Origin of the sequence: Enterococcus sp. AZ091, assembly GCF_051714805.1 — a bacterium.
Lineage (GTDB): Bacteria > Bacillota > Bacilli > Lactobacillales > Enterococcaceae > Enterococcus_D > Enterococcus_D gallinarum.
On record NZ_JBIOSO010000001.1, the window covers coordinates 979,174 to 1,094,516 of the forward strand.

At 41.2% G+C, this 115,343-nt stretch carries 102 protein-coding genes, 2 pseudogenes, 1 riboswitch and 1 other annotated feature (1 of these 106 running past the window's edge); of the genes and pseudogenes, 91 read left to right on the top strand and 13 right to left on the bottom strand.

What is annotated here, in order from left to right; translation table 11 throughout:
* The 13 genes from IGJ28_RS05115 to ftsY form a co-directional block, all read left to right on the top strand.
* A protein-coding gene (locus IGJ28_RS05115; RefSeq protein ID WP_252712248.1) for a DAK2 domain-containing protein crosses the window boundary here: on the top strand, window positions 1-215 show its 3' end. 1,459 nt of this gene lie to the left of the window's left edge; the window shows 215 of its 1,674 coding nt (coding positions 1,460-1,674); its start codon lies beyond the left edge, outside the window; it ends in the stop codon at window positions 213-215.
* A 147-nt stretch (window positions 216-362) separates the two neighbouring features.
* Entirely contained in the window at window positions 363-2,426 is a 2,064-nt protein-coding gene (gene recG / locus IGJ28_RS05120) for an ATP-dependent DNA helicase RecG (protein ID WP_367178291.1), read from the top strand.
* Between the two features lie 47 nt (window positions 2,427-2,473).
* Window positions 2,474-3,490, top strand: a complete 1,017-nt coding sequence (gene plsX, locus IGJ28_RS05125) for a phosphate acyltransferase PlsX (protein ID WP_003128049.1) — start codon at window positions 2,474-2,476, stop codon at window positions 3,488-3,490.
* A 114-nt stretch (window positions 3,491-3,604) separates the two neighbouring features.
* Complete coding sequence (gene acpP, locus IGJ28_RS05130; RefSeq protein ID WP_003128051.1) at window positions 3,605-3,847, top strand: acyl carrier protein; 243 nt, start codon at window positions 3,605-3,607, stop codon at window positions 3,845-3,847.
* A 307-nt stretch (window positions 3,848-4,154) separates the two neighbouring features.
* On the top strand, window positions 4,155-5,162 hold the full coding sequence (locus tag IGJ28_RS05135; protein WP_003128052.1) for an ABC transporter ATP-binding protein: 1,008 nt from the start codon (window positions 4,155-4,157) through the stop codon (window positions 5,160-5,162).
* Window positions 5,163-6,107, top strand: a complete 945-nt coding sequence (locus IGJ28_RS05140; protein ID WP_021150619.1) for an ABC transporter ATP-binding protein — start codon at window positions 5,163-5,165, stop codon at window positions 6,105-6,107.
* Window positions 6,107-7,063, top strand: a complete 957-nt coding sequence (opp4B, locus tag IGJ28_RS05145; protein ID WP_005470040.1) for an oligopeptide ABC transporter permease — start codon at window positions 6,107-6,109, stop codon at window positions 7,061-7,063. The genes IGJ28_RS05140 and opp4B overlap by 1 nt, the downstream gene beginning before the upstream one ends.
* 60 nt (window positions 7,064-7,123) lie before the next feature.
* Window positions 7,124-7,993 (top strand): ABC transporter permease, encoded by an 870-nt coding sequence (locus IGJ28_RS05150; protein ID WP_156233827.1) that lies wholly within the window; start codon window positions 7,124-7,126, stop codon window positions 7,991-7,993.
* A gap of 17 nt (window positions 7,994-8,010) precedes the next feature.
* The gene (locus tag IGJ28_RS05155; protein ID WP_147735703.1) at window positions 8,011-9,795 is read left to right on the top strand and encodes an oligopeptide ABC transporter substrate-binding protein; all 1,785 of its coding nucleotides are present in this window, start codon (window positions 8,011-8,013) and stop codon (window positions 9,793-9,795) included.
* Between the two features lie 216 nt (window positions 9,796-10,011).
* Window positions 10,012-10,704 (top strand): ribonuclease III, encoded by a 693-nt coding sequence (gene rnc / locus IGJ28_RS05160; RefSeq protein ID WP_003128057.1) that lies wholly within the window; start codon window positions 10,012-10,014, stop codon window positions 10,702-10,704.
* Between the two features lie 15 nt (window positions 10,705-10,719).
* The gene (smc, locus tag IGJ28_RS05165) at window positions 10,720-14,310 is read left to right on the top strand and encodes a chromosome segregation protein SMC (RefSeq protein ID WP_252712246.1); all 3,591 of its coding nucleotides are present in this window, start codon (window positions 10,720-10,722) and stop codon (window positions 14,308-14,310) included.
* Window positions 14,307-15,125, top strand: a complete 819-nt coding sequence (locus IGJ28_RS05170) for a Cof-type HAD-IIB family hydrolase (protein ID WP_147735707.1) — start codon at window positions 14,307-14,309, stop codon at window positions 15,123-15,125. The genes smc and IGJ28_RS05170 overlap by 4 nt, the downstream gene beginning before the upstream one ends.
* 1 nt (window position 15,126) lies before the next feature.
* The gene (ftsY, locus tag IGJ28_RS05175) at window positions 15,127-16,428 is read left to right on the top strand and encodes a signal recognition particle-docking protein FtsY (protein WP_252712245.1); all 1,302 of its coding nucleotides are present in this window, start codon (window positions 15,127-15,129) and stop codon (window positions 16,426-16,428) included.
* Window positions 16,429-16,809: 381 nt separating this feature from the next.
* Here the strand turns inward: ftsY and IGJ28_RS05180 are convergent, their stop codons facing one another.
* On the bottom strand, window positions 16,810-17,178 hold the full coding sequence (locus IGJ28_RS05180) for a BlaI/MecI/CopY family transcriptional regulator (RefSeq protein ID WP_003128064.1): 369 nt from the start codon (window positions 17,176-17,178) through the stop codon (window positions 16,810-16,812).
* A 221-nt stretch (window positions 17,179-17,399) separates the two neighbouring features.
* Here IGJ28_RS05180 and gshAB point away from each other — a divergent pair, with 221 nt between their 5' ends.
* On the top strand, window positions 17,400-19,655 hold the full coding sequence (gene gshAB / locus IGJ28_RS05185; RefSeq protein ID WP_156247564.1) for a bifunctional glutamate--cysteine ligase GshA/glutathione synthetase GshB: 2,256 nt from the start codon (window positions 17,400-17,402) through the stop codon (window positions 19,653-19,655).
* 195 nt (window positions 19,656-19,850) lie between these two features.
* Here the strand turns inward: gshAB and IGJ28_RS05190 are convergent, their stop codons facing one another.
* Window positions 19,851-20,303: a YueI family protein gene (locus tag IGJ28_RS05190; protein WP_003128066.1), complete on the bottom strand. Its 453-nt coding sequence runs from the start codon at window positions 20,301-20,303 to the stop codon at window positions 19,851-19,853.
* Between the two features lie 135 nt (window positions 20,304-20,438).
* On the opposite strand from IGJ28_RS05190, the gene IGJ28_RS05195 reads away from it, so the two are divergent.
* From IGJ28_RS05195 to IGJ28_RS05205, 3 genes are read left to right on the top strand one after another with little or no spacing between them, the layout of a single operon-like run.
* Entirely contained in the window at window positions 20,439-21,008 is a 570-nt protein-coding gene (locus tag IGJ28_RS05195; protein ID WP_060813266.1) for a GNAT family N-acetyltransferase, read from the top strand.
* A gap of 12 nt (window positions 21,009-21,020) precedes the next feature.
* Window positions 21,021-21,404, top strand: coding sequence for an iron-sulfur cluster biosynthesis family protein (locus tag IGJ28_RS05200; protein ID WP_003128068.1), 384 nt, complete (start codon window positions 21,021-21,023; stop codon window positions 21,402-21,404).
* A 1-nt stretch (window position 21,405) separates the two neighbouring features.
* Window positions 21,406-22,296, top strand: a complete 891-nt coding sequence (locus tag IGJ28_RS05205) for a metallophosphoesterase (RefSeq protein ID WP_003128069.1) — start codon at window positions 21,406-21,408, stop codon at window positions 22,294-22,296.
* Window positions 22,297-22,613: 317 nt separating this feature from the next.
* Here the strand turns inward: IGJ28_RS05205 and IGJ28_RS05210 are convergent, their stop codons facing one another.
* From IGJ28_RS05210 to acnA, 4 genes are all read right to left on the bottom strand, one after another.
* On the bottom strand, window positions 22,614-23,138 hold the full coding sequence (locus IGJ28_RS05210) for a biotin transporter BioY (RefSeq protein ID WP_003128071.1): 525 nt from the start codon (window positions 23,136-23,138) through the stop codon (window positions 22,614-22,616).
* Between the two features lie 82 nt (window positions 23,139-23,220).
* On the bottom strand, window positions 23,221-24,048 hold the full coding sequence (locus tag IGJ28_RS05215) for a helix-turn-helix domain-containing protein (RefSeq protein WP_103300746.1): 828 nt from the start codon (window positions 24,046-24,048) through the stop codon (window positions 23,221-23,223).
* Window positions 24,049-24,186: 138 nt separating this feature from the next.
* A complete protein-coding gene (icd, locus tag IGJ28_RS05220; protein WP_060813263.1) occupies window positions 24,187-25,437 on the bottom strand; it encodes an NADP-dependent isocitrate dehydrogenase in 1,251 nt (416 codons plus the stop codon).
* On the bottom strand, window positions 25,427-28,126 hold the full coding sequence (acnA, locus tag IGJ28_RS05225; RefSeq protein WP_252712244.1) for an aconitate hydratase AcnA: 2,700 nt from the start codon (window positions 28,124-28,126) through the stop codon (window positions 25,427-25,429). Before acnA ends, icd begins: the two co-directional genes overlap by 11 nt.
* A 186-nt stretch (window positions 28,127-28,312) precedes the next feature.
* Here acnA and IGJ28_RS05230 point away from each other — a divergent pair, with 186 nt between their 5' ends.
* The 3 genes from IGJ28_RS05230 (at window position 28,313) to spx (ending at window position 30,844) form a co-directional block, all read left to right on the top strand.
* The gene (locus tag IGJ28_RS05230; protein WP_113850270.1) at window positions 28,313-29,674 is read left to right on the top strand and encodes a citrate/2-methylcitrate synthase; all 1,362 of its coding nucleotides are present in this window, start codon (window positions 28,313-28,315) and stop codon (window positions 29,672-29,674) included.
* Window positions 29,675-29,969: 295 nt separating this feature from the next.
* Window positions 29,970-30,359 carry an Asp23/Gls24 family envelope stress response protein gene (locus tag IGJ28_RS05235; RefSeq protein WP_252712243.1) on the top strand — a complete coding sequence of 130 codons (390 nt, stop codon included), beginning with the start codon at window positions 29,970-29,972 and terminating at the stop codon, window positions 30,357-30,359.
* Window positions 30,360-30,394: 35 nt separating this feature from the next.
* Window positions 30,395-30,844 (top strand): transcriptional regulator Spx, encoded by a 450-nt coding sequence (gene spx, locus IGJ28_RS05240; RefSeq protein WP_060813259.1) that lies wholly within the window; start codon window positions 30,395-30,397, stop codon window positions 30,842-30,844.
* A 247-nt stretch (window positions 30,845-31,091) separates the two neighbouring features.
* Here the strand turns inward: spx and rpsD are convergent, their stop codons facing one another.
* On the bottom strand, window positions 31,092-31,703 hold the full coding sequence (gene rpsD / locus IGJ28_RS05245) for a 30S ribosomal protein S4 (protein ID WP_003128081.1): 612 nt from the start codon (window positions 31,701-31,703) through the stop codon (window positions 31,092-31,094).
* A 372-nt stretch (window positions 31,704-32,075) separates the two neighbouring features.
* Here rpsD and IGJ28_RS05250 point away from each other — a divergent pair, with 372 nt between their 5' ends.
* The 33 genes and pseudogenes from IGJ28_RS05250 to IGJ28_RS05410 all read left to right on the top strand — a co-directional run bounded on the left by IGJ28_RS05250 (window position 32,076) and on the right by IGJ28_RS05410 (window position 71,800).
* Window positions 32,076-32,873 carry a formate/nitrite transporter family protein gene (locus IGJ28_RS05250; protein WP_103300750.1) on the top strand — a complete coding sequence of 266 codons (798 nt, stop codon included), beginning with the start codon at window positions 32,076-32,078 and terminating at the stop codon, window positions 32,871-32,873.
* Between the two features lie 88 nt (window positions 32,874-32,961).
* Window positions 32,962-33,219, top strand: a binding site (T-box leader).
* Between the two features lie 47 nt (window positions 33,220-33,266).
* Window positions 33,267-34,397, top strand: coding sequence for a 5-methyltetrahydropteroyltriglutamate--homocysteine S-methyltransferase (locus IGJ28_RS05255; RefSeq protein WP_003128083.1), 1,131 nt, complete (start codon window positions 33,267-33,269; stop codon window positions 34,395-34,397).
* Between the two features lie 228 nt (window positions 34,398-34,625).
* Window positions 34,626-35,402, top strand: coding sequence for a Cof-type HAD-IIB family hydrolase (locus tag IGJ28_RS05260; RefSeq protein WP_003128084.1), 777 nt, complete (start codon window positions 34,626-34,628; stop codon window positions 35,400-35,402).
* Window positions 35,403-35,658: 256 nt separating this feature from the next.
* A complete protein-coding gene (gene mgsA, locus IGJ28_RS05265) occupies window positions 35,659-36,081 on the top strand; it encodes a methylglyoxal synthase (protein WP_003128085.1) in 423 nt (140 codons plus the stop codon).
* Window positions 36,082-36,110: 29 nt separating this feature from the next.
* Window positions 36,111-37,316 carry a peptidase T gene (pepT, locus tag IGJ28_RS05270; RefSeq protein WP_005470063.1) on the top strand — a complete coding sequence of 402 codons (1,206 nt, stop codon included), beginning with the start codon at window positions 36,111-36,113 and terminating at the stop codon, window positions 37,314-37,316.
* A 194-nt stretch (window positions 37,317-37,510) separates the two neighbouring features.
* Window positions 37,511-38,308, top strand: coding sequence for a TIGR00282 family metallophosphoesterase (locus IGJ28_RS05275; protein ID WP_003128088.1), 798 nt, complete (start codon window positions 37,511-37,513; stop codon window positions 38,306-38,308).
* A 7-nt stretch (window positions 38,309-38,315) separates the two neighbouring features.
* Window positions 38,316-38,702 (top strand): YlbF family regulator, encoded by a 387-nt coding sequence (locus IGJ28_RS05280; RefSeq protein WP_005470065.1) that lies wholly within the window; start codon window positions 38,316-38,318, stop codon window positions 38,700-38,702.
* Window positions 38,686-41,232: a DNA mismatch repair protein MutS gene (gene mutS, locus IGJ28_RS05285; RefSeq protein WP_252712242.1), complete on the top strand. Its 2,547-nt coding sequence runs from the start codon at window positions 38,686-38,688 to the stop codon at window positions 41,230-41,232. The genes IGJ28_RS05280 and mutS overlap by 17 nt, the downstream gene beginning before the upstream one ends.
* 15 nt (window positions 41,233-41,247) lie before the next feature.
* A complete protein-coding gene (mutL, locus tag IGJ28_RS05290) occupies window positions 41,248-43,380 on the top strand; it encodes a DNA mismatch repair endonuclease MutL (RefSeq protein WP_138371296.1) in 2,133 nt (710 codons plus the stop codon).
* The gene (locus tag IGJ28_RS05295; RefSeq protein ID WP_252712241.1) at window positions 43,377-43,943 is read left to right on the top strand and encodes a Maf family protein; all 567 of its coding nucleotides are present in this window, start codon (window positions 43,377-43,379) and stop codon (window positions 43,941-43,943) included. The genes mutL and IGJ28_RS05295 overlap by 4 nt, the downstream gene beginning before the upstream one ends.
* Window positions 43,940-44,338, top strand: coding sequence for a GFA family protein (locus tag IGJ28_RS05300; protein ID WP_156247561.1), 399 nt, complete (start codon window positions 43,940-43,942; stop codon window positions 44,336-44,338). Before IGJ28_RS05295 ends, IGJ28_RS05300 begins: the two co-directional genes overlap by 4 nt.
* 70 nt (window positions 44,339-44,408) lie before the next feature.
* The gene (gene msrB, locus IGJ28_RS05305; RefSeq protein WP_060813252.1) at window positions 44,409-44,843 is read left to right on the top strand and encodes a peptide-methionine (R)-S-oxide reductase MsrB; all 435 of its coding nucleotides are present in this window, start codon (window positions 44,409-44,411) and stop codon (window positions 44,841-44,843) included.
* Between the two features lie 94 nt (window positions 44,844-44,937).
* Entirely contained in the window at window positions 44,938-45,528 is a 591-nt protein-coding gene (ruvA, locus tag IGJ28_RS05310; RefSeq protein ID WP_252712240.1) for a Holliday junction branch migration protein RuvA, read from the top strand.
* Between the two features lie 12 nt (window positions 45,529-45,540).
* Window positions 45,541-46,551, top strand: coding sequence for a Holliday junction branch migration DNA helicase RuvB (ruvB, locus tag IGJ28_RS05315; RefSeq protein WP_438845231.1), 1,011 nt, complete (start codon window positions 45,541-45,543; stop codon window positions 46,549-46,551).
* A gap of 350 nt (window positions 46,552-46,901) precedes the next feature.
* The gene (locus tag IGJ28_RS05320; RefSeq protein ID WP_005470074.1) at window positions 46,902-47,813 is read left to right on the top strand and encodes an ABC transporter permease; all 912 of its coding nucleotides are present in this window, start codon (window positions 46,902-46,904) and stop codon (window positions 47,811-47,813) included.
* Window positions 47,814-47,826: 13 nt separating this feature from the next.
* A complete protein-coding gene (locus IGJ28_RS05325) occupies window positions 47,827-48,708 on the top strand; it encodes a carbohydrate ABC transporter permease (RefSeq protein WP_021150594.1) in 882 nt (293 codons plus the stop codon).
* A 14-nt stretch (window positions 48,709-48,722) separates the two neighbouring features.
* Window positions 48,723-50,324 (top strand): annotated as a pseudogene (locus tag IGJ28_RS05330) (sugar ABC transporter substrate-binding protein).
* Window positions 50,325-50,384: 60 nt separating this feature from the next.
* A complete protein-coding gene (locus IGJ28_RS05335; RefSeq protein WP_438845232.1) occupies window positions 50,385-50,636 on the top strand; it encodes a hypothetical protein in 252 nt (83 codons plus the stop codon).
* Between the two features lie 106 nt (window positions 50,637-50,742).
* The gene (locus IGJ28_RS05340) at window positions 50,743-51,351 is read left to right on the top strand and encodes a DUF624 domain-containing protein (RefSeq protein ID WP_003128102.1); all 609 of its coding nucleotides are present in this window, start codon (window positions 50,743-50,745) and stop codon (window positions 51,349-51,351) included.
* Window positions 51,338-52,261 (top strand): acetylxylan esterase, encoded by a 924-nt coding sequence (locus IGJ28_RS05345; RefSeq protein ID WP_005470078.1) that lies wholly within the window; start codon window positions 51,338-51,340, stop codon window positions 52,259-52,261. The genes IGJ28_RS05340 and IGJ28_RS05345 overlap by 14 nt, the downstream gene beginning before the upstream one ends.
* A 4-nt stretch (window positions 52,262-52,265) precedes the next feature.
* Window positions 52,266-53,033 carry an endonuclease/exonuclease/phosphatase family protein gene (locus IGJ28_RS05350; protein ID WP_003128105.1) on the top strand — a complete coding sequence of 256 codons (768 nt, stop codon included), beginning with the start codon at window positions 52,266-52,268 and terminating at the stop codon, window positions 53,031-53,033.
* Between the two features lie 13 nt (window positions 53,034-53,046).
* Entirely contained in the window at window positions 53,047-55,197 is a 2,151-nt protein-coding gene (locus IGJ28_RS05355) for a glycoside hydrolase family 3 N-terminal domain-containing protein (protein ID WP_252712238.1), read from the top strand.
* A 16-nt stretch (window positions 55,198-55,213) separates the two neighbouring features.
* Window positions 55,214-58,495, top strand: coding sequence for a GH36-type glycosyl hydrolase domain-containing protein (locus IGJ28_RS05360; protein ID WP_252712237.1), 3,282 nt, complete (start codon window positions 55,214-55,216; stop codon window positions 58,493-58,495).
* 12 nt (window positions 58,496-58,507) lie between these two features.
* Entirely contained in the window at window positions 58,508-59,473 is a 966-nt protein-coding gene (locus IGJ28_RS05365) for a LacI family DNA-binding transcriptional regulator (RefSeq protein ID WP_003128108.1), read from the top strand.
* Window positions 59,474-60,097: 624 nt separating this feature from the next.
* Window positions 60,098-65,026, top strand: a complete 4,929-nt coding sequence (locus IGJ28_RS05370; RefSeq protein ID WP_438845233.1) for a hypothetical protein — start codon at window positions 60,098-60,100, stop codon at window positions 65,024-65,026.
* 309 nt (window positions 65,027-65,335) lie between these two features.
* A pseudogene (locus IGJ28_RS05375) lies at window positions 65,336-66,049 on the top strand (WxL domain-containing protein).
* A 56-nt stretch (window positions 66,050-66,105) separates the two neighbouring features.
* A complete protein-coding gene (locus tag IGJ28_RS05380; RefSeq protein ID WP_123867078.1) occupies window positions 66,106-66,807 on the top strand; it encodes a WxL domain-containing protein in 702 nt (233 codons plus the stop codon).
* 70 nt (window positions 66,808-66,877) lie between these two features.
* Complete coding sequence (locus IGJ28_RS05385) at window positions 66,878-67,939, top strand: DUF916 and DUF3324 domain-containing protein (protein WP_252712234.1); 1,062 nt, start codon at window positions 66,878-66,880, stop codon at window positions 67,937-67,939.
* Between the two features lie 254 nt (window positions 67,940-68,193).
* Window positions 68,194-68,685 (top strand): hypothetical protein, encoded by a 492-nt coding sequence (locus IGJ28_RS05390; RefSeq protein ID WP_438845234.1) that lies wholly within the window; start codon window positions 68,194-68,196, stop codon window positions 68,683-68,685.
* Window positions 68,663-70,120: a helix-turn-helix domain-containing protein gene (locus tag IGJ28_RS05395; protein WP_252712233.1), complete on the top strand. Its 1,458-nt coding sequence runs from the start codon at window positions 68,663-68,665 to the stop codon at window positions 70,118-70,120. Before IGJ28_RS05390 ends, IGJ28_RS05395 begins: the two co-directional genes overlap by 23 nt.
* A gap of 175 nt (window positions 70,121-70,295) precedes the next feature.
* Entirely contained in the window at window positions 70,296-70,865 is a 570-nt protein-coding gene (locus tag IGJ28_RS05400; RefSeq protein WP_252712232.1) for a TetR/AcrR family transcriptional regulator, read from the top strand.
* A 2-nt stretch (window positions 70,866-70,867) separates the two neighbouring features.
* Window positions 70,868-71,326: a low molecular weight protein-tyrosine-phosphatase gene (locus IGJ28_RS05405; protein WP_060813234.1), complete on the top strand. Its 459-nt coding sequence runs from the start codon at window positions 70,868-70,870 to the stop codon at window positions 71,324-71,326.
* A gap of 111 nt (window positions 71,327-71,437) precedes the next feature.
* Window positions 71,438-71,800: a hypothetical protein gene (locus tag IGJ28_RS05410; protein WP_005470095.1), complete on the top strand. Its 363-nt coding sequence runs from the start codon at window positions 71,438-71,440 to the stop codon at window positions 71,798-71,800.
* Between the two features lie 133 nt (window positions 71,801-71,933).
* Here IGJ28_RS05410 and IGJ28_RS05415 read toward each other — a convergent pair whose 3' ends face one another.
* From IGJ28_RS05415 to IGJ28_RS05440, 6 genes are all read right to left on the bottom strand, one after another.
* Window positions 71,934-72,296: an iron chaperone gene (locus IGJ28_RS05415; RefSeq protein ID WP_252712231.1), complete on the bottom strand. Its 363-nt coding sequence runs from the start codon at window positions 72,294-72,296 to the stop codon at window positions 71,934-71,936.
* Window positions 72,297-72,502: 206 nt separating this feature from the next.
* A complete protein-coding gene (locus IGJ28_RS05420; protein WP_252712230.1) occupies window positions 72,503-74,008 on the bottom strand; it encodes a helix-turn-helix domain-containing protein in 1,506 nt (501 codons plus the stop codon).
* 108 nt (window positions 74,009-74,116) lie between these two features.
* Complete coding sequence (gene brnQ / locus IGJ28_RS05425) at window positions 74,117-75,478, bottom strand: branched-chain amino acid transport system II carrier protein (RefSeq protein WP_003128124.1); 1,362 nt, start codon at window positions 75,476-75,478, stop codon at window positions 74,117-74,119.
* Between the two features lie 218 nt (window positions 75,479-75,696).
* Window positions 75,697-76,431, bottom strand: coding sequence for an amino acid ABC transporter ATP-binding protein (locus tag IGJ28_RS05430; protein ID WP_003128125.1), 735 nt, complete (start codon window positions 76,429-76,431; stop codon window positions 75,697-75,699).
* Window positions 76,432-76,443: 12 nt separating this feature from the next.
* The gene (locus tag IGJ28_RS05435) at window positions 76,444-78,030 is read right to left on the bottom strand and encodes an ABC transporter permease subunit (protein ID WP_003128126.1); all 1,587 of its coding nucleotides are present in this window, start codon (window positions 78,028-78,030) and stop codon (window positions 76,444-76,446) included.
* Between the two features lie 109 nt (window positions 78,031-78,139).
* A riboswitch (Lysine riboswitch) is annotated at window positions 78,140-78,312 on the bottom strand.
* Window positions 78,313-78,448: 136 nt separating this feature from the next.
* On the bottom strand, window positions 78,449-78,751 hold the full coding sequence (locus tag IGJ28_RS05440) for a hypothetical protein (RefSeq protein WP_003128127.1): 303 nt from the start codon (window positions 78,749-78,751) through the stop codon (window positions 78,449-78,451).
* Between the two features lie 221 nt (window positions 78,752-78,972).
* On the opposite strand from IGJ28_RS05440, the gene IGJ28_RS05445 reads away from it, so the two are divergent.
* The 38 genes from IGJ28_RS05445 (at window position 78,973) to IGJ28_RS05630 (ending at window position 114,793) form a co-directional block, all read left to right on the top strand.
* Complete coding sequence (locus IGJ28_RS05445; protein ID WP_003128130.1) at window positions 78,973-79,671, top strand: NAD-dependent protein deacylase; 699 nt, start codon at window positions 78,973-78,975, stop codon at window positions 79,669-79,671.
* A 27-nt stretch (window positions 79,672-79,698) separates the two neighbouring features.
* Entirely contained in the window at window positions 79,699-80,592 is an 894-nt protein-coding gene (locus tag IGJ28_RS05450) for a chorismate mutase (RefSeq protein WP_208774328.1), read from the top strand.
* On the top strand, window positions 80,592-81,110 hold the full coding sequence (locus tag IGJ28_RS05455; protein WP_060813229.1) for a transcription repressor NadR: 519 nt from the start codon (window positions 80,592-80,594) through the stop codon (window positions 81,108-81,110). The genes IGJ28_RS05450 and IGJ28_RS05455 overlap by 1 nt, the downstream gene beginning before the upstream one ends.
* Before the next feature lie 11 nt (window positions 81,111-81,121).
* A complete protein-coding gene (locus IGJ28_RS05460; protein WP_003128133.1) occupies window positions 81,122-81,643 on the top strand; it encodes an isochorismatase family protein in 522 nt (173 codons plus the stop codon).
* A 164-nt stretch (window positions 81,644-81,807) separates the two neighbouring features.
* A complete protein-coding gene (locus IGJ28_RS05465) occupies window positions 81,808-83,280 on the top strand; it encodes a primase C-terminal domain-containing protein (RefSeq protein WP_438845235.1) in 1,473 nt (490 codons plus the stop codon).
* A gap of 57 nt (window positions 83,281-83,337) precedes the next feature.
* On the top strand, window positions 83,338-83,628 hold the full coding sequence (locus tag IGJ28_RS05470) for a type III secretion system protein PrgR (protein WP_438845236.1): 291 nt from the start codon (window positions 83,338-83,340) through the stop codon (window positions 83,626-83,628).
* Window positions 83,629-84,169: 541 nt separating this feature from the next.
* Window positions 84,170-84,466 carry a hypothetical protein gene (locus IGJ28_RS05475; RefSeq protein ID WP_438845237.1) on the top strand — a complete coding sequence of 99 codons (297 nt, stop codon included), beginning with the start codon at window positions 84,170-84,172 and terminating at the stop codon, window positions 84,464-84,466.
* 39 nt (window positions 84,467-84,505) lie between these two features.
* Window positions 84,506-85,069, top strand: coding sequence for a hypothetical protein (locus tag IGJ28_RS05480; protein WP_438845238.1), 564 nt, complete (start codon window positions 84,506-84,508; stop codon window positions 85,067-85,069).
* Window positions 85,070-85,329: 260 nt separating this feature from the next.
* Window positions 85,330-85,617 carry a hypothetical protein gene (locus tag IGJ28_RS05485; RefSeq protein WP_438845239.1) on the top strand — a complete coding sequence of 96 codons (288 nt, stop codon included), beginning with the start codon at window positions 85,330-85,332 and terminating at the stop codon, window positions 85,615-85,617.
* 37 nt (window positions 85,618-85,654) lie between these two features.
* Window positions 85,655-86,038 (top strand): hypothetical protein, encoded by a 384-nt coding sequence (locus IGJ28_RS05490; RefSeq protein WP_438845240.1) that lies wholly within the window; start codon window positions 85,655-85,657, stop codon window positions 86,036-86,038.
* Between the two features lie 11 nt (window positions 86,039-86,049).
* A complete protein-coding gene (locus IGJ28_RS05495; protein ID WP_438845241.1) occupies window positions 86,050-86,193 on the top strand; it encodes a hypothetical protein in 144 nt (47 codons plus the stop codon).
* Between the two features lie 79 nt (window positions 86,194-86,272).
* A complete protein-coding gene (locus tag IGJ28_RS05500) occupies window positions 86,273-86,695 on the top strand; it encodes a hypothetical protein (RefSeq protein ID WP_438845242.1) in 423 nt (140 codons plus the stop codon).
* On the top strand, window positions 86,688-86,897 hold the full coding sequence (locus IGJ28_RS05505; RefSeq protein WP_438845243.1) for a hypothetical protein: 210 nt from the start codon (window positions 86,688-86,690) through the stop codon (window positions 86,895-86,897). Before IGJ28_RS05500 ends, IGJ28_RS05505 begins: the two co-directional genes overlap by 8 nt.
* Before the next feature lie 164 nt (window positions 86,898-87,061).
* Window positions 87,062-87,634 carry a hypothetical protein gene (locus tag IGJ28_RS05510; RefSeq protein WP_438845244.1) on the top strand — a complete coding sequence of 191 codons (573 nt, stop codon included), beginning with the start codon at window positions 87,062-87,064 and terminating at the stop codon, window positions 87,632-87,634.
* Between the two features lie 196 nt (window positions 87,635-87,830).
* Window positions 87,831-88,019, top strand: coding sequence for a hypothetical protein (locus IGJ28_RS05515; protein ID WP_438845245.1), 189 nt, complete (start codon window positions 87,831-87,833; stop codon window positions 88,017-88,019).
* Between the two features lie 89 nt (window positions 88,020-88,108).
* Window positions 88,109-89,056, top strand: coding sequence for a LysM peptidoglycan-binding domain-containing protein (locus IGJ28_RS05520; RefSeq protein ID WP_438845246.1), 948 nt, complete (start codon window positions 88,109-88,111; stop codon window positions 89,054-89,056).
* 193 nt (window positions 89,057-89,249) lie between these two features.
* Window positions 89,250-94,127 (top strand): VaFE repeat-containing surface-anchored protein, encoded by a 4,878-nt coding sequence (locus tag IGJ28_RS05525; RefSeq protein WP_438845247.1) that lies wholly within the window; start codon window positions 89,250-89,252, stop codon window positions 94,125-94,127.
* Between the two features lie 208 nt (window positions 94,128-94,335).
* On the top strand, window positions 94,336-94,707 hold the full coding sequence (locus IGJ28_RS05530; RefSeq protein ID WP_438845248.1) for a hypothetical protein: 372 nt from the start codon (window positions 94,336-94,338) through the stop codon (window positions 94,705-94,707).
* A 160-nt stretch (window positions 94,708-94,867) separates the two neighbouring features.
* Window positions 94,868-95,473: a hypothetical protein gene (locus IGJ28_RS05535; protein ID WP_438845249.1), complete on the top strand. Its 606-nt coding sequence runs from the start codon at window positions 94,868-94,870 to the stop codon at window positions 95,471-95,473.
* A 15-nt stretch (window positions 95,474-95,488) separates the two neighbouring features.
* Window positions 95,489-96,397 (top strand): LPXTG cell wall anchor domain-containing protein, encoded by a 909-nt coding sequence (locus IGJ28_RS05540; protein ID WP_438845250.1) that lies wholly within the window; start codon window positions 95,489-95,491, stop codon window positions 96,395-96,397.
* Between the two features lie 635 nt (window positions 96,398-97,032).
* Window positions 97,033-97,929 (top strand): PcfJ domain-containing protein, encoded by an 897-nt coding sequence (locus IGJ28_RS05545; RefSeq protein ID WP_438845251.1) that lies wholly within the window; start codon window positions 97,033-97,035, stop codon window positions 97,927-97,929.
* Window positions 97,930-98,022: 93 nt separating this feature from the next.
* Window positions 98,023-100,218 carry a DNA topoisomerase 3 gene (locus IGJ28_RS05550; RefSeq protein WP_438845252.1) on the top strand — a complete coding sequence of 732 codons (2,196 nt, stop codon included), beginning with the start codon at window positions 98,023-98,025 and terminating at the stop codon, window positions 100,216-100,218.
* Window positions 100,219-100,221: 3 nt separating this feature from the next.
* Window positions 100,222-100,563: a hypothetical protein gene (locus tag IGJ28_RS05555; protein ID WP_438845253.1), complete on the top strand. Its 342-nt coding sequence runs from the start codon at window positions 100,222-100,224 to the stop codon at window positions 100,561-100,563.
* A complete protein-coding gene (locus IGJ28_RS05560; RefSeq protein ID WP_438845254.1) occupies window positions 100,564-100,854 on the top strand; it encodes a hypothetical protein in 291 nt (96 codons plus the stop codon).
* A 280-nt stretch (window positions 100,855-101,134) separates the two neighbouring features.
* Entirely contained in the window at window positions 101,135-101,266 is a 132-nt protein-coding gene (locus IGJ28_RS05565) for a hypothetical protein (RefSeq protein ID WP_438845255.1), read from the top strand.
* The gene (mobQ, locus tag IGJ28_RS05570; protein WP_438845256.1) at window positions 101,229-103,253 is read left to right on the top strand and encodes a MobQ family relaxase; all 2,025 of its coding nucleotides are present in this window, start codon (window positions 101,229-101,231) and stop codon (window positions 103,251-103,253) included. The genes IGJ28_RS05565 and mobQ overlap by 38 nt, the downstream gene beginning before the upstream one ends.
* Window positions 103,254-103,278: 25 nt before the next feature.
* Window positions 103,279-103,629 (top strand): CagC family type IV secretion system protein, encoded by a 351-nt coding sequence (locus IGJ28_RS05575; protein ID WP_438845257.1) that lies wholly within the window; start codon window positions 103,279-103,281, stop codon window positions 103,627-103,629.
* A gap of 37 nt (window positions 103,630-103,666) precedes the next feature.
* Entirely contained in the window at window positions 103,667-104,062 is a 396-nt protein-coding gene (locus IGJ28_RS05580) for a glycosyltransferase (protein WP_438845258.1), read from the top strand.
* Between the two features lie 4 nt (window positions 104,063-104,066).
* A complete protein-coding gene (locus IGJ28_RS05585; protein WP_438845259.1) occupies window positions 104,067-104,699 on the top strand; it encodes a hypothetical protein in 633 nt (210 codons plus the stop codon).
* Window positions 104,700-104,722: 23 nt separating this feature from the next.
* The gene (locus tag IGJ28_RS05590; RefSeq protein WP_438845260.1) at window positions 104,723-106,690 is read left to right on the top strand and encodes a VirB4 family type IV secretion system protein; all 1,968 of its coding nucleotides are present in this window, start codon (window positions 104,723-104,725) and stop codon (window positions 106,688-106,690) included.
* A gap of 12 nt (window positions 106,691-106,702) precedes the next feature.
* Complete coding sequence (locus tag IGJ28_RS05595; RefSeq protein ID WP_438845261.1) at window positions 106,703-108,031, top strand: conjugal transfer protein TraF; 1,329 nt, start codon at window positions 106,703-106,705, stop codon at window positions 108,029-108,031.
* A 238-nt stretch (window positions 108,032-108,269) separates the two neighbouring features.
* The gene (locus tag IGJ28_RS05600; RefSeq protein WP_438845262.1) at window positions 108,270-109,379 is read left to right on the top strand and encodes a lysozyme family protein; all 1,110 of its coding nucleotides are present in this window, start codon (window positions 108,270-108,272) and stop codon (window positions 109,377-109,379) included.
* Between the two features lie 5 nt (window positions 109,380-109,384).
* Window positions 109,385-109,933: a hypothetical protein gene (locus tag IGJ28_RS05605; RefSeq protein ID WP_438845263.1), complete on the top strand. Its 549-nt coding sequence runs from the start codon at window positions 109,385-109,387 to the stop codon at window positions 109,931-109,933.
* Window positions 109,926-110,348, top strand: a complete 423-nt coding sequence (locus IGJ28_RS05610) for a hypothetical protein (RefSeq protein ID WP_438845264.1) — start codon at window positions 109,926-109,928, stop codon at window positions 110,346-110,348. Before IGJ28_RS05605 ends, IGJ28_RS05610 begins: the two co-directional genes overlap by 8 nt.
* 124 nt (window positions 110,349-110,472) lie before the next feature.
* The gene (locus IGJ28_RS05615; protein WP_438845431.1) at window positions 110,473-112,005 is read left to right on the top strand and encodes a VirD4-like conjugal transfer protein, CD1115 family; all 1,533 of its coding nucleotides are present in this window, start codon (window positions 110,473-110,475) and stop codon (window positions 112,003-112,005) included.
* A gap of 3 nt (window positions 112,006-112,008) precedes the next feature.
* Window positions 112,009-112,872: a hypothetical protein gene (locus IGJ28_RS05620; protein WP_438845265.1), complete on the top strand. Its 864-nt coding sequence runs from the start codon at window positions 112,009-112,011 to the stop codon at window positions 112,870-112,872.
* Complete coding sequence (locus IGJ28_RS05625; protein ID WP_438845266.1) at window positions 112,872-113,786, top strand: conjugal transfer protein TrbL family protein; 915 nt, start codon at window positions 112,872-112,874, stop codon at window positions 113,784-113,786. The genes IGJ28_RS05620 and IGJ28_RS05625 overlap by 1 nt, the downstream gene beginning before the upstream one ends.
* Before the next feature lie 14 nt (window positions 113,787-113,800).
* Window positions 113,801-114,793 carry a hypothetical protein gene (locus IGJ28_RS05630; RefSeq protein WP_438845267.1) on the top strand — a complete coding sequence of 331 codons (993 nt, stop codon included), beginning with the start codon at window positions 113,801-113,803 and terminating at the stop codon, window positions 114,791-114,793.
* The last annotated feature ends 550 nt before the right edge of the window (window positions 114,794-115,343 follow it).

Consider the following 115,343-nt stretch of genomic DNA (forward strand, 5'->3'; position numbering starts at 1 on the left):
TTTCTGTACCCGATCGTTTCTCTGCTTCCATGGATACATTGCAGAAGATGATTTCAGATGAAACAGAAATCGTTACGATTATTATCGGCGAAGAAGGAAAAGCCAAAGAAGCAGCAAAAATCGAAGCAGCATTGACAGAAATCTATCCGGAGATCGAAGTGGAGATCCATCAAGGAGATCAACCTGTTTATCCGTATCTTTTCTCGGCTGAATAAAACTTGAAAGCAGACGGGGCAAAAGTCGCAGGGCGATTTTTGTTTCCGTCTCTTTTTTGATTGATAGAGAAACAGCCTGTTTTTGCTCATCTTTTTTCATTCAAATTCTTCGTAATTTAAACAGAGAAGAGTAAAATAAAGAAAGCAATCTGCAAACAACTAGTTTTGAGGAGGGAAGAAATGCTTGATCAGCCAATCACTGTTTTGTCTGGTGTCGGAGAAAAGCGAGCAAAAGATCTCGCAGCGCTTGGAATCCAGACAATCGAAGATTTATTGCGATATTACCCCTTTCGCTACGAAGATATTCAAGAGCGTCAATTGAACGAGATACAAGATCAAGAAAAAGTCACGATCAAAGGAATCGTTGTTTCCCCGGCTGTTGTAAATCGTTTTGGTTACAAAAAGAGTCGGCTGCAGTTTCGAATGATGCAAGATCATGATGTATTCAATGTTTCCTTTTTTAATCAGCCCTATTTAAAAGATAAAGTTGTTTTGTCTGAAGAAATCGCGGTTTACGGGAAATGGGATGCGAAACGGAAATCACTAGCTGGGATGAAGATTCTTGGCAGTAAGAAGCCAGGTGATTTCGCTCCTATCTATCATGTAAACAAATCGGTACGGCAAAGTGTGCTGGTTGACTTGATCAGGCAGGCATTTGAATCATACGGAGACCAGATCGAGGAAATCTTACCTCTAACTTTAACGGAGAAATATCGGTTATTGGATCGCCAGACTGCTATGCGAGCTATGCACTTTCCAAAAGATCCGCAAGAAAGTCATCAAGCAAAGCGGCGAATCATCTTTGAAGAGTTCTTCCTATTTCAAATGCAGATCCAAGGATTGAAAATTTCCGAAAAGGCTGAAAAGAACGGCTTAGCCATTGACTATGATGTTCAGCGGTTAAAAGCTTTCACCCAGACACTGCCTTTCGAATTGACAGCTGCTCAAAAGCGAGTCACCAACGAGATCTGTCATGACCTCAAAAGTCCGCAACATATGCAGCGACTGCTGCAAGGAGATGTCGGTAGCGGCAAAACAGTTGTGGCTGCTATCGCACTGTACGCCACTATGACAGCTGGCTTTCAAGGGGCGTTAATGGTACCAACTGAGATTCTGGCACAACAACATTTGGAAAGCCTTAACCAGTTATTTGATCCGTTAGAAGTGACAACGGCACTGCTGACAGGGTCCACCAAGACAAAGGAACGGCGAGTGATCTTGGAGCAATTGGCTGCAGGTGAGATCGATATTGTCGTAGGGACGCATGCGTTGATCCAAGAAGGGGTCAATTTTGCCCGTCTAGGTTTAGTCATCACAGATGAGCAGCATCGCTTTGGTGTCAATCAGCGAAAAATATTGCGAGAAAAAGGATATTTGCCGGATGTTTTGTTCATGACGGCGACGCCGATACCACGAACCTTGGCCATCACGGCCTATGGTGAGATGGATGTTTCCATCATCGATGAGATGCCAGCTGGCCGGATTCCGGTCGAAACGCGTTGGGTACGACCACCTCAATTGGAATCTGTGCTGGACTGGGCTCGTCAGGAATTAGCGAAAGGACATCAAATGTATGTGATCTGTCCGCTGATTGAAGAATCAGAAATGTTAGATGTCAAGAATGCTACGGAGATTTACGAGCAGCTGCAGGCTTATTTTGCCCCTAACTACCAAGTGGACATTCTCCACGGCAAAATGAAAAATATAGAAAAAGACGCGATCATGGAAGAGTTCAAGGACAACCAGTTACAGATCTTGGTATCAACGACAGTTATTGAAGTAGGGGTAAATGTGCCCAATGCGACAGTCATGTTGATTATTGATGCAGATCGTTTTGGGCTAGCTCAGTTGCACCAGTTGCGGGGGCGTGTCGGCCGTGGTGCAGATGCTTCTTACTGTATTTTGGTGGCAAATCCCAAAAATGAAACTGGGGTAGAGCGGATGAAAATCATGACTGAAACCACCAATGGCTTTGTTGTCAGTGAAAAAGATCTGCAATTGCGAGGTCCCGGGGAAGTCTTTGGTAATCGTCAATCAGGTTTACCTGAATTCGCCGCAGCCGATTTAGTAGCCGATGCCCATATTCTTGAAGTTGCACAAGTAGAAGCAACTCAAATCTGGCAGAAGCACCAATGGCAGATTTTACCGGAGTATCAAGCGCTAGCCGATTATTTAGCAGCAGAAAAACGAGACAATCAATTTTTTGATTAAAGAATATGGTATACTAACTTGGAAAAATGAAGGGAGTGGCGTATGTCATGAAAATTGCCGTAGATGCCATGGGTGGCGATAACGCACCAAAAGCGATCGTTGAAGGCGTCATGTTAGCAAAAAAAGAATATCCAGAAATCGAATTTCTATTATACGGAAAAGAAGATGAAATCAGAAAATATGTGACAGACGAAAGTCAGCTTACAATCATTCATACCGATGAAAAAATCAACAGTGATGATGAACCTGTTAAAGCGATCCGCCGCAAAAAGAACGCATCGATGGTCTTAGCAGCCCAAGCGGTCAAAGAAGGTCAAGCGGATGCCATTTTCTCTGCTGGAAATACCGGGGCTTTGTTAGCTGCAGGTTTGTTTATCGTAGGTCGTATCAAAGGAATCGAACGTCCTGGCTTAATGTCGACGATGCCTGTACTTGGGAAAGAAACTGGCTTTGATATGCTGGATCTAGGAGCGAATGCTGACAATAAAGCAGAACATCTCGTTCAATATGCTGTGTTAGGTTCTTTTTACGCTCAAAAAGTCCGAGGCATTCAACAACCGCGAGTAGGGTTGCTAAACAATGGGACGGAAGAGACCAAAGGCAGCGAGTTAACCAAAAAAGCGTTTGAATTGTTGACCAAAGAATCATCGATTCACTTTATCGGAAATGTTGAAGCTAGGGAACTTTTGAACGGTGCAGCGGATGTTGTGGTCACAGATGGATTCACTGGGAACGCCGTCTTGAAATCCATTGAAGGAACCGCATTGAATATGATGTCGTTATTGAAACAATCCATCATGAATTCCGGAACCAAAGGGAAATTAGGGGCTTTATTATTGAAAGATGCCTTGCGCAATTTAAAAAATGAGATGGATTATGCCAAACACGGAGGGGCTGTCTTGTTTGGTCTGAAAGCACCAGTGATCAAAACACATGGAGCGACTGGACCAGATGCCGTGGCAGCAACCATCAAACAAATCTATACCATGTTGCAGGCAGATGTGGTTCCTCAATTGGTGGCTCATTTTGAAGAAACACCTAAGCATGAAGAGCCAACGCAATGAGACTGCAATCATTGTAATGAAAATGCAAAAAAGGACTAGACAAATTTGCATGTAAGCAGTACAATGTTTGTTAGCCATTCTATGTTTTGTGCGAACGCGTGGAGGTGAAGGCAATTGACGCGAGAAGAAGTATTCAAGAAAGTTGCAGTAGTGATCGCAAACCATTTTGAGATCGATGCAGATAAAGTAACGGATACAATGAGTATTAAAGACGACTTAAATGCTGATTCAATCAGTGTGATGGAATTCGTCTTAGAATTAGAAGATGAATTTGGTACGGAGATTTCTGATGAAGATGCCGAACAGATTGAAACAGTCGGCGGAGCAGTTGATTATATTTCAAGCCATCTTGCTTAAGACAGATACAGGAGCTGAGTCATAGATGACCCAGCTCTTTCTTTATCAGAATTTGTTTAATAACCATTCGTTTCTCGAAAAAAAGGGCCTTTTCTTTGCACCATCCTGAAAAAATGTAAATGCAATGTAAGTATTCTGAAAATTCAGTATCTTAAAAATTTATAGACTTGCAATCTAGTGAGTGATTCTATATAATTATTAAGAAAATATTACACGATGTTAAGAAAGCATTTGGAATTTGACTTATAATTCCTACTTTTTTACATTAGAGGGCACTTCATCTTATAAAAAAGAGAGGGGTATTCGATTGTCAACTGATAATCAATTACTAGATGTTCAAAACCTACATACAGGTTTTCGTATTAAAGATGATTACTATGACGCTGTAGACGGTGTTTCTTTTACGTTGGAACGCAATGAGATTTTAGCGATCGTAGGCGAATCCGGATGTGGAAAAAGTACCTTAGCTACAACGATTATGGGATTGCATGATCCAAACAATACCAAAATCACCGGTGAAATCTTATACAAAGACTTGAATTTGTCAAACTTAAATGAAACGCTTTACAACAAAATTCGCGGGAACGACATTGGGATGATTTTCCAAGATCCATTGTCCGCTTTGAACCCACTCATGCGTATTGAAGACCAAATCAAAGAAGGTTTATCTTATCATACAAATATGAATGCGGAACAGAGACAAGCCCGGGCCCTTGAATTACTAGATCAAGTAGGGATTCCAAATCCAGCACGGGTGGGTCGCCAGTATCCCCACGAATTATCCGGTGGGATGCGGCAACGGGTAATCATTGCCATTGCCATCGCATGCAAACCGCCAATTGTTATTGCTGATGAGCCAACCACTGCATTGGATGTAACCATCCAAGCACAGATCCTAGATTTATTGAAAGATTTGCAGGCTGAAACACAAACGGGAATCATTTTGATCACCCATGACTTAGGTGTAGTGGCAGAAATGGCTGATCGTGTAGCCGTTATGTATGGCGGTCAGTTTGTTGAAGTTGCCACAGCGGAAGAGTTGTTTGCCAATCCAAAACACCCTTATACACGCTCTTTGCTGAACTCAATTCCACAAGAAGATTCTCAAGACAGTGAACTGCACGTGATTGAAGGCGTCGTTCCTTCATTGAAAAACATGCCAAGAACTGGTTGCCGTTTTGCTGCTCGTATCCCTTGGATCCCAGCTAGTGACCACGAAGAAAATCCTGTCCTGCATGAAGTTGCACCAGATCATTTAGTTCGCTGTACTTGCTATAAACATTTTCATTTTAGAGACGAAGAAGGAGAAGTGTAGATGTCAGAATTAATCACAATCAAAGATCTGAAAGTCCACTATCCGATTCGCAGCGGTTTTTTCAACCGCGTAACGGACTATGTCTATGCTGTTGACGGTGTGGATTTCATCATCGAAAAGGGAAAAACTTACGGTCTGGTAGGAGAATCAGGCTCTGGAAAATCAACAACAGGGAAAGCAATCGTTGGCTTGGAAAAGATTACCAGCGGTGAAGTCATTTACGAAGGACAAGATGTCACAAAGCGCTCTGTCCGCAAAAAAATGAATTACAACAAGGATGTTCAAATGATTTTTCAAGATTCTATGTCAAGTCTGAATCCTAAAAAGCGGGTAGTGGATATTATTGCTGAACCGCTACGGAATTTTGAACGTTTGAGTGACCAAGAAGAAAAACAACGGGTGAAACGGCTTCTGGATATCGTTGGGATGCCAGAAGATGCTTTATACAAATACCCTCATGAATTCTCTGGTGGACAGAGACAACGTTTGGGGGTTGCCCGCGCAGTGGCATCGAACCCTAAATTGATCGTTGCTGATGAACCTGTTTCTGCATTGGACCTGTCTGTACAGGCACAGGTGCTCAACTTTATGAAACGAATCCAACAAGAGTTTGGCTTAAGTTTCTTATTCATCTCTCATGACTTGGGTGTTGTGAAACACATGTGCGACAATATCGCCATCATGTATAAAGGTCGTTTTGTTGAAATCGGTACACGCCAAGATATTTATCAAGATCCGCGTCATATTTATACGAAGCGGTTATTGTCAGCTATTCCTCAAATTGATGTGAAAAATCGTGAGGCGCATAAAGAAAACCGCCGTCGGGTAGAGTTGGAATATGTCACTCACCAAAAAGATTACTATGATGAAACAGGTCGTGTTTATGACCTTAGAACCATCACAGGAACACATCAAGTCGCTTTGAAAAATGGGGGTGCTGAATAATGTGGAAAACAATTCTACGTCGTTTGATATTAATGATCCCGCAAGTCATTATTTTGAGTGTCTTAATTTTCTTGATTGCACAAGCAATGCCCGGGGATCCATTTACAGGATTGATTAATCCGAACCAAGATCCAGCAGTTATTGAACGGATGCGGGAAGCAGCCGGATTGAATGATCCTTGGTATACACAATATTTCCGTTGGATCGGAAATGCACTTAAAGGAGATTTTGGTCAAAGTTTTATCTATAAACTACCAGTAGCAACATTACTTTCAGGACGGATCAGCAACACATTGTGGCTATCTTTGTTAACAGTTATCTTAACGTATGTGATCGCGATTCCTTTAGGAATGTTGGCTGGACGTTACCAAAATTCGATTTTAGATAAAGTCGTTGTCGTGTATAACTTCTTTAGTTTTGCGGTACCATTGTTTATCTTTGCATTGATTGCACTGTTTATCTTTGGTTATCGTTTAGGTTGGTTCCCAACTGGGGGGTCTGTAGCACCAGGCGTAACGGGAATGGCTGAGTTTTGGAGCCGTCTGTATCATCTGATCTTACCGGCTATCACTTCTGCGCTATTAGGTACCGCTGTGACGATCCAGTATCTGCGGAGTGAAGTGATTGATTCCAAATCATTGGATTTCGTGCGAACTGCTCGTTCGAAAGGGGTGCCAACTAGTAAAGTCTTCTCACGTCACGTGTTCCGAAATGCATCCTTGCCGATCGCATCTCAAATGGGGTATGAGATCACTTCATTGATCGCTGGTTCAGTGGTCATTGAAAAAATCTTTGCTTACCCAGGTGTCGGAAAATTATTTATCGATAGTATTGTACAGCGGGATTATGCCGTGATCACTTCGTTGACTTTGATATTAGGTCTGGCGACATTGATCGGTACGTTGCTATCAGACATCATTATGAGTATTGTCGATCCAAGAATCAGAATCCAGTAGGAGGGGATAAACGTGTCTGAAAAGAAAGAAAAAGTGTTAAAACAAGAAAGTATCCCACCTATGGGATTACAAATGATTTTTCGTGAATTTTTAAAAGACAAGATCGCTATTTTTTCATTGGTCTTGTTGGTAGCAGTACTGCTTTTCGTATTCATCGGCTCGGCAGTCATTGATCAAAGCCAAGTCATGCATGTAAGTATTCTAGATAAATATGCTGCACCAGGAGCAGTCTCACCAAATGGCGGCACCTACCTATTAGGGGCGGATGAAGGTGGCCGTGATGTTTGGGGACAATTGATCATTGGAGCGCGTAATTCGATTTTGATTGGGTTTTCCATCACGATCATTACATCGATCGTCGGAGTTGGCTTGGGGATCATTTCAGGTTACTATGGCGGGTTGATTGATAATATCTTGATGCGTATCGTCGATTTTGTCATGATCTTACCGATCATGTTGATCATTATCGTTATTGTTTCGATCGTACCTCGCTACAATGTTTGGACGTTTATCTGGGTCATGAGTGCCTTTTATTGGGTCGGAAAAGCGAGACTCTTCCGCAGTAAGACCCTTTCTGAAGGGCGCCGAGATTATGTGAGTGCGTCAAAAACATTAGGGACCAATGATTTTGTGATCATGTTTCGCGAAATCATGCCGAACTTAAGCTCATTGATCATCACCAACTTGACGATGAACTTTGCAGCAAATATCGGTATCGAAACAACTCTAACGTTCTTGGGCTTTGGTCTGCCAACGAATGTTCCAAGTTTGGGAACATTGATTGGGTACGCCAGCAGCGGTGATGTGCTGGTCAACAGACAATGGATATGGTTACCCGCGTCAATATTGATTTTAGTATTGATGTTGAGTATAAACTACGTTGGTCAGGCATTTAAGCGTTCAGCCGATGCACGTCAACGACTAGGTTAAAACAAGGAGGATACAGGATGAAGAAAAATATTTTTGGTATGGTCACACTTTTGTCAGTCTTAGCATTGGCAGCTTGTGGCGGCAATAGTGGCGGAACAGATTCATCAGGCGGCAGCAACTCAGCAACTGAAACAGAAGATATTAGCTCTATGCCGGTTGAAGTCAAAAATGACGCAGAAGCAATCAAAGGCGGTACATTGGACGTCGCAGTAGTTATGGATACACAATTCCAAGGTTTGTTCCAAACTGAATTTTATCAAGACAATTATGATTATCAGTTCATGCAACCAAGTAATGAAAGTTTATTCTTAACAGATGCTGATTTTCGAATTGTTGATGGTGGGGCTGCAAATCTTAAATTAGATGAAGACAATAACACAGCAACGATTACATTACGCGACAATTTGAAATGGTCAGATGGCGAAGATGTAACAGCAGATGACGTGATTTTCTCCTATGAAGTGATCGGTAACAAAGATTACACAGGAATCCGTTATGACAACAACTTTACAAATATTGTTGGGATGGAAGATTACCACGATGGCAAATCTGACACAATCTCAGGAATCACAAAAGAAAGCGACAAAGTCGTTAAAATTCAATACAAAGAAGTTCACCCTGGTATGATGCAAGCAGGCGGCGGTATCTGGTCTTCTGCTTTACCAAAACATGCGTTTGAAGGTATTGCAGTCAAAGATATGGAATCAAGTGATCCTGTTCGTAAAACACCAATCGTTTTCGGACCTTACGTAATGTCAAACATCGTAGCCGGTGAATCTGTAGAATACGTACCAAATGAGTATTACTACGGTGGCAAACCTAAAATGGATAAATTGTCATTTAAAGCAGTTCCAGCAGCTTCAATCGTAGAAGGTTTAAAAGCGAAGCAATATGATTTAGCATTGTCAATGCCAACAGATACTTACCCAACTTACAAAGATGCAGATGGCTACCAAATCTTGGGCCGTCCTGAGCAAGCTTATACGTATATTGGATTTAAGTTAGGTACTTGGGATGATAAAGAAGGAAAAGTTAACTACAATCCTGAATCAAAAATGGCGGACAAATCATTGCGTCAAGCAATGGGTTACGCACTAGATAATGATGCTGTCGGTAGCCGTTTCTATAATGGCCTACGTTCAAATGCGACAACATTGATCCCACCGGTATTTGGAACATTGCACGATACAGAAGTTAAAGGTTACACACAAGATATCGACAAAGCAAACAAATTGTTAGACGATGCTGGTTACAAAGATGTTGACGGCGACGGCATGCGTGAAGACAAAAACGGTGAAAAATTAACCATCAATTTTGCTTCAATGTCAGGTGGCGAAACAGCTCAACCATTGGCTGATTACTACATCCAACAATGGAATGAAATCGGCTTAGATGTGAAATACACAACTGGTCGTTTGATTGATTTCCAAGCATTCTATGATAAATTGAAAAATGATGATCCTGAAATCGATGTGTATCAAGGTGCATGGGGAACAGGTTCAGATCCTTCACCAACCGGACTTTATGGACCAAACTCAGCATTTAACTACACTCGTTTTGAATCTGATGAAAATACGAAGCTATTAGAAGCAATCGACTCTAAAGATTCATTTGATGAAGCAAAACGTAAAGAAGCATTTGATGCATGGCAAGAATACGCTGCGGATGAAGCATTTGTTATTCCTTCGCTTTACCGTAACGAAGTATTACCAGTATCTAATCGCGTCAAAGATTTCACATGGGCATATGATGCAGATCACAATCCATGGGCAACAGTTTCTGTAACAGCAGAATCTCGCTAATTTAGGAAAAGACGTTCTTTCGGGAACGTCTTTTTTTATTTTGTTCGCGGCAAAATCAATAAAAAACAATGAATCAGTCATGGAAACAAAGAGCAGGAGAATAAACGGTTAAAATTTTTTTATGGAGGCTTCAAGTTTTTGGACGAAACATTTCATAATTAGCCAAAAACCAGTATAATAGGGAAGTGTCGATAAACTAATGAAGGAATGTGGCAAATGAATACACAGCTAATGAACGAATTAAAAGAGGATTACGGCATTGTCTTCCATGATGTAGATTTACTCGAACAAGCGTTTACGCATTCATCTTATGTGAATGAGCATCGCAATTTGCACCTATCCGATAATGAGCGCCTAGAATTTCTAGGAGATGCTGTTTTAGAATTGATCGTCTCACGGTATTTGTACCGTGAACTGCCGGACCTTCCTGAAGGGAAGTTGACAAAGCTGCGGGCAGCAATCGTTCGCGAAGATAGCTTATCAATGTTTGCCAAAGATTGCCGTTTTGATCAATATATTCGGTTAGGCAAAGGAGAGGAAAACTCTGGCGGACGTAAGCGTCCCTCATTGTTATGCGATCTTTTTGAAGCTTTTTTAGGTGCGTTGTACTTGGATCAAGGTTTGGAGAGCGTCGACGGTTTCTTGACGGCTGTCGTTTTTCCAAAAGTAAAAGCAGGTGCTTTTTCCCATGAGATGGATCACAAGACCCGATTGCAGGAAGTCTTGCAGCGATCTGGCGATGTGTCCATCAACTATCGTTTAACGAAAGAAGAAGGTCCTGCCCACGAACGAATCTTTTGGACAGAAGTCTATTGTGACGATGTGCTGATTGGCGAGGGGCAAGGAAAATCAAAGAAATTATCAGAGCAAGCAGCGGCAGAAAATGCCTTAGCAAGTCTTGATCAATAAGAAAGGAATGGCGGAGTGTATTTAAAACGAATAGAGATTGCCGGTTTCAAATCCTTTGCAGACCGCACGATCATTGATTTTGAAAATAGTGTGACTGCGGTCGTAGGACCAAATGGCAGCGGCAAGAGCAATATTACTGAAGCGATTCGTTGGGTTTTAGGAGAACAGTCTGCCAAAAGCCTGCGTGGTGGCAAGATGCCTGATATCATTTTTGCAGGATCTGACACTCGCAAGCCATTAAATGTAGCGGAAGTAACGATTATTTTAGATAATACCGATCACTATTTACCAATGGATTACAGTGAGATCAGTGTGACTCGCCGGTTAAGGAGAACCGGTGAAAGCGACTTTTATTTGAACAAACAAAGTTGCCGCCTGCGAGATGTCCAGGAACTCTTTATGGATTCCGGGCTAGGAAAAGAATCATTTTCGATTATTTCTCAAGGGAAAGTCGAAGCGATTTTCAGCAGCAAACCAGAAGATCGTCGCGGTATTTTTGAAGAAGCTGCCGGTGTTTTGAAATACAAACAGCGTAAGAAAAAAGCAGAACAGAAATTGTTTGAAACAGAAGACAACCTTAACCGTCTACAAGATATTATTTATGAGTTAGAGGATCAATTGATTCCGTTAGCTGCTCAAAGTGAAGCGGCCAAACAATTTTTGTCATTGAAGGAAAAATTAACGGAAGTAGACGTGGCTTTTTCTGTCATGGAGATCCAGACAGCCAAACGGGCGTGGGAAACAGCTACAGAACAGCTGGAACTATTAAATCATCAGTTGGCTGAAATCACGCAGCAAATCAATACCGATGAACGCAGTGTGCAGCAATTGCGGCAGCGTCGAGCAGCCTTCGATGAATCATTGGAGCAGCTCAATCAGCAGCTGTTGCAAGTAACGGAAGGGCTGAAGCAAGCCGAAGGCCAAAAAGAAGTACTGTTGGAGCGCTCCAAGCATACGCAAAAAAGCACAGCAGAATATCAAGAGACCTTGGATGCCGTCAGTGAACGCCTCCAACAGTTGAATGACGAAAAAGCTGAATTGATTCATGAACTGTCGCAAAAGAATCGCAGTGTCCAAGAGGCAGAAGTAGCGATTGCTGATTGTCGAGCGGAACAAGAAAAGTATCTGAAATCGGCCAAAGAGATTATCGAAGAACTACGCAGTCAATATGTTGAAGCAATGCAGGAGCAAGCAACGGTCGGCAATGAGCTCAAATATCTTGAGCGCCAATACCAGCAAGAATCGGCAAAAAATCAGACAGCCGTTACGAAGCAGACAGAACTGTCGACAGCGATCAAAGAAAAAGCGACAGCCGCAGAAATCGTTAATGAACGCTTGCAAGCCGTGCAGCAACAGTTGGACGAACAGCGGAAGCAATATATCCATTTACAAGAGAAAGCCAAAGATAACAAAGAAAAATTTGATGATGCACAGAAAAAGATGTATCAGTTAATGAACCAAGTCCAACAAGTGCGGGCAAAACAACGGAGTTTACAGGATATCCAAGAAAACTATGCTGGCTTTTATCAAGGCGTCAGACTAGTTCTAAAAAATAAGCAGCAGCTAACCGGTGTCGTGGGTGCTGTTGCAGAATTGATCGAAGTGCCAGAAGAATATACAGTTGCTATCGAAACAGCATTGGGCGCTTCTGCCCAGCACGTAGTAGTAGAAACCGAACGTGATGCCAGAGCAGCGATTACCTATTTGAAACAAAATCGTGGTGGTCGGGCCACATTCTTGCCATTGACGACGATCAAGTCTCGCCAATTGCCTAGTTATGCTGTTTCTCAAGCACAACAAGTACCAGGATTTATCGGCGTTGCTAGTGAGCTGGTGCGTTTCAATGAAGATGTAAAAAACATTGCCGAAAATCTGTTGGGAAGTATCGTCATCGCAGAAGATCTAACAAGTGCTAATGCATTAGCTAAAGCGCTGAACTATAGCTATCGTGTCGTTTCACTGGAAGGCGACGTGATGAATGCCGGGGGTTCGATGACCGGTGGTGCGACGAAGAAAAATGCCGGCAGCCTATTTAGTCAAAGCAATGAGTTGCAGCTATTAACGGCTCAAGCCGCTCAATTGGATGAACGCCTGCAAAAAACAGAGAAACAAGTGCAGCACTTCGAAAAGGTGACAAAAGATGCTCAAGCAGCCTTGGAAGAGCTGCGAACCACCGGTGAAACGGCTCGAATGACGGAACACGAACTAAAAAATCAACTGCAAAACCTCACCAACGAGTTGGAACGGTTGAGAAAAGAGCAGCAAGTCTTTGACTTTGAAAATCGCGAGATTCAGGCCTTTTTTGAAGAGTATAACGAGAAGAAGACTCGGTTGGAATCGGAACAGCAAACCATTGCGCAGCAGCTGAAAAAAATCGATCACGACATTCAAAGCATGAATGAAGAAGAAGATTTGATCGAAGCAAAAAGAAGCCAGTTAGCAGCGACAGCCGCCCAATTACAAGCTGATTTTGCTGTTCAAAAAGAACAAGTGGAACATTTAAGACAAAAAATTGCTGCGAATGCGGAAGCGTTAGCGGAGAATGAAGCACGCCAACAGTCGCTAGAACGGCAGTTAGCAGCAATCAATTCGAATGTGAGTGACCATGAAGTTTCGGAAGAAAGCCTGGATCAGCAAATCAGTGATTTTACTCAACGAAAAATAACACTGACACAAGAATTGGCGGACATTCGGCAACAAAGACAAATCGTCCAACAGGAAATTGGACAGTTGGATGAAGCTCTCAGTTTGGCAAACTTGCAACAAAAAGAAAAACTATCCGAAAAGACCAATGTAGAAATTGAGAAAAACCGCGCGGATTTGGTGATGGATAATCGGTTGGCTTACTTGCAGGAAGAATATGCATTGAGCTTTGAAAAAGCGGCCAATGACTATCCAGCGATCGATGACCCGGAAGCTGCAAAACGAGAAATCCAAGATCTAAAAGGAAAAATCGATGCGATTGGACCAGTCAATTTGAATGCTATCGAGCAATATGATCAAGTGGAACAGCGTCACAGCTTCTTGACCAGTCAAAGAGATGATCTGCTTTCTGCAAAAGCACAATTATTCGATACAATGTCCGAGATGGATGAAGAAGTCAAAACACGTTTCGGTGAGATTTTTGATGCGATTCGTCTGCAGTTCAAGCAAGTTTTCCCAAATATGTTCGGCGGGGGACATGCGGAATTGATTTTGACAGATCCAAAGGACTTACTAAATACTGGTATTGAGATCGAAGCCCAACCACCAGGTAAAAAGCTGCAAAACTTGAGTCTACTTTCTGGAGGCGAACGAGCGCTGACAGCCATCGCACTGCTGTTTTCGATCATCCAAGTCCGTCCCGTCCCGTTTTGTGTGCTGGATGAAGTTGAAGCTGCTTTAGACGAAGCCAATGTATCACGCTTTGGCCATTATTTAAGCGACTTCCAAAATGATACACAGTTCATCGTTGTCACACATCGCAAAGGGACCATGGAAGCGGCAGATGTGTTGTATGGCGTGACGATGCAGGAATCCGGTGTATCTAAGACCGTTTCTGTGCGTTTGGAAGATGTCAAAGAAGGCGGAAATTTTGTCGCAGATCAAGAAGGAGTAGCAAAATGATCAAATTAGTCGCAATTGATTTAGACGGTACCTTGCTGGATGGAAAGAAACAAGTATCGCAAAAAAATAAAGAAGTTCTTGCCCAAGCAAAAGCACAAGGAGTAAAAATCGTCCTTTGCACAGGTCGTCCTTTACGGGCAATTCGTCCTTATTTAGAAGAGTTGTCATTGAATGAATCGGGGGACTATAGCATTACTTTTAATGGTGGTCTGGTGCAAAAAAACGATACGGGAGAAATCATGGAAAAAGCCGCTTTGCAATTGGCTGATATTCATGAATTGGTTGCTGTCGCAGCAGAACTGGATTTGCCGCTGGATGTCGTATCCGAAGAAATCGTTTTGTGCTTGCCGACTTCAGCAACGAATCAGTCGATCTATGGTTCGCTGAATCCATTGCTGGATTGCCGCCCGTATGCGATAGAAGCTCTGGATGAGTCGAAACTCTATAATAAAGCTGTGATTGCTTATCATCAAGAAGTACTGGATCCGAAGATTTTGGCGATTCCTTCAGCAATCAGAGAGAAATATGAAGTAATCAAAACTCGGAACAATTTGCTGGAATTTATGCCTAAAGGAATTACGAAAGCCTATGGGATTGAATTGCTGGCTCGGGATTTAAGTATCACTATCGATGAAGTCATGGCGATCGGAGATGAAGAAAATGATCTGCCGATGATTCGCTATGCAGGACTCGGTGTAGCGATGGCTAATGCCGTGCCTTTAATCAAGGAAGCCGCAGATGTGGTAACAGATTCGAATGAAGCAGACGGTGTAGCAACTGTCATCGAAAAATATGTTTTGAAAGGAGGCGTTTGAAATGGGATTTTTTGACAAAATTAAAAAAGCTTTGATTGGTGAATCAAAAGAGCAAGACAAAGTGCAAGGCGAAGTAGAGGAACCAGTTGAATCTCCAGAGTCATCTGTCGATGAGTCATCCGTCGCAGATGACCATTCCGCACAAGAACAAACAGTAGAATCGACGGAACCAACACTGGATTCTCGTCCAGAAACTACTACCGATTCCGCGTTGCAGCCAACAGAAACAAAGGAGTCCGCGGCTGATACTTCATCATCAGAAGGAGCACAAGATCTGAAATCAGCTGAACCATTCGACGTCGTGACACCTAGTGAAACGGTAAAAAGACCTGAAGTACAACCTCAGCCAACAGCGGTTCACAAAGAGGATGTACAAGATAAGTACACGAAGGGACTATCGAAATCTCGCAAAACTTTCGGGCAACGACTCAATGAGCTGTTCGCGAATTTTCGCTCTGTAGACGAAGATTTTTTTGAAGAAGTCGAAGAGACATTGATTGGAGCCGATGTAGGCTTTGATGCAGCGATCAAGATCACGGATGCACTGCGTCAAGAGGTCAAGTTGCGAAATGTCAAGAAGCCGGCAGAGGTTCAAAATGTTATTATTGAAAAACTAGTCGATCTTTATGGTGAAGCGGGTGTCGACGAAGTCAACGAACTAAATATGCAACCTGGATTGACCGTCATTTTATTTGTCGGTGTGAATGGCGTCGGTAAAACCACCAGCATTGGAAAACTGGCGTATCAATTCAAATCAGAAGGCAAGAAAGTGTTGTTGGCAGCTGCGGATACCTTTCGAGCTGGAGCAATCGATCAGCTCGTCGTTTGGGGGGATCGAGCAGGTGTGGAAGTCGTTCGGGGGAAAGCTGGTGGTGATCCGGCAGCCGTCGTATTTGATGCGATGGAACGAGCGAAAGCAGAGCAAGCAGATGTTCTATTAGTTGATACAGCTGGTCGTTTGCAAAATAAAGTCAATTTGATGAATGAGTTAGAGAAAATCAAACGGATCATTCAACGAGTAGAGCCGAATGCGCCTCATGAAGTGTTGCTCGTGTTAGATGCGACGACTGGTCAGAATGCGATGAACCAAGCCAAACAATTCAAAGAAACCACGGATGTTACAGGATTGGTCTTGACGAAATTAGATGGAACTGCCAAAGGTGGGATCGTTTTAGCGATTCGCAATGAATTGCGTTTACCGGTTAAATTGGTCGGATTAGGGGAAGGAATCAACGACCTTGAGCCGTTTGATCCAAATGAGTTTGTTGTTGGGCTATTTAAAGGTCTCATCAACGAAGGTTGATGCTGTTCATCGCTTGAAATAAGACAAAAATATCCGAACTATGTTTGATTATTCCTCTTCATCATCTCGCGATGGCGTTAACGGTTGGAGTAATCAGTAGTAGTTCGGATATTTTTTGTTAAGGAACTTGCATAAAGCTCCTCGGTTATGGAAATAAACTTTATAGGCATACGTTTGACAGCTGCGATGTACATGAAGTACCACAGCAGAATACGTAACAGATGACGTGTGACTTCTGGTTCACAAAACCTCCCCATCAGCAGCTAAAAGGATGTAGCTGCTGTTCCTGAAATTGAAATCATTCCAAGAAAGATTCCTTGTCGTGTCAGAAATGTTCAGCGTGGACATTTCTCTGTGAACAAGAACAACTTGTTTCAGAAATCAGTTTTTTAGCTGTGCTTGCCGCTCTTTGATGATTTTTTCCAAATCATTCAATGTCTCGGCATCCTCACTGTTTTCAATGAAATTCGAGACTAGATTCAGTAACGATTGTTCAGAGAGTTCGGCAGCTAGAAAATCTTCTTGAGAAACATTTGGAGAATACAAGCGGGTCAAGACAGTACCGCTGTAGCCGATGTCAGCTACTTTCAATAAATCATGGTTCTTTAATTTTCTGACAACGGCTTGGATCGTGTTTTTACTTAAGTCCTGTTGTTGAACCGCAATGTCATTTGCAGACAAAGGTTTTTCAGCATTCCAGAAGATATTCATGATCTGACGTTCGCGTTTGGTAAGATTGAGTGGTTTCATTCACTATTCTTCCTTTCAAAAAAGTTGTAATATTGACATAATAATTTACTATTATATAGTAAGTATACTTTATTTAGAGGTCAAATATCAAATTTATTCAAGTAATTTGTAAAAACTTGGTAATTTTTAAAAAACTAGCAAAGAGAATCGCACAATTTCATTTTTTTCTGCTGGATTATTGACTATAATAAGGAAGAATCTAAGACAAAGAGGGCAATGATATGACACTAAAATCACTTTTTATACAAGAAGAACTGCGTCCCTACTTATTTGATGGGCGTTATGGGATCGAACGTGAGGCGCAGCGTGCACGTTTAGACGGAAGTTTTGCTGGGACAGATCATCCTGAAGCATTAGGCAATCGTAGTTTTCATCCGTACATACAAACCGATTTTGCTGAAAATCAGTTGGAATTGATCACGCCAGTCGCGGAAAGCTCAGAGGAACTATTTCGTTATCTGGCTGCGATCCATGATGTTGCTTATCGTTCGATGGCACCTGAGGAGATGCTTTGGCCATTAAGTATGCCGCCTGCGTTGCCGGAAAAAGAAGAGGATATCGTGATCGCAAAGCTGGATCGTTTTGAAGATGTTCTTTATCGTCGGTTTTTGGCAAGGACGTATGGGCGTCGTAAGCAAATGGTCAGCGGCATCCACTTCAATTTTGAATTTGGGGATGATTTTTTAAGAAAGTTATTTACCAAGTCGTCAGAAACAGATTATCGTAGGTTTAAAACAGAACTTTACTTGAAAGTTACCCGAAATTACTTGCATTACCGCTGGTTTTTGACTTATTTCTTTGGAGCAACGCCGCAAACGGAAGCCAATTATTTTATGGCGGGTTCTGGACCGCAAGAACCTGTCCGCAGCATTCGTAACAGCCGCTATGGCTACACGAATCATACCGATGTCAACGTGTCTTATGCCTCTCTTGAGACCTATCTGGCGGATATCGCTGAGCTGGTAGAAACTGGCAAACTATCTGAGGAAAAAGAGTTTTATGCACCAGTTCGCCTGCGAGGGGGGCAAAAGGTTGCCGACTTAGCAACAGCGGGAATTCGTTACATTGAATTACGCAATATTGATATCAATCCCTTTGAAATGTATGGTATTTCGCAAGATCAAGTGAAATTTCTGCACCTTTTCTTGTTATACTTAGCAACGAAAGAGGAGGGCGCTGATGCCGATGCTTGGGTCGAAGAAGGAAATCGCAAAAACAATCAAGTGGCATTGGAACACCCATTGAATCAAACGATCTATCTTGAAGAAGCTAAAGCAGTTGCGGAAGAATTGATCGCTTTTGCAAAGGAAATCAGTCTGCCGACAATGCCTTTACTGGATCAACTGCTGCCAATGTTGGAAGATCCCGGCAAAACTTTTGCCGGTCGTTTATATCAAGCCAGCCAAAGGTCAAGTCAGGCTCAAGTGGCAACTGAACTAGGAGTATCCTATCATCAAGTTGCCTGGGAAAAACCTTATCAGTTAGCAGGCTTCACCAACATGGAACTGTCAACACAAATTTTGATGTTCGATGCGATTCAAAAGGGAATCAAGGTGGAAGTGTTGGATGAATCTGATCAGTTCTTGAAATTATCGATCGATGAACATGTTGAATATGTCAAAAACGCTAATATGACAAGTAAGGATCGTTATATCGTTCCTTTGATCATGGCCAATAAAACGGTCACAAAAAAGATTTTAGCTGAGAATGGTTTTCGGGTTCCTGCAGGAGCAGAATTCGCCACTGTAGAAAAGGCGCTTGCTGCTTACCCGCAATTTGCTGACAGAGGTTTTGTCGTCAAACCCAAAACAACCAACTATGGCGTGGGAATATCGATCTTTAAGGATGGCGCTTCGTTGGAGGACTATCAAGCTGCTGTCCGTTTAGCTTTTGCTGAAGACCAGTCGATTTTAGTTGAAGCATTCCTTGCTGGAACAGAGTATCGTTTCTTTGTGATCGATGGTCAAGTTGAAGCAATTTTGCTACGAATACCGGCAAATGTAATAGGAGATGGTCGGCGCACGATCAAGGAATTAGTTGCAGAGAAAAATACCGATCCATTACGGGGGACCCACCATCGGACACCGTTGGAGAAGATCCAATTAGGTGAATTGGAACAATTGATGTTGAAAGAGCAAGGCTATCACATAGATTCTGTCCCAGAAAAAGGACAAATCGTTTACTTGCGGGAAAATTCCAATATCAGCACGGGCGGCGATTCGATCGATGTCACCGATCAATTTAATGATGACTACAAAAAAATCGCTGCAGATGCCGTGACCGCATTACAGGCACGAATCAGTGGGATTGATTTGATTATTCCTGACAAGGAAAAGCCCGCGGAGGATCCGGGAGCATACGGCATTATTGAAGCGAACTTCAATCCCGCTATGCATATGCATATTTACCCGTACCAAGGACAAAGCCGCCGCTTAACCATGTCTGTCCTCAAGCTGCTTTTTCCGGAACGATTTTAACAGCCGCTTAACAGTCAGAAGTTGAAAAAGGAACAGTGACAAGGCTTTTGTCACTGTTCCTTTTTTTAGAATAAATGGTTAGAAGTAGCTTCTTCGGAAATAAGCCGAAATATCTTAAAGCTGACCATTTCTAATACAACTTCTTTTGCTGTTCGTACTAGTGAAGGATCACTAGTAATTGATCCGTTGGTTTGTTTAGCGGAAGAATCGTTCCCAGAATGTTTTTTTTTCTTTGATGGGATCTTCTTCGGAAGATGATTTTGTCTTTTGAGGATACTTTTCTTCGATATCGATTACCTCTTCATTCACTGCCTCATTGGCAACGATCAGTAAACCGATACTGTCAGGATCAGCAGTCTGGGCGTCAGTCACCACTCGAAAATCGAGCTGTTGTTTCGTAATCAATGAAATAAAGGTCGTCTGAAGCGTTTCGGGCAATTTTCCGTTGATCAAGATCAGTGCCCCTTGATAGTTAGGGAGAACCGACTGTAACGTTTCTTGGTTGTCCTTTTTCTTCATTTCTGCTACCGTCATACTTAGATAACAACGTTCACGAAACGTTCCCAAGTATTTTCTTTGTTCATCTGGATTAACACGAGGTGTCCCGTACATTCCTGTATCTAGGCGTTTCTCCAATTCATCGGACATTGAAAATCCTCCTAAGCGTTTTCTTGCTTTATATTATAGCACAAAAAAGGGAGCGTCGATTATTAGAAACATTTAGCTATTTCAGTGAGGCCATAAGAAAGACTAAAAAAGATCAGAAAGAAAGCTGGTGAAAACATGGAAATCCAAAAGAACCACTTATTGATTTTAGCAGAAAATCAACGAATCGAGACACCACGATTATGGTTGCGTCCTGTGACGATGGCAGATGCCAATGATTTATTCGAATACGCAAGTGATGAAGAAACGACGGAGTTTGTTTTTCCGAGGCATCAATCACTTGTGGATACAAAAATCGCCATTGCAACGTATTTTTTAGCGGCGCCATTAGGTAAATTTGCTATTGAAGAGAAAATGAGTGGCAAAATGATCGGAACGATCGACTTGCGGGTGGACCCGCTAAAGGAAGTGGCAGAACTAGGCTATACCTTGAATAAAGCTTTTTGGGGGCAAGGGATCGTACCGGAAGCTGCTCGGATGCTTTTGTCTTTGGGTTTTGAAAAATTAGCGCTTGTTCGTATTTATGCACTGCACGATCAGCGAAATCATCGATCTGGTCGCGTGATGGAAAAAATTGGCATGAAAGTGGAAGCACAGATTCCGGCTGCGCGAAGATTTCGTGGGCAAGTAGTGGACGAAGTGATGCGGGGAATTACCCGAGACGAGTGGCAAAAACGAATCATGTAAAGGAGAATCGATATGGAAATAACGATTGATATGGATGCAGCAGCAGTAGCAAAAATCTCAGAAGTCAAACAGGAGGGAGATCGAATTTATCTAGATTTTGAAGATGGTGTGGGACCTTTTCCGGCTACGGCGATCTCTTGCCGGTTAGATATTAGTTTTCGCTTGATCCTCGTACCAGCAGATTATCCAGAAGAAGGATTGTCTATCTATGATACGAAGCTGGATACAGCAATTGGAACAGTTTGGTTAAAACAAGGCGCAGCAATGTATTTAGAAGAGCGGACACGCTTGGTGGTCGATCCTGACTATCAGCGCTTGCAGTTGACTAGTGACAGCGGTCTGCTGGCATCTAACGTTCAACTGTTGCGCATGGACAAAAAGGTGGCAGGAAACTGATATGGGGAAATTAGCCGTTATCAGCGATTTGCATGTCGATATCAATCATTTCAGTGCAACAGACTTGCAGCTGATAGCCGAATTGCTAGACGCCAATCAAGCGACGCACTTGCATCTAGCTGGAGATATTGCAAACAAAGAGACAGCAGCGATGACCGTCATTGATTTCTTTCAAAGACAGCTGCCTACTACCTTTCATTGGGGCAATCATGAAATGGCTGATTTATCAGAATCATTGATCGAAACCTATCCTGATCCAGCTTTCTTGAACTTTCAAACAGTCGCTTTATCGGAAAAAACACTCTTGTTAGGTGTCAATGGCTGGTATGACTACGGCTATTCTGACTTGCAAAGCACAGAAGAGATCCTTCGTCTCAAGCACCTCTTTTGGTATGATCGTATGATTCAGCGGACAGGAACCGATCCGGAAATCAGTCATCAGATCAATGAAAGACTGCGTCAAACATTGCGAGGGCTCCCTCAAGATAAAGAAGTTATCGTAACGACTCATTTTGTTCCGAAAGCAACCTTTATCGTCAAACAAACGGGGAAGTATGTTCGTTGGAATCATTTGAACGCGTTTCTAGGTTCACCAGAATTTGGGGCAGTTATTGATGAGGCGGACAATGTGCGTCAAGTAGTTTTTGGCCATACCCATCGTCGGTTTGAAGATCAAGTGATTGGACAGACGATTTATAGCTGTCGTCCTTTGGGCTATTACTATGAATGGCAATTGACCCGACGATTTGTTCTGGAAAATCAGTTGACAGAAAATTTTCAGCCAACAAAGCTACGGGGACTTTTGCGAACTAATCAAGCAGCGTTCAATCAATACAAAGCAGCCCATTTAAGAGCAGAGCTCCAGCAAGCAATCACATGGATCAACTATTGATTCGCTACGAGATAAAAGCGTGAGGGACTGTGTCATAAGTCTCCTACAAGTAACACTATCCGAACATTAATGATTATTGCTCCTGCGGTGCAGGGACTCCTCGTCGCAAAAGTCAGAGGAATCTATCCTAGCAACAGACTATTATTCGGTTTAACTTGTTGGATGATGACTTATGGCACAGTCCCTCTTTTTTTCGAATAAACGACTAACAGTAGCTTCTTCGGAAATAAGCAGAAATTTCAAAAAAATAAAGCAGCGATTTTCGGAAATTCCTTTTTATTGCTTGAAGCAGCCCACGTTTGCTACTTTCTCTTTTTTTACCGCTGCAATCTTTTCCGCAAGAAAATCCCTAAATAAGCCGCAGCAATGGCTTTGATCACACCGGGCAGAAGGAAGAGAACAAAACCGCCATTGATGGCAGCAGTCCAAGACATAGCGGTGCTCCATTTTAACCATAAGGTACCAAAAAACAATGTTGCTAATGCACCAGCGATATTCGCTAACATCCCTCTCACATATCCGGCGCGACCTGTTTCCAAAAGTTTCCCCGTCAAGAGTCCATTAAAGATAAAACCAATCAGATAGCCGCCTGTAGGTCCGAATAAGACGCCGATGCCACTTGCTCCGCCGGCAAAAACCGGTAATCCGATCAACCCCAGCAATAAGTAAATAAGGATCGACATGGTTCCTGTGCGCATTCCTAGAAAGGTTACCGCCAAGCCGACAGCAAAGGTTTGGCCTGTCAGAGGAATCAATCCTAATGGGATGGTTAGTTGAGACAGCCCAGCAATAATGATGGCAAAAAAAGCAGCATAGATTTGTTCTCGCAATGGTAGTTTCATAGTATCCTTCTTTCGTTAACACATAATCCAATAGTTGGTTAACGAAATTATAAATCTTGGTTAACGAAAAGTAAAGAGTAAATCAACGTTTTTTTCGCAACGCTTGCAACAAAGTTTCTGTAGCCAAAAAAGGGGTAAACAGTTCAAAAACCTCAGAGGATACAGGAAAGTATCCGACAAGCGTTACTAACGTAGATTCATCGAGAAAAGGTAGCAGGTCTTCAAGCTCTGACAACCGTTGCTCCGGATTCTCTGACGCTGCCAGGATCTTTTGAAGAATGCGTCCTAGATCTTGCTTTTCGAGAAAAGGGGCAATATCTTCCAACTCGTATAAAGACAGCGAGTTTGAGACAGCCTGCTCAACTTTTTGGGCTAAGAAAGTGGCAGATAAGTAGGGTGCTGCTTCTTCCAGAAAAGCGAAAGTATAGTCCTCTTTCATCAATTGTTCCAAATGATCTGTCTCTAAAAAAGGTAAAAATTCTTCTAGTGCTTCTTCGGTCAGCGGTTCTGTTATAGGTTTCAATAAAGCAAATAATTCTTCACTGCTCAAAAAAGGTGCCAATTGCTCCACTAACTCAATTTCAAAAGGCTGGGCTTGAGTCGCAGCTGCCAATTCTTTAGGTTTAATGATCGGCGCCAACGTGGTGATTTCCTGAGAATCGGCCACTCCCTCGTGGTAATGCATTACTGCAACTCCGCTATTTCCTAATAGTTCGTCAATGGATAACTGCAAAATTGTTGCTAGCTGGGGCAATTTTTCGATGTCAGGCAATGTATTGCCTCGCTCCCAATTGCTGATAGCTTGATAACTGACCAATAATTGATCTGCTAAGTTGCTTTGAGTCATATTTAGTTCTCGACGTTTGCTGGCAATCCGTTGGCCGATTTGCCGTATGTTGAATTCATTCATGTGAATTCCTCCTTTCGTGTCTCCAGTATAGGGGAACTAGCAACTGAAATACAATCAAGCCTTCGTTGAGTTGTCTCAAAAAAATTCAAGCCCTCGTTGAGTTGTTTAAAATGGCAAGTCAACGAGGGCGGTGAATGATTATGGAGTGATCAATGTGACCAGATAGTCACCGAACGCTTTGGTAGACAAACAATGCGCGTCAGTCATAGCTGCCGCAAAGTCAGCTGTGACTTTCTTTTCCTTGATTGCTGTCTCGATGGCTGTGGTAATAAGAACTGCTGCTTCATCCCACTGGATATATTCCAAGAGCATACAAGCAGAGAGCAACAACGAGCAGGGATTGGCTTTTCCTGTGTCAACGATATCGGGGGCAGTACCGTGGGTTGCTTCAAAGATTGCGGCACCACTTACATAATTGATATTTGCACCTGGAGCGATCCCAATTCCGCCGACTTGAGCGGCTAATGCGTCGGAAAGATAGTCGCCATTGAGGTTGCAAGTTGCGATCACTGAAAATTTTTCTGGGTACAAAAGAATCTGTTGCAGGAAATTATCTGCGATCACATCATTGATAATGACTTTTCCGGCTTGTTGTGCAGCAGCAAGTGCTGCTTGAGCCGCTTCAATATTCTGCTCAGATTTAATTGTTGCCCATTGGTTCATCGTGAAGCACTGATCGGCATAATTCGTTTCCGCTAATTGATAGCCCCAATTTTTGAAGCCGCCTTCGGTGAATTTCATGATGTTCCCTTTATGAACAAGGGTGACAGACGGCAAGTGGTGTGCGATAGCATACTCGATCGCTCCGCTGATCAACCGCTGACTGCCCTCTTTTGAGATCGGTTTGATCCCGATGGCGCTGCTTTCTGGAAAGCGAATGTTTTTGACACTGAACTGTGTTTGCAGCACCTCAATTAATTGTTTCGTGAGGGGATCATTTTTTGCAAATTCGATTCCTGCGTAAACATCTTCTGTATTTTCACGGAAAATCACCATATTCGTCTTTTCCGGATGCTTCAAAGGAGAAGGTACCCCGGCAAAGTATCGAACGGGCCGAACACAAGCATAGAGGTCTAATGTTTGGCGCAATGTGACATTGAGGGATCGGAATCCTTTGCCAACTGGTGTGGTCAATGGTCCCTTCAATGCGATTTTAGCCTCTTGGATAGTGGTAAGAGTCGACTGCGGCAACCATTCGCCGGTTTGTCTAAATGCTTTTTCACCAGCTAAAACTTCTTGCCAGTGGATCCTTCTTTTGGGACCATACGCTTGTTTTACGGCCGCATCAATCACAGGTTGCGCTGCTTGCCAAATTTCTGGACCAATGCCGTCACCACTGATATAAGGAATTGTGAGAACGGTGTTAGATAAGGGCGCTTCAGAATGCATTGCTAGTTCCTCCTGCTTCTATTTTTTTGCGAATGACCATTGGTAAGATTCCTTGATGTTTCCAGTAACGGATATCTGCTGGTGCATCGAAACGCAGCCGAGTCGGAAAGGTGATCATTGTTTCATCTGTACGTTTGGCTGTCACATCAATCTGCTGATTGACCTGCGGTTCTTCGGGCAGTTGGATAAAGAAGGATTCAGAGCCATCCAATCCCAAGGAAGCGGCAGTTTGCCCAGCAAGATATTCTAGAGGAATCACACCCATCATGACCAAATTGCTGCGATGAATCCGTTCGAAACTTTCTGCCAAGACTACTTTGACGCCTAAAAGTTGGGTCCCTTTAGCTGCCCAATCTCGGGAAGAACCCATCCCATAATCTTTACCAGCTAAAATAATGCAAGACTGTTCGTTTTTCTGATAATTCATGGCAGCGTCATAGATTGACATCGTTTCCCCTGTAGGAAAATAATGGGTGATCCCGCCAGTACTTCCAGGAACCAGCTGATTCTGTAAACGAATGTTGCCGAAAGTTCCCCGCATCATGATGTGATGATTGCCTCGCCGTGAACCAAAAGAGTTGAACTCACGGTAAGGAACAGCTTTGGTTTGCAAAAACCTGCCGGCGGGAGAATCTAATCCAATGCTACCAGCGGGAGAAATATGGTCTGTCGTAACAGAATCCCCCAATTTGGCTAACACTTTCAAATCAGACAAACTTGTTTGGATAGGTAATTCTTTGGTCAAGGAATCAAAATAGGGTGGGTGGGCAATATATGTTGACGTGTCCTCCCAAGCATAACAATCACTGGCAGTTGTATCGATACGGTTCCAACGCTCATTGGCGTCGAATAGATGCGCATAAGCTGCACGAAACGCTTCTGGTCCAACAAAAGCTTGAATATATTCATTGACTTCTTCGTTACTTGGCCAGATATCCGCCAGATAAATTTCTTGTCCTGCTACGACGCCTAGAGGCTCCTTCGTCAAATCTTTCCGGATGGTTCCAGCAATGGCATAGGCGACGACTAACGGAGGAGAAGCTAAATAATTGGCTTTGATCTGTGGATGGATCCGACCTTCAAAGTTGCGGTTTCCAGATAAAACAGAAGCGACCAGTAAATTTTCGTTTTCGATTGCTTCTGCTACGGGTGCTTCTAATGGGCCGGAGTTGCCGATACAAGTCGTACAGCCGTATCCAACTAAATAAAAGCCTAATTGTTCAAGATAAGGCAATAATCCACTGGCAGTCAAATAGGTGGTTACGATCTGGGAACCAGGGGCCAAGGAAGTCTTGACCGATTTTGGCACGGTCAATCCTTTTTCTACCGCCTTTTTTGCTAACAATCCCGCAGAGAGCATGACGAAGGGATTGCTCGTATTCGTACAGCTAGTGATAGCTGCAAGTACGATATCTCCTGTCTGCAATGTTTCGGAAGGATCGTTTGGCCAGTTAACTTGGCTGCTTTTTTGCCATTCCTTCTCCGAAAGACCGAAGCCTTTTGGTCCGATGTCAGCCGTGAGGGAACGATCGAAATCAGTGCCAACTTCCGGTAATAAGATACGGTCCTGTGGTCGTTTTGGTCCTGCCAATGCGGGCTGGATCTTGGCTAGATCGATGGTGAACGTTTTGGTGTAGTCTGGTATCTCCGTCGCATCATAAAAGAGATGATTGGCTTTTGTGTAGGCAGCAACCTTATGGATCAATTCGGGTGTTCGTCCCGTAGTAGCTAAATAGTTGAGGGTCTCTTCATCAATTGGACAAAAACCGCAAGTGGCGCCATATTCTGGTGCCATATTGGCAAGGGTCGCACGGTCAGCTAAACTTAACCGTTGGTAACCGGTTCCGAAATATTCAACAAATTTTCCTACCACTTGCTCCTTTCGCAAGACTTCAGTAACAGTCAACGCCAAATCAGTTGCGGTCGTACCGACAGGCATTTCGTTCACAAAACAGACACCGATAACTTCTGGAGTCGGGAAAAATGACGGCTCGCCCAAAATCGCTGCTTCTGCCTCGATACCGCCAACGCCCCAGCCCAATACACCGAGACCATTGATCATCGTTGTATGGGAATCTGTTCCTTGCAATGTATCCGGAAAAAGAAACGGCTCGCCAGCGATTTTTTTTTCCAAAATCACATCAGAAAGTGATTCAATATTTACTTGATGGATGATACCGGTCTCTGGAGGGACGACTTCAAAATTGTCAAATGAACCCTGAGCCCACTTCAAGAATTGGTAGCGCTCTTGGTTTCGTTCAAATTCACGCGCCGTATTGAAAGCCACTGCTTCCGGAGTCCCTGCACAATCGACTTGGACGGAATGATCGACAACCAAAGTCACGGGGATCTCAGGATTGATCGTATCTGCATTCCCGCCTAAGGCAACGATGGCGTCTCGCATCGCAGCAAGGTCTACGACCGCTGGAACACCAGTGAAGTCTTGCAAAACGACACGTTCGGGTTTGAAAGGTACGACGCCTGTGGGCTGTTCAGCGTTCCAATTGACCAAATAATCCAAGTAAACAGCAGTGATCTCTTCATCTTGGTGACGGGCGACACTTTCTAGTAACACGCGAATCGAGTAAGGCAATCTTTTTAATTCAGCGTTAAAGTCAGCCGCGACCTTTGCTAAATCAATAAACGTATAGCGCTGATCATTCACGATCAGGTTTGTGTGCCAATTCATAAGCATCCTCCTTAAATATCAATCTATTAGGAATAATTATACGTTTATAAAAAGAAAAATCAATTAAAATTATGAAAAATATTTCATTTTATAAACATCGTGCTATAATGTTTAAAAGTTTTTATTTTTTGAATCAAATGAAGTTAGTAGCATGGTTACGTAAGGATGTTAGGAGGTAACATGGCTGTGGAAAAATTAGAAAAAGAAAAGAATATCGCATATCTTTCATCATTGTGTCAGAAACACAATCAAATCGATATGAATCTTTATTCAGAGTATGACGTAAAACGTGGACTGAGAGATTTAGATGGAAAAGGCGTCTTAGCCGGCTTAACAACCATTTCTACCATTTATCCAGAAAAAATCGTGGCGGGGAAGCCCCTCGAGGCTTGTGGGGAATTACGTTATCGCGGAATCGATATCAATGAACTGGTTGCAGGATTCGTTGAAGAAAATCGGTTTGGTTTTGAAGAGATTGCATATTTATTACTTTTTGGCGAGCTGCCAAAGTTATCTGAATTGCAGGGATTTCGTCAGTTATTGGCGGATAAACGTACGCTTCCAACCAATTTTGTTCGTGACGTGATCATGAAAGCACCTTCTGCGGATATCATGAATAGTTTATCTCGCAGTATTTTGACATTAGCCAGTTATGATCCGCAAGCCGATGATGTCAGTATTGAGAATGTATTAGAGCAAAGTTTGATGCTGATCAGTGTCTTTCCACTGCTGGCGATCTACGCTTACCACGCCTATAATCACTACAATCAAGAGGGAAGTATGTATATTCATCGCCCTTCGGAGGAATTAAGCACGGCAGAAACGATTTTGACCATGCTGCGTCCTAATAAAGCCTATAGTTTTCAAGAAGCTCAAACCTTGGATATGGCGCTGGTGCTTCATATGGAACATGGGGGCGGAAACAACTCGACCTTTACTACTCGGGTAGTTACTTCTAGCGGTACCGATACTTATTCAACGATCGCAGCCGCATTAGGTTCGCTAAAAGGGCCTAAACACGGTGGAGCCAATATCAAAGTGACGGAGATGATGAGTGATCTGAAACGCCAGATTGCTGATACAACAGATGAAGCTGCAGTTCGTCGTTATTTAGAAGCGGTTTTGGATAAAGAAGCTTTTGATCGCAAGGGCTTGATCTATGGTATGGGACATGCTGTTTACAGTGACAATGATCCTCGAGCGGCAATTTTTAAAAATTATGTAGCCAAACTCGCACAAGAGAAAGGCATCGGCGCTTGGCAAGAATATCAACTTTACACAACTGTTGAACGAATCGCTCCGGAAGTGATTGCTCAAAAACGAAAAATGTATAAAGGCGTCAGTGCGAACATTGATTTTTTCAGCGGCTTTGTTTATAAAATGTTAGACTTGCCAGAAGAACTTTACACACCGATGTTTGCGATTGCGCGAATCGTCGGCTGGTCTGCTCATCGAATCGAAGAATTAGTCAATGCCCAAAAAATCATGCGACCAGCTTATAAGGAAGTGTCTTCTGACCGGAGCTATACAAGATTGAATGAGCGGTAGGATTGAGGAAGAATCTTTTTAGATAAATCAGATAAAATATAAGAAGCGATCGAGGAAAATATTTTCTGGAATCGCTTTTTTATATTAAAAAAACGTACCTTATTTCGGTAATTTGCAAAAAAAGTATCCGGTAACAAGTGTTTTTCTTTGTAAAAAAAACAAAAAACTTCTATGCTAATAGAGGAGGGTATTTTTACCCATGGTGGCAGATAACCGCAAAAGGTTGTTGGTTTTGGTGGATCTGTTACTAAAAAAAACGTTCTTTTTTCAGAAATGCAAACAAGGAGTGTGAAAAATGGAAAATGAACAAGCGGCAAGTGTAGAGACTGCTTCGCTTACCTTTGAGGAGAAAGTCTTGCAGACGATCGTAGGTGTAGCCTTGGCGTCAATTGATGGCTTAATCAGTGCAGATGGAAAATTTTTTTCAAGTATGACGGAAGATTTGGCCGACCAGAGCAATGTGACATCGGGGATCGAAGTGGAAGTTGGCAAAGAACAAGTAGCAATTGATTTGGAAGTTATTGTTGCCTACGGGAAGGATATTCCCCGGTTGTTTGCTCAGATCCAAGAAATTGTTTTGCAAGAAGTTAGTCGGTTGACTGCTTTAGAAGTCAGAGAAATCAACATTCGCATCGTGGATGTCGTCAAACAAGAAACGATCGAAAAAATCACAGATAATCAATAAGAATCCGCAGAAAAATCAGAAAGGAAGAATGATCAATGATTTCACTATACACAACGCCTAGCTGTACATCATGTCGCAAAGCTCGGGCTTGGTTGACCGAAAATGAACTACCCTTCAAAGAAAGAAACATTTTTAGCGATCCATTAAATAGTGATGAACTACTGGAAATTCTTTCTTTGACAAAAAACGGGACAGAAGATATTATCTCAACACGTTCAAAAGTGTATCAAAAATTAGCCATTGATTTGGATGACTTGAAATTAGAAGAATTATTAGCGTTGATTGAGCAATACCCGAATTTATTGAAACGTCCCATCATTGTTGATGGCGACAAACTGCAAGTAGGATATAATGAAGATGATATCCGCAAATTTGTGCCACGCAATATTCGGAAAGTAATCTTTAAAAAGCGTCAGAAAGATTTGCTGTTGTTCAACTATCATCAAAAAAAATCATCCGGAGAGTCCGTCGTCAATATTATTTGAAGTCGACCTGCCGATTAATCGCGAACTGTGTGGTATTTCCTTCGGGAAACCAGCACAGTTTTTTTGATTTCTCAAAAAAGAGGTCATGTCAGAAGTAGTCTGCTTCAAGAGAGATGAAAAGGAGAGTTCGAAAATTGCTTGTCGGATTTCTGTGAAATTTTGACTTCTTTCCGAAGAAGTTATTTCTAACAATTTATAAAAAAAGAAGCTGTGACAAGATTTCTGTCGCAGCTTCTGGTGAAAATTCTTATAGTTTTTGGTTGTAGAATTCAACGACTAGTGCTTCGTCAACTTCTGCAGTCAATTCATCGCGTTCTGGTAAACGAGTCAATGAACCTTCTAATTTTTCATCATCAAAGCTTACAAATGCTGTACGACCAGTAGTTGCTTCGATTGCTTCTTTGATTGTTGAGATGTTTTGTGATTTTTCACGAACGCTGATCACTTGACCAACTTCAACATGGTAAGAAGGGATATCTACACGTTTGCCATCTACTAAAATGTGGCCATGGTTTACTAATTGACGTGCTTGACGACGAGTAGTTGCAAGACCTAAACGGTAAACGACGTTATCCAAACGTTGTTCTAACAAGATCATGAAGTTAACACCGTGTTTACCTTCTTTGATTTTGCTTGCTTTGATAAACAATGTACGGAATTGACGTTCGTTCATGCCATACATATGACGAAGTTTTTGTTTTTCAGTCAATTGCATACCGTATTCTGATTTTTTGCCACGGCTGTTTGGTCCGTGTTGTCCTGGAGCGTAAGGGCGACGTGCCAATTCTTTACCAGTTTCTGAAAGAGAAATTCCTAAACGACGAGAAATTTTCCATGATGGTCCTGTATAACGAGACATAATTTAGTTCCTCCAATAAATATAGTTTGGAGTAAAATAATCCGTTGAAAAATTCACATCCGTGCAGTTCGTTCTTCAATCTTCACCTTTGCAGCCGCGGTTACGCAATTGAACCTTTTAGGCAACGAACTGGTGACGAGCTGTTATTTCCCTGCTGCATTATTTTACACAAGGAACAGTATACGATAAAATAAGAGGAAAAGTCAAGGTATGATTGAATTCAATTGCAATGAAAATGTGATGAAAATTTCATATAAAAAGTAACGTTTTTCAGAAAATACTTTACAAATAGGCGTTTGGTTATTAAAATGTGAAGGTATTGTGTACTTTATAACGAACTCAATTATCATACCCATAAAAAGGAGCAGAAAAATGAATCCAGTATCCCCATTATTTGAAAAAATTGATTCTTCCATTGAAAAGAAGGTCGATTTGATCAAAAGCAGTTATTTACGCTATGCTGTACGGGCCATGATGGCATGTCTTTTCTTGACGCTAGGAACAGCGATTGCCTTTGCGATTGCTATGAAAGGTGAGGACATTGCACATGGACTAGGAAAAATGTTGTATGCATTTATGTTTAGTTGGTCCCTTGTCATGATCTTATATATGAACGCAGAATTAGGCACATCAAATATGTTGTATATGACCGTCGGTGTTTATCGCAAACGATTGAGTGTTCCTTTGGCATTGAAGATTTTGTTCACTTGTGTGTTCTTCAATTTAGTCGGTGGTTTGATTTTTGGATCAATTATTTCTTTGACTGGACCTTTTCAAGGGTTGCCTGCGGATAATTTCTTATTGACTTCCATTACCGCAAAACTTGATAAACCGACACTCCAAATCGTCGTCGAAGCAATGTTCGCAAACATTGTCGTTAATACAGCTGTTTTAGTAAGTATGCGGATGAAAGATGATGCAGGGAAAGTAGCTGCGATTATTTTCATTATCTTTATCTTTGCCTTCTTAGGCTATGAACACGTCATCGCTAACTTCCCAGCGTTTACGTTAGCTTTCTGGGCATCTGGCGGCCACTTAGCTGGTATGACTGTCGGCAGCGTGATTCACAATCTTGTCTTTGCCTTTATCGGGAACTATATCGGTGGCGGCTTGATCATGGGTCTGGGCTATGCATGGCTCAATCAATCAAAATCAACTTATGTGGATTAAACGAAGAAAGAAGCAGCAATGCTTCTTTTTTTTAAAATCAATATTGACACACTAAAATCATTCTGCTATCCTTGTTAAAAATCAATAAGTAAACACGTAGAAAAAGAAAGTAAGATTCTGTGGAATTTCTAACAGAGAGCCCCGACAGCTGAAAAAGGGTGAAAGAAAACGAATCTGAAAATGGCTTTTGAGTGGGTGTTTCGAGAACGCAAGTTTTAGAAGCGCACGGATGTCCCCGTTACTGAGACCCCAATATCACGCAACAGCGTCGCATTGGAGTAGAGGCATTCTTCGTAAGTCGGATGCAAACTAAGGTGGTACCATGTAAATTTATTACATCCTTAAGAGATAACTCTTAAGGATTTTTTTTTACCCAAAAAAGGAGGAGAAACTATGTGCCAAGTGATCAATCATTATGAAATTGTAGGAAGTTTTTTGCGTCCGGAGAAGTTGAAGCAAGCAAGGGAAGCGTTCGCTGAAGGAAAAATCACTCGATCCGAGTTAAAAGAAGTTGAGGATCAGGCGATCAGTGAGTTAGTCGCAAAACAAAAAGAAGTTGGCTTGAAATATGTCAGCGATGGCGAATTTCGCCGTAGTTATTGGCACTTGGATTTTTTCTGGGGATTTCAAGGAATAGAGCATATTTTAATGGATCAAGGCTACTTGTTCCATGGGGAAGAAACCCGTGCTGATTCTGCACGATTAGCTGGGAAAGTCGCATTCAATCCAGAACATCCCGTGTTTGAGGAATATCGCTTTGTCGCGGCTCAGGCAGATGGGGTGCCTGTTCGCCAGAGTATCCCAGCGCCTGCTCAATTGTTTGTCGAACTTGTTCGAGGCAGCAACGAAGAAAAAGTGAACGCTATCTATCCGGATCGGGAAGTATTGCTTGCTGATATTGCGCAAGCCTATCGTGAAACCATTTTAGCCTTGTATGATCTTGGCTGTCGTCATCTAAAATTGGATGACTGTACGTGGGGGATGCTGGTGGACAAAAATTACTGGCAGTCAAGGACCAATGATGAGTATGATACACAAAAATTACAAGAATTGTATCTGCGGTTGAATAACAGTGCATTGGTGGATCTGCCTAACGACCTGCACGTGACTACCCATGTTTGCCGTGGCAATTACCATTCGACATGGGCGGCATCGGGAGGCTATGAGCCAGTTGCGGATTCGCTGTTGGGACATGAAGCGGTCGAAGCCTTTTTCTTGGAGTTTGATGATGATCGCTCTGGGGACTTCCAGCCATTGCGGTTTGTCCCGGAAACAAAGAAAGTCGTTCTCGGTCTAGTCACAAGTAAAAATGGGGCTCTGGAAGAGAAAGAAAGCTTGATTGCCCGGATCAAAGAAGCCAGCCAATACGTGCCCTTAGAGCGTTTGAGCTTGAGTCCGCAGTGTGGCTTTGCTTCAACAGAGGAGGGCAACATTCTGTCAGAAGAAGATCAATGGAAGAAATTGCAGCTGATCATTGAAGTGGCAGATGAAGTCTGGGGCACTCAACCAGTCACTGCCAAATAGACAAAGACGATTGAGGCAAACACTTCATGTGGTTGAAAATATTTCAGTTTCCCAAAAAAATGAGCCCACCTTCATTGGTGAGCAAGAGTCATTCACCAAGATCCGCCACTTATTGAAATAGACAGCTTTTTATGTTAAGAATAGGGTATGCTTTTTGGAGAGAACATGATCCAAAAGTAAAAATTCTTGTTATTTCTTACAGAAAGAGAGTCTTAGTTTTTTATGGATATGAATCGGAAATTCTTTGCTTTTGATATTGATGGCACGTTACTGGATTCGAACAAGCAACCGTTGGAAAGTACGATTGAAGCATTGGAGTTGCTGCGAAATGCAGGACATTTCGTGACAGTTGCTACAGGCCGCAGTCGTTTCCATGCGAAAGACATCATCCGCTCCCTTGCTTTTGATAATTATATTTTATGCAATGGCGCTGCTGCATTTTTGGCACACCAACAAGTGTACAAAAATTTATTAGATGAAGAACAGCTAAAAGCATTTGTTGCTGAAGCAAACGAGTTAGGGATCGATACCGCATTTGTGGGAATGGATACGGCTAAACGAGCTTCTTCTTTAAATATTGGCATCATGGATGAAGCAATGCGCTCTTTTGGCGCACAATTGCCTGAATTAGACATGCACTTTCCGGAAGAAAAAGAAGTCTATCAAGCGTTGGCTTTTTATGGGAAAGAGTATGAAGACTATTTTGACGATCGCTACAGTAAATTACGTTTTGTTCGCTGGCATGAAAACAGTGTCGATGTCGTGCCAAAAGATGGTTCAAAAGCAGCCACGATTCTTTCGGTGGCACACCAACTAGGAATCTCACAAAAAGATGTGATTTGTTTTGGCGATGGCCAAAATGATCGCGAAATGCTGCAAGCTGCCGGCGTCGGTGTGGCCATGGGTAACGCGGCTCCCGAGATTCAAGCGATTGCTGATAAAGTCACCGCCAGCAATGATGAGGATGGCATCTGGCAAGCATTGAAAGAACTAGATTTGATTTAAACAAACTGTGTCCTAAGAAACAGACAAACCTGAAATTTTTTGCAACAGCCAAATCAGAGAAATCAGCCCCGCAAATTGCCAGAAGGATTTCCTTCGGTGCCCCTTCTTAAGGTGGCAGCCTACCTATTTTACTAAGGGATCTGGTTGATTCTATGATGGAAGCTCTGTGTAAGATTAGGCAATGTCTGATTCTTGGGAGCACAGTTTCTTTTTTTCAGCAAGTATTGGTACAATGGAAAAAAGAGGAGGAGTGAAGATGAAAATAGCATTGATAGCCCATGACCGCAAAAAAGAATTGATGGTGAAGATGGTCACCGCTTATCGCGAAATCTTGGCACAGCATCAATTATATGCCACAGGAACAACAGGGAAACGAATCCAAGAAGCTACGGGACTATCCGTTCATCGCTATAAGTCTGGTCCTTTAGGAGGCGATCAACAAATTGGGGCGATGATTTCGGAGGATGCGTTGGATATGGTGATTTTTTTGCGCGATCCTTTGGCAGCGCAACCACATGAGCCGGATGTGACCGCATTGATCCGTCTGTCAGATGTTTATGAAATCCCGTTGGCTACGAATATCGGTACAGCAGAAATGCTGCTCCGAGGATTAGATGCAGGATTTGCAGATTTCCGACAGATCATCCATGAAACGGACCATCGACCATTATCTTTTTGAAGGAAGTGACGAAAGTGAAGGACAAACCAATGATCGCCGATTTTTTGCGTTATGCCAAAATCAATACCCGTTCCGATGCAAGCAGCCAAACAATTCCTACTACCCCTGGACAAGTTGAGCTGGCGCTTTTATTACGGGATCAATTGCAGTCTATGGGGCTTAACGATGTGTTGTACCATGAAAAGAATAGCTTTGTGATCGGACGTCTTGCAGGAAATCCGGACAAAACGGCTGTCGGATTTATCGCACATGTAGACACCGCTGATTTTGCAGCCGAAAACATCCAACCCCAGATCCATGAAAATTATGATGGCAAAGACGTTTGCCTCAATGAGCCGTTGGGGATCATGATGACAGTCGCTGAGTTTCCTAACCTCAAAGACTACATAGGTGAGACGTTGATCACTACAGATGGAACGACGCTCCTAGGTGCAGACGATAAAGCCGGGATTGCTGAGATCATCGATGCATTGCGGATTTTACAAACGATTGATCCACAAGAACGGGGAGATGTCTGGATCGCTTTTGGTCCGGATGAAGAAATTGGGAAAGGGGCGGATCTATTTGACCCAGCCGATTTCCCAGTGGCTTTTGCTTATACAATGGACAGTGGTCGTGTGGGACATATGGAGTATGAAACCTTTAATGCTGCGCGGATCGATATCCAAATCAACGGAACAAGCGTCCATCCTGGGACGGCTTATGGTCGTCTCGTCAATGCATTAAAGATCGCCAACCAGATCGATGCAGCACTGCCGCAAGCAGAAGTCCCGGAAAAAACAAAAGACTATCAAGGCTTTTACTTGCTTCACAATCTTTCTGGACATATCGGGCAAGCAGAACTCTCCTACATCATTCGTGATCACGATCAAACGCTTTTCCAAAAGCGCAAGGAGAAGATGGTGCAGATCATTGAAAAGTTGAATGAGTACTATGGTGAGCGGATCACCTATCAGCTGTATGATCAATACTACAATATGGGCGACCGAATCAAAGAAAATCCTCAAAGTGTTATCATCGCTCGTCAAGCAATGAAAGACTTAGGGATCACACCGATCGAAGCCCCTTTTCGCGGCGGCACAGATGGGTCCAAAATCACTTACAAAGGGATCCCAACCCCTAATCTATTTACCGGCGGCGAGAATTTCCACGGTCAATATGAATTTATCACTGTTGAAGCGATGGCAAAGGCGCGGGACTTAATCGTTGCGATCGTGAAACGTGTTGCTGAATAATGATGACTCTCCAAACGACCAACGTTGTTTGGAGAGTGTTTTATTTTCTAAAGGGTCCTAGAAGAGTAACAAGAGCAGTCGGTAGGAAGGAATTCCTGTAGTTTAAGGTTGTTTGCTGTTATGGAATAGCTCTTTTTTTTCTCAAGGAAAACACTTATAATAAAGAAAGATGTTAAAAGAGAAGAGGAAAAAGTGTGCGGGTATTATTTATTGGAGATGTGGTTGGATCGTTAGGGAGAAATACCTTGACAGAGTATTTACCAAAATTGAAGAAAGCCTATCGGCCGCAAGTGACGATCGCAAATGGCGAGAATGCAGCTGCGGGTCGGGGGATCACGGGGAAAATTTATAAGAAATTTCTTCAAGATGGCGTCGATGTGATCACACTAGGAAATCATACATGGGATAATCGAGATATTTTTGAATTTATTGGTGATGCAAAAAAAATGATTCGTCCGGCAAATTTTCCAGAAGGGACTCCTGGTACAGGAATGGTCTTTGTGAAAGTCAATGCGATCGAATTAGCAGTCATCAATATGCAAGCACGCTCTTTCATGGTCGACATTGATGACCCTTTTCGTAAAATGGATGAGTTGGTGACTATCGCCCGCAAGCGTACACCATTTATCTTTGTTGATTTTCACGGTGAGACAACGAGTGAGAAACAAGCCATGGGCTGGTATCTAGACGGACGAGTTTCTGCAGTCGTCGGCACACACACCCACGTACAAACCAATGATGCCCGAATTTTGCCACAAGGAACGGCTTATTTGTCAGATGTAGGAATGACTGGTCCTTATGATGGGATTTTAGGGATGAAACGAGAACCTATCATCGAAAAATTCTTGACGGCATTGCCGCAACGCTTTGAAGTGATCGAGAACGGACGCAGTATTTTGTCCGCTTGTCTGATCGAGATCGATGAACAAACTGGAAAAGCCAAATCGATTCGTCCAATCCAAATCAGCGAAGATCGGCCTTTTACAGAATAGGAGAATCATGGACCCACTAGAAAAAGAAACAGCAGTAGCACAAGAATTGGCTGCATTGCGGCAATTATTGGCACAACACCCGGTAGTACAAGAGTTTCAAAGGATTCAACAACGGGCGCAAAAGAATCAAAAGCTGCTGGAGTTAGAAGAAGCAATCAAGCAAACCCAAAAAGAAATCGTTCAGTATGAACATTATGATAAACCGGAAGCAAAAAAGGATGCTTTGCGACGAGTGGCTGAGTTGACCCAACAATATGATCAGCATCCACTCGTGATCGCCTATCGTGCGGCACTTCAGGAAGCAGATGAATTGCTGCACTACGTCACAACAGAAATCCAAAAGCAAGTGAATAAAGCCATCGAGGAGGAAGATGCTCATGCCTCAAAAAACTAAAAACACTCCTATGATGGAACAATATTTAAGCATCAAGGCACAATACCAAGATGCTTTTTTGTTCTATCGTCTGGGAGATTTCTATGAATTGTTCAATGAAGATGCGATCAAAGCTGCACAAATCTTGGAGCTGACATTGACAAGCCGCAACAAAAATGCGGAAGAACCGATCCCAATGTGCGGAGTCCCTTATCATGCCGCCAGTAATTACATTGATACGTTGATCGAACAAGGCTATAAAGTCGCCATCTGTGAACAAGTCGAAGATCCTAAAACCACCAAAGGAATGGTCAAACGGGAAGTCGTTCAATTGATCACTCCGGGGACAGTGATGGATAGCAAAGGGCTGTCCGCCAAAGATAATAACTTCTTGACGGCTGTGATGAAAACGACGCAAGGTTACAGTTTTGCTTATGCAGACTTGAGTACCGGTGAGTTAAAGACCGCGCTTTTAGAAGACGAGGACGCGGTATTGAATGAGGCCGCTGCCTTACAAACCAAGGAAGTCGTTTTGTGCAGCGAAGTTCCTGACTCCCTTAAAGAACTGTTGACCACTCGCTTGAGTGTTGTTTTTTCAAAACAAGAGACATATGAAGAAAACGCTGAATTCCGTTTTTTGACTAGCGGATTGCCTGAAGATGAAAAGACGGTCACTGGCAAATTATTGGGTTATCTCGCAATCACCCAAAAACGCAGCTTGGCTCATATCCAGCAAGCAGTAGAATATCAACCAGATCATTCTTTGAAAATGGACTATTACTCAAAGTTCAATCTCGAATTGAGTCGATCCATTCGAACTGGCAAAAAGCATGGAACACTCTTATGGTTATTAGATGAAACCAAAACAGCAATGGGTGCCCGTTTATTGAAGCAGTGGTTGGATCGTCCTTTGATCCAACCAAAGAAGATCTTTGCACGTCAAGAAATGGTTCAATCATTGTTGGACAGCTTTTTTGAACGAGCAGACTTACAAGACGCACTGACAAAAGTATATGACATGGAGCGCTTAGTTGGGCGAGTTGCCTTTGGCAATGTCAATGGACGGGATCTTCTGCAGCTGAAATCTTCTTTGCAGCAAGTTCCTCTGATCGCCCAGTTGATCAAAGGCATCAATCGTGGAGAGTGGAATGACCTGTTGATCGAATTGGAGCCACTGGATGAGTTAGTGGCATTGATCGATAGCGCCATCGATGAAGACGCACCGCTGCAGATCACTGAAGGAAATGTTATCAAAGATGGCTTTCACGAACAACTAGACAAGTATCGGGAAGCGATGCGCAACGGCAAGCAGTGGCTAGCTGAGTTAGAAGCCAAAGAACGCCAAGAAACAGGTATCAAGAATTTAAAAGTGGGTTTCAACCGTGTTTTTGGTTATTACATCGAAATCACCAAAGCCAATCTGGCTGGTCTCGAAGAAGGCCGTTATGAACGAAAACAGACCCTTGCTAATGCGGAGCGTTTTATTTCACCTGAATTAAAGAAGCTGGAAACAGTGATTTTAGAAGCGGAAGAAAAATCGGTGGATCTGGAATACCAATTGTTCTTGGAAGTACGAGAAGAAGTGAAAAAAAGTATCCTTCGCTTGCAGAAATTAGCCAAAGCCATTAGTGCAGTCGATGTGTTACAAAGTTTTGCGACAATTGCTGAACGCTATCAATATGTACGGCCAGTTTTGAAAAAAGAGCGCTCCTTGAATATCATCGATGGGCGTCATCCCGTTGTGGAAAAAGTGCTGGGGCACCAAGAATATATTCCTAATAGCATCGTGATGCATGAAGACACCGATATTTTACTGATCACCGGACCGAATATGTCTGGTAAGAGTACGTATATGCGGCAATTGGCACTGTTAGTGATTATGGCTCAAATCGGTTGTTTTGTTCCTGCGCAATCAGCAGAAATGCCGATTTTTGACCGCATCTTTACCCGAATCGGTGCCAGCGATGACTTGATTGCTGGACAAAGTACATTCATGGTCGAGATGATGGAAGCCAATCAGGCGTTGCGTCATGCCACACCAAACAGTTTGATCCTATTCGATGAATTAGGGCGTGGAACAGCCACCTATGATGGGATGGCACTTGCTCAAGCCATCATTGAATATATCCATAAAGAAGTCAAAGCGAAGACCCTTTTTTCGACCCATTATCACGAACTGACCATATTGGACGAAGAATTACTGCGTCTGCGGAACATTCATGTAGGAGCGGTAGAAAAAGACGGTGAAGTTGTCTTCCTGCATAAAATGATGGAAGGTCCGGCAGACAAGAGCTACGGAATCCATGTGGCGAAAATTGCAGGACTGCCTAGCGGATTACTACAACGGGCGGCAACGATCTTGAAAGCTCTGGAAGAACATGAACCAACGATCGAAAAGCCTGTGATAGAAGAAACACAACAGCTTTCATTGTTTAGCGAGGTGTCCACAGAAGAAGTTGGCGTCATCGATCAGTTGAAAAAACTGAATCTCTTAGAAATGACCCCAATGGATGCGTTAAATAAGCTTTATGAATTGCAAAAACGAATCTAGAAAGAAGGAAAACAGATGGGCAAGATCCAAGAATTATCTGAACGTCTAGCGAATCAAATCGCTGCCGGTGAAGTCGTGGAACGGCCAGCCTCTGTTGTCAAAGAACTTGTGGAAAATGCAGTGGATGCCGGCAGCACACAGATCGATATCTTCATTGAAGAAGCCGGTCTACGCAAAATCCAGGTGATCGATAATGGCGAGGGGATTGCCGAAGAAGATGTCGTTACGGCCTTCAAGCGCCATGCCACCAGTAAGATCCATAACCGCGATGACTTGTTTCGGATACGGACACTTGGCTTTCGCGGTGAGGCATTGCCAAGTATTGCCTCAGTCTCGATTTTAACAATCGAAACAGCTGTCAAAGATGCTTCCCAAGGCTCATTCCTTCGGTTGAAGGGAGGCACCGTGGAAGAACATATACCAGCGAACTTGCGGCAAGGAACGAAGATCACTGTAGAAAACCTTTTTTATAATACGCCAGCGCGCTTGAAATATGTCAAAACATTGCAGACAGAATTGGCCAATATCGGCGATATCGTGAACCGTATTGCATTGAGTCACCCGGAAGTTGCTTTTCGCTTGGTCCATGAAGGCAATAAAATGCTGACTACTACTGGTAGCGGGGATTTGAAACAAACCATCGCCGGGATCTATGGTGTTGAGACTGCTAAAAAAATGTTAGCTATCAACAGTGAAGATCTTGATTTTAAGCTGACTGGTTATGTCTCGTTGCCTGAAGTGACCCGGGCTAGCCGTAATTATCTATCCACGATCATCAATGGACGATACATTCGGAATTTTGCCTTGAATAAAGCAATCGTTGCTGGATATGGCTCAAAATTGATGGTGGGACGATTCCCGATTGCGGTCCTGGAGATCACGATGGATCCATTATTAGTCGATGTCAATGTTCACCCCACCAAACAAGAAGTACGTTTATCAAAAGAAGAAGAACTGACCAAATTGATCAGTAAATCGATCAATGACAGTTTGCGAGAAGAGAATTTGATTCCGAATGCCGCCGATAATCTTCGTTTTAAGAAAAAAGTGACCACTGAACCTGTGGAACAAACGAAACTGGATCTGGGAACGAGTCCTACGACTTCTTCGGGATTAACTTTCAACCGCGAGACAGGAAAGTTTCAAGTGGCGTCATCAGGTTATCAACAGACTGTGGATAACTTTGTGGAAAACCCTGTGGAGGAAGGTGGAAAACTTCCAGAAAGCGCGGAGCAAAGGGAAAAGGCTCCGGAGTCTTCTGCATATTCTGTGGAAAATCAAGCAGTTTTCGATAGTCTGGAAGAAACACTGCCCAATAAAACGTTGCGAGATCCCTTTGCTGCGACAGTACCTGTGACAGAGATTGTCCAAGAAGTTGATCAACCAGCAGCGTCTGTTCTCGAGGATGCTAGTCAGCAGGACTTGTCGTTAATCGAAGAGCAGGCGCAAGAACGGCTGCATCCTGAACTGCATGCCGGACAGAAAAACTATACGAAATATGTGGATCGTTTGTTAGAAGAAACGCCTGCCAAGCAACGTTTCCCTCATTTAGAATATTTCGGACAGATGCATGGGACGTACCTGTTTGCTCAAAGCGACGAAGGACTTTATATCGTGGACCAGCATGCGGCCCAAGAACGGATCAAATATGAATATTTTCGGGAAAAAATCGGAGAAGTGAGCGACGATTTGCAAGAATTATTGGTACCGATCGTCTTAGATTATCCCAATAATGATGCGATCAAGTTGAAGGAACAAACTGAAAAATTACAAGAAGTTGGGATCCATTTGGAGGAGTTTGGGGCGAACAGCTTTATTGTAAGGGCGCATCCCACTTGGTACCCAGCAGGAGAAGAAGAAAGCATCATTCGAGAAATGATCGACATGCTTTTAGAGACAGGTTCAGTCAGCGTCAAGAAATTCAGGGAAGCAACAGCGATCATGATGAGCTGCAAACGTTCGATCAAAGCCAATCATTATCTAAATGAGGCGCAAGCACGAATCCTGTTGGCGGATCTTGCAAAGTGTGAGAATCCCTTCAATTGTCCTCATGGACGTCCGGTATTGATTCATTTTACCAATAGTGATATGGAGCGAATGTTTAAACGGATCCAAGATCCGCATCGTGCAAGGAGTGGGATGGAATGATTGTCTTAGCTTCTCAATCGCCACGGCGAAAAGAATTATTAGCGGAATTGGTTCCATCTTTTCAGATACAGCCGGCAGATATCGATGAGTCTGTGGTATTTGGAGAGGCACCAGAGGAGTATGTGCAGCGAATGGCGCGGGAAAAGGCAGCAACTGTCGCAGCCTGCTTTCCCACAGATCTTGTGATCGCCAGTGACACTACCGTAGTGGTTGGCCAGGAGATTTTCGGCAAACCTGTTGATGAAGCAGATGCCAGACGGATGTTGCAGAAGATGAGTGGAAAGACTCATTGGGTCCATACTGCGGTCGTTTTACAAAAACAAGAAAAACGACGAGAAAAATTGGTTTCTGCACAAGTCTCCTTTAGTCTGTTGACGGAGCAAATGATTACCGAGTATCTGAAAACTGGGGAATATCAAGACAAAGCCGGGGGCTATGGGATCCAAGGAGCAGCAAAAGTGTTTGTTGAAGCGATCCAAGGGGATTTTTATACGATCGTTGGCTTCCCTGTTAATACGGTTGCCAAGTTATTAAAAGAATTTCCGGAGGAGCTGGAAAAATGAATCTATCCGGCAGGTGTCTTTGTGGTCAAGTTACGATTGAGCTAACGGAGGTTCATCCCCAAGTGACTGCTTGTCATTGCTCAATGTGTCAGAAATTTCATGGTGGTCCTTTTTTAGCGCTGGCCGCTTGTTCCCGTGATCAAATCACATTTACTGGCGAATCCTTGATTCAACGGTATAACTCTTCTAATTGGGCGCAAAGGGGATTTTGCCGCCAGTGTGGCTCTAGCTTATTTTATTATGCACAGGAGACGGCAGAATTCTTCTTTGCCACTGGTTTGTTTCAAGAATTGACAGAAGCAGTTTTCACAGAAGAAATCTATACGAAAGACCAGCCGCCGTTTTATCATTTTGCTGAAAGAACCAGAAGGTGGCCAGAACTGCCCTCTTCTTAAGCAAAGAAGCAAGTTCGTTTACAAACGATTGGAAAAAAGGCAAGATAAGAGAAGAAAGCAGGTGAGAAAAATGTCAGAATCAAAAGAAGATTTGAAAGCGAAATTGTCACCGATCGAATATGCGGTCACACAAGAAAATGCGACCGAACGTCCTTTTACAGGGACTTATGATGATTTTTATGAAAAAGGGATCTATGTGGATATCGTCAGCGGTGAACCGCTATTCGCTTCGACAGATAAGTATGATGCTGGTTGTGGCTGGCCTTCTTTTTCGAAGCCCATCGACCGCAAAGAAATCAAAGAGAAAGCAGATTTCTCTCATGGCATGCACCGTGTCGAAGTCCGCAGTAAAGAAGCAGATTCCCATCTAGGACATGTTTTTTCAGACGGCCCGCAAGACAAAGGCGGGTTGCGCTACTGCATCAATTCCGCAGCCTTGCGATTCGTCCCATTGGAAGAAATGGTTGAGCAAGGATATGGAGAATATACTTCTCTTGTTGAGTAAAGGAGCAAGCTTCGCTTGCTTCTTTTTTTGTCTTTCAGTCTATGCTACAATAAAGGGAACATATGTACAGCTAGATGTATAGAAAGGAACGGTTATGTACGAATATATTATTGGAAAAGTCACGGATATCTTTCCGGCGTATATCGTTGTTGAAACGCACGGTATCGGTTATCAAGTGGCATTCGGCAATCCGTATGCGTTCAGCGGCAAGCTGAATCAAGAAGTGAAGATTTATCTGCATCAAGTAATTAGAGAAGATGCCCATAGTTTATACGGGTTTTCTACATTAGAAGGAAAGCAATTATTTTTAAAACTGATCAGCGTCTCTGGGATCGGTCCTAAAAGTGCATTGGCAATTATGGCGAATGAAGACCATGCGGGATTGATCACGGCTGTCGAAAACGGAGATGTCACTTATTTAACCAAATTCCCAGGTGTTGGCAAAAAAACAGCACAGCAAATGATATTGGACTTAAAAGGAAAAGTCGCAGAATTAGTCGGTGAAGTGCCAACGGCACCAGTCACTGTGGCGAATACCGCGTTGGACGAAGCGATGGCAGCTTTGAAAGCATTAGGCTATAGTGAAAAAGAAATCAAGAAAGCTGAGAAATATTTAGCGCCTAATACGACTAAATCAACAGATGAATACTTACGAGAAGCATTAAAATTGATGATGAAAAAATAAGGAGCGAGTTAGGTGACGGATGAACGGATTGTTTCACCGGAAACGAATGAAACAGAAGAATTGATCGAAAAATCATTGCGTCCGCAGTTTCTCGCGCAATATATCGGTCAAAATAAAGTAAAAGAAGAGTTGTCGATCTACATTCAAGCAGCCAAAAATCGGGAAGAAGCATTGGATCATGTGCTGCTTTACGGACCACCTGGATTAGGAAAGACGACAATGGCGATGGTCATCGCCAATGAAATGGCGGTCAACATCAAGACGACTAGTGGACCTGCTATCGAAAAGCCGGGAGACTTGATTGCGATTTTGAATGAATTGCAGCCGGGGGATGTCTTGTTTATTGATGAGATCCATCGTTTGCCGCGAGTTGCCGAAGAAATGCTCTATTCTGCAATGGAAGATTTCTTCGTGGACATCATGGTTGGCCAAGGAACAACTGCGCATCCGGTCCATTTCCCGTTGCCGCCATTCACCCTAGTAGGAGCTACGACTAGGGCAGGGATGCTTTCTGCACCATTACGGGATCGATTTGGGATCATTTCTCATATGGAATATTATGAAGACCAAGACTTAAAAGAAATCGTCTTACGTTCAGCGGATATTTTTCAGACGGAGATCGTGGAAGAAGGGGCATTTGAGATTGGTCGACGATCTCGAGGAACGCCACGGATCGCTAACCGCTTGCTGAAACGTGTTCGAGACTTCGCGCAAGTGCAAGCGAATGGAATCATTGACCGCCAAATCGCAGATAAAGCTTTGCTGCTTTTGCAAGTCGATCATGCTGGTTTAGATTATGTGGATCAGAAGCTGATTCGAACGATGATCGAGTTGTATGGTGGAGGGCCTGTGGGCCTCAGCACATTATCTGTAAACATCGGCGAAGAAACAGAGACCGTGGAAGATATGTATGAGCCTTACTTGATTCAGAGAGGTTTTTTGAAACGAACACCACGTGGACGGATCGCTACCACACTTGCTTATACCCATTTTGGCTATGAAAATCATTTTGAAGAGCTGTAAAGCTCTTTTTTTTATAGTTTAGTGAAACGTTTTTCTATCGTTCGTGTTCTAAAATTAGTTGCTTCGAGAAAAGAAACAACGCAAGAAACGGTTGCAAGAGCTGTAGAAAAACAAAAATAAGTGATTTAGTGTAGCGGATAACCCTGTTATTAAAGGGTTTTGTTTGTGAAAAATATCTTTAAAGGATATGTAAGTCATTAAAAATGAGATAATGAAAAATGATAAAACTTTAATGATGTAAAGGCTTGCATTTCTTTCTAGCGCGATTTATAATCAACTCGTAGAAACGTTTCACTAAAAAGAAAAAGATAGGATGAGCGTTGAGACGATAACAGAAAGGGTTTTTGCGTATGAGTAAGCTGAAAGAGATATACCGGCAGCGGCAACTGCATTGGATGGTACTACCAGGCGTGGCATTCATGATCGTATTTAATTATATTCCAATTTATGGAATCATTATTGCTTTTAAGAATTATACGGTCATTGATACGATTTCCTCCGCACCATGGGTAGGGTTAGAGAATTTCCGAATTATTTTACACGACAGTTTTTTCTGGGAAGCAGTTGGGAATACGTTAGCAATCAGTATGATGAAGTTAGGCTTAGGCTTTGCGATTCCAATTATTCTCGCCATTATGATTTTTGAGATGCGGGACGGAAAATTGAAGAAATTTATTCAAACCGTTTCGTATATCCCTCACTTTTTTTCTTGGATTGTCCTAGGCGGTATGATGATTTCATGGCTGTCGACCAATGGGTTTATCAACCAGGTCCTGATGTCTTTAGGAATGATGGATAAAGGTGTCAATCATTTGTTGGATCCTGATAAATATTGGTGGATCGCTGTTTTATCTGACCTTTGGAAAGAAGTAGGATGGGGAACGATTTTATATCTTGCAGGAATGTCTCGTATCGATCCAACTTTTTATGAAGCGGCCAGAATCGATGGCGCCACCAAGTTGACGCAGATTCGGACAATCACATTACCACTTTTGACGCCGATCATTTCATTGAATCTGATCCTAAATGTGAGTGGTATCTTAGGATCTAATTTAGACCAGACATTGGTTTTGATGAATTCACAAAACCAAAACAAATCGGAAGTCATCAACTCATTCGTTTATAAAATGGGTCTGACACAAGGCGATTTCTCATATGCAACAGCGGTTGGCTTGGGAATAGCAATCATTTCTGTCATTCTTCTAGTCATCACCGATCGTGTGACACGCAAATTGAACAATGGCAATTCAGTTATCTTATAGGAGGGGTGACCAAGTGATAAAAAGAAGAACACAAGAGAACAAATGGTTTTATTTCTTTAACACAGTGATCCTCGTTCTGTTTTCGCTGCTGATCATTATTCCAATCTGGAATATCTTAGTCTCATCGGTATCTTCTAGTTCAGGGTTGGCTGAAAACGGTCTCGTTTTATGGCCGCGGGGATTTACTTGGGAGAATTACCGGAAAGTATTTTCCGATGACAGTATCCCACGGGCATTTTTGATCTCTGTACTGAAAACATTGATCGGGGCAGTGACACATACACTGTTTTGTGCCGTTGTGGCATACGGACTCAGTAAATCACGGCTGATCGGCCGGAATATCTACACCACGCTAGGAGTCATTACGATGTACTTCGGCGGGGGGATGATCCCAACCTATTTGCTGATCAAATCGTTAGGGTTACTAGATTCATTTTGGGTCTATATCATTCCAGCGTTATTCAGCTATTATGACGTCGTTATCTTGATGAACTTTTTCCGTGAGATTCCTCCTTCTTTGGAAGAATCGGCGAAAATCGATGGGGCCAGCGAATTTCAAATTTTTTACAAGATTTTCCTACCATTAACGAAACCAGCATTAGCTACCATCATATTATTCAATGGTGTCGGACAATGGAACGACTTTATGACCACAAAATTGTACATCACCAAAGAATATCTCTATCCGCTGCAAATGAAGATCTATGAAATCATTGTGCAGTCCAACTTAAGCACGATGACCGAAAGCGGTAGTACCGACTTTGTCGTGCAGGCAACGACCCGCGGGGTGCAATTGGCTACTATCGTTATCACGACTGTACCAATTTTGATTATCTATCCATTACTTCAAAAACACTTCATCGGCGGTATGATGGCCGGTGCGGTAAAAGAATAGAAAGAGGGATCAGTATGAAAAAAGTATTAGGCAGTTTATTGGCAGCAGCAGCATTACTTAGCTTAGCAGCATGTGGCGGCAGCTCGGATGACGCTAGCAGCTCAGATTTTTCGATCAAAGATCGTTATGAGCTTGATGAGAAAACACCAGCATGGAAACTTGATACCAAAAAAGAACCAACTAAAATCACTTGGTACATCAACTCAGACTGGACGGCATTACCTTTTGGGGAAGATGTTACCACCGCACAGATCAAGAAAGATTTAAATATCGATATCGAATTTATTTCCGGAGACGACTCGAAGTTGAATGCACTTATTTCAAGTGGCGATATGCCAGACATCGTGACATTGATGGACAAAACCAGTCAAGCAGCCACTAAAGCAGATAGCTGGGCTTACTCATTGAATGATCTAGCGAAAAAATATGATCCTTACCTATTGGATGTCGTAACAGAAGATACCTTCAATTGGTTTGCATTAGACGATGGCAAAACATATGGCTATCCAAACTATTCCAATACAGCAGCCGATTATGAAAGCGGCAATATTCCGGTAAATGATAACTTCGTCATTCGTGAAGATGTCTATGAAGCACTTGGCAAACCAGACTTTTCTAAACCAGAAAATTTTGTCAAAGTAATGGATCAAATCAAAGAGAAATATCCTGATCTAACCCCAATGGGCTTCACGACTGTCGGTGACACAGCAGGTCCTTTCTTAGATAAATTACAAGACTTCTTAGGTGTTCCATTAGAAGATGAATCTGGTAATTACTATGACCGCAACTTAGATGAAGAATATATCAATTGGTTGAAAACATTCAACAAAGTATATCGTGAAGGCAACATCAGTGATGACAGCTTTACAGATGACGGTCCGACCTATGATGAAAAAGTGAAACAAGGGAAATATGCAACGATGCTTGTTGCAGGAACCAGTGGTCAAGGCGGCAACTTTACTGAATTTATGAAGAATTCTGATACTCGCTATATTGCTATTGATGGACCAGCCAGCACATCAGGCCGGAAACCAACATTGAATCAAACCGGTATCTCAGGCTGGTTGATCAACTACATCACAAAAGATGCAGTCGATCCAGCAAAAGTCACTCAACTATTCACTTACTTGATCGATGAACCAGGACAAATCTTGACGAAATTCGGTGTTGAAGGCGTCACTTATGAATACAATGACGAAGGCAAAATCGATTACTTACCTGAAGTAAAAGAAATGGAGAAAACAGATAACGAAGGGTACAACAAGAAATATGGTATCAGTCGCTTCAACTACTTCAACAATGACCGTGTCAATGCATTGAAAGTAGAAACAGAGAGCGCATTAACCTAAATGCAAGAATGGGGCGAAGGAAAACTTTATCCGCACTTTGTTATTGAGAACACAGATCCAGATGCTGGGACTGCAGAAGCTCGTTCCAATAATTCGATCAAAACAAAACTAAATAGCACAGTCATCTCCTTGATTCGTTCAAAAGATGAAAAAACGTTTGATTCAACACTGTCTGATTTTGAAAGTTTCTTAGATTCCAACAATTGGGATGCAATCAAAGAAGTCAAATCTGAAAAAATGGCAGAAAACCGCGAAAAACTTAAATAATCAGTTATAGAAAGGATGAAAAGAGGAAAGCGAGACCCAACGACCTTTCCTCTTTTTGCTTTGAAACACTGCGATTGGCTTGCGGAGCAAGACATGCAAGTTCTTCTTGGCGCCAGCCTAGAAGCAACTGTAGGCGAAGCGCAGTGTAGACGAGCAGATGTAGAAAAGTACCTACCCGGTGCTTTGAAACACTGCGATTGGCTTGCAAAGCAAGGCATGCAAGTACTTCTTGGCGCCAGCCTAGAAGCAACTGTAGGCGAAGCGCAGTGTAGACGAGCAGATGTAGAAAAGTACCAACAAAAGTATATGTAAAAGGATCTTTTTACTACTTTAGCAAAAGGATAATAAACAAGAGATGAGTAAGAAAACAACAAGAAATCAGTAGGATTGAAACTAGAAAGGGAGCAGGTGAGTGGAGATGAAACAAATTTTCTCTTATGAAGGATGGTACTATCGTGTCTTTTCCTTTGCCGCGGATATGATCCTATTAAGTTTTTTGTTCCTTGTTCCTGCGGTCACGATTGTACTGACAGGACCAGCCTTGATCGCCTTGTATCAAACCATCGATCAACTTTACCAAGAAAAAGATGTTCCAGTTTGGCAACGGTATAGTCGAGCTTTTCTAGCAAATATCAAACGTGGAATCGTACTTGAAGGGATCATCGTGGGGTATGTTGCTGTCACCGCGGCGATCATTTATGGATTGATGGGAATCACCACTTATCTTGGGGTGTTGGCAGTGATACTCAGCAGTTTAGCTGGTTTATTCTTGACGGTGTTTGTCCTACTGTTTTGTTTGTTTTCTTCCACAGTCAAACAAACCGCACACGAAACTGCCTATGCGGTGTTGAGCAGTACCGCAAATGCGATCATCTTGCTAGTGATTCCAGTATTCGTATTTCTATTGCTGAATAAGATCAATTCTTTCTTATTCGTATGTTTAGGTATTTCAGGATTCGCTTATCTGCAAGTACTGTTCTTTCATAAGGTGTGGGCAAAAGAGGGTGACGTCAATGAAATCAATTAGAAATGAACCATCTCAGGAGGAAATCGACCGTTTTTGGCGACAAGTCAAACAAGAAATCAAACAGATTCCATTAGCGTTTGAACGAAAGCAACAACCAGCATTGCTGACAGGAATCGATGTCTATCAGGTCAATTTCCAAAGTTTATACAATGAAACGATTTACGGCTATCTTTTAGTTCCGAAAAATAAGAGCCAACTTCCAATCGTCATCGATTATTTAGGTTATATGAATCACCTACAGGAACCCTTTCAGTTTGCCCACTGGGCACTGATTGATTGTGCCTGCTTGGTGATCGATAATCGCGGGCAAGGCGGCCGTACGAAAGATACACATCCTTATGAAACGACGCAACATGAGGCACCGTTTGGTCGAGGAATTTTAAAAAAAGAAGATTTTTATATGAAACGCATGATTGCAGATAGTCTTCGCCTGCTAGAGGTCGCAGCAGAGCTGCCGGAGATTGATTCTGAACGAGTGATTTTAAGAGGCGGGTCACAAGGCGGCGGGATTGCATTAATTGTCAATGCGCTGGCTGAAACGCCAATCTTTGCGACTTTTGCAGATGTTCCTAGTCACTCGAATATTTCTCACCGCATCGAAAGCAGAACTGGGAGCTATCATGTGATGCAAGAATATATTGATACCTTTCCAGATAGCAAGGAGACCATCTATTACCAAATGGCCTACTATGATTTGAAAAATCTGGCAGCAAAAATCACTGGCCCTGTCTTTGCTTCAGTAGGGAGCCAAGATCCTATCTGCCCAATGACCGATTTTTTTGTCAGTTATCATCGAATCTCAACCCCCAAACAATTAACTGTGTATTTAAACAAAGGGCATGGCGGCGGTGAAGCCAAACAGATTCGAAAAGAAATGCAACAGATCCAAAAATTGTTAAAAAGGATATGAAGAAATGAAAGTGGCAACTTACAATTTACGTGTGGATACGGATTACGATAAAGAGTGGCAATGGTCTTATCGTGCGGACAAAGTATTGGCATTGATCGATTATCATGATTGGGATATTTTGTGCGTACAAGAAGTCCGGCCGACGCAAGTCGCTGATTTAGCAAGATTGACTGATTACGAGTCGGTAACTGCTGAACGAGACGGCGATGGAACAGGAGAAGGTATCGGGATCTATTACAAGAAGACGATGTTTTCTAAAGTAGATTCAGGCTCATTTTGGTTATCTCTGACACCTGATGTGCCAAGTATTCATCCAGAAGCGGAATACTTGCGTCTGTGTTTGTGGACGGTACTAAGAGATAGAAAAGGACATGACTTTTTAGTCATCGACACGCATCTGGACAATATTTCAGAAATCGCCCGTTTTGAAGGGATGAAAGTCATCTTGGAACGGTTAGCGGATAAAATCGCCGCTTTACCCGTTTTACTAATGGGGGATCTCAATGCAGAAGCAGTTGAACGCGTCCATGAATCCCTGCAAACGATTTTTGTTAACGCAAAAGAACAAAATGAAAAAGGACATTACGGTCCCAGAGGTTCCTATCAAAATTTTGACTATCAACTCCCATGGAACCAGTTAGAAGAAATTGATTATATTTATACTAAAGGATTTCGAATCATTAAAACCGGGTGTTTGACGGATTCTTGTGACGGACGGTTTCCTTCCGATCATTTCCCGTTGGAAGCAGATCTCCGATTCGATGAACGATAAAGGTGGAACAAAAATGGAAAAGACAAAATTGACGCACTTACTTGAACAAATGACTATCGATGAAAAAATCGATCAATTATTGCAACTGGCTGCTGCGTTTTATTCAGACAAAGCGGAAGAAAAAACCGGACCGATGAGTGATCTGGGACTGACCCAAGAAACCATCAACAACGCTGGAACAACGCTAGGCGTTTCCGGTGCCAAAGAAGCGATCCGAGTACAACAAGAATACATCAAAAACAATCGCCTGCAGATCCCGACGATTCTAATGGCAGATATTATCCATGGGTTTCGAACAATCTTCCCGATTCCATTGGCTCTAGGTAGTTCGTGGGATCTGAATGCTGCGGAACAAATGGCCGAAATTTCAGCTAGAGAAGCCGCTGTGTCTGGGCTCCATGTGACGTTCTCGCCAATGGTGGACTTAGTCCGGGACCCTCGTTGGGGACGAGTGATGGAATCTACCGGAGAAGATCCCTACTTGAACAGTCGACTTGCGGAGGCTTTCGTGAAAGGCTACCAAGGAGAAGATTTGACCAATGATTTTGAACGGGTCGCCGCTTGTGTGAAGCATTTTGCGGCGTATGGCGCAGCAATTGGCGGTCGTGATTACAACACAGTCAATATGTCTGAGCGTCAATTGCGGGAAAGTTACTTACCAGGCTACCAAGCCGCACTAGCAGCTGGGGCAAAATTGGTGATGACTTCCTTTAATACGGTAGATGGGATTCCGGCTACAGCGAATCGCTGGTTGTTCCGTGATGTGTTGCGAAAAGAATTTGGTTTTGATGGCGTAGTGATCTCTGACTGGGGTGCGGTCAAAGAAATCATTGCCCATGGCGCAGCAGAGGATGAAAAACAGGCGGCAGAATTAGCGATCAAAGCAGGCGTCGATATTGAAATGATGACGACTTGCTACAACGATTATTTGAAAGAATTGATCGAAGAAGGCGCTGTTGCGGAAGAGTTATTGGATGAAGCGGTATTGCGGATCTTGACCCTTAAAAATGATCTTGGTCTTTTTGAAAATCCTCATCGTGGGGCAGATGAAGCTGCTGAAGCTAGGGTCGTACTTTCGCAAGAACATCGAACAGCCGCGAGAGAAATCGCTCAAAAATCAATGGTTTTATTGAAGAATGAGAACATCTTACCATTTAAATCAACGGAGACGGTCGCGATCATTGGACCAGCGGCTCACTCTAAAGATATTTTAGGTGCATGGTCATGGCAAGGGAAACAAGAAGAAGCCGTTTCATTGATCGAAGGGAGCAAAGCAGTTTCAGAGAACATTCTTTACGGAAAAGAACCATTCGATTATTTTGCGCCAACAGAAGCAGCGATCAATGAAGCTGTTACATTAGCTAAACAAGCAGATAAAGTGGTTCTCGCACTAGGTGAACAAGACTGGATGAGCGGAGAAGCAGCGAGCCGCAGTGATATTCGCTTGCCTGAAGCGCAGTTAGCATTATTCAAACAATTGCAGGCAGTCAATAAGCAACTCGTTGTGACCTTGTATAATGGTCGTCCATTAGATCTTCAAGGCATTGATGAAGCAAAAGCCATCGTTGAAGCATGGTTCCCTGGAACAGAAGGTGGTCACGCATTAGCAAATCTTTTATGGGGACAATACAATCCAAGCGGCCGTTTGAGTATGTCTTTCCCAGAAACAGTCGGTCAAGTACCTGTTTATTACAATACTGAAACTACCGGTCGTCCTTATGAAAGTGCACCTGATGAAAAATATGTCTCGAAATATTTGGATGTCTCCAACTATGCAAAATATCCTTTTGGTTTCGGTTTGAGCTATCACGAGGCTCAGTATAGTGAGTTAAGTTTAGATAAATCACAACTGTCTGCTGAAGAGACACTGACAGTATCCCTTCAGATCAAGAATAATAGCGACTTTGCTGGTGAAGAAACCGTCCAGTTATATCTGCGAGACCTCGTTGGTGAAGTTGTCCGACCAATCAAAGAATTAAAAGGATTCCAAAAAGTATGGTTAGAACCAGGGGAAACCAAAGAAGTAACTTTTTCAATTACGGAAGATATGTTGCGTTACGTCCACAGCAATCAGGAAACATCCAGTGATGCTGGCACATTCCAAGCCATGGTCGGCAGCAACAGTCGTGATCTGCAGATGGCTACATTCAAATTCGTAAGATAAGGATAGGAAGGTTTATATGACACAATATATTACTCTTGAAAAGAATCAGACACGCCTGAGGTTTTTGAAAACCGGGGATCTGTATGAAATAGATAGCAATGGCATGATGATCAATCAACTAAATGGCAATCCGTTAGACGGCAGTTTGAATCAATTGTATCTGCGAGTCTATACATCAGAAGGGATTCGTTGGACACCGATGGTCGGTTCTAATTCAGCCAGTAAGTTTGGGTATTCCCAACAGCAGTTGTCTTGGTCAGGAGAGTTTTTGGACGTTCATTATCAAGTGGACTTGCAACTGGCAGAAGATTGCTGGTTTTGGCGAATCCAGTTATCGGGTTCTGGAAAAGCAGATATCATTTATGGTCAAGATATAGGCAATGCACTAAAAGGAGCAGTTCAGTCCAATGAAGCGTATGTTTCTCAATACCTGGATCACCACGTGACTCAGGATAACGGAACGATCGTCGTCTCTTCTCGTCAAAATCAACCGCAATCCGGCAAATTTCCATTAGTCGAACAAGGAAGTTTCCAACCCTTGCGGAGTTATTCAACAGATGGGTATCAATTTTTTGGCAGAACATACAAGGTGACTAATTTGCCGCAAGCCTTAGCGCAAGAAACATTAGCGAATGAAGTGTATCAATATGAATTTGCCTACATTGCTTTGCAGTCCGAGTCTTATCAGCTATCTGACGAAACAACAGAAGTCATTTTTTATAGTGCTGTCAAGGCAGATCAGCCACAAGCAGTATCCGGTCCGCAATTCGACCGCCCTTCTCTGAAGGAACAGTTTCAAAAATTGACTTTTGAGTCATTGACGACACAGCTACTTCCGGCAAAACAACTAGGAGCAACATTGACTGGTGAGACCTTGTCAGAAGCAGATATTTCCGCGCTATTTCCAAAACAGGAAGCAATGGAACGAATCGATGGCCAAATTTATTCATTTTTTACCGAAAACTATCGTCACGTTGTGTTGAAGGAAAAAGAAAGTGCCATGGAACGGGCTCATGGGCATATATTGCTGAGTGGCAGTGATCTAGTGGTAGATCAGCCGTTGCTTAGTACGACGGTTTATATGTATGGTATCTTCAATTCGCAGATCGTTCTAGGGAATACGTCAATGAATAAATTATTGAGTAACAGCCGTAATGCGTTGAATGTCATGAAACGATCAGGACAGCGCGTCTACTTGAAAGAACAGGATACGTGGCGCTTATTGACAATGCCATCTGCGTTCGAGATGGGGCTGAACTCTGCAACGTGGTATTACAAAACAGCAGATGATTTGATCACGGTCACGACGTATACACTGCTTGACAGCCGTGAGATCCGGACAACGATCCATAGCAAAAAGGCTTATTCATGGGCCATCAGCAACCAGTTTTTGATGGGACCAGATGAAGAAGCACCGACAGCGGTTGTGAAAAAAGATCAGCAAGTAGTGATCACAAGCGGGACTACGTCACCAGTAAAAGAAGCGTATCCAGAATTAACTTATTATCTGCAGGCGGATCAGCCTTTTGATGTGACAGATGATTCTTTGTTCTTACAAGAAAACAGTGATGGCGCACTAACTGTTCTGACATTTGCGGATCAGTCAGAAGTTACCCTTAAGATTCAAGGAACGTTGACCGGAGATCCTTACCGAGAACAAGCGTCTTCTAAGCAGCAAGAAGAAGCAAAATATGTGACGTTCATTGATTCACTGCTGAATCAATTTGAATTGACCCATGACCAAGCAGAAGTCCAAACTCTTAATTTGCTCTCTCGGTGGTACACGCACAACATGCTGGTCCATTATTTGTCTCCTCATGGTTTGGAACAGTATGGCGGTGCTGCTTGGGGGACCAGAGATGTCTCACAAGGACCAACAGAATTTTTCTTAGCAGTCAATCGTCCAGAAATCGTTGCGTCGATCATCAAACACCTCTTTGCCAATCAATTTGCCGACGATGGCAATTGGCCGCAATGGTTTATGTTTGACCGCTACGAAAAACAAAAAGCCGACGAAAGTCATGGAGATGTGATCGTGTGGCCAATGAAAGTCGTCAGCGATTACTTGGAAAAAACGAAGGACTTCGCGATTTTAGAAACGCAAATACCTTATACAGATCGCGAAACGTTCTTAAAGACAAGTCAAACTGCTTCTCTTTATGATCATTTACAGAAAGAGATTGCATATATCGAAGCGAATTTCTTGGAAGGTACGTATCTTTCATGTTATGGGGATGGGGACTGGGATGATACCCTGCAGCCAAACAATAGCAAATTGAAAAAGCAGATGGCCAGCAGTTGGACAGTTGCATTAACTTATGAAGTGATGAAGAAACTAGCGGCACAGCTGAAAGACTATGATCCAAATTATGCAGATCATTTACAAACCATCGTCAGCGGCATTCGTACAGATTTTGATAAATACATTTTGTCCTCAGGAACCATCCCAGGATTTGTTTATATGGAAGACCCTGAACATGTGGAATTGATGATCCATCCAGAAGACAAAAAGACAGGGATTCAGTACCGATTGTTGCCGATGCAGCAAAGCATGATCGGTGAATTACTTTCTCCGGACGAAGCCGAGCACCATTTAGGCATCATCAAAGAACACTTGCAACATCCAGATGGCGTTCGCTTGATGAATCGTCCAGCGGCTTATCATGGTGGGGTCAGTACGAATTTCAAACGTGCAGAGCAAGCAGCGAACTTTGGTCGGGAAATCGGGTTGCAATATGTTCATGCCCACATCCGTTTTACTGAAGCAATGGCCAAATTGGGACAAAAAGAAGAAACTTGGCATGCTTTAGGGGTCATCAATCCTATTCAGTTGCAAGAACGCGTGCCAAATGCAGAACTGCGACAAGCCAATGTCTATTTCAGCAGCTCTGACGGCGATTTCAAAACAAGGCTTGAAGCCCAAGAGAATTTTGGTAAACTTAGAGATGGAAGCGTCGGTGTAAAAGGCGGTTGGCGCGTGTACTCCAGCGGACCAGGTATCTATTTGAATCAATTGATCAGCAATGTCTTGGGCATTCGCGAAATGGCAGATGATTTGTTCCTTGATCCTGTCTTGCCAACTGAGTTATCTGACTTAACGATGACCTACCGGGTCTTTGATCAACCGGTTAAGATCCATTTTCACGAAGCGTCAAAAGAACAGGTATTGATCAATGGCCAACCGGTAGACTATACACTAGCAGAAAACAGCTATCGAAAAGGGGCCTTTTGTTTAGACAAATCAGCAGTGCTGCCGTTGTTCAATAAGGAAATAAATCATATCGATATTTATCGATAGAAAGGAGGAGCCATGGTAGGGATCAAAGATATTGCTAAAAAAGCCGGTGTGTCTATTTCCACTGTATCCTATGCTTTGAACGGCAGCCCTAAAGTGACGGAGGAGACGCGCGCCCGTATCCAAGCGATTGCTCGTGACTTGAATTATGTTCCGAACATGGCTGCTCGTACACTGAAGCGCAGACAAACGAACATCATTGGCGTGTACCTCGCAGACTACGCGGGGAGTTTCTATGGAGAGTTGCTAGACGGGATTAAAAAAAGTCTCGAGACTTTTGGTTACGAAATGATTGTTTGCAGCGGCAAAAAATCCCATTTGTTTATACCAGAGCGTATGATCGATGGAGCCATCATTTTAGATTGGACTTTTCCTTCAGAGGAAATTGAGCGGTATGCTCAGCGGGGACATCAAATCGTTGTACTAGATCGGATCCTCGATCATGAAAATATCCATCAAGTCCTTTTGGATAATAAAGGCGGTGCGGCACTGGCTATTGATAAATTGATTTCAGGTGGCAGCCAACATGTCTTTTTACTTGCTGGTCCTGAAAAAAGTTATGATAGTCAAGAACGGTTAGAAGCCAGTATCAAAGAGCTTACCCGATTTGGCATTTCCTATGATGTAATAGCTGGTGATTTTACTGAACCCTCAGGGTATCGGGGAGCAGAAGAAATTTTAGCAAAAAATCCGCTAAGACCAATCGATATCTTTGCCTTAAACGATGAAATGGCCATCGGGGTTTATAAGTATGTACGTAAAACAGACTTAAAAATCGGAGAAGATATCCGCATCATTGGTTTTGACAATACAGAATTAGGGGCGTTTATACAGCCGCGGTTGTCGACAATTTCTTACTCGAAGCATCGTTGGGGAATGATTGCTTCAGAGAAAATCGTCAAATCGATTCAAGGAGAGCAAGTAGAGGACGAGCATATCTATACAACATTTATTGATGGACGTTCTTTTCCAAATAATTGAAAATGAAGCACCAAACAGAGGACTGTTTGGTGCTTTTTTTGCGCACGGAAATAAAAATACATACTGTTAAATTAGATTAATAGTTATTTTATTTTTTTATGATTGTATTATTTTTCTAATGTTGTTTAGAAAAAATTATAAAATTTTTTTCGGTTATTATACTTTGAGTTATTTTATTTTAGAAAATACAGTGAATTATTATTCGTTATAACATTATTAATTCTATGAAATATAAATAATGTTAGCGATTTCTAAATAGGGGCATCAAGTACAAATAATTCGGATAATAGATTAATTTTTCAGTGGTAAAGATTGCTTTATTATGTGATTTTTATAATCTTATTCTAATTATATCTCTTGAACTCTTACGATTTTTTAGTATGCTAGGTGAAATTAACTCTAAATTTATCCTTTCCAAGCATTTCAAGTAAATGTCAAACAAACTGCCTGACAAGGCCAAAAATGAGAAGAAACAAGCGGTTAGGATGTCAATTTATAATCATAATTTTGGAATGGATGAAAAAAAAATTATAATCCTTTTTTTATTTGGATATAGACTATGGATAGCATAATGCGTGTATTGCGCAATATTTTACTCATTTTCACTCAGTCAGGAGGGATAAAGTGAATCGTTTTTTAACCAATTTTCTTGTTTTTCTATTAGTATCTTCTCCTTGTTTTTCATACACAGAGGTAGTTGCACATGCAGAAAGTATCGCGCAAAAAAGTGAAACAACGGATGCTTTAAACGAGTTAGAAAAGCTTAGCGATATAGATAATAAGGAAAGTAACACGAGTAACAAAGAAAGTAGCAGTGAAAGCAGTGAAGGTACCGCAAGTCAGGATAACGAAACAAACGAAACATCTGAAGCGACTGAAACAGCAGAATCGGATGAATCGCCACCACATTCAGCATCTGAATCTCATTCCCAAGAATCTGTTACTAGTTCTTCACAAGAGTCAGAAGAACTGACGATAACCTTCAAAAGTGCTGAAGGGCGTTTGTTGGAAACAGGAGAAACAAGCCTTCAGGTCAGCAAGAGAAAAGGAGAACGTCTTACAGCAACTGACATCCCCTCCTTTATAAATCCGGTATCTTTTGCAGGTTGGCAGCTAGAGGGAAAAATCTATAGTAATGAAGCATTGCAAAACGTGGACCTAGATCATGATCAGATCCTGCAAGCAGTTTTTAAACAGGGCGTGAGTGTTCGGTCTAGCGCTTCCTTAGTAGACCTGTCCATCAAAGATATTATTGCAAGTGCAGATCCTTCACGACTTGTTGCCGTTCCAAGTCCTGCAGGCGATGGGGAAACTTACGCAGAGTATGCAAATAGTGTTGATGGCTTTCGGCAAGTCTTGTTTGATATGTACCAAAATGGCAATGGCGGTGAATTTGCTTTGTATGTCGGATCAGGGGGCACCTTGACTTTACCGGCTGATCTGACAGCCAAAACAATACCAAGCACAGTAGACAGTAGCAATATCACGTTCTATGCATTACAAGGGAAAGTTAGCCGTTTGATACTGACTGGTCACGCCAATGATCCTATCACAGATGCAACGACATTGCCTTCAGGCAGTCGACGGGTTGATTTCTCAACGAATAATTATTTTGGCTCGGATATCGTGTTTCGCAATATCGACTATAGGGGATCGACCATTTACATGAATGGGCACAGTCTTTTCCTCAATGGGGGTGCCGTTGGAAATGGCTTTGCGATATATGGTGGCACAAACAGTGGGGATCTGGAAGGCAATCCGACGATCCATGTGAATAACACGGGTTCAGGTACTTGGAATATTTATGGGGGCAACCAAAGCGGCGGAACGTTGAAGGGGAATGTAACGATCAACATAAACAATACCGTCTCTGGAATAAGTACCATTGCAGGGGGCGCCAATGTTGGAACGATCGATGGCAATACAAAAGTAGCGATCAAGCAATTGAATGGCACATTGACAAACTATTATGGCGGTGGTGTTGGATCAAGCGCTACAAATTCAGCCAATGTGACGGGGAATGTTGCAACGACTATTGCTACGAAAAATGCCAATTTTCTGTTGGGAACGTTTGTCGGAGGGGTTCAGTACGGAACGATTGACGGTAGGATCAACAGCACTGTTTCTGGTAATGGAGGCTGGAATGGGATGACCAATCGTTTTATCGGCGGTTCCTATTATGGAAATATTGGCTCGGAACCTGCTAAAGATGCCATCGTAACGAATCTTGATTCGAGTCTCTATTCTACAGGTCGGGCAACTTTTGAAGGTGGCAATCGATACTCTGGCACAATTAAGGGGAACATCGTAAATACGGTCAAAGCGGGTCCTAGTGCTGGTATCGGTGGGATCGGTGATTTCAACGGTGGCGGGGGAAACGATGTCAGCAAGCTTTCTCAAAGTTCGATGGGGGCTTCGAATACGACGACTTACGACAATTATACTCCCGCACAACGGGCTCAGTTAGCTGAAGCTGGAGCAAATTTCAAAGTATATGGCAATATTACTTCCCATCTAGTCAGCGGTTCTTTTTCAAATGGCGCAACCTATACTACAGCTGCAGGCCGCGGCGGCTACATCGACGGAAATACCACGATTGAAGTGGGGACGATTACAGCAGATGGCAGACCAGGTGGAGACGGTATCGCGTATAAAGGATCAAAGCCGTCCAATCTTGCTTATTCCACAACGACCAAAAACCGAGGGGAACTATCAGGCTGGGATATTGTCGGCGGTGGGGGAGATCCGGGAACTACCTGGAATATCTACATCAAAGGGAATACTAAAACAATTCTAAATAATACGGTTGCTCGCTGGACCTATGGCGGCTCTTTCTCTGGTGTTATTGAAGGAAATGCATCGAATACATTGAACTCAGGGATCGTAGACACCCTTGAAGGTACTGGCTATACCGGTAGAAGAGTCTATGGTAATGGTGAAACGACGGTCAATAACGGACAAGTGGATTGGTTCTTGTCTGGCGGCGGCTGGAACGATCTCTTGATTGGTGGGAACGTGGCAGTAACGGTTTATGATGGGGTGATCAATGCCTCTCTAGGGGCTTCATACGGAGATTCCAGTTCTCATACGATCAATGGAAATTCGAATAATCGGATTTTCGGCGGGAACTTTTCCGGTACCCCACGAACTGGCTCTAATGGTTTTTCTGGCGGTGTGACTAACAATGGCAGACTGTTGGGAAATGCAAGTTTAACATTGGATTTAAGAAATTATGACGGTGAGTTTAAGCTGCCTAGCGGGACCAATATTTCTGGTGGAAATCCATTCAACAGTACAAATATTGTCGGAACAGATACATCCAATACGATTACGCTGAACATCTATACAAAACCAGGATCGGATGTCTTGAACGGTGCCACGATTTATGGGGATGGCGGCCGAACTGCTAGCAATACGAGAAGCGGCAAGATCATGATGAACATTCAAGCGGAAGATTCCAGTATTGGTAATTTATATACCACCTATTACTCGAACATTTCCTCTAATCAGATTTTGCGCGATGTAGAGATGCGTATTCAAGGGGCGAAAAGTATCAATGGGATCTCCGGCGGAAATGCAACGGACAATTTCACCAATGCAATCGTTGCTAACAGCACCAATCAAGTCAAAATGAATTTTGGCGAGAATGTAGATGGAACCAATGCTTACCAAGATGAACCCATATCTATGACAGGATTAGGTCTCGTGAATTTTACCGAATTAACTGTGACTAACGGACTGACATTGATGGCTACCGGTGGGGATATCAAAAATGGGCGCTCAGCTACAGCGGCCAACCATAGTACGACTTATCACCAGTTTGGGACGATCCAGCTATCGAAAAATGCCGGTATTGGAATTTCTTCAGCAAACAACATGATTTCAGGCAGTAAGTTAACCATCGAAGATGAGGTAACCATTGAATCTCCTCCGGGTACTGGTCGGATCAACCTTTCCGATTTTGAAGTGCCAGATTCAAAAAAAGATCATTTGACTTGGATCAAAAATACGGAGAATGATGCTGCAGCACGAGTAAAAAGTCAGGGCACTTGGTTTGGAGAAGTCACAAGCTACCAAGTATTGACTATCAATCCAGTTGCAAACAATGCGACGCCGATCACGCCAATCACTTTTAGCGGCATCGAAAAAGCGACTGGTAAAACATTCATTGGGGACAATGATGTGACGGGAGTCAATGGCTACGGAATTGCGATTCCTGGTTCAGTGATCGACTATGAAGTCGAAATACCCGGTATCGCTGATGGGCAAGGTTCAATCACTCATGACGTGACAGGCGTTAAAGAAAATAATGCACCACTTGTGATTCAAGCATGGGGAACAGATATTGCTGGCATCCAGGTTCAAAAAGGGCGGCTGCTTATTCCATATACTGGGTCAAATTTACCGACACTGACCTTTACACCAGAAACCCAGAATACAGGTTCTTGGTTTTATGCTGGACAGATCCAGTCAAGCAAAGTTGCTAGTGCGACAGAAACAATCCCAGAACAATCGTCTTCAGATCCAGTCGATTGGCAGATTCCCGATGGTGAATACAGCTATCAAGTGAAGGTTTCTTACTCGAATCAAGCTGAGCTTCGTGCTCAGAACGCAATCATTACAGAACAAGAAGCTGAGAACCTCACTAAAGAAGATGCACTGGACTATTTGCAGGCACAAGGACGCCCATTCTTTACAGATAGTCTGATGGAAGAAGCAATAGCAGAGATTCAAAAACCATTGGGGTCAGCAACTTCTCGCAAGCATCTTGTTTCATTCAAAGCAGGAGCAGCAAATCAATCATCTGTAGAACAAGCAGTCAATCTGGTAGTCGTGAAAAATGAGAGTGCCTTGGCAAGCAATCGGCAATTCGCTGTCTTTGCCAAAGATAGCCGCTTGACTTTAGGGGAAGCAACGGCTATCACGAATCAAGCTGATTTAGCAGCATATACGGAAGCCACAATGATTTTTGCTGATGGTCGAGATGAGCAGTTGCCGCAAGTTGCACCAGAAGCACTCGAATCGATCCAGCAAACAAGCGAAGAAGAGCTGCTAAAAAATGTCACAACTACGTATCATTTCACCGAAAATGGGCAAACAGCTGAAAAAACAGTGAATGTGGCGATCGCTGGTGAGTTGACCTTGAGCAGTGTACCGACAACTATCGATTTTGGAGAACAAAAAATCACTACCACCACTCAAACGTATTGGCCTGACATTCAAGGAGATTTGATTGTCAAAGATACACGAGGATCTGAACGAAGTCCTTGGCGGCTCACTGTGAAAGAACAGCAGAGCTTGAGTAATGGGACAGATCATTTAGAAAATACGTTGTTCTTTGTAAAAAATGGGGAAGAGCAATTACTAACAAATGGGGAAATTATCGTTGAAGAGACGGAATTGACAGAAAACGGCGACTATCATGTGAATCAAGATTGGGGAGAAACAGCGAATAAAGGTCTTAAATTAGTTGTTCCGGTAGAAAAGCAAAAAATAGGCGAATATAGCGGAACGTTATCCTGGCAACTAATATCTGCTCCAGGCAATCCATAAAAGGCAGAAGAGTAAAGATAAAAACAGTCATTAATGCAAGTTTGCTCGGCTGATTATTCTTGTTTTTGGCAACTACCTTAGCTGCTGAAATAGGCGCGGATGACAGCAATGGCGGAACGTCATTTTATGGCGTTTAGGAATATCCAGCAAAAAATCCAAGACCATAGGCGAAAGTACTGAGAAATCAGCCATTCGACCAACAAGGACATAAAATCTTACCCATAACGGGTTCTGACTCTTCCAGTTAACTCGCGGATGGGGGTTGCTTGTTGGCAGCACTAGGTATTTTATCAAAAAGGAGCAAATGAAATGAAAAAGAGTTTAATAACGATGGGTATCGTCATCCTTAGTTCAATAATCTTGCCGATCACCGCAGTTGCAGCAGAGTATACATCAAATGGGGCAATTATTTTTGAAACGGATAATGATCTCACTAAACCAGTCGACCCTACCGATCCGTAAAAACCAGTCGACCCGGTCGATCCCACGGATCCAATGGGACCAAATCCAGGAACTGCTGGGCCGTTGTCAATTGATTTTGCCTCCAGTTTCCAATTTGGCAATCAAAAGATCACATCAGAAACAATGGATTACTATGCAAAACTGCAAGAGTTCACTTCAAGTTTAGCAGGGCCGAATTATGTGCAAGTCACAGATAAGCGCGGAACACAAGAAGGTTGGTCTCTTAGTGTCGTACAGCAAGGCCAATTTAAGACAGCACAGAGTGAAGTGCTAGCAGGGGCTTCATTATCAATTTCTTCCGGAACAGCAATTTCTATGACAGATGAGCAGTATGCACCAACAGTAGTAGAGAATCACACATTTGTTCCCAATAGTGAAATGAACTTGGTGAATGTCCCTGCAGGCAAAGGGATGGGGACTTGGATCTATCGCTTTGGTGCTGATGCATCAGAAGGAGCGACAGCTGTAAAATTAAACATTCCTGGTCGTTCGGTTAAATTAGCCAAAGAATATCGAACAACCTTGACTTGGTACCTCAAAAATGTACCAGAGACTGAATAAGAAGGGGCAGAAAAGTGAAAAAAATAGTAACCGCAGCAGTATTCGTAGGATTGGGAATGACGAGCACGATCACTGCTCAGGCAGCAGAAGTGGCAGCTTATCATTCAAATGGTCAAATTGTCTTTGAACCAAACACGGAGCCAACGGATCCAATCAGTCCAATAGACCCAGATCCAGACAATCCAATCAAACCAGTCGATCCCACCACGCCAGATGGCAAACCTGAACCAGGAACCAACGGACCGTTATCGATCGACTTTGCCTCCAGTTTATATTTTGGCATGCAAAAAATCACTTCAAAAACGGAAGTCTACCATGCCTCATTGCAAAAATATGAGGATGCAGCAGGTGCGGAGCAAGAAGGACCGAATTTTGTACAAGTCACAGACAACCGGGGAACGGAAAGCGGCTGGACGTTGCATGTCAAACAAAATGGCCAATTTAAAACAGGGAAAGACCAAGAATTAAAAGCAGCTCAAATTCGCTTGACTAACGGGACGATCGTTACACCATCCGAATCCCCAAAACCTTCTAATTTTAAAAGCACGATTACCCTGGATCCCAATGGGGCTGAATCATTAGTCATGAGTGCCCAAAAAGGGGAAGGAGCCGGTACTTATCTTATGAGCTGGGGTGACAGTTTATTCGCAGCAGTAGATAGTATTGAATTAGAAGTGCCTGGTTCAACAACGAAATATGCCGTGAAGTACAGTACCACATTTACCTGGCTGCTAACTGATACCCCGACAAATCCATAGCAACCAGTCCCTTTAAGTGTAAGGTTTTGATACGTAAGGGTGGTACATAGATAGAGAGGGAAAATCCATCATGAAAAAAAGTAAACAGCTCATTATACTGGTTTTGGCAAGTCTTTTCTTTTTTATTTCGGTAAGAGGCATGGCCTCTGAATTCAATTTTGCAGTAAATCCAGTCATACCAGAGAACCAAATAGACAAATCTAAGACTTATTTTGATTTGAAGATGTCACCAGGTGCTGTTCAAACGGTGGAGGTTCTATTAAGAAATGATACGGATAAGGACGTAGTGATTGAGCCGAAGATCGCTTCGGCAACCACCAATCTAAACGGCGTTGTTGAGTATGGTCAAAATGATATCGAACCTGATGAAACCTTAACGCACAATTTGAAGGATTTGGTAGACATCGCAGAGACCATCACGATTCCCAAACAGTCTCAAGTGACTTTGCCTTTAAAAGTAAGCATGCCTTCAGAATCATTTAAAGGCGTGATTTCCGGTGGACTGACATTAAAAGAAAAGCAGGAAGAAGCCTCTGATCAGTCCGAGGATCAAGGATTAGCGATCAAAAATGAATATGCCTATGTCGTCGCAATTTTGTTGAGACAAACAACGGATGAAATCGTTCCAGATTTGAAGTTGTTAGCCGTCGAACCTGATCAAGTGAATGCCCGCAATGTAATCAATGTGACTTTTCAAAATCCGACCGCTGCCTATTTGAATTCATTTCGTTTGATCAACGATGTCACTAAAAAAGGGCAAAACGACAGCCGCTATTCTTCTGATACTTCTGGTATGCAGATGGCACCAAATTCCCATTTTTCTTATCCCATCTCATTAGAAGGACAAAAGCTTGAAGCAGGTACTTACCTGCTGAAATCTGTTGCCTACAGCGGAAAAAGCGATGAAGGACAGTATAAAGTCAAGAATGGTGATGAGGAAGAAAGATATTTATACAGATGGGAATTTAAAAAAGAGTTTACAGTGGCTGGCGATGTTGCGCGAGACCTCAATCGGAAAGATGTCACTATCGAAGAAGATCATACGTGGCAATATTTATTGATTGGACTCCTCTTGGTGATCATTGCATTTCTGATTGTTTGGCATCGTCAGAAAAAGAATGAAGGAGAGTAACTGGTTTTGAAAAGTGATGAGCGATAGCCGATTCATTGCGGAATCATTTTCTTTCCTGTTTCTCAAAGTAAGCCTTATGGAGAAAGATCTCCAGTTAGGACAACAAGTTAGCAGCAAGTAAGAACAGCTGGCTTTTTCAGCTCCACCTAATGGTGTGGGGCTGTCTTTGATAGATTCATCGATTATTGATGGTACGTGAGGAGAGGCCCAAGTGAGATGCCAGATAGAACTATGTTAAGGCGGTGAAATAATCAATGAAAAGCAAATTTGGCTTTGTTTTAGGAGCCTGTATTATTATCGGAATGATCGACCTTGTTACCGAACAGGTCGTATTCGCTACCATCTATAATCCGCTGAATCCTTCAGAAGAAATCGTTCCGAAAGACCCTCCAGAAATCAACGAGGCGCCTGTTGATGAGAAGACACCAAAAGCAGCAGAACCAGCATCGCCTAAGGAAGAACCCAAATCAAAAGAAAACAGTCAAAAGGAACAGCCGTTACTGAATCTAACAAAACCGTTTTTGGCTGATGGCAAGCAGCTGGCAAAACGCGTGACGGTGGAAGATATCTTCCTTGCAAATAGTCTGTCGGTCGACTTAGCAATGCCAGACGATGATTCAGGTGGTGATGGCAATGATCAGCCGTCTTATCTTACAAGCTTGTGCTATTTATTTACCGGAAGTGTCCTTTATGGGCAAAAGAATGATGGAGGCCTGAAAACGCATGTTTTTGACATTTTTGAATAAAGCGGATAAGCGAAAATTGGTGCTGCTTCAATACTTGGAAAATGCGGTTTCTTTATCCGAGACAAAAGAGGCATTGATGGATAATCTGACAATGTCAGAATTTTTGATCAACAAGACCGTTCAAGAATTAAACACGGACTTTTATGAATTTGGCTTGGATGAAGAGTTTGGTATTGTGACTGATGGGACCGTGATCAAATTAAATGCTTCTGGTTTGGCAACCTCTGATACCGTCTTGACCTATTATTTGGACCAGTCACTGAAATTTTCCATGCTGAAAGAATGTTTTTTTGAACAACTGTCTTCACTTTATGAATTCGCTACGAACCATTTTTTAAGCCATACCCCTGTGTATAAAGAATTTAAACAATTCAAGCAGATCCTTAATGATTATGACATTGAGGTGACGAAGGAATTTCGATTGATCGGTGAAGAAAATGAAATAAGGGAATTCATATTATTGTTTTTTATGAAAGAATACTATTTGAATCAGTCGGTTTTTCCGAAAGAAATCGAAACAAAAAGAAAGACTTTCGATGCGCTTAATAGTCAAGGCTGGTTGAACCCTCAGCAATCTGCCCGAATGCAGATCCGCAAAGAACAATACTTAGGAATCATTATTACCCGAATGTGCAATGGTCATTTTCTGCAAAATACAGTTGAGGATGGTTTGATCAATGCTGAACACTTACGAATCATTGAAGAGCTGAAAGACTGGCTGGCGAAGATCTTGCCTATGGTGAGCCTGACTACCTTAGAGCGGGAAGCAAAGGAGATATTGCGGTTTCTGATCGTAGAAGGCTGGTTAGTAGAAAATGACCGCTACATTGATCAAAATCATTATATCACCCAATTAAATGAACATTTCTATACAGAACTTAGTGGTCGTTTTGCTCTTTCCCAAGAGCTTCTAGCACTGCTTACAACTGAATTGACGAACATTCATTACCAACTGCTTTCATTTTCTTTCAGTTCGCGATGCGAGTATCAACATTTGGACGTCACTTATTTCCTGCAAACATACCCTGAATATGTGGCTTTTTGTCGGAATTACCTTGAAGCTAACCGGAACCGACCCATTTTGTGGAACAACAAGGAATTTCTATTCTTTCGCTATCTGATTTTATTAATCTCAACGATCCCATTAAAAGAAATATCTGTTCCTCTCTATGTATGTGTCGATTTTTCCTATGGTCGTTCGTATAATCAAATGATTCGCAACAATATTGAAAAGATTCTCGATTTGAATATCCAATTTCAAAGCTTTCCAGATGAAAAGACCCATCTGACTCTTTCAAACATGCCTTTTTATGGGGCGATGGGAATCAATCATATTTTATGGTTAGCCCCCCCGCGACCAGTGGACTGGATCAACTTTACCGAAAAGGTTGTAGGAATCCGCAGAGAATTTCTAAAAAATCATTTTGAAAAATAATTTCAACCAATCGATTGGACCGTGAATGAATGCATCCTAAAAAAAACTGAGAGCATCGTTTGCTTTCAGTGCTCATGATCCCAGCTAGTGAAATAGCTGGGATTTTTTCTGCAAGAATACTTTTTTAGTTGGAAATTTGGTATGATAAGGAGAGAATTTGAAAAAGAGGTGTACCATGGCAGAAGGGAATCAAACCAAAGCAGTCATTGGTCAAACATTCGTTGAACTTTGTGAGACAAAAGAATTAAACAAAATCAGCATTCAAGAGTTGGCTGAGAAGGTGCAGATCAATCGACAAACCTTTTATTATCATTTCCCGGATAAAAAAGCATTGATTCGTTGGATCTACAAAACAGATGCGCTGATTTATCTAACATCTGAAAACATTTCGCTAGATAATTGGGAAGAAGCAGCTTTGAAAATGTTGAAGGCGATGCGGCAAAACGGAACCTTCTATCGGAAATCTGTTACTTATGACCGAGATATTCTGATGAGTGAGTTTTATCAAATTACGGAGCCGTTATTTCAGCGCTTGTTTGATGAAGTCGATGAAGAGCAACAATTGTCGCAACAAGACATTGCTTTTTACAGCCGTTTCTTTTCTTATGGCTGTAGTGGAATCTTAGAAACTTGGATTCGTGATGATTTTCCGGAAATGCCATTAGAAATCGCGACCCAACTCTTTCGCTTGGCAAAAGATGTGGAATTTTTTTCTTATCAAATTTATCAAAAAGAGGAGCAATAATCATGACGAAAGTTTTATTTGTCTGTTTAGGAAATATTTGTCGTTCACCGATGGCAGAAGGGCTTTTCAAGCAAGCAATAGCAGAACGTCAATTGCCTTGGCAGATCGATTCAGCAGCCACTAGTTCATGGGAAGCGGGTAATCCGCCTCATCAAGGAACTCGTCAACTATTAGCAGATGCGGGGATTTCTTGGCAGAACATGGTTTCCCGCAAGATCACTTCTGAGGATTTTGAAACCTATGACTGGATCATTGGCATGGATCGTAACAATTATGAGGACCTGTCAGCAATGGCTCCAGCAGGTACGCAGCATAAGCTTTACACGTACTTAAGTGTCGTTCCTGGAGAGGGAGAAGATATTCCAGATCCTTATTACACAGGAGATTTCAACCAAACATACCGCTTGATTCAAGCAGGACTGCCCCTTTGGATAGAAAAAATAAAAAATGCTGCCCAATAAAGGGAATGTTCGCTTGTTTTTTCCTCAAAATTTGTTAAAATAAAAGCAATAAACGAGAACGTATGTGCGGTTTTAGAGAAACCCGCTGCTGTTAGCAGAAAGGAAAGACCAATGGAAAAGAAATCATCTCCCATCAGGCAGCTGGGCAAGTTGATTGTCATGACTTCGACAACCTTGTTGGATACTTTCTTCAGTGACAATGCCGATAAAAAAAATCAAACTGAAAAGATCAATGAGATTCGGCAAATTTTGCAAAAAGCGGCCAGTGACAAACATCTGGTCGTCTTACAAGTGAAAACCGAGAAGGTTGGCAGTTTTGAAACCGTTACCGGTTGGATCGTTGGAAAAACGGTTGCGAAAGAACAAGTTGTTTTGAAACTGCAAAGTGATCGGCAACAAATTCGTATGATCCCTTTAGCCAGCGTTTTAAAGGTCAGCACATTAAAGGTCAAAGCAACGCGGCCCGAAAAGTAAAAAAAGTCTGTGACGTAAGTAAAACAAGAGACCAAGACAGCAGATAGCAGCCATGTAGGCGGAAGAAGCAATCAAGCTGATCTTAGGACGTTGTTTTATTACACTCACAGACTTTTTTGTTACACTTTTTTAGTTAATCGGTAGTTGTTTTCGCTAAAACTTCTTGCAAACGCCAAGCGGTTATTCGAGCAATCAAATCATAAGGAATAGGTTCTGTAAACGAAAAACGGGCTGTTCCTTTACTGGTCTTATAAGGCTGCAATTCTTTTTCAAAAGCAAGAATGGCAGAGGGTGTTGGATAAAATCCTATGTGCTCTTTTGCACAGGCAAAGTGGACGATATTCTCTGTTTGGAAATAGGTTGGCATCTGATAACGAATCCGCTCTTCGGCATCCGGCAGGACTGTTTTGATTACATGTCGGACCTCCTGCAATACAGTGGAATGATCCGGAAAGCCAGCAATATACTGATCAACTGTTTCAATGGTGTTTGTCATAAAGCCCCCCCTTTTTGTATTGATTGTACTACAGAAAGGAATTTTACAAAAAAAGGAGCCTGTCAGTGGGTGGCTGACAGGCTAGGAGTTAAAAATGAAAAGTGTTAGTTAGGGTTGTTTGTTGGTATGCTTATACTATACTAACTAAATATGAATATTCTGTGACAAAAGTTTTCGGAAGTTCTTAAGAAAAGATAACGATTCGGTTACACGTGCTGATTTTTTTCATTGAAGTATTTTTTCAACGTACGATAAAGATCGATGTATTGAGCATCAGCAGCTGCATAATCCCATAGATAAGTTGCCATCGTTGGGTTCATTTTTTTCATCAATTGATTGGAACTAATCACTAAATCATAGGTTTCCTTCAATTGCGGATCATAAGGATCCGCTTGCACAAAGGTCAGGTCTTGCAGAAATTGATTCAAGGATTGGACAAGTAAAAAGTTGTCTTCCAAAACGACACCGACATGCAGCCGATTGGCGTAGCGGATCTTATCATAGAATGGTAACAAGACGTGAGTAAACATCGCTGCTAACTGTTCTTGATTGGTGTCATTGATATAGTCTACATTATTGGAAGAGCGATAGTCGGTAAAGAATTGATCGATATGCTGATGCAATTGTTCCTGTGGCAGACCATGTCCCATGGAAAGGGTGAGCAGCCGGTAAATATTAGGAAACGGTTGTCGAAAGACGTAGTTGCCAAAGGTCGCATTGATTAGATTACCAATCAAGATAGGATCATCTAAAAGTTCCTGCTGTCCAGCAAAATAGGTCTGTTTCATTTGGGCAAGGAAATCAGAAACTAACGGATAGATCGGATTCTGTTTAGTCGTATAGAATGTCAATGTTTGTTGCAAGGAAGGATCTTCCTCAGACAAGTAGAAGGGTAGCATTTGGGAGAGCAAATAGATAAAACTTGATTCTCCTTTAAGCTGTTTTTCTGTTAATTCAGTATCGGCAGTCAACGTGGTACGCAAGCGATTGAAATCATAATAGCGATTGTTTTTCATCAAAAAATTATAACGGCGGTCGTATTTTGCAAAATTCGCTTTTCTAATGCGTAAAAGGACCAACGCAGCAAAATATTTTAACTCTAGCTTCCCTAGATAAGAACGAGAGATAGGAAAATAGCTAGCAAACTCATCGACGAAAGCTTCTGCATCAGACTCAGAAACGGCAAAAGGCCATGTGATCCCCCGGACGCCTAACCAAATGATATTGAATAAGGAAAGACGCACTAAGCGCTCGTCGCCAACGAGATTCGATTCTGTATAAGTAAAACGCAATTGAAACTGCTTCAAATGGTTTTTTAGATGTTCGAATTTTCGGGATACTGTTGAACGGCTGACATCATATTTCTTGCAAAAATCCGTAATGGTAGGATTTTCTTCATTCAGCATATAAAGAACATATAAGAATGGTACGCTCTTGTTCAAAAGATAAAACCGGTACTCATCAATCGTTGCCGCAATATTTTGGGGCTGCAGCTTGCCACCACGTCCAAGTATTGACAAGTGATCCGGGGTCAACTCGTGTAAATCTTGATCGATCTCAGTCAACTCAATGAATGTTTGCTGATAGCTCAAGTCCATTTCTTTGGCTAATTGCGCGATTGGATGATTTGGATTTTGTAAAGTAAGCATGCGCCGGAATAATTTAAATTTGATCAACGTTTGCGGATCCATCATAAGTTCTTCGTAAAACATAAATATCCTCCTTTAATGGGTCTATTGTACCTGTTTTTGTTTCAACTGTCAGTCTTTTATCAAAAAAAATGGCCTACCTTTCAAAAATGGTAGGTCATTTTTAATGAATTAATGATTTTTGACGGATTTCGGTTCTTTTTTGCACCAAGCCCAAACGAGACCTATGATGAAACCGATGATTGCAGGTGCCAGCCAACCCATGCCGATTTTGAAGAACGGCAAGTATTGCTCTGCAAATTTCAATAACTGCTGAACGACAGCAGTGTCTCTAATCAATGCCGGGCAAGCATTTAATCCGTCAATAACGGCTGCCACCAGGGTGAAATAAGTGGTCATACGGTACACACTGGCACGATGCTGGAACAATGGACTAATGATCGCCAACAAAATCAATGTAATGGCCAGCGGATAGACAAACATCAGAACAGGAGTTGAAAACTCAATGATTTTCGTCAGACCAATATTTGCAAAGATCGCCGGTAGAATGCTGGCAACAGCACTGAAAAACAAGTAGCTTCTTGCAGGAAACAATTCTGCAAAGGTTTCGGCAAATGCGGTGATCAATCCGATCGCAGTTTTCAAACAAGCTAAAATGACGATCAATGCTAAGAGCAGACTTCCAGAGCGGCCTAAGTAATGATTGGCTACTTGTGCTAAAGCGATCCCACCATTGGCACTGATCGCAAATTTTCCTAGGCTCATCGCTCCCATGTAGGAAAGCAATGTGTAGATGATCCCCATCAGAAAGATACTGATAGAGCCAGAAAGAATCGTATCTTTCGCGATTTCGGAAGGTTTCGTGATACCCATGTTACGGATCGCAGTCACAATAATGATGCCAAAGGCTAATGAGGCTAGTGCATCCAACGTATTGTACCCATTTGTGAAACCGGTGAAGAAGGCGTGTTCTTGGTAAAGCGGAGAAACAGGTGCCTCTTGGATTGTACCCATTGGCTGCGTAAAAGCAAAGACTAAAAGTAAGCCAAGCAATACCAAAAAGAGGGGATTCAAGAATTTTCCTACGTAATCCAATATCTTACTAGGCTTGCGTGAGAACCACCACGCAGCCCCAAAGAATAATAGTGAAAATACGGCCAACAAGGGTGCTTGGAGATCTTGGGAAACAAAGGGTACAAGTCCGATCTCAAAGGAAGTTGTGGCTAACCGAGGGAGTGCAAAAAAAGGACCAATCACTAAATAAAGCAACACAGTGAAAATAATGGCATAACGGCGGTTGATCCGTGAAGCTAATTCGAAGACACCCGTACTTTGGGAAAGACCAAATGCGATAACGCCTAAGAATGGTAACCCAATTCCGGTCACTAAGAAACCTAAATTGGCAAGGGCTACATTACTACCAGCTTCTTGTCCCATATGCACTGGGAAAATCAAATTTCCCGCACCAAAAAATAGACCAAACAACATAGAACCAACATACAAATAGTCTTGAATACGTAACTTTTTCTTCATATCAACTTACTCCTATAGTTCTCTAGTTTTAAAAAAAATAACAAAAAAATGATCAAATAGCAACTCTTAGTTGATCCAGGCCAAAAAAAGAAACCAGGGAACAAGCGACAAGAAGATGATTCGGTAAGGACGAGCAATGCCCTCTTGTAAGACAGGAAGGCACTGACTGTTCGTCTAAATCATTTTGTCTGCAACTTGTACCCTAGTTCAGCACAGGATCAATTAAGTACCCGCGATAGAAATTCTTTCGTCCGCTGTTCTTTTGGATGGATAAAGATTTCTTCTGGCGTGCCTTCTTCAGCGATCACACCTTTGTCCATGAAGATCACTCGGTCAGAGACTTCTTTAGCAAAGCCCATCTCATGGGTCACGATGACCATAGTCAACCCAGTATGAGCTAACGCATTCATCGTTTTCAAAACTTCTCCGACCATCTCTGGATCAAGAGCTGAAGTTGGTTCATCGAATAACATCACATCAGGATCCATTGACAATGCCCGGGCAATGGCTACCCGTTGCTTTTGTCCACCAGATAATTGAGCCGGTTTTGCTTTGACGTAGCGGCTCATGCCGACTTTTTCCAAATTCTCCCGAGCAATTTTTTCTGCTTCGGCGCGATTTCTTTTTAGAACAGTGACTTGGCCCGTGACACAATTTTCCAGAACATCCATGTTATTAAAAAGGTTGAAGGACTGGAACACCATCCCTAAATGAGTCCGATAGTTTGGTAAGCTGTATCCTTTTTCTAGGACATTTTCGCCCATATAAATGATTTTTCCACTGGTTGGCTTTTCTAAAAGATTGATACACCGAAGCAGTGTGGATTTCCCTGAACCGGAGGAGCCGATAATCGTTACGACTTCACCTTTATTGACCGAAAGACTAATGTCTTTCAAAACGACATTGTCGCCAAAACTTTTCTTTAAATGATCGATTTCGATAATTGCTGACATCTGTCTTCCTCCTTATTCTGGGTTGATATCTTCTAGTTTGACATAAGAACTAGGACCATCCATTTTGCGTTCAACAAAACGTAAAATTTGAGTCGCAGAGATTGTCAAAACGAGATAGATTGCACCGATGATCGCAAATGTTTGGAAGTATTGATAATTTGTTCCGGCAGCCGATGTTCCTTGGAAGAAAAGATCGGCGACACTGATTACGCTCAATACGGCAGTATCTTTGATATTGATGATGATTTCGTTACCTGTTGCTGGTAAGATATTTCGCATAACTTGTGGCAAGACAACTTTGAACATCGTTTGCCAGTGAGTCATTCCAATTGCTTGTGCTGCTTCAAATTGGCCATCATCCACTGCAAAGATCCCGCCACGGACGATTTCAGACATATAGGCTCCTGTATTGATAGAAACGATCAATAATGCCGCAATCGTACGATTCATGGAAACACCAAATGCTAGAGCAGTCCCATAAAAAATGACCATAGCTTGTACCATCATTGGTGTGCCACGGAAAACTTCAATATAAATCGTCAATAATGCATTGATCAATTTTTGGAAAAAGCGACTTACAGGATTTTCAGCAGCTGGCAGCGTCCGAAAGACACCGACTAATAGACCAATCAATAATCCGACGACAGTAGAAACGATCGCAATGAAAAGCGTCAATCCTGCCCCTCGTAAAAATAGAGAACCATAGTCATCGATGATTTTTTTGAAATCGGCCAGCAGACCTTGATTCGCTGAATCTCCGCTGGTGTCCGCAGGCTGCTCTTCGATAGCCGCATCCATGAGTTTCGTGCGTTCACTTTGAGGGATCGTCGCTAGAATCTCGTTGACCTTTTGGACATCGGGGTCACCTTTGCGCATACCAACGGCAACTTGGACATCCTCTGGATTGGTTTCAAAACCTTGACCTTCGGCAAATTCGATCATCTTCAGATCAGGATTTGCCCCTGTAGCAGTGACGCCTTCAGGACGTTCGCTGACGTACCCGTCAATGATGCCTGAAGCCAACGCGACGCGCATGGAAGAAAAATCTTTCATGGCTTGTTCTTTTTGTACTTCTGGAATTTGATCGATCACTGTGTAATGGAATGTATTTAATTGGGCGGTGATTTTTGCACCTGTCAAATCAGCTAAACTTTTCGCATTTGCGAATTTACCATCTTTTTGAACGACAACGACTAAGTTCGATTCGTAGTAAGGATCGGTAAAATCGATTTGCTCCCGTCGTTCGGCTGTAGGGGACATCCCAGCGATTACCGCATCAATGGTCCCTGATTGTAATGCAGGTGCCAGGCCATCCCATTGTGTTTTGACGATCACTAATTCTTTGCCAAGACCATCAGCGATTTTCTTCGCGATTTGAACGTCATAACCGCCAGCATAGGCAGACCCTTTCTCGCCAGAAATAGGTACCGCTCCATGGGCATCGGTGGTTTGGGTCCAGTTGAAAGGGGCATAACCCGCTTCCATCCCCACTCGAAACTGATCAGCTGGAGTTTGATCATCTGCATGAGCAGTCATCGATACATTGACAAGTGTGAAACAGAGGGCGAAAAATGCCCAAAACCAATTCATTTTCTTCATTTTCTCTTTCCTTTCACGAGTGGCACTACAGACAGGCAAAGGTAACAAAAAAACAGCCGTACTCCATGATTGGAAAACGGCTGTTGACAATTTCGTCGACAAACCTTTCACAAAACATAGCGCAACTTAGCCAAGCTAAGACAGTACGCAAGTTGTTCACTTGCGTCCCAACAAAATAATTCAAGCAAGAATCATTTTGTTTCGGCGATGTTCCCTAGCTCTGCTTTTGACGTGTTGCTTCACTCAGCAGGATTAATGAACCTCGCGACCTCTACCTAAATGTTAAAGGATACTCGTATTTGATTATGATACTTAATCGAGTGTAGAAGAAAAAGGTGGATTTGTCAATTCTTTTCAACAAAAAAAGCAGTCTCTTTTCTTTGGAAAAGGGAACTGCTTTTCTTTACTTTCGGCTACTTTAAGCAACTTTGGCTTTTGGTTCGCGGCCTAAGACAGCTTGAATAACTGTCAGACCTAGTAATAAGCCTAGAGCTAAATAAATGAGACTTGAGTATTGTGTAACGCCCCAGTCTTGACCTAATGTACGATAAACCAATAGAACGAGTGCTTGAATGATTGCTGTGATGACATTTAAGAAAGCAAACGCCCATAGATTTCCATTTTCTTTACGAGATAAATAGAAAATAGAGAAGTATAAGCTAACTGCCAACCAGCCGAAACTGATGATGATCATTGCCCAATAAATAATAGATGCTACCAATGTATTTCACCTCACTTTGATTCGTGAATAGTTTACCACGTTTTTTGTAGAATGTCATGAAAGAATCAATGAAATGAGCTGAAAATTCCAAGTGAAGATTTCCTTCCTGTGAGGCTTTCTCAAGGGAAGGTTTGTGAAAAATCGCGGATGATGGTTATAAAAAATGGGGAAATTAGGTATACTATTAAAAAGTAGAACAATCACGGAAGGAGTTCAGCAAAATGTTAGTATCGATTGAAACAGCTGTCGAAAAGATTCAAGCTGCCGAGTCTATCACTTTTTTGACAGGAGCGGGCGTTTCAACCCCTTCCGGTATTCCGGATTACCGCTCTTTGAAAGGGATTTATCATGGCATTGAAGCGCCAGAATATCTGTTGAGTCATACTTGTATGGTCAGAGAGCCGGATAAATTTTATCAATTTGTCAAACATCTCTACCATCCTGAAGCAAAGCCCAATGTGATCCATCAGACGATGGCAGAGTTCGCTCAAGAACGGAACGTTTGGGTAGTCTCGCAAAACATTGATGGCCTCCATCAACAGGCGGGGAGTCAGCAGCGTATTGATTTCCACGGGACCCTTTACCGCTGTTACTGCCGTCAATGCGGTGCAGAAGTTCCTTGGCAAACCTATTTGACAGACTGGCATCATGCCGATTGCGGTGGACAGATTCGTCCAGCGATCGTCTTGTATGAAGAAGGTTTCAGCGAAGAAACAATTACTGCAGCCATCAACGCTGTTGCCAATGCACAGCTAGTGGTCGTGGTAGGCACCTCATTACAAGTCTATCCTTTTGCTGGTTTGTTGCAGTATCAAAATAGCCAGAATTGCTTGATCATCAACCAAACAATGCTTGAACAAAATACGACTCCTCAAGTTTTAGCAAGTGGGGAAACAGTTTTTGCAAAACTCTCACACTAAAATTGAAAAGGAGTATGGAGGCACATTATGACAGAACGTACAGAAAAAGAAAAAATGATTGCTGGTGAATTGTATTTTTCACCAGATCCAGAATTAGTTGCCGATCGCAAATTTGCCAGAGAACAAATGCACTTGATCAATCGAGAATCCGAACCGATGATCAAAGAACAACTGCTAAAAGAGACATTTGGTCAAGTGGCTGGCCGTATCTATATCGAACCGAATGTCCGCTTTGATTACGGCTATAATATTTCAGTTGGAAAAAATTTCTATGCCAATTATGATTGTATCTTTTTAGATGTTTGTCCCATTACCTTTGGTGATAACTGTATGCTAGCACCAAATGTTCGTCTCTTTACAGCTTCTCATCCATTGCATCCAGTCAAGCGTAATAGTGGCCTTGAGTATGGCGCACCAATTACAGTTGGCGACAATGCTTGGATCGGTGGCGGTGCAGTTATCCTTCCAGGTGTTCGCTTAGGCGATAACGTGGTCGTTGGTGCGGGAAGTGTCGTGACTAAATCGTTCCCTGATAACGTGGTGATCGCTGGAAATCCAGCTCGGATCATCAAAATCATTGAATCTGGTGAAACCATCGAAGAGATCGCAAAAGATGTCGCTCACGCAACTAAAAGCACGACAGAAGTCGTTGCTGCTATCGATCATCAACGAGAGACGATCGATGCGATTGATCGAGAACTGACAGAATTATTAGAAAAACGCATGACAGCAGTCAGTGAAATCGTCCAATGGAAAAAACAGGAACAGACAGCAGTTCTGGATGAATCTCGGGAAGAAGCTGTTTTGAACAATGTTCGCCAGTCCGTTTCCAATAAAGCCTTCGAAGAAACGATTGTCGCAACCTTTGAGTCGATCATGGAACATTCTCGCACTTATCAAAAGAATCAATTGGAGGGATAATGATGGATGGAGCAACACGACGGGAAGCAATCATCAAGCAGTTGCAGGCCGCCGAGAAACCGATCAGTGCTAGTAAATTAGCGGGAGAGTTAGGTGTCAGCCGCCAAATCATCGTTGGTGACATTGCCTTGTTGCGAGCAGCAGGAGAGGCTATCGTGGCTACCGCTCGCGGTTACCGCTTAGAAGCTGCAAGTGAGACAGGTCATGTCAGCAAACTTGCTGTGCAACACCGTCCGGAACAAACAGAAGAAGAATTGTTGACATTTGTCTCTTGCGGAATCGAAGTGATTGATGTGATCGTTGAGCATGAGATTTATGGGGAATTAACAGGGAATCTGCGGATCAAAACGGAACAAGATGTCGCAGACTTTATGCGGAAATACCAGCATTCACAAGCCCGCCTGCTTTCTGATTTGACCAATGGGATCCATCTCCATACGTTACGCTACCAAGAAGCAGCAGAGTTAGAGCAAGCAAAGCAATTGTTGGCTGATAAAGGAATCTTATACCAAAACTAAAGGAGAATTGGATGCAAGATATTCTGATCATCGTTGATTTACAAAAAGGCGTGTGTTCAAACAATGGCACCAAACTGGATCATCTCGATTCGCTGCTGTTGTTTGCCAATCAGCGGATCCAAACTTACCGTCATGCACAACGCCCCGTTTTATTTGTGCAGCATGAGGAAGAAGAACTCGGCTACCAAACAGATGAATGGCTCTTACATCCAGATTTGGCTGTGCAAGCAACCGACTTGTTTTTGCGCAAGACTCATGCGAATAGCTTTTTCAATACCTCCTTACAGTCCTTGTTGACAAAGCACCATGTTCGCAGCATCGAATGGATCGGTGCGCAAACTGAATTTTGTATGGATGGCACGATCAAATTTGCCCATGGATTAGGGTATCAGAATGTGTTGTATCAGCAAGCAACGACTACTTATGCATCCGAAGGCTGGTCAGCTGCTGAAATCATTCATTGGTATGAGCGGATCTGGCAAGATCGCTATGCCCAGATTCTAGCATTGCCAAAAAATTCTGAAAAAAAATAGTGTAAGTGTCTAGTTTTTACCTGAATGGCAATCTATAAATTAGAACTTTCTAATTATTGGAATTCTCTTGAAAAATTAAATAACGATGATTAAAAACTCTGTGTAAGCAATTTTATACAGAGTTTTTTTGTTCGTAAGGAGATCAAAAGAAGAGGAGGGAGAAAATGTTTAAAATTTTTTTAAGAGACGGATTGCGTACCTATAAATATAGAAATAGTCATATAAAGCCGTCAGGATTTGTTGAGGAGATTAAAGGGGCAATCTTTATTTACTATTCTAAACGAGCCATAGCTGGTTCAAGAGGAATTGTTGTTACTTCTATAGAAGCGGTTGAAGAACAGACTGACAGGATTACACATTGGACACCGAATGTTTATCGATATGGGACATATACGGACGAAAATCGTTCGATCGTTAAAGGACATTCAGAGACAAATTTGAGGCAAATCAATACCTTTGTGGTAGATATCGATTCAAAAGAAAACCATGAAGGGGAAATCATTCTAGCGTGTATCGATCAGTTAGGCTTTATGCCGACATTGGTTTTAGAGTCAGAACATGGCTACCAGATCTATTTTGTATTAAGTACACCTGCTTATGTAACGAGCAAAAGTAATTTTAGAGTAATTGATGTGGCAAAACAGATTTCAATGACTATCCGATCACAATTGGCGAAACAGTTAGTTGGTGTAGATATTGGATGCAATCATTTTGGCATTGCACGATTTCCAAACAAAAGAAATATTGTCTTTTATGAATCAGAGAATCAGTATTCTTTTTCCGAGTGGATCAATTGGTCGATGAAACAAGCATCGGATCAAAAGACAGAAAAGAAAGCGAAACTAGTTGTTTTTCCTGAGAAAAAAGAGTATCGCCAAGTTGATGAACCTTGGTTTGATTTGTTGTTACGAAAAGCAGATATTATCGGGGGAGAAGGACGATTGGGACGAAATAACGTGATCTTTACGCTTTCACTTGCTTATTTTTCCTCAGGATATAGTCAAGAAACATGTGGCTATAACATGTTTGAGTTTAACGAACGCTTAAAAGAGCCTTTGGCGGAAAAAGAAGTTGAAATGATTGTCAAGAGTGCGTATTCCAGCAATTATCGAGCAGCTCGACGAGATTTTATACTAGAATTGTGCCAGGAATGGATTGCTTCAGACATCCAGGAAAAAGAGTTGTTTATTCAGCGAAGAGGATGGTGGAAATTTAAAAAGCCACGAGACAAACGAGAATATAGCCACAAACATGAATGGCGAGTAGATCTTTTAGATTATCTAAAACGAGTAGAAGCCGAAGGGTTAGCTTACATAGAAAGTACCAGAAAAGAGCTACAAGAGAAGATAGGGATTCCTTCACGCAGTCTTGATCGATTGTTAAAGGAGTTAAGAGAAGAAAGAAAAATTTTTTATCGTAGTAAACGTGGAAAAGGGGGAGGGATTTTATTGATGTCGATACAATCATTTCTAAAGCAATGTTTGCAACGAAAACATGAGAAGCAAGAAGTCTATCTTTCTCTTTTAAAGCACTTCTTCTCGCTGACAAATGAAGAGTTAGAAATGATTATAGCGCCTTTTTTAGAAAAGCATCGTAGAAGTGAACAACTGGATTTATTTGAAGCCGATACAGGCTAAAAGTAAAATGCGCCAATTGCCTTTTACAATATATCTCTGATAAGGAGGGGAGATTTCGTGAAATTAACGCCCTTACATTTAGAAAGAATCTGTTGTGAGGTGAATTTGTTCAATCGCCAGCGGTGGAGAATTTCACAGCGGAAAATCCAGCGAATCATTGAGGATGTTTCCGGAGAGAAACGAGTGATCGTCATCAGAGAATTAGGGATCGATGAAGAAGCAGAATTGTTTTTTTCACAAATAAAGTCGATTTTCTTAGATGGAAAGATTGTGGCTTGTCGGGGCTGTCCGCAACAACCCTTAACCATTTTACGAGAGCAATACGCAAGATTGAAAGAAACGCATTGATCCAAGAAACTAGCCTTTTTTCGTTTGTTAGTTTATTCAAAAAAACTAGCGTGAAAAGCCATTGAAAACAGCACACGGACACGAAGCAGATAGGAATTATTTGTGGGTGGAAGGAATCTCTTGAACTAGAGTTGAACCGAAGCGACACACGTAAACTGATTTTTGATGTGTTTTTTCCAGATCATTGACAACTGAATACGAAAAGAACTTTCTAAGTTGATCAGCGTGCCTATTCGGGGCTTAGGAAGGATAAAACGCCTAAAATAGTACGGCTAGAAAAAGCGGTGCGTTTGGATGGGTGAGGCACATACTAGAAAAAGGAGTTGCGAAGACTCAGCTAGCATGAAAACAAAAGATGACGAGTAATCGTCCGCTCGTTTTCAAGGGAGCGATCCATTTTTTCTACGAGTTTGAGGTTGCGAACGCTAGAAACCTTGCGAAGTCAGACGTTTTTTATTTTTCTGTTAAAGAAGTAAAAAAGACAAACTAGCAAACGAAAAAAGGCTAGGAAAATAAGTAAAAATTTGAAGGGAACGAAAAGATGAAAACTAAAAAAATGAACAAGAATCAAGAACCAAAAATGCAAAGAAAAGGTCCAATGAACACGAAAACGGATGAGCGACGACTGAAGCGATCGCCTACAGGATTAAACTTTTTCTTGAACAGAAAAGTAACGGTTGTGACTATGGACAGTAAGCGAATAGAGGGGATTTTATCATTCATTTCAACGTACGATATTATGATTGCGCAACTAGACAAAGAGGGAAACCGAACAGGAACTTACATGACACTCTTCAAACATGCATTAAAATACGTACGTTGTGAAGATCCGAATTAATGCGAGTGTCGCCGCTATTAATAATATAAGGAGGAGATCATGTCAAAAAGGTATGAAGGTAGACCGTATCATGTAGTGATGTTTGTCTCAAGAAATAAAGATAATTCTGAGTTGCAAAATTTCAAGCAACGGACAAAAGCTTTTTTAACACAGAAATATCCAGATGAATTGGAAACAGATTTTAATGAGTTTTGTGAACGTGGCGTTGCTAAAGAAATGAGCCGTTTCTATGTGTCTGTAAATGCAAGAAAACACGAGGTTATCCATAAAGCTTTGCAACACTATCTAATTGATACCCAAGATGCAAGTCTGGCAAATATTGAAAAACTAATTGCTAGTTTATCTATGAAGCAAGGGACAGCACTAACAAAAAAATTCTTGTTTGATTTTGATGATGATCCACAATGCATTGGAATGTTTGTTGATCAGGTAGAACAAGCGCTTGGTAGCAGTACCATGATCAAAGTTCATGAAACTGTGAACGGATATGCAGTGGTAACTGATCAAGGTTTTGACACAAGAGATCTATTGGAAAAATGGAAGAAAGTAGAACTTAAAAGGGACGGAATGCTGTTTGTCAAAGCTCAAAAGAAATTAGATTAGTCAGTAATCCACCAAAATAGCAAACAGGAGGGGATTTTGTGAATGCTCGTCAAAAAAAAGCGCACACAGTGGATTGCTAAGATTGGTACAGAAGCTGAACATCAACTGTATTGCGATTACTGTTACAGGAAACTTGATTTGAAAAGGAACAAATATGGCATTAAATATGGAACATGTGATGCTATGTGTTATGGGAAAAATGTCGGTGTTTACTAGTCAGCAGTCATATCATCAGTAACAATTAGAAAGGAAAATCACAAATGAGAATTTTTGAAATGAATGATCCGTATTTTGCGATTATAGTAGCAGAAAACAAAAAGAATTGCATGGAATTTTATGAAGAAGTAGTTTGTAACGTGGAAAATAAGCGAGAATTTTTGGCGTATATGAAGGAACTTGAAAAACCAGAGGCAATCACAAAAATGGCGAATACGGTGAGTGAAGAAACAGGGAAGCCAATCGGTAGTGAAGAGGCAGCAGTACAAGTTTTTGATTGTATTAATGACAGTGAGCCGACATTATTGGCAGTTGACGGATCGCTGGTTTAGTCAGCTATTCGACGAAATGCTTGAAGGAAGAAAACGAATGAGAAAAATCATATCTGTGGTTTTGGTATTAATGGGGCTCTTCCTACTCACTGGTTGTACGGATGCAGATCTTGCCTCCTATAATTTGAGTGAAGATGCCGATAATTTTAAAGTATTACGAAAAGTGACGTTTATCAATACTGTAACGGATGAAGTACTGTATACCGTTGAAGGAAACTTTTCTATTGCAGCAGATACAGGCGATAATCAGTTGGAGATTACTGCAAAAACTGGCGAGGATCAATTTCAAAAGCATTTTCTAGGCTTATCACCAACGACGGTTTATATCGTGGAACAATTGGAATGGCAAGAAACAAATCAATATCAGTTCAAAATCACCATTAAGCCAAGTGCAGTATTACCAGATGTTGATATTCGTTAGGGGGAGGAAAAATGAGCCAAGTCGTGTATGGCATCATGCTATTTTGCACCTGTTTGTTTTTCTGGGGAATGTATCGTTTGTTGGGGTGTTACATGCATTGGATGGTTGCTCAAATTTGTGCATTGCTGGAACAGCGACCCAAGCGCTTCAAATAAAAAAGACTGTCGTGAAAGGATAAACGACAGTCACTGAGCTAGATTGTTTAGGGTTAGTGGGTATCCATGAAACTATGATATGAAAACTAGCTCAAATCAAGTATACAACAGGAAAGAAAGAGAAAAAAGAGGAAATGAGTGCTTGGCTGACTGGTGCGAGTATTTGTATCTCCTTGTATTTAGACCATTGAAGCCGAAAAAAATTCCAACAAACATGATTTTCAACATGGAATACTCGTACCGGTCAGCCAAGCAAAAAAGAAAGGGGCACGAAAAGAAGATGAATAAAGAAGTGAATGGTTGTGTGGTGTTTGAAAAACAGGGGAATGATTTGTCGGTAAGTGCAGGGAATTTAAGCGCATCCGATGCCTTAACGCTCACGCTGTTTAGTATTGTTTCTTTAGCTAAGGCTTCTGGGATTTCGCTGGCACGCATTCACCAAGCATTAGATCAGATTGATCAGCACTTGGAGTTAGAGGAGTGTGAGAAGAAGAATGAGTGAGGGGAATGCGACAGTAAAAAAGCTGGCGAGAAAAGAATTATTTGAATTGACCGATGAAGAACGCCACCCGAATTGGGCGGATGATCCGCAAGCAATCAAACGACGGGATCGGTTGCTCGTGATTTTAGGCATGCCCATCGATCCTGTTCGTCAAGAAGGCGAAAGAAGCGTTTCAAAAACGATCCAATCAGTATTTCTTTGATTTGCGTCCAGGATTAGAAGAAAAGGTTGTTTCTCGATTACTTGCAGGAGAAAAAATGAAACGCCTATCCGAAGAGTATCAGCTTCCTCGATCGAAACTGACGTATCTACGAGAAAAGTATCACTTATTGGAGGAGAAGAGGAAAACGAAACGAGGTGATTCAAATGAAACGACAAGAAATTATTGATTTCTATGTGAAAAATGGGTGTAATTTTCCCTTAACTCAAAATGAGACGCAACTGCCTGCTTTTCGCTTACAGATTTTACTGGCAAAAGCAGGGGTGTTAAAGATCCAAGATAAAATCAATTATGGATCGAAAGCACAAAAGTTAGGTGGATTAGCGGAACAACGCTTTCAGGAGTTGGTTCCCAAAGCGGTGGACGCAAATAGAGTATTTAAGAAAAATAACCCTTGTTTTGACTTTGTCGTGGATCAGTTCACCATTGATGTCAAATATAGTTCATTGCATGTGAACAACAACAGAGCTGCCTATTGGAAAATCAGAGTCACTGGAGACCAAGATTGTATTGTTGCTTTTCTTGAGAGTGAACATGAAAAAGGGATGACGGATCCGTACATTTTGTTTCTTCCAATGGCGTTTATCGACGAAACCCAGACACACATACACATCAGTAAAGGGTGTGTATGGGCGCATGAATTTAGAATCGAAGCCACTGAGTTAGCTTCAATAGTGGCTGAATATGCAGAAATGAAAAGAGAGGGATTGTATGCCTAGCAATACATTAGCAGATCTGAATAATCTAGTATGAAAAAGTGGAAAAATGATTGGGGATCGATCTAGCGAGAATAAATCAAAAAGAAATAAGAAAAGAATAAAAAAACTATCGAAAAAATATTGACGGGGGGGGGGGGGGTGCATGTTAGACTAAGAATATAAGATATCTTAAATAACGTGTTTGAAGGAGTAGATGATGGGAAAAGCAAAAGAAAATTATAGCATAGGAATTGATGTGATCACACGTGAACAAATCGAAGCTATTAAAGAAGCTTGGGAGAAAGAGAATCGTCACGTGAACTATTCTCGTCAAGGAATCGTTGGACAGCTTGTAGAAAATGAGTATGAGCGATTGAAAAAAGAGAACAAAATACAAAAAATATAATTCGAAAAATGTTTTTACAGAAATAACAGTTTGTTTCAAACTGTTGATAAATAAAAGCAAAAATAAAAAATCAAGGAGAGAAAAAGAGTATGAAAAAAACGTTGTTAACGAGTGTGATTGTTGGAGCAGCGGCAGGCGTGGTATTTTTCGCAAGTGGGAATGATGCACAGGCGTCAGAAGTCAATCGGGTTTGGACACCACGTACAGTGGATCAAATCAAAGCAGACATTGCGAAAGCAAAAAACAATCAATACACGATTGTCTGGGGGGATACCATGTGGAGAATCAGTCAGGCAACCAATTTGACGGTACAAAAACTCGCAGATCTGAATAAGATTGCGAATGTGGATCTGATCTACGCAGGCAATACGCTAGTGTTTGACGGGAATGTTGTAACAGCTAAGAACGATAAGGGAGAAACAGTTGCGCAATCAGTGGTAACCCCACAAGATAAGAATGATGCCAATAAACCAGTAGGTAAACAAGCGCCTGCAAAACAAGTAGAAGAAAAAGCACCAGGAACAACCGCGTCTTCTCAATTACAAAACAAGCAAGGAACACCTGCGACTAGCGACAAAACGGCTACAAGCAGTCAGGGCACAAGTGCTGCAGTTAGTGGGACAAACGGTTCTGTTGAGGGGACAGCTAGCTCTACTGCCGGGACAACAACTTCTTCAGGAACAGTAGAAACACCTGCTCAACCAAGTGAGCCAGCTACGCCAAGTCAACCAACGGAACCAAGCAAACCAGCGGAAAAACCAAGCACGTCCACTCAACCAACGACACCGACACAACCAAGTACAGGTGGGGAACAAGGCGGATCGACAACACCAACCACACCAGACACTACCCCTATTAATATGGGAAATAGCGGGAAAGTGTTTGATTCAGCAGAAGCGGCTTCTGAATATGGATATGCTGAAATTAATGATACGAGTAGTAAATGGTACGACCATGCTTTTGAAGGAATTCAATTACTAGATAAAGATTACAATCCAACAGGATCGTGGACAGTTAATTTTATTGAAAAATATTAATTTGAATAAATCAAAAAAAGAGATCAGCAATTTGCTGCTCTCTTTTTTGTTTGGAGTGAAATACAATGAGAAATTTTCCACGGGCAAGATCCCCGGATTTAATCCACTAAAATAAAACCAGCCATTCACGTCGTTATCAATTTTTGGTAACGGCGTTTTATTATAGAAAAATTTAAGAAAGGAAGCGATTCTTGTGAGGACAAGAACGAAAAAGAAATGGTTAAAAGCCGCTGCGCTTCTGGCATTTTCTCAGTTCTGCTTTTTGACGGGGACATTTCAAGCGCAAGCAGAAGAGAATGAACCACGTCAACCCACAGTAGAAACAACTGCCCCAGCTCCCGTTGAAGCAGTTGAAGTTCAATCGGTAGAAGAAGCAGACTTAGCTGTTGAAACGCCAGCTGAACCCGTGCCAGAGACCGATGCACCGACAACCAACTCAAAAGCAGCTCTTGATCAAACGATTGGGGAAGCGCAAAATCCAGGGGACAGTCCAGCTGTCACACAACCGGTAGAACCAGAAGCACCAAAAACAGACAGTTTACCGGAATCATCAGAAGAAAGTACGTCGAATACGACATCTTCTTCTGAACCAACAGAGTCGGCAGAAATACCAGAGGAACTGACACCAGAAGGGCAACCAGTATCTGAGGTGCCTGCCTTAACAGAACCTTCTGTAGAAAAAGCAACGGATGTATCCGCTGTTGACACAGAAAAACCAGAGGAACCACTTGTAGACACTAAGGATACGGAAGAAAAGACCGAAGACTTTGTAGTCGCTTCTGACACGAAAGAAACGACGTTGTCGGATAAAGAAGTAGAAGAAACGTTCGTTGTCACGCAACCTCGGGCAGCTCGTGTTCGTCGTGCCGCCGTTTCTACACGTGCCGCGAATGATAATATTGTTCGTGAAAATTTAGTGGGACAAGGTTATAATTGGGCAGTTGTTGATGATCCAGGGCGTAAAGGTTTTACATTCAATGCCATTCCGATGTTTACGGTCAATGGGCAAGCCGCATTTTGTATTCAACCAGGAGTTGATTTTGATGGAAATGGACAAGTTCATTCTACAGAAGCTTTGGATACGTATTTGAAAGATGTTAATAAGAGAAGACAAATCACTTTGATTTCTTATTTTGGATATGTTAATAATCCGGATAAATCGAAGGAACAATATTTTACAACACAATTAATGATTGGAGAAGTATTAGGTAGAAAAGTTGTTCTTACAAATGGATTGAACTATGAAGCTCGCAAAGCAGCGATTCAGAAATTAGTTAATCAATTCCACACAAGAGCTTCATTTGATAATCAAACAAAAACAGTCAAAGTTGGCGAAACGATAAAAGTGAATGATACAAATGGATTTTTATCTCGAGTAAAAAGCATTGACGTTCCAACAGGAGTGAATGCTTCCATACAAGGAAATCAGCTCATTATTACTGTAACGGAAAATGCACCGGAAAAAGCTCAAATAAAATTAGATCAATTAGAAATTGTTAGTGCTCCAATGGTATATAAGAAATCGGGTTCACAAACAATTGGTGTGCTAAATCCATTTGACCCAGGACGTTCTGTTTTAAACTTGAATGTACTAAAACAAGGCAACCTTGAAATCTTGAAAATTGATGCAGACACAAAAGAACCTTTAGCCAACGCTGAAATCAAAGTTACAATTGCTGGCAAAGATCAAACCGTGAAAACCAATGATAAAGGGATTGCGACGATCAAGAATATCACGCATGGCACAAAAGGGACAGTCGTTGAGATTAAAGCCCCAACCGGTTACGTTTTGAACAAAACAAGCAAAGATTTCACGATTGAAGCGAATAAAACAATCAAAGTGACCCTTGAAAACGATGCGCAAAAAGGGACGATTACGATCGATAAATCCGGGGTAGAATTTGGTAAAAACATGCCAAGTGATCGTTATACGTTGGCAGGAAATGTATTTGAAGTATATGCTGGACCAACGATCACAGGTGATCCTGTAGATACAATTACGACGAATGATGCAGGAAAAGCGCAAACAAAAGCATTAGATTTAGGGACGTATACGATCAAAGAAACCACTGCTTCAACCGGCTACGTGCGAAACACTGCTACCTGGACGGTTGAGTTGACCTATGCCGGTCAAGATGTCGAGATCACAAATGTGACTCAAAACATTGAAAACCAAGAACAAAAAGGGATTGCGCGCATTTTCAAACAAGATGCAGAAACTGGAAACAACGCACAAGGTGCTGCGACCTTAGAAGGTGCAGTCTATGGACTTTACCAAGCAGACGGCACAAAAATCAAATCTGTTACGTTGAAAAATATCAATGGGAAAGTTCAAGCAGAAGTGAGAGATCTGAAACTTTCTTCTTACTATTGGCTCGAAGAAAAAGCCCCAGTTGGCTACAACTTGAACACAAACAAACTTACTTTTGATCTTGTTTATGCCGGTCAAGGAGTAGAAACAGTCACTGTGGAAACAACGGCAAAAGATCAAGTGATTAAAGGAACGATTGAAGGGGTCAAAGTCGGCAATAAAGATTTTGTGGACGCAAATGATCCTGACAATAAACCAAAACTTGCAGGCATTGAAATTTCATTGACCTCAAAAACAACGGGTAAAGTCGTAAAAGCAGTCTTGACTGACAAAGACGGTTACTTTACCTTCGGTAAAAATGCAGTTGTCGTTGACACCTATATTGTTTCTGAAACGAAAGGCAAGGAAGGATACAAATTGTTTAAACCGTTCGAAGTAACGATTTCCGAACAAGGTCAAACCTTCCGTTACGTGTTAGAAGACCAAATCATTGAACAACAGCTGAAAATTGTCAAAGTCGATCAAGAAACAGGCAAAGTGATTCCACTTGCTAATACGGAGTTCAAGATCTTTGATACTTTAGCAAATGAGTATGTTACGTTTGCGATTCCAAACGATACCGAAGTAACGGATATTTTCCGGACAAATGACAAAGGCTACCTTGTTACGAACGGTACGTTTACGTATGGAATCAATCGCTACCGTATCGAAGAGATCAACGCACCCAAAAACTATGTGTTAAACAAAACACCGTTGGTGTTCTCGATTACCGATGATACAGAACCGATTAAAGTGATCAATTTTGCGAACCGTCAAGCACGAAAAAACGTGAAATTGTTCAAGTATGAAGAATGGAACAAGAAGAAAACACCGCTTGCCGGTGTGACGTTTACGCTGTATAACGGCGAAGGAAAAGCTTTAGGGGAATACACCACTGATACCAACGGTGAGCTTGTGGTCAAAGGTTTAGTAGCCGGGGCTTACTATTTTACAGAAAAAGCGCCATTAGAAAGCTTCCAACCAAATACAGACAAACAAGCATTCACCGTTGCTTTCAAACAAAATGCGCCAGATGATGGGGAAACGCTGCTGGTTTCTGTACGCAACTATTTGATTCCACCAACACTTGAAACACAAGCGTCGAATAAAGAAGACGGGGAAAAAGTGGTGGATCCGTTAGAAACGATCGTCATTAAAGACAGTGTTTCTTATACCAACTTGTTTGTCGGTAAAGAATACACCATTTCAGGTGTTTTGATGAACAAAGCCACCGGTGAACCGTTGCTTGTGCATGGAAATACGGTAGAAACTAGTGTTGGCTTTATTGCCAAAGTAGAAAACGAAACGGTGATCGTGCCATTTACTTTTGATCTAACGGACTTAAATGGTCGTGAAATCGTCGTATTTGAAAGTCTTTTCAGAAATGACGAAGAGCTGGCAAACCACAAAGACATTAATGATAAAGGGCAAACCGTACGTATCACAAATCCAGCAATTGGCACCAAAGCAACAGACAAAGAAACAGGCTTACAAGTGATTGATCCATTGGCTGTTGTAACGATTACCGATGCAGTTGCCTATCATGATTTGATTGTAGGAAAGACGTATACAGTCAATGGAATCTTGATGGACAAAGTAACCGAACAACCAGTGTTAGTAGACGACAAAGAAATCACAAGTACCTTAACCTTTGTGGCAGAAAGTACCAACGGTACAGTCAACTTAGACTTTATCCTAGACGCCCGTGCATTACGTGGCAAAGAAGTCGTTGTCTTTGAAGATCTCTTCAGAGACGGTGTATTATTAGCCTCTCACGCAGATATTACGGATGAAGGGCAAACGGTACGGGTAACGAATCCAGGTGTTCGCACCACCGCTACACACAAAACAACTGGCTTGAAAGTGGTCAATCCATTAACGAAAGTCACCATTACAGACGCTGTGAAATACCATGATTTGATCATTGGTAGAACCTATACCGTCAATGGGGTATTAATGGATAAAGCAACGAAACAACCAGTGTTAGTAGACGACAAAGAAATTACAAGTACGTTAACCTTTGTGGCAGAAAGTACCGACGGTACAGTCAACTTAGACTTTGTGTTGGACGCCCGTGCGTTGCGAGGCAAAGAAGTGGTGGTCTTTGAAAAACTCTTCAGAGACGGGGTATTATTAGCCTCTCACGCAGATATTACTGATAAAGACCAAACCATCAAAATCGTTAATCCAACCATTACGACCAAAGCTACCAATAAAAATGGTGGAAAAGAGATCTTGGCCTTGCCAAATCAAACCGTGTTGGAATGGGTCAAAGTAGACGGTTTAGCAATCGGTCAGTTGTACAAGTTGATAGTTCAAGGCTATTTAACACCAGACGGCACGCCATTTGAAGGCACACATGCCGAAAAAATCTTTACGGCAGACAAAGAAACCATGGAATTCTTGTTTGAATTTTTGGTAGACGGTCGTAACTTAGCAGGTAAAGGGTTAAGTTTTGCGGAATGGCTTCAATCCAAAACAGAAGATGACAAAGAATCGTTTGAAGAAGTGGCGAAACACAATGTAGATCTAACAAACGAAGATCAAACGGTACAAATTGTGGGAGCACCAAAACCGCCACAACCAGTGAAAGCAGCTTCTGTAGTGCCTATGTTGCCAAAAACAGGATCTGAAGATAACCATGTATGGATGATTATCGGACTGATCTTTGTTCTTGCGGCAGGATTGATTGGTTATGACTTATACAAAGTCAAAGACTAGGTAGGACGAACAAGCGGTTAGCGATAACTAGCCGCTTGTTTTTAGACAATTTGGAATGATCAAGAAAGAGTAAGAGAGTTGGTTATTAGACTACTCACAAGATTCTAAAAACCGGAAGGGGGAAAGCTCCTTATCGCTTACTCTTCAGTAAAAGGCAGCACAACTCATGAGTGTGCTGCCTTTTATTTATAAGTAGAGGTGAATTGGGATGTTTTCTTGTAGTGATTGTTATACGGCAGAGGAATTACTTGAGGGGATTCGAATGTATCAAGAAGAGAATGATTGGGCAGATTCGCTCACGTTGTCATGGGAGTATGAACCAATTGATCCTTCAGTGATTCAAGCCATCGAAGAAGCGGGCTATTTTTGTGAAGCGCATTTTGGTGCGGATCACAAAATTATTTATTACAAGTGTTACTTCATTTCTGTACCGGAAAAGCAACGAGTGTGTAATCAACAACGAATCAAGGAACAAGAAGAACAGCGCAAGAAGGAACGGAGGATGGATAGTTTAGAAACCATTTTTTATATCTTTGTCCTTCTTTTTTTCATTGTCATGGGTTATGTTTTATGTGTTTAAAACAACGAGATGCGTGGAAATGTATGTATTTTGCGATATGAGACGTTTTAGTCAATCGATGAATAAATTAGTCGAAAATATTTTTAAAACCTTGGAGAAAGCAATTCACGAGGTCGTTTTCTGATAAAACGCAAATTTTTTAATTGAAGGAGGAAGACAAATGGATACTATTGCTGAGAAAAAAGGTTTGCGATCAAAGATCAATATGTTGTCTGTCAGTATCAACAACCGTGAAGAACAGTTAAAAAAAGTAAAACAGTTTAGTCGTTTAGGATTACAAGAAAGGCGAGCGCTGCGCCATGATAAAAAAGAATTTGCCGAAGCAGTAGATCGGTATAAAGAATTAATAAAGACAAAGAGTAATCCAAAAGTAATGGATAGATATTTTGATAATCAGGCAGAACAACGCCGAGCCATTCAAGAAACCTACAAAGGATTGAGTGAAAAAGAGGCAGAGTTGTTCCAAAAAATCAATCGCAACCAGCCGTTTCTTCCTAATTTTGATTGGAATGATGAAGCAGCGATATTCGCTAGGGAGCTTGATTATCAGATTGGAAAATCAACGATTGGTTCAGAAGAAAATAAGGAACTAAAATCGTTATTCCACAAAATTGAGTCTTCTATCGAAGAAGAAATCAATGATCCAAGTAATTTACATTTGAAGAAATTATCACGCAATCAACCAAATATACAACCGAATCACTCACAAGAAATGCCTGAAATTTACCGAGCACCACAACGATCGATAAAAATGCCGTCAATGTAAAGGAGAAAAAAAATAATGAAAAAAATAATTTTAAGCAGTTTGTTTAGTGCAATGTTATTAATGGGAGCAACAGCATCTTTTGCGGAGGAAATAGTTCCAGCAGATCCCAATACACCACCAATTGAAATACCAACAGATCCTAGTACACCTGTTGGTATACCAACGGAATCGACAACACCTAGTGTAGAACCCCCAACAGATTCTGTCGTTCCACCGACTAGTGGAGGAGAAAGCCAACCAACAGTCCCAGATACCCCGGAAGTTCCTGTGACACCACCGAGTGAGTCATCAGGAGAGGAAATAGTGCCGACAACGCCAACAGATCCTGGAACAAGCACGACGGAAACACCAGGAACAACAGAAACACCAGGCAGCAAAACGGGTTCTTCTACGACGGAACAACCAACAACGCCTTCTACCAGTGAAGAGCTCGAACAACCAACAGAAGAGCCGACACAACCGTCTGAAGAGCAGTCAACAGAAGAACCCAAAGAAGACAAAGACACCAAACCAAAAGAAGACAAACCAGCAGCTCCGGCAAAAGAAGTCACGGTGTCGGTGGATACTTCTGGAAAAATTACGACGGGTGCTACTCAAGGAACGAGTGTACCGATCGTAACCAGTGATATCAAAGAAATCAGTCATGTACCAACGCCAACTACACCATTAAAAACAGCGACTGGTCAAACGATTGTTGGGGTAAAAGACGGTGTGCCATTGGTACAAGATACGCAAGGGAATTTAGTAGAGGATCCATCCATTCCTGTGAAAAAACTGCCTAGTGGGAATATTGAAGTCAAAACAGCAGATGGTAAAACGAATATTTTACCTAAAACTGGGGAAGAAATAAATCTGACTCTTAGTTTTGTAGGAAGCCTTTGTACACTTTTTTCTGGTTTGATCTGGTGGAAAAAAAGGGTATAGGAAATGAGTAGGAGCTTTCAATCTAGGAAAGCTCCTATTGTTTTGCTGATAAATAAAAGAAACTAAGAAAAGCTATATCGGAGTGATTCATCTTGTCATTACTCTCTATAGAGTCCTTTTTTACAGAAGTAAAAAGGCGTTTTTACCACTTTTCACTAGAAAAAGAAGAAACATTGAGACAGCTTTTAGAATTAGAAGAAAATGCCGATCAACTAACCTTTGTGTGTTCGGATGAAGGAATTATTGCACCAGAAAAATCGCGCTTGCTTTCTAAAGTACATGAAGCGAAGAAGCTGATTGAACAAAATAGCACCTTTATCCGTTCGGTTGATTTTTTGTATGACCAGGAGTATTTTGTTCAATTGAATTACTCTAAACGACATCGGTTTACCGAAAAAGACCTATTTGAGTGGTCCGATCCTACTGGAGAAGAATACATTTGTTTAACGTTTAAACAGTTGATTCTTAGAAAAATCTACCAAATGAATCTTTTTGGGACGGATCATTCGGGCATCGATTTTCAATATCGGATCAATACACACAGTTTCCTAGAAGACAAGTCTAATGGATTTACGATTTTAGAAAAACGTAATAACAAATTTTTTCCTTTAAACTGTGAAAGATCATTGACGTATATGGATTATTCTTGTATACCGATTTTTCGCCAAGTCAATCCTTTCATTGTAGAAATGATGAAAGAAAAAGATCGGCTTCCATTTACTTGGGTTGAAATTGTTCAAGCAAGAAATAAGTATGATTTACTATGTAAGAAGTATCCTAAACAATTTTTCTCAAAAAAAGTGAATAAGTATCCTTTGCGCTATACGTATGCTTTACAAAAGATACAACCAAGGGTTTCTGAGAAACAATTCCGAAGAATTTTAGCCTCCGTTGAACAAAATAAGGACGATATTTTTCCTTCTAAGTTGTTTCATGGCGGAAGAAAAAATAGCAAGGAATTTTGTATCGATCTTCTTGTTTCTTACGTAAGTATGGTGATTTTGTCTAAAGACATAGAAGAGGAAGAATACGATGCGTTCTCTCTAAACCATTATCAAGTCATTTTAAGGGACTATTTGTCCATGAGTTTTGAATTGAAGGAAAAAGTAACGTTCAAATTTAGAACTGTGAAAGGGCTGGAACGAACCCATGATCTAATGGTAAGAAAATATAACTTGCAAAAAGCAAAACGATTAAAAGACTTTAAGCTAAAACAACATGAAAAATACAACTATTTAAAAAAACATTTAAAGAAAAACCCATGTTTTACACTTATCAAAACAAACAAAGAGTTGTTTTTAGAAGGAGCGAACATGCACCATTGCGTGTATAGCTATTTAGATAGGATTCAAAGAGGAAAATCAATTATTTGGAAATATGAACGAAAAGAGCATCGATACACCGTTGAGATCAAAAAAAGAAAAAATGGAAGGTATCGAGTGGTGCAATGCTATGGAAAATATGATAGCTTTCCAGATCCAGAAGAACTAGAAAGAATAGTAGAGGAAGTGAAAGCTAGTCCATATAAATAAATGAGTATAGCTACTAGTCATGTGAGGGGAGAAACGAAGTTGATTAGAATAAGTTGTGAAAAATAAAGTTAAATTAAGGAGGAAATTATTATTATGCCCACTGTAATTCTTGCAGAGAAACCTAGCCAAGCTCTTGCATACGCAAGTGCATTTTCTTCTTATACAAAAGAATACGGCTATTTTCGTGTGAAAGATTCTATTTTCCACGATGAAACGTTTGTCACGTTTGGTTTTGGCCATTTAGTCGAATTAGATTCGCCGGATAAGTACAAAGAAGAATGGAAAAAATGGTCACTAGAATCGTTACCGATTTTTCCGAAACAGTACCAATTCAGCGTACCAGAAGACAAACAAAAACAATTTGCTATCGTAGCGGAATTGTTACAAAAAGCAACCACGATCATTGTCGCAACAGATAGCGACCGTGAAGGAGAAAATATTGCTTGGAGTATCATTCATCATGCGAAAGCTTATTCGCCAGACAAAGTATACAAACGCTTGTGGATCAATAGCTTAGAAAAAGAAGCGATTCGAGAGGGATTCACGCATTTGAGAGAAGGAAAAGACTATCTTCCCTATTACGAAGAAGCGCAAACACGCCAGATCAGTGATTGGTTAGTTGGAATGAATGCCAGTCCTTTGTATAGTTTGTTACTACAAGAAAAAGGCGTCAATGGCACGTTTTCTTTAGGAAGAGTCCAAACCCCAACTCTCTATATGATCTATCAACGCCAACTACAAATCGAGCAATTTAAAAAAGAACCCTTCTTTGAGTTGGAAGGGAATGTGTTTCATCAGGAACAAGCATTTAAAGTCACGTTAGAACCTTCTCAACGCTTTAACAAGCAAGAGGAGGTTTTTTCTTTTGTCAAAGACAAGCATGCGATTATTGGTGAACAAGAAGCAACGATCCAATCTGTCGAAAAAGAACAAAAGCGTTCTACAAGTCCTGCATTGTTTTCATTAAGTAGTTTGCAGTCAAAAGCAAACCAACAATTTAAAGCGAGTGCGAACGATACGTTAAAAGCAGTTCAGAAATTATATGAAGCAAAACTTTTAACGTATCCAAGAACAGATACTCCTTATATTACAGAAAATGAATTTGATTATTTAAAGAATCATGTGGAGAAGTATTGTTCGTTCTTATCCGTTGACTTGCCATTGACACAACTTGAACCAAGAAAACAATATGTGAACAACAAAAAAGTACAAGAACACCATGCGATCATTCTAACGAAACAAGTGCCAACGAATGAACAGTTTCAAAAATTCTCTTCTTTGGAACAAAACATTTATCTCTTAGTCGCACGAACAACGGTTGCTATGTTTCTTCCTGATTATGAGTATGAAGAAACAATTGTCAAAGTGAATGTCGGAGACATACTGTTTCAAGCAAAAGGTCAAGTGCCAACCGTTCAAGGTTGGAAAGAAATCTTTCCAACTAAAAAAGAAGACACAAAGACAGACACAAAAAAAGACACTGAAACTCAGACCAAACTTCCAAAGATAACCGCTAATGAAACAGTCACACTTTCTATTGGCATAGTAGAAAAGGAAACAACCCCACCTAAACCATATACCGAAGGTACGTTGATTACGGCTATGAAGACTGCCGGAAAAACCGTTGACGATGAGAGCGAACAAGAAATCTTAAAAGAAGTCGAAGGAATCGGAACAGAAGCTACACGAGCGTCCATCATCGAAACACTAAAGAACAAAAAATATATTGAGTCACAGAAAAACAAACTACTTATCACTGCAAAAGGAAGAGTTCTTTGCCAAGCAGCCTCTGGTGAGAAGTTGTTTACGAGTGCAGAAATGACAGCGAAATGGGAAACGCGTTTAAAATTAATTGGCCAAAGAGAAGGCACACAAGAACACTTCTTAACGAACATTAAAAAGTTTCTCGTTCACTTGATCGAAGAAGTTCCTTCTTTTGTTTCTGAACTAGATCTAACGACTTATCAAGAAGAACGTTCAGAGGAACAAAAAGCAGCGAGCGTTGGTTCGTGTCCGAAGTGTGAAGGTGTTCTGATGGAACGAAAAGATTTTTATGGTTGTTCCAATTATCCAACTTGTCGTTACACTTTAACAAACAACTTCCGACACAAGAAGTTAACAAAGAAAAATGTTCAAGAGTTAATCGCAGGAAAAGAAACAACTGTCACAGGAATTAAAACCAAGGAAAAGAAAACCTATGACGCCATCGTTCGTCAGAACGAAAACGGTTATCTTGAATTTGTATCGTTTTCGCAAATGAAAAAGAAATCACTGAAGAAAGGAAAGTAACCAATGAATCATGAAATAATAAATCAACCAACACAATATGAATTAAGTCATTCGCAGGTGAAAGCAGAAAATCAATCAAACATGAAAGAACTGGAAAAGAAAAAGAAAAAGGCTCCTAAGAAAAAAACAGTTTATGATTTAGACAAAGAGATTGAAGCATTAAAAAAGCGTCGAGAAACGTTACTCAAGAAACAAGTTAGTGAATTAGGAGAAAAGGTTTTAGAGATTTTAGAGCGACACGGTATTTCATTTTTGGAAATTAGCGCAGAATCAGAATTGTTTTACTCAGAATTAGAAGAGATCGTTGAACAAAACAAAGAAAATTTACAAGCGATTGTCAGTTAGATGAAGAAACGATACGAAGAAATTCTAACTTTAGAAGAACAGATTCAAAAAAAGAGAATCCAACAACAATTACTCAAAAATCAGTCGACTGAATCCATGGAACGGAAGAAACGAACCCGTCGATTGATTCAAAAAGGGGCTTTATTAGAAAAATATTTTGATCTATCTCACTTAAGTGTAGAAGAAACAGAAGAGGTTCTAACGATTTTCTCTTCTTATGTGCGAGGGAATCTACCGCTACGGTTTCAGAAAGAAAAAGAGTCAAAAAAAACTACTCAATGGGGGGAATAGGAAATAAGCAATGAACGATTATTCTCTAAAATTTGAACCTATTTCAATTGAAAACGAAAATCGGGGTCCCCCTGAAAATCACTAGTGCGCACTTACCCCCACCAAACGGAGTTTTGGTTCGTTGTGCTACACCAATGAACTTCATTGGTGTCGTCAGGCGTGTGGAAAAATTCGCTTCGCTCATGTTCAATTCAATTCTAAGAAAAAGATAGAGAACTTCATTTAGCTAAAAAAACTGACTATAAAAAGTTCATTTGCTTAAAAAATGGAGTAATTTTGTATGAAAGAGGAGATTCAAAAAGAAAAAATACAAGAAAAAGAAACGACCAATTCCCGTTCTGAACAAATAGGACTAAAAAGAAAGGAGAAAGAAGGTGGCAATCTATCACTTTTCAATGCAAGTCGCAAGTAGAGACAATGGAAAACGAAGTTTAATCGCAATGGCAGCTTATCGAAGTGGGGAACGCTTGTATAGTGAGTTGTACGAGAAAGAAAATTACTATGGTCGTCGTTCAGTTAAACCAGACGCATTTATTTTAAAACCAGATTACGTCCCCTCAGAATTTAGTGATCGAGAATATTTGTGGAATAAAATGGAGTTGGCTGAAACTTCTCCTAATGCTAGATTGTGTCGAGAAGTAAATATTGCGTTACCCGTTGAGCTTTCCAATGCCGATCAAAAAGAATTGGTGACGAAATATGTCCAAAAGATGTTTATCTCAAAAGGAATGATCGCAGATGTTGCGATTCATCGTGACGATTCTAATAATCCACATGCCCATATCATGTTAACGATGCGCAAAGTAGACGAGAAAGGACAAATTTCAAACAAACGAAAACGTGTTCCAGTCTTAGACGAACATGGCAAACAGGTTTACAACGAAAAAGGACAGCGAGAAACCGTCTCTATTAGAACTACTAATTGGGACAAGAAAGAATTGTTATTAGAGGCAAGGAAAGAATGGGCAAACATGACAAACAAATTGTTGCGTGAACGTGGAATCGATGAACAAATCACAGAGAAGTCGCACAAAGAACTTGGCAAAAAAGAATTGCCGACGGTTCATGAAGGCGTTCGTTCTCGACAATTAGAAGAACGAGGAATTCTTACGAATCAAGTTCAACATAATCAAATGGTTCGGGAACACAATCAATCTGTTCAAAAGTTGAACGACTTGGAAGAGAAGAAAGAACTTCTAATTGAACAGGAACAACAACCAACCAAACAATTTTATAAACAAACTTTTTCACCAATGGAGAAAAAGGAACTCAGAGCGTTAGCCAAAGAGCTACGCTTTTTTGTTTCCAGTGAAAATCTAGAGAAACGTTTGGATGAATTGAAACGTTGGGAGAACTCACTTCTATTTGGAAATAAAAAAGATATTCAAACACAACGTCTCCAACTGTCAAGAATCTCAGATGAACGAGAAAAGATCCAACAAGCAGAAGAGATTTTAACGAAACAAGCGGAGCGTTTTTGTAAGAAACATTATCCAGAACTTCATACAGAGAACTATTCCCCTAAAGCATTACAAGCAATCGTGACAGAAACGATCGATCAAAAAGAATTGTTAAGCAAAGAAGCGATTAAACACCTTACTGAAACAGAGTCGTTGATCGAACAAGCAAAAGATTATCAAATCTTTAAAGACCAACCATTTCAGACGACACGCTTCATAGAAGAGAAGATTCAAACCCTCACGGATCAGATGAACAAGCCAACAACTTCTCTCGAAGAAAGAGAAATGCTTCAGATAAAAGTCGAGCAGTTAGAAACAATGAAAGTCAATTTAAACCAATACGTGAATGATGAGTTGAAGGAATTAGGAATCAACTTAGACTCAACCACCATGCAAGGTGAAATGATTCTTGCGTATCTCAAGTATTACCAAGTAGAAGATCGTTCGATTGAAGTTGTCGACGGACTACCGTTGTCTCCTTACTCGATTGAAGAGAGAAATCAAATGTTAGAAGTGTCAAGAGGAAACTTTTCAAATATTCCAGCCTGTAAACAACTGAATGACTGTCATGGTGTGTACTTCATTCAAGATTGTATGCAAGATCTTGATTCACTGTCGCCATTGGCTATAGCAAATTTAAAGCGAATGATTGAAAAGAATCGATACCTTGCGCCAAAAGACAAGGAACTGTTCATTCAAGATATTGAAGAATTGCGAACGGAACGTATCAATCGTTACCAGGAACAACGAGAAGATCGTCTCACTCACTATCGAGATCAAACGATCCTGTACCGTTTGACCAGTCAGATCCAATCACTTCTTGGACGAAGTGTGCCACAAAAGAAACGGAACATGGATCGATGGATTCGAGAAACAAAAAGTAAAGACAAACAACAACGAGAATTACAGGAGCGTTATCAAAAACGTCCTAAAAGATAACAGTAGAAATGGAGCGAAACATTCAATGAAGCAATTACAAAAAGGAATCAAAACCATCAAAGAAGGAAAATGGAAATTAGAAGCAGCCGTTTTTAGTTTGGGATGTACGTTTGGCATTCCAGAATTTGTTTATGCGGCTGATCCTCAAGCAAAACTCACAGGAGCTGCGAATACCGTTAAAGCGATTTTGACTGCTTTAGTTGCGATTGTTGGGGCAATTGCCGCAACAAAAATCGTTGTGAAGTATTTACCTTACCTTGATGACCCGATGGAAAAGAACAATATGTCAAAAAGTTTAGTAACGGTTCTTATAGTGACTGCAATCGGAGGAGCATTACCATGGATCGTTCCGTGGGCATACGGTTTGTTTAATTAAGATTTTGTTCAAAACATCTATTGGAAGGAATGAAATCATGAATACAGAAGATGTGAGAAACGCATTACTTGAACTTCTTCATGAAGATACAGAGAAGGGAAAGACTTGGTTTTTCCCTTCTAATGTCAATGAGCATTATATCTTAATGCTTGGTCTAACCGTGAAAGAAAGCATTCAAGCGATTAGTACGGGTATTGGTAGTTTGCTTTTGATGGTTTTACTTTTTAGAAGTGCAAACGTATGGGCATTTCTACTTTATGTTTTTTCAGGAGGAATTGGATTCTTTAGTGTTTGGGGATACAAAGTATTTAAACCAATTTCGGATCGTCCAAATATTTCGATTTCAGACTATCGAAAAGAAAAAAAAGTCTTCCAACAAAAACAAAAAGTGTATTATTGTCGTCCGAATGAACAAGTAAAAGAGAAGGTGTAAATGAATGGTATTTGATTTTCTAAAAGGGCCAACTGGAGAAAAGATCCCACGAACAACGAAAAATCAGCCACGGTATTTTGAGGATGATTCCAGGATACAAGGCGTATACAAAGACGCACTTGTGGCCTATCAAGTAGAAAAAAAACAATTTTGTTTTGTCCAATTATTGAGAGTTGATGGTGTGAATATGGATATTTTGAGTGTACATGAACAAGCGGGGTTGAACGAAGATTTTGGTACGTTCTTATCTCAAAACATTTTATATGAGCCGCAAATCACGTCATTGAACAGTCCGATTACGATTCAACCATTTTTGGATCAATGGGAAAAATCAGTTGAAAATTATCGGAAGTCGAACAATCCAAATGAAGCGTTATTACAACTAAAGGCGTCCTATCTGGTGGAGTATCAGAAATTACAGAAAACAATGGAAACTTCTAAAAAGCAACATTATGTGACGTTAAGTGAAAAAATAGTACAGCTTTCGCCAGAAGGAATTGAAATCGCTTATGAAAGTTTAAGAGATAAGGTACGAGGTGTGCGTTCAGGGCTACAAGGATTTATGGGGAAATTTGATTGTCAGGTAACGATTTGTACGATCCAAGAAACGCATAATGTTTTTCATAAGTATTTTTAGACTATGCAATAGGAAGGGAAAATATGAGAGAACAAAATTTTTACATTCCAAGAGAACAATTGAAAAATATTTTGGAAATCGATACAGAGATTGTTTCCGATTTTGCGCCATTTATTTTTGAGTTTAATCGAGAGAAAGTGATTTGTGACAATCAGCACAGTAGACCGTATGTAATCACTAAATACAGTAACAAACCCAAAGGAAATTGGTTTAATCGTTTACGGAAATTAAGTGGAGATATCACGCTTTCACATTATTACACGAAAGCAAACGGAAATTCTTTAAATGATTTCTACAATCAGACGATCAAGAATAAACAAGCACAAATTGAACGAACGTATGATCCAGCAACACTATTACGATTAAAAAATGAATTGCGAATCGCAACTACACAATTAGAACAAGCGTTAGAAGAAAATACAACCTATTTATATCTCTACACCTATGCTTTGGTTCAAGGAAAAACTGAAGAACGACTGGAGGCCTTGTGTGACAAGTTTGAAACCTGTTGTTCAGCAATTGGAATTAAAGCAATCACACCGTATACCCGTATTGATGAGGCCTTTTGGAGTTGTTTGCCATTACAAACAAACGAAGTTCCTGAATACACGTATACGATTGCGAATTCAATCAGTGCAAGTAGTATTTTTCCATTCGATGACAATGAATTAAGTGTCTTTACGGAGAATATGATGATCGAAGGCGTAAATAAAGATACAGAAAATATTATTTCCATCGATTACACAAATAAACGAGTCGTCGTTAATCGAAACAAATTTATTTTTGGTTCTTCCGGAGGAGGAAAAACGACCTATATCAACAGCGATTGGATGAAAAAGCTTGCATTTGCGGATAATTCAAAGAAGTTACAACAACGAATCATTCTTTTTGATCCAGAAGATGAACAAGTGGAACGTGTAAAGCTATTTGGTGGTGAAGTGATTCCATTATCCTCAATGAGTGATACAAGAATCAATCCGTTTCAAATTTTCTCTAATCAACTACCAGATAATGAACGGAGAGCCTTTTCAACGGATGAAGCGTACGAAGATTATATTGAGAACTATGAAGGCTATGCGTTTGGTCAATCCTTGTCTTTGGAAGAAGTGGATCGATTGGTCAACAAAAAATTAAATAGCTTAGTGCCTTATTTTAATTTGATCGATTCGAAATTGACTGACAGTCAGTTAAGTATTGTAAAAACGGAGACGAAAAAACTATATGGAAAGATCTATGATAGACGTAATTTGGAAAACTTAACAAATGAAGATTTTCCTGTTTTTTCTGATTTATACGAACATTTACACGCCTTGAAACAAAAAGATCGTCGGCGGTTTGAAAAAATTGAGTCGTTTGTGGACGCATTGGAAGATTTTGCGATCGGAACATGCACGATTTTCAACGGATACACCAATATTGATTTAAGAAATCCATTGATTTGTTTTTCATTGAGAGATTTACAAACGGAGATTGGTATACGAGATCTTGCTTATTTAAATGCTTTTCAGTATCTATTTGAAGATATCACAAATCATCCAGAAATCAGTACGTGGGTTTATGCCGATGAATTTCACTTTCTACTGAAAAACGAAGTGAGTGCCGACTTCTTTTTTCAAGCTTACAAACGATTTCGTAAATATAACGCAGCGTGTACTGCTTCGTCGCAACAAATTTCAGACGTCTTCCAAGCAGTCAACAATGTCGGAAAAGCGATCATTGGGAACAGTTTTACCAAAATCTTCTTTGGTTTGGAAGAATCAGAAGCAGAAGAAATTATTCGTGAGTTGCGCTTGCCTCTAACAAGAAAAGAAGTCGCTCATTTGACTGCCAGACGACAAGGAGAGGGCTTGATTTTCCATGGAACCAAACGAGCCAAACTTACGGTGAAACTAACGCCAGAAGAATTACGATTATTGAATCCAACACGCTATGTCGAGGAATATGACCAACCAGCCACGCAAGCGATCAATTGGTTGGTAAGAATCCAATAAGGAGGTATATACATGCGTTATCGATTGATTGATCAACTACAAGTTTATTATCAGAAAGAAACGGTCTTGATTCAAATCAATGAAAAAGTATTATCGAAACAAGAGCATATCTTTGATATTGAAGAATCCGTGGCCGGCTTTTTAGAAATCGAAGAAATGACCTTTAAAGACAAGAAATTAGAGATTATCTATGCGTGTCCTAACGATTATAGTCCCTTATATCAGTATCGACAGTTTGCGGATTTCTACAAGCTAGAAATCGTTCAAACGATTTTGAACCAACGTCCGACAGAACCAACCTTTTATCACATGGCAAATATTCTAGTAAAAAATACGAAAGATATTTTGTTTATTTACAAAGCAGATCATTATGGGGAATTACCTTATTCTCGAATGAAAGAAATTGACCAAATTAAAACGTTTATTTGTAGTTTATTTGGTCAATATTCTTTAGAAAAATACCAGAAAGACATCGAACGAACAGTGAAGAAAGAAAATCACCCATTATTATTACAGGTGATTGAGTGCCATTCAGTTGAAGAAGTTGAACAATTGATTCGTGATTCTTTGACGACGGAACAGCGCGTTTACTTTGAAGAGATTCAACGTCAAGAATCAAGAGAAAAGACGATGAAACGAACCAACCGCGCACTCAAATCATCATTGATCGTTGCAGGGATTTTACTCTATTCTTGTACCGTCTTGTTCTTAGTCCAAAGCAAAGAAAAAGCCATTAAACAAGTTAAAGAAGAAAATAAGGTCGAAGTTCAATTTTTAAACAAAATCATTGAGGGCGACAGTGAAAATATCGAATCGGATATGAAGAAAATGAAGTTGTCCAAAGAGAAACAAGTCGGTATTTATATACAGCTTGGAGAGTATGAAAAAGCCTATGAAATTGATAATAATTCGGATAATAAAATTATCCAAATGTTATATAAGCAAGGAAAAATCGATCAAATCAACGAACTTTCGCTTGCCGGAAGCAGCTATTTGGAAGATGTTCAAAAGATTCTAAACACCAAGGACTTATCTGATTTATTGCCATTGTTGCAAGTAGATACAGATTCGTTTTTGGTTGAATTGATTGCGAAAAAAGCGATCGAGCAAGAAGACGCAACTCTTTTGACTACGCTACGCACACAAATTCTTAACAATTCTTCCATTCATTTGTCGAAAAAGATAGTTGTTTCGATCTATGATACGTTGATCCAACTGAATACAGAAGAACTAGAAAAAATCTATAGTGACTCTAGTCTGTCTGAAGAACAGAAGAAAACCAAAACAAACGATCTGTTAAAAGAGAACAACGAACTATTGTCAGAAAAAGCAGGCGAATAAGAAAAAAGGCTTAATAAATTAAAATCAGAAATCGAGTCAGAAAATGAAAGCTTGTGTGCGCAAGCTCATGCGTTGGAATAAGAGAACAATAGGTTAGAACAAGCGTTTAGAAAGGGAAAAAAAGCAAATGCAAGTAGCAATCGATCAGTTAACTCAAAAATGGATTTCGAAACCTTCTGCTGGTGATGGAAATAAGCCAAAAAGATAAAAACAAGTTATTTCTATAAGGAGAAATGAAATGAATCCTTACGTCGTTAAATTACTCATACAGTATCGAAAACCAATCATGCAAGTCGTGATTGGTTTTTTTGTATTCATTATTGTGTCTTTTCTACTGATTTTCAATCGAGAGTCGATAGAAAATGAAGGAATAGCGACAGACACACAAAATTTGAGTGCCGAAGTGTTGAGGTATAAACCATTAGTAGAAAAATATGCCAAACAATATGGTGGTTCTGAATATGTTCCGTATATCTTGGCACTCATGCAAGTTGAATCTGGTGGTCGTGGTGGTGATCCTATGCAGTCCAGTGAGAGCTTAGGATTACCACCGAATACGATTCAAGATCCGGTTCGCTCGATTGAACAAGGTGTGAAATTTTTTATCCAAAATGTAAAGAGCGCATTAGCGCAAGGCGTAGACTTGCATACCGCATTACAAGCCTACAATTACGGTGGTGGCTTCATTGGCTTCGTTAAAGAGCGAGGAGGAAAATATACCTTCGAGCTAGCGAAGGAATTTTCAAAGAAAATGGCACTAGGTGTTACTGTGCCATATATTAATGCCATTTCCACCTCAATGGGTTATAGCTATCGCTATAACTACGGAAATATGTTCTATGTACCGAATTTACTACAATATGTCGTCGAAGATAGCGGAGGATCAAGTGTACAAAACAATGACAATAACACCGGTTCAGTCGTACTAGAAGTACCTAGCGAATACAAGAGCAAGTTACGTTATCCAAAATACGACGGACATAACTACAATACAAGTGGTAGCTATCCATTTGGTCAATGTACCTGGTATGTGTTTAATCGTATGGCACAAATCGGTAAACGTGTTGATGACTTCATGGGTAACGGTGGCGAATGGGGCCGTAAAGGGCGTGCGTTAGGCTACAAAGTAACCAATACACCAAAAGTAGGAACAGCGATCTCTTTTCCTCCAGGGTCATTTGGTTCAAGCCCAGTCTATGGTCACGTGGCATTTGTGGAAGTTGTGAATCCAGACGGGACATTGTTAATTTCAGAATGTAATGTTGTCAATCCAGGAAGTGGAACTGTTTCCTATCGTGTCGTACCCAAAGGAATTGCGGCTATTGCAAGTTATGTAGAAGGGAAATAAATAAGATGTATGATAAAACCAAAGTATTTTTATTTATCCTCACACTGATTTTTAGTGTGGGATTTTTTTGTTCGACGGGTTATTTTCTATATGAAAACCATCAACTAAAAGACAAGTTAGCCGTTCAAGAAAAGAAAGCAACGAGTGCAACTACACAAAAAGATCAAATAGAATCAAAGATTATTGCTTTTTATCGAACACTGTACACGTATCGAGACAGTGCCAAAACAATTGATTTGGAGAAATTGAATCAACTGACAGATTCAGTCGTATACGCAGAAATAAAAAAAGAAATTGATGTGGCGCAGCAAGGAACACCGCAACAAAATATCATTCGTTCGTCGATGATTCAATCCAAACAGATTGAAATTGTGCCATTTCTGAAATCGGCAGAAAATCAACTCAGCTATCTTGTTTCTGTGCCTATTCTTCAAAAAATCAACGGAGAAGAAACAGCATTTACACAAACAGACATTCTTTCGTTCGATGTTCATACGCAAAAAATCGTCCAAAGACAAATCATTTCAAGTGAAGGAAGTGGAAGAAATGAATGAGAAAAAAGAGCGTTCAGGAGTCAAATGGATACTATTTATTGTATTCTATCTTTTCTTTTTTACACCAATTTCACTTATTGGCTATCAATTGACCCCTTATATTATTGAGGACAAGAAAATCAATTTATTGGAACATATCCAAGAAACGTGTCTACATCCTATTCAAAAAATGAAAGAAATTCCAGACAATCCCTGCTGGTATGTTTTTGTGATAATGGAGTTGATCGGTTTGGTTCTATTGCTTTTCTATCTAAATCCTAAAAGAGAATCAGGCTATCAAGTCGTTGGTCGAACCATGCCTATTCATGGAAGTGCTTGTTGGGGAATTGACAAAGAGTTAAGGTCTCCTAAAAATGTTCATTTCCGAAAGAGTAGCAAACGTCTCAAAAGAGATTTAGAAAAATCAATTAAATAATAGACTAAATAATAAGGAAAGAAAGAGAAATATGGAAGCAACCAAAACAGAGAAAAAGACAAATATAATTGTTACGTACTCGAAAAAACATTTGAAGAAGTTGAAAGAGAAAGCACAAGAGAGTATGGACAAGCAACCTTTCTCATCAAACTATTCAGATGGCTTGATTTTAGGACAAATGGAAAGCGGAAATTATGTGATTCAGCATGAAAAAAGTAAGATCAGTAACCGAAATGTCTTCGTAGTCGGTGGCCCGGGTAGTTTCAAGACACAAAGTTACATTCTAACGAATGCTGTTAATAATCGCAAAAGCTCGATTGTTATTACCGATCCAAAAGGTGAAGTCTATGAAATGACAAGTGAGATCAAACGAAAACAAGGCTACAAAGTCATTGTCATGAACTTCAAAGATTTAGCAATCAGTTCTTGTTATAATCCATTAGCTTATATTCGTAAGCCAACCGATACAAATATGATTGCCAATGTCATTGTTTCAGCCAAAAATAATCCGAAAAAGAAAGATTTTTGGTTCAATGTACAACAAAGTCTATTGAATTCATTGATCCAATATGTATACTATGAATACGAACCGTCGGCTCGAACGATAGAAAGCATTTTAGATTTCCTAGAGGCTTATGATCCACGCCATAATGAAGAAGGCGTTTCTGAATTGGATCAGCAGTTTGAACAACTACCAGAAGGACACCCAGCTAAACGGAGTTATCGATTGGGCTTTCAAAAAGCAGAAAGTGAAGTTCGTTCCAACATTTTGATTAGTTTATTGACGACGTTGACAGATTATTTAGACGCAGATGTGGCAAAAATGACGAGTAGAAATGATTTCTTGTTTGAGGAATTGGGGAAAGAAAAGATTGCATTATATGTCCTTATTTCGCCATTAGACCGAACATGGGATGGGTTGGTCAACCTGTTCTTTCAACAGATGTTTAATGAATTGTTTCGGTTTGGTGATCTTCACAATGCGAAGCTGCCAAATCCGTTGGTCATGTTATTAGATGAGTTTGTGAATCTAGGTTATTTTCCAACTTATGAAAATTTCCTTGCTACTTGTCGAGGATATGGGATTTCTGTCAGTACGATTTTACAATCAATTCCACAGTTGGTAGAATTATATGGGAAAGAAACTGCCGAAGCGATTATCGGTAATCATGCGATACGAATATGTCTAGGAGGGGTCGAAAAGGAAACAGCACGTTATTTTTCAGAACTATTAGGAAAAACGACCGTTAAAATCCATACTCAAGGAACGAGTCGGAATCTTCCTACTGCTTCCGCCCAACACCGAAGCAGTACACGGTCGGAAAATGTTAATTTTTCAGGAAGAGATTTGATGACTGAAGGCGAAATTATCAATCTGCAAAATTTAGACGGTGGACGTCGTAGTATTGTCGTGATTCAAGGAAAACCATTCTTGATGTTCAAAGTTCCTCAGTTTGAAGTATATGGCGATTTACTATCTGTTTATCGTGTGTCACAACAAGACTACCGATCGATACAAACACCAGGAGCGAAAGAATATCAGAAACGATTAGATCAACAATATATGGAGGCGCGAGAAGCGCTGATTAAACAAAGTCAACAAATCAAAACAACGACTGACGAATTAGAAAAAGAATTAAGGAAAGAAGGCGAGTAAGCAGTGAAAATTTTTGATCGTCGTGTAGAGAAGGAATTAGAAGAAAAAGGAATCCAACCAACAGAAGCGGTGAAGAAACTAGAACATAGTCGACAAGCATTGCATGTCGTGATTGGCGTTTTAGCTACATTGGTTTTGGCTCTTGGGGCAGGATTGCTTTATTTTCATAATAAAAGCCAACCACAGGCTTCTTCTACAGTCGTTTCTTCTACGAAAGAAGAAAAAGATCAAGCAGTGACGATAGAATCAACCGTTGATATGGGTGCAGATCATTTGTTGAAGTTAAGTGCCAAAGAACGAGCAGATGAAGCAACCGCAGCGTTTAAAAATTGGTATACTTCGTTTAACAATGATACCCCGATTTTAGAAATCAATGAAGAATTGTTAGAAAATCCTAGTGGCACCAGTCCGTATGACTTACAAGAAAAATTAGTCAAGAACATGAAAGATAAGTTTGGGACATTGTTAGCAGATAGCTACTATAATTCTCTAAGAGACGCTTTAAATGCGAATCCATTAACAATTGATCCAGATAAAGGATTGACATGGACGTATGAAGGTGATGATAAAAATTGGTTTATTACTTGGTTGTTTGATACAGAAAAGGACAAAAAGAATACCAAAATTGTGTTACGTAACGATTTTCCTTATGAGTGGGTTGATTGGAGAAATAAGGGTAAAGAGAAGTTTCCTAACATTTTCAATAATGTTGATTGGGAAAATGATATAAATTATGAAGTTGTCGGAGTTGATTTAAGTAGTGTCAAAAAGAATATTGACTCCTCCAAGGTTATATTTATTCAAATGAACTATAATAATGAACTATCAATATGGCAAATTACAGGTAACTTAGGAGGTGGAAATTAATGGATTTACTTGATAAAGTATCAGATGTAAAAGACAAAATAGGAGATGTCGTCAATGGGGTGAAGGAAAGCGTCGATGCGGTTCTTCACCCCATTGACACGTTATTAGGCAGTTGGGGAACAGATTTATTAGAAGGAGCATTAAATTTAGCCAATAAAATGACATTTATTATTCCGAATATCTCAGTGATCGCAACGATTACAAATATTTTTACCGTAACAACCACGATATTTGCCATTACCATTGTGTTATACAAAGTCATTGAAGCACAGATACAAGCCTCCAATGGAAGTGGGGAAGCTCTAGCCGCAAAAGTAGTAGAACGTATCATTTATTCCGCGATTGCGTTAGCCATTCTGCCTTGGGCGTTGAAATTTTTTATTACTAAAATCGTCACGCCATTAGGAGAATATGTCATTCAGGATGTAATTAAAACAATCGATATCGATACACTAGGATCGAAGCTGACAAATACGATTATTTCTGGATTTTTTTCCGGAGGACAATTGCCAGCGGTGATCCTTTTTATTTTGTTTGTCTTTTTTGCGTACTCCATTGCGAAATACTTTGTCTCAATCTGCGTATTCTACGCAGATTTTTTAGTATTGACGATGTTAACACCCTTTGTAGCATTGTCCTTACTAACAGACGAACAAAACTATTTTTCGATTTGGATTAAAGAGTTGTTATCACAGACAGTAACGATGTTAATCAAACTGATTTTGTATGGTGTTCTTTTGTATCTGTTATTGGGTGAAAAGATTACGGTAGGAAATTTCATGGTTATGATCGGCTGTGCGTTATTGTTAATAAAAACACCGAGTGCGTTACAAAATATGTGGTATTCAACAAAAGTTCGTCAAGGTGGCGGCATGGGTATGATGCACATGGCTATGAATTTATTTAGAAAATGAGAAAGGGGAAGGGCATGTTTTATTTTACATTACTATTACTAGAACCAAAACAAGACCAGGAAAAAATCTCTCGTGAAAAGATGACAATTGACGAACTGAAGAAATTCTCTAATTATTTGGAAGAACAAACAACAAAAGGAATACCAGTCAAAGCAAGAATCAGTATTTATAAGGAAGAAATAAAGAAAGGATCAATTGCCCTCAGTACGAACAGAGACGGAACAGACGTGCTAGAAATTTTACTAGCACGAGTTTCCCAACCTGATATTTTACGTTATCTTTCGGAAAATCGAGGAAAACAATCGAGTCTCTCCACTTCTGTCAATAAAGTAGAAGAAATAATGGAATACCAGGAAGAAGAATCTTATCAATCATTTCAAGATTCCCAAGAAAAAAATCAAACAAACAATCGAATAGAACCAGAATATGTTTTTGAAGAAGAACAACATGAATCACCAGTACAAGATAAAATGAAGTATGCAAAAAATCCTACAAAAATGATGACGAAGCAAATACCTAAATCAAAGCTTTCAACATCAGAAAGGAAAAATAAATTCGTATTGATTTTAGGTGGATTGGTGATCGTTCTATTTTTATTGAATGGTTTTCTTTATTTTAGACAAACAATGTTAGCAAACAGGCTGGAAGATTGGCAAACGGCAGCGGAGAAACAAGTCATATTACTAGAAGAACAGTCGAAAATTGACACAACAAGTCGCTTTTTCTTAGCGAGTTATTTTAGTCAAATAGAAGAAGAGCAATATAAAGAAGGCTTGGAAAAGTTTGTAGGAACTTCTATGGACCAATGGAAACGTCCGAATGGCCAACTCAGTAGCATGTTTTTATATGAAATCAAAGAAGAGAAGAAAGGAATTAAAGTGAGTTATCTTGTGATGGTACTGGAAGAAAAAGCGACCAAAGTAAAGAAAACATCTTTTTATATGAAAAAGAAAGAAGGAGAAATTATGGTGGCTTCTCAACCTAAAATAGAAGACTTTTCTTGGTAAGCGGTTAGTCGTTCTAATCGCTTACTCTTTATTTTACGATTAATCAAGAAAGGGAAGAAAAAGATGAATGGCGAAAGAAAATGGTGTTTCGCGACCAACCGTGTACAAAATCAATTATAACGATTTTTCGTTGTTCACCATACTCTAACCGCCACCGCCGTTTCTCAGAAATCTTTAGGAAAGAACAAAAGAGGCATTTCGCCGGCGGTGCAGTTGCCCTTGGCTCAGCCCATTCCTCTTTTTCGTTTGTTGGGTCATTGTCCATGAAATTCTTGGTGCTTCCGTTCCTCCGTCAGTCGAATTTGCCTTTGTTTGCGCCGTTCCTCTGCAAAGTCGGCATATGGACACTGCCCCATTTTTGTGTAAAACACAAAAAAACAAACGAGGGATTGGAAATCGTTCGCTATCGCTCACTCAAAGAGAGGAAACAATCCTTTCAGGATTGTTTGATCCTCCATTTTTTGGTTTTGCGCTCCATTTTTACCATTCTCTACGCTTTCTAACTGCGAAAGCAGGTTGAAACTTCAGCGCAAGCGCTGTTCAACCTGTT

What these genes read in the sequence shown, in the direction of transcription:
- IGJ28_RS05590 (WP_438845260.1), top strand. Translation starts at nt 104,723, where the DNA reads ATGAGAGAACAAAATTTTTACATTCCAAGAGAACAATTGAAAAATATT.
- IGJ28_RS05210 (WP_003128071.1), bottom strand. Translation starts at nt 23,138, where the DNA reads ATGAAACTACCATTGCGAGAACAAATCTATGCTGCTTTTTTTGCCATC.
- IGJ28_RS05435 (WP_003128126.1), bottom strand. Translation starts at nt 78,030, where the DNA reads ATGAAGAAAATGAATTGGTTTTGGGCATTTTTCGCCCTCTGTTTCACA.
- IGJ28_RS05150 (WP_156233827.1), top strand. Translation starts at nt 7,124, where the DNA reads ATGGGATTACAAATGATTTTTCGTGAATTTTTAAAAGACAAGATCGCT.
- IGJ28_RS05250 (WP_103300750.1), top strand. Translation starts at nt 32,076, where the DNA reads ATGAATCCAGTATCCCCATTATTTGAAAAAATTGATTCTTCCATTGAA.
- IGJ28_RS05235 (WP_252712243.1), top strand. Translation starts at nt 29,970, where the DNA reads ATGGAAAATGAACAAGCGGCAAGTGTAGAGACTGCTTCGCTTACCTTT.
- IGJ28_RS05460 (WP_003128133.1), top strand. Translation starts at nt 81,122, where the DNA reads ATGCAAGATATTCTGATCATCGTTGATTTACAAAAAGGCGTGTGTTCA.
- IGJ28_RS05380 (WP_123867078.1), top strand. Translation starts at nt 66,106, where the DNA reads ATGACGAGCACGATCACTGCTCAGGCAGCAGAAGTGGCAGCTTATCAT.
- IGJ28_RS05140 (WP_021150619.1), top strand. Translation starts at nt 5,163, where the DNA reads ATGTCAGAATTAATCACAATCAAAGATCTGAAAGTCCACTATCCGATT.
- IGJ28_RS05550 (WP_438845252.1), top strand. Translation starts at nt 98,023, where the DNA reads ATGCCCACTGTAATTCTTGCAGAGAAACCTAGCCAAGCTCTTGCATAC.
- IGJ28_RS05575 (WP_438845257.1), top strand. Translation starts at nt 103,279, where the DNA reads ATGAAGCAATTACAAAAAGGAATCAAAACCATCAAAGAAGGAAAATGG.
- IGJ28_RS05295 (WP_252712241.1), top strand. Translation starts at nt 43,377, where the DNA reads ATGATTGTCTTAGCTTCTCAATCGCCACGGCGAAAAGAATTATTAGCG.
- IGJ28_RS05490 (WP_438845240.1), top strand. Translation starts at nt 85,655, where the DNA reads ATGAGAAAAATCATATCTGTGGTTTTGGTATTAATGGGGCTCTTCCTA.
- IGJ28_RS05415 (WP_252712231.1), bottom strand. Translation starts at nt 72,296, where the DNA reads ATGACAAACACCATTGAAACAGTTGATCAGTATATTGCTGGCTTTCCG.
- rpsD (WP_003128081.1), bottom strand. Translation starts at nt 31,703, where the DNA reads ATGTCTCGTTATACAGGACCATCATGGAAAATTTCTCGTCGTTTAGGA.
- IGJ28_RS05430 (WP_003128125.1), bottom strand. Translation starts at nt 76,431, where the DNA reads ATGTCAGCAATTATCGAAATCGATCATTTAAAGAAAAGTTTTGGCGAC.
- IGJ28_RS05495 (WP_438845241.1), top strand. Translation starts at nt 86,050, where the DNA reads ATGAGCCAAGTCGTGTATGGCATCATGCTATTTTGCACCTGTTTGTTT.
- icd (WP_060813263.1), bottom strand. Translation starts at nt 25,437, where the DNA reads ATGCATTCTGAAGCGCCCTTATCTAACACCGTTCTCACAATTCCTTAT.
- IGJ28_RS05255 (WP_003128083.1), top strand. Translation starts at nt 33,267, where the DNA reads ATGTGCCAAGTGATCAATCATTATGAAATTGTAGGAAGTTTTTTGCGT.
- IGJ28_RS05475 (WP_438845237.1), top strand. Translation starts at nt 84,170, where the DNA reads ATGAAAACTAAAAAAATGAACAAGAATCAAGAACCAAAAATGCAAAGA.
- IGJ28_RS05540 (WP_438845250.1), top strand. Translation starts at nt 95,489, where the DNA reads ATGAAAAAAATAATTTTAAGCAGTTTGTTTAGTGCAATGTTATTAATG.
- IGJ28_RS05195 (WP_060813266.1), top strand. Translation starts at nt 20,439, where the DNA reads ATGGAAATCCAAAAGAACCACTTATTGATTTTAGCAGAAAATCAACGA.
- mutL (WP_138371296.1), top strand. Translation starts at nt 41,248, where the DNA reads ATGGGCAAGATCCAAGAATTATCTGAACGTCTAGCGAATCAAATCGCT.
- IGJ28_RS05360 (WP_252712237.1), top strand. Translation starts at nt 55,214, where the DNA reads ATGACACAATATATTACTCTTGAAAAGAATCAGACACGCCTGAGGTTT.
- IGJ28_RS05350 (WP_003128105.1), top strand. Translation starts at nt 52,266, where the DNA reads ATGAAAGTGGCAACTTACAATTTACGTGTGGATACGGATTACGATAAA.
- IGJ28_RS05455 (WP_060813229.1), top strand. Translation starts at nt 80,592, where the DNA reads ATGATGGATGGAGCAACACGACGGGAAGCAATCATCAAGCAGTTGCAG.
- IGJ28_RS05500 (WP_438845242.1), top strand. Translation starts at nt 86,273, where the DNA reads ATGAAAACTAGCTCAAATCAAGTATACAACAGGAAAGAAAGAGAAAAA.
- spx (WP_060813259.1), top strand. Translation starts at nt 30,395, where the DNA reads ATGATTTCACTATACACAACGCCTAGCTGTACATCATGTCGCAAAGCT.
- IGJ28_RS05445 (WP_003128130.1), top strand. Translation starts at nt 78,973, where the DNA reads ATGTTAGTATCGATTGAAACAGCTGTCGAAAAGATTCAAGCTGCCGAG.
- IGJ28_RS05580 (WP_438845258.1), top strand. Translation starts at nt 103,667, where the DNA reads ATGAATACAGAAGATGTGAGAAACGCATTACTTGAACTTCTTCATGAA.
- IGJ28_RS05400 (WP_252712232.1), top strand. Translation starts at nt 70,296, where the DNA reads ATGGCAGAAGGGAATCAAACCAAAGCAGTCATTGGTCAAACATTCGTT.
- plsX (WP_003128049.1), top strand. Translation starts at nt 2,474, where the DNA reads ATGAAAATTGCCGTAGATGCCATGGGTGGCGATAACGCACCAAAAGCG.
- IGJ28_RS05555 (WP_438845253.1), top strand. Translation starts at nt 100,222, where the DNA reads ATGAATCATGAAATAATAAATCAACCAACACAATATGAATTAAGTCAT.
- IGJ28_RS05505 (WP_438845243.1), top strand. Translation starts at nt 86,688, where the DNA reads ATGAGTGAGGGGAATGCGACAGTAAAAAAGCTGGCGAGAAAAGAATTA.
- opp4B (WP_005470040.1), top strand. Translation starts at nt 6,107, where the DNA reads ATGTGGAAAACAATTCTACGTCGTTTGATATTAATGATCCCGCAAGTC.
- IGJ28_RS05530 (WP_438845248.1), top strand. Translation starts at nt 94,336, where the DNA reads ATGTTTTCTTGTAGTGATTGTTATACGGCAGAGGAATTACTTGAGGGG.
- IGJ28_RS05480 (WP_438845238.1), top strand. Translation starts at nt 84,506, where the DNA reads ATGTCAAAAAGGTATGAAGGTAGACCGTATCATGTAGTGATGTTTGTC.
- IGJ28_RS05345 (WP_005470078.1), top strand. Translation starts at nt 51,338, where the DNA reads ATGAAATCAATTAGAAATGAACCATCTCAGGAGGAAATCGACCGTTTT.
- mutS (WP_252712242.1), top strand. Translation starts at nt 38,686, where the DNA reads ATGCCTCAAAAAACTAAAAACACTCCTATGATGGAACAATATTTAAGC.
- IGJ28_RS05410 (WP_005470095.1), top strand. Translation starts at nt 71,438, where the DNA reads ATGGAAAAGAAATCATCTCCCATCAGGCAGCTGGGCAAGTTGATTGTC.
- IGJ28_RS05595 (WP_438845261.1), top strand. Translation starts at nt 106,703, where the DNA reads ATGCGTTATCGATTGATTGATCAACTACAAGTTTATTATCAGAAAGAA.
- brnQ (WP_003128124.1), bottom strand. Translation starts at nt 75,478, where the DNA reads ATGAAGAAAAAGTTACGTATTCAAGACTATTTGTATGTTGGTTCTATG.
- IGJ28_RS05155 (WP_147735703.1), top strand. Translation starts at nt 8,011, where the DNA reads ATGAAGAAAAATATTTTTGGTATGGTCACACTTTTGTCAGTCTTAGCA.
- acnA (WP_252712244.1), bottom strand. Translation starts at nt 28,126, where the DNA reads ATGAATTGGCACACAAACCTGATCGTGAATGATCAGCGCTATACGTTT.
- IGJ28_RS05610 (WP_438845264.1), top strand. Translation starts at nt 109,926, where the DNA reads ATGAATGAGAAAAAAGAGCGTTCAGGAGTCAAATGGATACTATTTATT.
- IGJ28_RS05465 (WP_438845235.1), top strand. Translation starts at nt 81,808, where the DNA reads ATGTTTAAAATTTTTTTAAGAGACGGATTGCGTACCTATAAATATAGA.
- IGJ28_RS05560 (WP_438845254.1), top strand. Translation starts at nt 100,564, where the DNA reads ATGAAGAAACGATACGAAGAAATTCTAACTTTAGAAGAACAGATTCAA.
- IGJ28_RS05205 (WP_003128069.1), top strand. Translation starts at nt 21,406, where the DNA reads ATGGGGAAATTAGCCGTTATCAGCGATTTGCATGTCGATATCAATCAT.
- mgsA (WP_003128085.1), top strand. Translation starts at nt 35,659, where the DNA reads ATGAAAATAGCATTGATAGCCCATGACCGCAAAAAAGAATTGATGGTG.
- IGJ28_RS05545 (WP_438845251.1), top strand. Translation starts at nt 97,033, where the DNA reads ATGGATTATTCTTGTATACCGATTTTTCGCCAAGTCAATCCTTTCATT.
- IGJ28_RS05565 (WP_438845255.1), top strand. Translation starts at nt 101,135, where the DNA reads ATGAAAGAGGAGATTCAAAAAGAAAAAATACAAGAAAAAGAAACGACC.
- IGJ28_RS05385 (WP_252712234.1), top strand. Translation starts at nt 66,878, where the DNA reads ATGAAAAAAAGTAAACAGCTCATTATACTGGTTTTGGCAAGTCTTTTC.
- ftsY (WP_252712245.1), top strand. Translation starts at nt 15,127, where the DNA reads ATGGGATTTTTTGACAAAATTAAAAAAGCTTTGATTGGTGAATCAAAA.
- rnc (WP_003128057.1), top strand. Translation starts at nt 10,012, where the DNA reads ATGAATACACAGCTAATGAACGAATTAAAAGAGGATTACGGCATTGTC.
- IGJ28_RS05355 (WP_252712238.1), top strand. Translation starts at nt 53,047, where the DNA reads ATGGAAAAGACAAAATTGACGCACTTACTTGAACAAATGACTATCGAT.
- IGJ28_RS05585 (WP_438845259.1), top strand. Translation starts at nt 104,067, where the DNA reads ATGGTATTTGATTTTCTAAAAGGGCCAACTGGAGAAAAGATCCCACGA.
- IGJ28_RS05365 (WP_003128108.1), top strand. Translation starts at nt 58,508, where the DNA reads ATGGTAGGGATCAAAGATATTGCTAAAAAAGCCGGTGTGTCTATTTCC.
- IGJ28_RS05320 (WP_005470074.1), top strand. Translation starts at nt 46,902, where the DNA reads ATGAGTAAGCTGAAAGAGATATACCGGCAGCGGCAACTGCATTGGATG.
- IGJ28_RS05340 (WP_003128102.1), top strand. Translation starts at nt 50,743, where the DNA reads ATGAAACAAATTTTCTCTTATGAAGGATGGTACTATCGTGTCTTTTCC.
- IGJ28_RS05615 (WP_438845431.1), top strand. Translation starts at nt 110,473, where the DNA reads ATGGACAAGCAACCTTTCTCATCAAACTATTCAGATGGCTTGATTTTA.
- IGJ28_RS05390 (WP_438845234.1), top strand. Translation starts at nt 68,194, where the DNA reads ATGAAAAGCAAATTTGGCTTTGTTTTAGGAGCCTGTATTATTATCGGA.
- IGJ28_RS05280 (WP_005470065.1), top strand. Translation starts at nt 38,316, where the DNA reads ATGGACCCACTAGAAAAAGAAACAGCAGTAGCACAAGAATTGGCTGCA.
- IGJ28_RS05170 (WP_147735707.1), top strand. Translation starts at nt 14,307, where the DNA reads ATGATCAAATTAGTCGCAATTGATTTAGACGGTACCTTGCTGGATGGA.
- IGJ28_RS05180 (WP_003128064.1), bottom strand. Translation starts at nt 17,178, where the DNA reads ATGAAACCACTCAATCTTACCAAACGCGAACGTCAGATCATGAATATC.
- IGJ28_RS05300 (WP_156247561.1), top strand. Translation starts at nt 43,940, where the DNA reads ATGAATCTATCCGGCAGGTGTCTTTGTGGTCAAGTTACGATTGAGCTA.
- IGJ28_RS05215 (WP_103300746.1), bottom strand. Translation starts at nt 24,048, where the DNA reads ATGAATGAATTCAACATACGGCAAATCGGCCAACGGATTGCCAGCAAA.
- IGJ28_RS05420 (WP_252712230.1), bottom strand. Translation starts at nt 74,008, where the DNA reads ATGTTTTACGAAGAACTTATGATGGATCCGCAAACGTTGATCAAATTT.
- IGJ28_RS05515 (WP_438845245.1), top strand. Translation starts at nt 87,831, where the DNA reads ATGGGAAAAGCAAAAGAAAATTATAGCATAGGAATTGATGTGATCACA.
- pepT (WP_005470063.1), top strand. Translation starts at nt 36,111, where the DNA reads ATGATCGCCGATTTTTTGCGTTATGCCAAAATCAATACCCGTTCCGAT.
- IGJ28_RS05485 (WP_438845239.1), top strand. Translation starts at nt 85,330, where the DNA reads ATGAGAATTTTTGAAATGAATGATCCGTATTTTGCGATTATAGTAGCA.
- IGJ28_RS05510 (WP_438845244.1), top strand. Translation starts at nt 87,062, where the DNA reads ATGAAACGACAAGAAATTATTGATTTCTATGTGAAAAATGGGTGTAAT.
- msrB (WP_060813252.1), top strand. Translation starts at nt 44,409, where the DNA reads ATGTCAGAATCAAAAGAAGATTTGAAAGCGAAATTGTCACCGATCGAA.
- IGJ28_RS05625 (WP_438845266.1), top strand. Translation starts at nt 112,872, where the DNA reads ATGGATTTACTTGATAAAGTATCAGATGTAAAAGACAAAATAGGAGAT.
- IGJ28_RS05535 (WP_438845249.1), top strand. Translation starts at nt 94,868, where the DNA reads ATGGATACTATTGCTGAGAAAAAAGGTTTGCGATCAAAGATCAATATG.
- IGJ28_RS05605 (WP_438845263.1), top strand. Translation starts at nt 109,385, where the DNA reads ATGTATGATAAAACCAAAGTATTTTTATTTATCCTCACACTGATTTTT.
- IGJ28_RS05520 (WP_438845246.1), top strand. Translation starts at nt 88,109, where the DNA reads ATGAAAAAAACGTTGTTAACGAGTGTGATTGTTGGAGCAGCGGCAGGC.
- IGJ28_RS05260 (WP_003128084.1), top strand. Translation starts at nt 34,626, where the DNA reads ATGAATCGGAAATTCTTTGCTTTTGATATTGATGGCACGTTACTGGAT.
- IGJ28_RS05630 (WP_438845267.1), top strand. Translation starts at nt 113,801, where the DNA reads ATGTTTTATTTTACATTACTATTACTAGAACCAAAACAAGACCAGGAA.
- IGJ28_RS05450 (WP_208774328.1), top strand. Translation starts at nt 79,699, where the DNA reads ATGACAGAACGTACAGAAAAAGAAAAAATGATTGCTGGTGAATTGTAT.
- IGJ28_RS05190 (WP_003128066.1), bottom strand. Translation starts at nt 20,303, where the DNA reads ATGTCCGATGAATTGGAGAAACGCCTAGATACAGGAATGTACGGGACA.
- ruvA (WP_252712240.1), top strand. Translation starts at nt 44,938, where the DNA reads ATGTACGAATATATTATTGGAAAAGTCACGGATATCTTTCCGGCGTAT.
- IGJ28_RS05600 (WP_438845262.1), top strand. Translation starts at nt 108,270, where the DNA reads ATGAATCCTTACGTCGTTAAATTACTCATACAGTATCGAAAACCAATC.
- gshAB (WP_156247564.1), top strand. Translation starts at nt 17,400, where the DNA reads ATGACACTAAAATCACTTTTTATACAAGAAGAACTGCGTCCCTACTTA.
- IGJ28_RS05395 (WP_252712233.1), top strand. Translation starts at nt 68,663, where the DNA reads ATGTTTTTGACATTTTTGAATAAAGCGGATAAGCGAAAATTGGTGCTG.
- IGJ28_RS05200 (WP_003128068.1), top strand. Translation starts at nt 21,021, where the DNA reads ATGGAAATAACGATTGATATGGATGCAGCAGCAGTAGCAAAAATCTCA.
- IGJ28_RS05405 (WP_060813234.1), top strand. Translation starts at nt 70,868, where the DNA reads ATGACGAAAGTTTTATTTGTCTGTTTAGGAAATATTTGTCGTTCACCG.